Consider the following 115,343-nt stretch of genomic DNA (forward strand, 5'->3'; position numbering starts at 1 on the left):
TGCTGCCGATCTCGTGCACACCGTTCGCGAGCAGTGCCGACGCGAGCGTGTCGCCGGGGTGGCCGGTGTACTCCACGCCGTTGAAGGTGAACCGCAGCAACGTGTGCCGGTCGATCTCGCCACCGGTGGGCTTGCGGAAGGTCACGAGGTCACCTCGGGCATCGGCTCTCCTGCGCGGTAGACGGCGAGCAGGTCGTGGGTGCGGGTGTCGCGCACGGCGTTGAACCACCGCCGGCAGCCGGCGCTGTGGCTCCAGCGCTCGGCGAACGGGCCGCTCGGGTTCTCCCGGAAGAACACGTACTGCGCCCACTCCTCGTCCGTCAGCGCTGACGGGTCCTCGGGGTAGGCGACGTGGGCCTGGCCGCCGTAGTGGAACTCCGCTTCCTCACGCGGTCCGCACCACGGGCACGGGATGAGTTGCATGTCAGCTCCCCAAATTCAGCACGGTCAGTGCGCCACGGCGGCGGCGCCGTGCTCGTCGACGAGGGCGCCCGTGGTGAAGCGCTCGAGGGTGAACGGCTCGTTGAACGGATGCGGCTTGTCGTGGGCGATGGTGTGCGCGAAGCAGTCACCGACACCGGGCGTGGCCTTGAACCCGCCGGTCCCCCAGCCGCAGTTCAGGTACAGCCCGCCGACCGGGGTGAGGCCGACGATGGGCGAGGCGTCCGGCGACACGTCGACGATGCCCGCCCACGTCCGCAGCAGGTGGGCGCGCGCGAAGACCGGGAACAGCTCCAGGGCCGCCGACATCTGCTGCTCGATGATGTGGAACGAACCCCGTTGGCCGTAACCGTTGTAGCTGTCGATGCCGGCGCCCATCACCAGCTCTCCCTTGTGCGCTTGGGAGACGTAGACGTGCACGGCGTTCGACATCACCACGGTCGGGTGCACGGGCTCCAGCAGTTCGGAGACCAAGGCCTGCAACGGGTGCGAGGCCAGCGGCAGCCTGATCCCGGCCATCTTGGCGAGCACCGAGCTGTGGCCGGCCGCGCACAACGCGACCTTGCCCGCGGCGATGCGACCGCGCGACGTCTGCACCGCGGTGATCCGGCCGCCGGAGGTCTCCAGCCCGGTGACCTCGCAGTTCTGGATCAGGTCGACGCCCATCGCGTGCGCGGCCCGCGCGTAGCCCCACGCCACGTAGTCGTGCTTCGCGATGCCCGCCCGCGGCTGGTAGGTCGCGCCGAGCACGGGGTAGCGCACGTCCGGCGAGATGTTGACGATCGGGCAGATCTCCTTGACCCCGGCGGGATCCACCCACTCCGCGTCGATGCCGTTGAGGCGGTTCGCGTTCACCCGCCGCACGCTGTCGCGGACGTCCTGGAGGCTGTGCGCGAGGTTCAGCACACCGCGCTGGTCGAACAGGATCGGGTAGCCGAGGTCCTCCTCCAGGCCTTCCCACAGCTTGAGGGAGTGCTCGTAGATGCCGGAGCTCTCGTCCCACAGGTAGTTGGACCGGATGATCGTGGTGTTGCGGGCCATGTTGCCGCCTGCGAGCCAGCCCTTCTCCAGCACCGCGACGTTCGTGATGCCGTGGACCTTGGCGAGGTAGTAGGCGGTGGCCAGACCGTGCCCTCCACCGCCGACGACCACGACGTCGTAGGAGGCCTTCGGTTCCGGGTTGTCCCAAAGGAAGTCCGGGTGCTCGGGCAGATGTGCTCCGGGCGGCTGAGCCGGGCTGGTCATGCGCGACGCCTCCAGCGAAATCATCTGGTCGACTACTGGTATATCAGTCTGTGCGGTACAGTAGACCACATGAACACCCGGGTCAACGACGAGCAGGTCGGTGGTTCCCTGACCGACCTGGCCTACCTCCTGCTGCGCGATCGCCTGGTGATGCTGGAGATCAAGCCGGGCGAGCCCATCAACGAGGACCGGCTGCGCACCGAGTTCAACCTCGGCCGCACCCCGATCCGCGAGGCGTTGAAACGGTTGGAGCAGGAGCGGCTCGTCGTCGCCTACCCGCGCCGCGGCACGTTCGCCACCGACGTCAACATCTCCGACCTCTCGCACATCTCCGAGGTGAGGCGAACTCTGGAACCCCTCGCCGCGGCAGCCGCAGCCGAGCGCGCCACGAGCCAGGACCGGGCCGATCTCACCGAACTGCGATCGCAGCTCGACACGGCGACGCCATCGGGCAACAACACGGAACTGCTCCGCACCGACGTCAGCGTGCACCGCGCCATCTACCGGTGCGTGCACAACCCGTTCCTCGAGGACACGCTCGTCTCCTACGACAACCTGGCCACCCGCATCTGGTGCGTCTTCCTGCCGCGACTGTCCGGAATGGCCGGTCACGTCGACGAGCACGGCCCCCTGCTGACCGCCGTCGTCGAGGGGGACGCCGAGAAGGCCTCCGAGCTCGCCACCCAGCACGTCGTCGGGTTCGAACGGGCGATCCGCGCGCTGATCTGAGCTCATGGCCGCACCGGCCTGATCACAACGGCCTTCGAGACAGGCGTGTTCGAACCGTCAGCCGCGGACTGCACGGGCACCAACGCGTCGGCCTCCGGGTGGTAGGCCGGGGCACACCCATGCGGTGTCGGAGATGCGACACCGCGGAACGCGCGCGCACGACGTTCCTCACCGGCGAACCCGGACACCACGTCGAGCGCGCTATCCGTGCGCTGATCCGAGTTCATGGCCGTTCCAGCCTGATCACGACAGCCTTCGAGACCGGTGTGTTCGAACCGTCAGCCACCGAACGCAACGGCACCAACGCATTGGCCTCCGGGAAGTAGGCCGCCGCACACCCACGAGGCGTCGGGAACGCGACGACACGGAACGCACGCGCACGACGTTCCTCACCGCCGAACTCGGACACCACGTCGACCAGGTCACCGTCGGCGAACCCCGCCTCCGCGATGTCCTCGCGATGCACGAGCACCACGCGGCGTGCGTTCGAGATGCCGCGATACCGGTCGGACAGCCCGTAGATCGTGGTGTTGTACTGGTCGTGGCTGCGCAGGGTCTGCAACAGCAACCTGCCCGGTGGCACCTCGATCAACTCGACGGTGTTGACCGTGAAGTTCGCCTTCCCCGTCGCCGTGCGGAACTCGCGGCGGTCACGCGGCGGGTTCGGCATCACGAACCCGTCCGGCTCCCGGACGCGCCGGTTGTAGTCCTCGCAGCCGGGCACGACCCGCGCGATCCGATCACGCACCAGGTCGTAGTCGTGGCAGAAGCTCCCCCACGGCACCGGGTGATCGCCGCCGAAAAGCGCCAAGCCGAGCCGGCACACGATCTCAACCTCGGACAGCAGGTGCGGCGAGGCTGGCCGCAACCGTCCACGTGAGGTGTGCACGACCGACATCGAGTCCTCGACGGTGACGAACTGCTCCCCCGCCGCCTGCACGTCGCGTTCGGTGCGGCCCAGGGTCGGCAGGATCAGCGCGGTCCGGCCGGCCACCACGTGCGAGCGGTTGAGCTTCGTCGACACGTGCACGGTCAGCGCGAGGCCGCGCAGCGCACGTTCGGTCGCCTCGGTGTCCGGTGTGGCGGAAGCGAAGTTGCCCCCGACCGCGACCAGAACACGGACCGCTCCCTCGTGCATCCCGTGCAGCGTCTCGACGACGTCGAAGCCAGGCCCCCGCGGCACCGGCACGCCGAACTCGTTCTCCAGCGCCGCCAGGAACTCCTCGGGCATCTTCTCCCAGATGCCCATGGACCGGTCGCCCTGGACGTTCGAGTGGCCGCGGACCGGGCACACGCCGGCGCCCGGCTTGCCGATCATCCCGCGCAGCAGCAGGACGTTGACCACCTCGCGGATGGTCTGCACCCCCTGCTTGTGCTGCGTGAGCCCCATCGCCCAGCACGCCACCACGCGGTCGGCCGAGGCGATCATGTCCGCGATCCGCTCGATCTGCGAGCGTTCCAGGCCGGTGGCGCGTTCGGTGAGGTCCCAGTCGACGTCCTGCGCGGCGAACTCGGCGAACCCGTGCGTGTACCGCCGCACGAAGTCGTGGTCGACCGCATCGGCCTTCAGCAGCAGACCGGAGATCGCCTTGAACAACGCGAGGTCGCCGCCGAGCCGGATCTGCGCGAACTCGTCGGCCAGCGCGGTGCCGCCGCCCAACAAGCCCCGCACGTTCTGAGGGTTCTTGAACTTGAGCAAACCCGCTTCCGGCAACGGGTTCACCGCGATGATCTTCCCGCCGCGCCGCTTCACCTCCTCCAGCGACGCGAGCATGCGCGGGTGGTTCGTGCCGGGGTTCTGCCCGATCACGAGGACCAGGTCGGCGTGCTCCAGGTCGGCGAGCGACACCGAGCCCTTGCCGATGCCGATGGTCTCGGTCAGCGCGGTGCCCGACGACTCGTGGCACATGTTCGAGCAGTCCGGCAGGTTGTTGGTGCCGAACGACCGCACGAGCAGCTGGTACAGGAACGCGGCCTCGTTGCTGGTGCGTCCCGAGGTGTAGAAGGCGGCCGCGTCCGGGCTCGGCAACGCCCGCAGTTCGGACGCGACGAGGGCGAACGCGTCGTCCCAGCTGATCGGCCGGTAGTGGTCGTCACCGGGCCGCCGGACCACCGGTTCGGTCAGCCTGCCCTGCTGACCGAGCCAGTAGTCGGTCTTGTCCTCCAACGCGGACAACGAGTGGCGGGCGAAGAAGTCCGCACCGATCCGGCGGGTCGTGGCTTCCTCCGCGACGGCCTTCGCGCCGTTCTCGCAGAACTCCGCCGGCTTGCGGTGGCCCTGCGGATCCGGCCACGCGCAGCCGGGGCAGTCGAACCCGCCGTGCTGGTTGACCAGCGGCAGGGTCCGCACGGAGCGGACCACCCCCATCTGCTCCCAGCTGCGGCCGAGCGAGACGAGGACCCCGGTGACCCCGGCCGCCGACCGGCCGGGCTCACGCACTTCCAGGGCGTTCTCGTCGATGTCGCGGTCAGGTCTTCTCATCGACGGCTACCCGTTCGACGACCTTGCCGTTGCTGCCGGCCTTCGTCGCCGTCGGCGCGACCTGGAGGCAGAAGTCGCCGTCGTACTCCGCGTTGCCCGTGTCCACGGCCTGCTCGACGATCACCGCGGCGTGCTTCTCCCGCAGCACCATCGGGTCGCTGCGCAGGTCCTTGGCCAGCGCGACGCACAGCACGACCATGACGAGCGCGAACGGTGCCGCGGCGATGATCGTGAGGTTCTGCAGACCGGTCAGCGCGGTCGCGCCGCCACCACCGACCAGCAGCATGACCGCGGCCACGCCACCGGTCGCCACGCCCCAGAACACCACCAGCCTGCGGTGCGGTTCGATCGCACCTCGTTGCGACAGCGTGCCCATCACCAGCGAGGCGGCGTCGGCCCCGGAGACGAAGAAGATCGCCACGAGCACCATCACGACCACACCGGCCACGCCCGCCAGCGGGAACTGGTCGAGCACGCCGAACAGCTGCGACTCCGGGTTGGCGGCGCCGGCCAGGTCGGTTCCACCGCGCTGCAACGAGATCGCGGTGCCGCCCATGATCGTGAACCAGATCAGGCTCACCACCGACGGCACCAGGATGACGCCGCTGACGAACTGCTTGATCGTGCGGCCACGGCTGATGCGCGCGATGAACATGCCCACGAACGGGGTCCAGGAGATCCACCAGGCCCAGTAGAAGATCGTCCACGACGACAGCCAGCTCTCCATGGCCTCGCCGCCGGACGCACCGGACCGGGAGATCATCTCGCCCATCTCGCGGAAGTAGTCACCGACGGCCGCGGGGATCAGGTTCAGGATCAGGATCGTCGGCCCGACCACGAACACGAACACCGCCAGCACGGTGGCGAGCACCATGTTGATGTTCGACAGCCACTGGATCCCCTTGGCCACACCGGACACCGCCGACGCCACGAACGCGACGGTCAGCACGGCGATGATGCCGATCAGCACGCCGACACCGGGGTTCTCGGCGACGAACCCACCTGCCTTCAGCCCGCTGCCGATCTGCAACGCGCCCAGGCCGAGCGAAGCGGCCGACCCGAACAGCGTCGCGAAGATCGCCAGGATGTCGATCAACCGGCCGAGCGGGCCCTCCGACACGCGGTCACCGAACAACGGCGCGAACGCGGCACTGATCAGCTGCTTGCGGCCGCGCCGGAACGTGCCGTACGCGATCGCGAGACCCACGACGGCGTAGATCGACCACGGGTGGATCGCCCAGTGGAACAACGACGTCGCCATCGCGGTCTCGACGGCGGCGTCCGTGCCGCCCTGCACCGTGCCCGGTGGCGGTTTCACGAAGTGCGCCAACGGTTCCGCGACGCCGTAGAACATCAGCCCGATGCCCATGCCGGCGCTGAACATCATCGCGACCCACGAGATCGTCCGGAACTCCGGCCGTTCCCCGTCGCGACCGAGCGGGATCCGCCCGTAACGGCTGAACGCCAGCCACAGCGCGAAGAGCACGAAGCCCGTCGCCGCGGTGAGGAACGCCCAGCCGGTGTTGCGGATCAGCCAGCCGAGCACCGCGGTCGACACGGTCCCGAGGCTCGCGGTGCCGAACACGCCCCAGGCGAGGAACGCCGCCGCGACGACCGCGGACAGCGCGAACACGACCCGGTCGGTGTGAGTTTTCGTGGTGGGAAGGAACTTCTGTTCGGGCATGACAGCTACCACCTCTTAGTGGATGTGGCTTCCTCGACCCAGCGGTGGAACTCCCCGATGTGGTGCTCGGAGGGAACCAACACACCCCCTTGCGCGTAGGCCCTCGACGACATCGCGGGCTGGCACCGTTCACATGCTTCGAAGTCCTGCTCGTTGACGCGGTGGAAGAGCTCCACGGACCGCGAGACGTCCTTGCCGGTCGCGACGACGTCCTTGGCGTAGAGCCAGTCGCACTCGACGATCGTGCGGTCGGCGGCCAGCGGGAACATCCGGTGGATGATCACGTGGTCGGGCACGAGGTTGATGAACACCTGCGGCCGCACGGTGATCGCGTAGTACCGGCGCTCCTGGTCGGAACCGACCCCGTCGAGGGTGTCGAAGCCCTCGCTGCCGTCGATCGTGAAGCCCTTGATCTCCTCACCGAACACCGCGCCGTGACCGACGTAGTACTGCGCGGCGTACCCGTCCGCGAACTCCGGCAGGACCTCGGTGAGCTCGGGGTGGATGGTCGCGCAGTGGTAGCACTCCATGAAGTTCTCGATGATGAGCTTCCAGTTGGCCTTGACGTCGTAGGTGATCCGCCGGCCCAGGTCGAGCTCGCTGACCTGGTAGTTGCCGATCGCGTCGAGGTTGCCGAGCCGTTCGCGGACGTCCTGCTGCACGGTCTCCTCGAACGACGGCGGCTCCTCAGCGAGGCACAGCCACGCGTACCCGAGCCACTCGCGGAGATGGACCGTCTTCAGGCCGTACTCGACGCGGTCGATGTCCGGCATCGAGGTGAGGTTCGGCGCGGCGACCAGCTTGCCGTCGAGACCGTAGGTCCAGGCGTGGTACTGGCACTGGAAGTTGCGCTTGACCGTGCCGGACTCCTCCGTGCACAGCTTCGCGCCGCGGTGCCGGCAGATGTTGAGGAACGCGCGCAGCAAACCGTCGCGGGATCGGCTCACCAGCACGCTCTCGCGTCCGATCTGGACGGTTCTGAAGTTGCCTGCGTCCGGCAGATCGGCGCTGCGGACCGCGCAGAACCACATCTGTTCGAAGATCTTCTCCTGCTCCAGCTCGAAGATCGCCGGGTCGGTGTAGGTGTGGCCGGGCAGGGTCGGGATGAGGCTCGACGGGAGCTCGGTCGCGGTCATGATCACTCCGTGGTGGTGAAGTCGTCAGAGAAGCAGGGTTCGCGCGTCCGAGCCGTCACAGATGACCAGCAGCGGAGCGGTGTAGGTGCTCGACGGGGTCAGCACACGGCTGCCGGACCGTTCGGTGAACCAGTCGATCACCCGTTCCTCGAAGTGCAGGTCGGCTCCCGCGGCCAGGGCCTCGTCCGCACCGGGCAGCTCGGCGCGCGCCCGGCCGTCCAGGCCGAGCACCCGCATTCCCCGCGAGGCGAGCCGGTTCGCGGCCGCTCCGCCGAGTTCGCCGAGCCCGATGACGATCACGTCGTGGGTCATGACCGGATTCGCTTCATCTCGGGGTCGAAGAGCGGTTCGGACGCGACCCGCGCCCGCACCCGGTCGCCGAAGTACTCGATCTCGACCGCCGTGCCCTCCACCGCCACCTCGGCGGGCAGCCAGGCGTAGGCGATGTTCTTGCCGATCGAGTAACCACGCGCCGCGCTCGTGACGTAGCCGACCGCGTTGCCACCGAACAACACCGGCTCGGAACCCATGACCACCTGGTGGTCGTCGTCGATGATCAGGCAGGTGAGCTTGCGGGAGACGGTTTCCTCGGAGCGGCCCTCCAACGCCTTGCGGCCGTGGAAGTAGCCCTTGTTCATCCGCACCGCGAAGCCCAGCCCCGCCTCGAACGGGTCGTGCTCGGTGGTCACGTCCGCACCCCACGAGCGGTAGCCCTTCTCCAGCCGCATGCTGGTGAAGGCGCTGCGGCCGGCGGCGATGACGCCGTGCTCCTGACCCGCTTCCCACAGCGTGTCCCACAACCTGCGGCCCATGTCCGCCGTCGTGTACAGCTCCCAGCCGAGCTCGCCGACGTACGACAGGCGCATCGCGGTCACCGGCACGTCACCGATGAACGCCTGCTTCGCCTTGAAGTAGCCCATCGCCTCGTGGGAGAAGTCTTCCTTAGTCAACGGCTGCAGCAGGTTGCGCGCCTCGGGGCCCCACAGGCCGATGCAGCACGTACCGGGCGTGATGTCGGCGATGTGCACACCGCCGTTGGGCGGCAGGTGTCTGCGGAGCCAGTCGAGGTCGAGCGGGCCGTTCGCGCCGACCTGGAAGCGGTTCTCGCCGAGCCGCGCGATGGTGAGGTCGCTGCGCACTCCCCCGTCCTCGTTGAGCAGCAACGTGTAGACCACCGCGCCCGGCTTGCGGTCGAGCTGGTTGGTCGTCATGGTCTGCAGGAACGTCAACGCCTCCGGGCCGCTGACCTCCAGCCGCTTCAACGGGGTCATGTCGAACATCGCGACGCGCTTGCGGGCGACGAGAGCCTCGGCCCCGGCGATCGGTGACCAGAACTTCGACGCCCACTCGTTGCGCTCCGGGATCTCGGCGACCTCCGGCAGGCTCGCGTTGGCCTCGTACCAGTGCGGCCGCTCCCAGCCCGACGCCTCCAGGAACACCGCGCCGAGTTCCTGCTGACGCTCGTAGAAGGGGCTGGTGCGCAACGGCCTTGGCTGCTCGGCGGGCTGCAACGGGTGGAGGATGTCGTAGACCTCGACGAAGGCGCGGCAGCTGCGCTCGTGCACGTAACCGGGCGAACGCTGCACGTCCTCGAACCGGTTGAGGTGGCACCCGTGCAGGTCGATGTTCGGCTGACCGTCCACCAGCCACTCGGCCATCGCCTTGGCCACACCGGCGGAATGCGTGATCCACACGGCCTCCGCCACCCAGAACCCGTCCAGGCCGGGGTGTTCGCCGAGGAGCGGATTTCCGTCGGGGGTGAAGGAGAACAGGCCGTTGATGCCTTCCTCGACCTTGGCGTCGCCGAGGACCGGCAGCAGGTCGACGGCGGCGTCCCAGGAGGTGTCGAAGTCCTCCCGGGTGAACGCGACCTCGGACGGCATGGTCGGCGCCACGTCGTAGTCCAGAATCTCGTCCGCGGAGATGGGCATGGGCCGGTGCCCGTACGCGCCGATGCCGATGCGGTCGACGTGCTCGCGGAAGTAGAGGTCGGCGTCCTGGTGCCGCAGCAACGGCTTGGACATCTCGGTGAGCTCGCTGTTGACGCCCTTCAGCGCCGGCAACGGGGTCGTCTTCGCGTACTGGTGCGCCATCGGCACCAGCGGGATGTCGAGGTCGACCATCCGCCCGATCCGCGGGCCCCACATGCCGACGCACGACACCACGATGTCGGCCGCGAACGTGTCGTGCTCGGTGACGACGGCCTTCACCCGGCGGCCCTTGCGTTCGATGCCGGTGACCTTGTGGTGCGCCAGGAACTTCGCTCCGCGCTCCATCGCCCGGCGGGCCTGCGCCTCGGCCGCGCGCAACGGCTTGGCGAGGCCGTCGCTCGGGATGTGGAACCCGCCGAGGATCTTGTCGGGGTCGAGCAACGGGTGCAGCTCGGCGCACTCCCCCGGATCCCGCAGGTAGCTCTCCACGCCCCACGAGGTGGCCCAGCCGTGCCGGCGCTTGATGTCCGTCCAGCGTTCCGGGGTGGTGGCGACCTCCAGCCCGCCGAGCTGCTGGAAGCACCACTTGTCGTCCATCGTGAGCGCCGTGTACTTCTCGACGGTGTACTTGGCGAACGAGGTCATGGTCTTGCAGCCGGTGGTCTGGAAGACCAGGCCCGGCGCGTGCGAGCTCGACCCGCCCGTCGCGAACAGCGGTCCCTGTTCGAGGACGGTGACGTCGGTCCACCCGCGGGCGGTCAGCTCGTCGGCCAGCGCGCACCCGACGATGCCTGCTCCGATGAGCACAACGCGTGGTTGCGTTGCCATGGAAGTTCTCCTGCCGTCTGTGGTGGGTGCTGGCGTCAGATCCGCGGTGCCTCGGCGCCGATCGTCGTGGTGGGACCGTGTCCGGTGTGGACGACCGTGTCCGGGGGCAGGGTCAGCAGGCGCTCGCGGATCGAGGTGACGATCGTCGGGTAGTCCGAGTACGAGCGTCCGGTCGCGCCAGGACCACCCTCGAACAGGGTGTCCCCGCTGAAGACCGCGCCGAGTTCCGGCGCGTACAGGCAGATCGAGCCGTAGGTGTGGCCGGGCGTGCTGATCACTTCGAGGGCCGTACCTGCGACGTTCAGCGTGTCGCCGTCGGCCAGCCAGACGTCCGGCTCGCGGTCCGGGTACACGACAGTCCACAGTGCACGGTCCGCCGAGTGGAGCTGGACGGGCGCACCGGTCTTGTCCGCCACCTCGGCGACGGAGTTGATGTGGTCGTCGTGGCCGTGGGTGCAGACCAACGCCGTGACCACGCGACCGCCGACGGCCTCCAGAACGGCGTCCGCGTCGTGGGCGGGGTCGATGACCAGGACCTCGTAGTCGTCACCGACGAGCCAGACGTTGTTGTCGACCTCCCACGTTCCGCCGTCGAGGCTGAACGTCCCGGACGTGACGACGTGCTCGATCCGCGCGCTCACAGCACCACCACCGAACGCAGCACGCGGCCGTGGTGCATGTCCTCGAACGCCTTCTCGACGTCCTCCAAGCCGATCGTCTCCGTTACGAACACGCCGAGGTCGAGCCGGCCCTGCAGGTAGAGGTCGATCAGCATCGGGAAGTCGCGGCTGGGCAGGCAGTCGCCGTACCAGGACGACTTCACCGCGCCACCGCGGGAGAACACGTCGATCAGCGGCAGTTCGAGCTGCATGTCCGGCGTCGGCACGCCCACGAGCACGGCGAGACCGGCGTGGTCGCGGGCGTAGAAGGCCTGCTTGAACGTCTCCGGGCGGCCGACCGCGTCGATGACGACGTCGGCACCGTTGCCCTCGGTGAGCTCGCGGATCGCCTCGACGACGTCCTGCTCACGGGCGTTGACCGTGTGCGTGGCGCCGAACCGTTGCGCCCACTCGAGCTTCGTCGGGTCGAGGTCGACGGCGATGATCGTGCGCGCCCCTGCCAGCCGGGCGCCCGCGATGGCCGCGTCACCGACACCGCCGCACCCGAGCACGGCCACGCTGTCGCCGCGGGTGACGCCGCCGGTGTTGATCGCGGCGCCGATGCCCGCCATGACGCCGCAGCCGAGCAGGCCCGCGACCTCGGCCGGCGCCTTCGGGTTCACCTTGGTGCACTGTCCGCTGTGGACGAGCGTCTTCTCCGCGAACGCGCCGATGCCGAGCGCCGGCGACAGCGGCGTGCCGTCGGCCAGCGTCATGGGCTGGGACGCGTTGTGGGTGTTGAAGCAGTACTGCGGCCGCCCCCGCAGGCACGAGCGGCACGAACCGCACACCGCGCGCCAGTTCAGGATCACGAAGTCGCCGGGCTCGAGGTCCGTGACACCGTCGCCGACGGCCTCGACGACACCCGCCGCCTCGTGCCCGAGCAGGAACGGGAACTCGTCGTTGATCCCGCCTTCCCGGTAGTGCAGGTCGGTGTGGCAGACCCCGCAGGCCTGCACCTTCACCAGCGCCTCACCGGGGCCGGGGTCCGGCACGAGGATGGTCTCGACCGAGACCTTGGCTCCGCGCCCCGCCGCCACGACACCGTTCACCGCATGTGCCACTTGAATCGCTCCTGTCAGAGGTGGGGGTAGAGGGGGTTGTTCTTGGCCAGCAACGCGACACGGGCGGACAGGTCCGCCTCGGCCGTCTCGTCGAACGACGGCTTCAAAGCCGCCGCGATGATCTCGGCGACCTCGGCGAAGTCCTCGGCGCCGAAGCCGCGGGCGGCCAGCGCGGGCGTGCCGACGCGCAGGCCGGAGGTCACCATCGGCGGGCGCGGGTCGAACGGAACGGCGTTGCGGTTGACCGTGATCCCGATGCGGTGCAACCGGTCCTCGGCCTGCTTGCCGTCCAAAGAGGACTCGACCAGGTCGACCAGGACGAGATGCACGTCGGTGCCGCCGGAGAGCACCTTCACCCCGGCCTCGGCGCAGTCGGGCCGGGTGAGGCGTTCGGCCAGGATCGCGGCGCCGTCGAGCACGCGCTGCTGGCGCTCGCGGAACTCCTCGCTCGCCGCGACCTTGAACGCCACCGCCTTGGCCGCGATGACGTGTTGCAACGGCCCGCCCTGCTGGCCGGGGAACACCGTGGAGTCGACCTTCTTCGCGAGCTCCTGCCTGCAGAAGATCACTCCACCCCTGGGACCGCCGAGCGTCTTGTGCGTGGTGGTGGTGACGATGTCCGCGTGCGGGATCGGGCTGGGATGCAGACCCGCCGCCACCAGGCCCGCGAAGTGCGCCATGTCCACCATCAGCTTGGCGCCTGCGGCGTCGGCGATGCGGCGGAACTCGGCGAAGTCGAGCTGCCGCGGGTAGGCGGACCAGCCCGCGATGATCAGCTTCGGGCGCGACTCCAGTGCCAGCCGCTCGACCTCGGCCATGTCGACCCGGCCGGTCTCGCGGTCGACGTGGTAGGCCACGACGTTGTAGAGCCGGCCGGAGAAGTTGATCCGCATGCCGTGCGTCAGGTGACCGCCGTGCGCGAGGTCCAGGCCCATGATCGTGTCGCCGGGCTGGAGCACCGCCGCCATCGCCGCGGCGTTGGCCTGCGCGCCCGAGTGCGGCTGCACGTTCGCGTGCTCGGCGCCGAACAGGGCCTTCACCCGCTCGATCGCGAGCGTCTCGATCACGTCGACGTGCTCGCACCCGCCGTAGTACCGGCGTCCCGGGTAGCCCTCGGCGTACTTGTTCGTGAGCACCGAGCCCTGCGCCTGCAGCACGCCGACCGGCGCGAAGTTCTCCGACGCGATCATCTCGAGCGTCGACTGCTGGCGGTGGAGCTCGGCGCGGATCTCGGCGGCGACCTCGGGGTCGAGCTCGTCGAGGTGCACGTCCAGGACTGAGGTGGAAGCGGAGAGTGACAACGGCCGACCCTTCCGAGCGAGTTCCGTAATACGCAACGTTGTTCGCATTATGCAACTGCGGCGCGCATCACCGTGAGGCTCGCCCAGGCCGTTGTCAAGCCCCTGTCGCACGGACGGAGGCATCCGGAACTACGACGTTCCGGGTGGTCACAGCCCTGAAACGCGAACGAGCCCCCGGCGTTCACCGGGGGCTCGTCGCGGGTGGAGATCCCCTAGACCGGGTGCCCCATGCGGACGGAGAGGTCGCGCGACGCCACCCGCAGCTCCTCGACGATCTCGGGCATGCGCTTCTGCGAGAACCGGTAGGCCGGCCCGGCGGCGCTGATCGCCGCCACGACGTGACCGTGCGAGCCGAACACCGGGACCGCGACGGCGTGCAGCCCCGCCTCCAGCTCCTCCATGCACGTCGCGAACCCGTCCAGCGCCGTGCGCCGCAGGACCGTCCGCAGCTGGACCGGGTCGGTGATCGTGCGCGGGGCGCAGGACTCCAGGCCACCGGACAGCAGGCGTTCCTGCTCGTCGCGCGGTGCCGCGGCCAGCAGGACCTTGCCGCTCGACGTGGCGTGCAGCGGCGTGCGCTGACCGACCCAGTTCTGCGCCGCGACCGCTGAGCTCCCGCGCGCCTGGCTCACGTTGAGCGCGACGTCGCCGTCGAGGACCGCGATGTTGACCGTCTCGCCCAGCCGGTCCGCGAGCTCCGACACGACCGGTCCGCCCACCCGGACGTAGTCGAGCTGCCCCGTCACGGCACCGGCGAACCGGAGCATGCCGAGACCGATGCGGAAGGGGCCGCGTTCGCCGTCCTGCTCCACCAGTTCCCTGGCCTGAAGTGTGTGAACGAGTCTGGACGCGGAGGACTTGTGCACGCCGAGCTCGGCGGCGATCTCGGTGATCCCCGCTTCCCCGTTGCGGGCCAGCAGCTCCAGAACGGCCACCGCCCGATCGACCGATTGCACCAGCGCCGGGTCGCGCGCCTCCTCGTTGTTGCTCATGACGCAACGGTAACCGATTGGCGCAACCACCTTGATCAGCCGAAACGGTGCTTGACGCGGTTGACCGCCTGGGTCATTCTGCTGTTGCGTATCGCACACCGTGTTCCGTAATACGCAACGGAGGGTTCGAGATGATCACCGCTGGTGCCGTGGACGACCTGCCCGTGGGCGAGTCCGTGCGCGTTTCAACCCCGGACGGAGCGATCGCCGTCTTCAACGCGGACGGCGAGTTCTACGCCATCGACGACACCTGCAGTCACCAGGACGCGTCGCTGTCCGAGGGCTGGCTGGAGGGGTGCTTCGTCGAGTGCCCGCTGCACGCGGCGAGCTTCGACCTGCGCACCGGCGTCCCGACGTGCCTGCCGGCCAAGAAGGCGGTGCGCACGTACCCGGTCGTGGTGCAGGACGGCGTGATCCACGTCGACACCCGAAGCCGCGAGGCCGTCGCGTGAGGACGATCGCCGTCGTCGGCGCGTCGCTGGCGGGCCTGCGTTCCGTGCAGGAGCTGCGCACCCAGGGCTTCGACGGACGCGTCGTGGTGATCGGCGAAGAGGTGCACGCACCGTACGACCGGCCACCGCTGTCGAAGGCGTTCCTCGCGGGCACCCTGCCCGCGGAGGAGCTGACACTGGCCGACGAGGACTTCGGCGCCGAGTGGAGACTGGGGGTCCGCGCCGACCGGGTCGACCCCCACGCGGGCGAGATCCACCTCTCCACCGGCGAGGTCGTGCGCGCGGACGGCCTCGTGATCGCCACCGGCGGCCGGCCCCGCACGTTGCCCGGCACCGAGGCCCTGGCCGGCGTCCACACCTTGCGCACCCTCGACGACGCCGTCGCGTTGCGAGCGGATCTGCAGCCGGGTTCCCGAGTTGTCGTGGTCGGTGCGGGCTGGATCGGCGCCGAGGTCGCCTCCACGTGCCGCTCGCTCGGCCTCGACGTGACGGTCGTGGAAGCCGCACCGGTGCCCATGGCCCGCGCGCTCGGACCGGTGCTGGGTTCGTTGTGCGCGGACCTGCACGCGGACCACGGAGTCGACCTGCGCCTCGGCGTCGGCGTCGAGTCCTATCTGGGCAACGGCACGCGGGTGACCGGTGTCGTGCTGCGCGACGGCTCCCGCCTCCCCGCCGACGTGGTCGTCGCGGGCATCGGCATGGAACCCGCGACAGACTGGCTGCACGGCTCGGGCCTCGCGCTCGACCACGGAGTGCTGTGCGACCACGGCTGCGTCACCGGGATCCCGTCGGTGGTCGCCGTCGGAGACGTCGCCCGCTACCGCACCCCCGACGGCACCCACGTCCGGCACGAGCACTGGACGAACGCCTCGGAACAGCCCGTCGTGGCTGTCCGCAACCTGCTCGCCGGCACCACGCTCGACACGTTCAGGCCCTCCGGGTACGTCTGGTCCGACCAGTACGGCGTCCGGTTGCAGCTCGCGGGTGAGACGACGGGTGCGGACGAGGTCGCCGTGATCGACGGTTCGCCCGACGATCGCAAGTTCGTCGCGGAGTTCCGCCGGGCGGGGCTGCCCGTCGGTGTGCTCGCGATGAACAACCCGAAGCTGTTCGGGCGGATGCGTCGTCAGCTCGCGGTCGTCTGAGTCAGAAGGCTTCCAGCAAAGCGGCCGCCCGCTTCTCCAGGTGCGGCCGCACCTCGTCACCGGTGAAGATCCACGGCGATCGGCGCTCCACCCCGGCCACCACCATCTCCCCCACCGCGTCGATGCCCGGTCCGCCGGCCAGAAACGCCGCCACAGCCGGCACGAGCTCGTCCCTCAACGCGACCCCTTCTTCCAACGACCGGGTGTGAGCGACGATGCCCGTGTCCACCGGCCCCGGACACAGCACGCTCACCCCGATGCCGTGCTTCGCCACGTTGAGCCGCAACGACTCCGACAGCCCGACCACCGCGAACTTCGCCGTCGCGTACAGCAGGTTCGGGTCGGACACGAGCCCGGCGACCGAAGCGGTGTTCACGACGTAACCCGCCCGGCGTTCGATCATGCGCGGCAGGAACGTCTGGATCCCGTTGATCACGCCGGTCAGGTTCACGGCGAGCGCCACGTCCCACTTGGCGTAGGTGAGCTCCTCGACGGCCGAGTGCGGCACGATCCCCGCGTTGTTGAACAGCAGGTCCACCGGCCCCAGCGTCCGTTCAACCGAGTCGGCGGCCGCGGCGAACGCGTCGCGGTCCCGAACGTCCAGCCGGAACGTCTCCACGGGCGCCAGTTCTCCGGCCGCGCGGGCCAGCGCGGGCTCGTCCACGTCGGCCAGCGCGAGCTTCACGCCCCGCTTGCCCAGCGCCCGTGCGATTCCCAGACCGATACCCCTCGCGCCGCCGGTGATGAACGCGACCGAACCCCTCATGAGACCACCTCTGTGTTGATCTGCCATCTCTATGTTGACGAACACAGTAGCCTGCTCAGCATGGAGATGACACTCAGCGAGGTGCTGTCCACCGGTGGCCGCGCGACGCTCGGGGTGTTCGTGGGCCTCCAGGTCCTGGACAGCGTCGACAACGTGATGTTCGTGGTCTTCGCCCCGGAGATCCGCGAGTCGCTCGGCCTCAGCACCGCGGCCGTCGGTGTCGTCGGCGCCCTCGCGGGCGTGATGGTCGCGCTCGCCGCGCTGCCGCTCGGCCTGCTGGGAGACCGGCGCCGCCGCACGACGATCGCCGGCGTCGCCACGCTCGTGTGGGCTGCCGCGGCCGCCGTGCTCGGGCTGGTCCAGAACGTCTGGCAGGCGGCCGCGGTCAGGGTCGTCGCGGGCATCGGGAAGGCCAACGAGGGCCCGATCCAGGCGTCACTGCTGGTCGACGCCTATCCCCCGGCCGGACGCGGACGGGTGCTGGGCCTGCACCGCGGCGGCCAGCCGTTGGGCATCGTCACCGGACCGCTGCTGGCGGCCGCGTTCGCGGCGTTCATCCCCGAGGAGCACGAGCCGTGGCGCTGGGCGTTCGCGTTCCTGGCCGTGCCGGCGCTGCTGCTCGGGCTGGCCGCGTTCCGCCTTCCCGAACCGGTTCGCGCGCACGCCTCACCACGAGGTGCGTTCGCACGCCTGGCGAAGATCCCTGCTCTCGTGCGGGTGATGGTCGCGCTCGGCACGTTCGGCATGTGCGTGACCACGGTGCCGATCTACCTCAACGTCGTGCTGGAGGACGACCTCGGGCAGGGTGCGGCGGCCCGCGGTGTGATCACCTCCGTCTGCGCGGTCGGCGGCCTGGCCGGTGCCGCGCTCGGCGGAGCGTTGAGCGATCGACTGTTCCGGCGCAGCCCCAAGGCGTGCGTGCACCTGGCGGCGGTCGCGCTGACGTTGCTGGGCATCGGGTTCGCGGTGCAGGCGCACGCGCCGGACGTCACCACGTACGTCGTGATCGGGATCGTCACCCAGGGCATGACCTTCGCCGGCGTCATCGCGCTGAGCCTGGTGGTGGCCTCGGTGACGCCGGAGGAGATCCGCGCGACCGCCTTCGCCCTCGTCGGCGTGTCCGTGGCGCTCGTCGGCGGGCTCGGCGGCGCGCTGCTGACCGGTGCGGCGGAACAGCTCTGGGGTGTGCGAACCGCGATCACGGTGGTCGCACCGGCCGCGTCGGCGACCGCGGGACTCGTGCTGATCTTCGCCGCGCGGCACGTGCTCCGCGACATCGCACGGGTCGTACGATGATCGCCGTGAACTCACCGGGACAGCGCCGGATCGACGAGATCGGCGACGAGAGCCGCCGCCGCATCCTGGACGCCGCCGAGGAGCTCTTCGCCGAACGCGGGTTCGACCGGACGTCCTTTGTGGACATCGCGAAGCGGTCGGGCATCAGCCGCGGCTCGATCCCGTGGCACTTCAAGAACAAGGACGGCCTCGTGATGGCCGTGGTCGAGCGCGCCGTCGAACGGATCTGGCCCGCCGAGCGCTACGAGTCCGTCCCGTCGCTGCGCGAGGTGTTCGCGGAGACCGCGGAGCTCCTGCGCAGCGGCAACTCGGCGCTGGTGTTCATGATCCTGGTCGAGGCGCTCGGCGAACGCGGAGTCGTGCACGACCAGTACCGGGACTTCTTCGCCCGGCGGCGCGAGGGCATCGAGGTGCTGCTGCGCCTGAAACGCCCCGAGGGCGTCGATCCGGAGACCGCCGCCAGGCAGGAGCGCGCCGCCGCCGTGGCGCTCAACGGCGCGCTGCTCGGCATCCACCTCCAGGCCCTCGTGGACCCGGAGAACGTCGACCTCGACGCCGCGCTGGTGTCGGTCGCGACGATGTTCGACCGCAACCTCGCCGACGTCTGGCGGAGTTAGCGGTGCAGTCGTTCGAGGATCAGGTCGATGTCGGCCGTGCTCGTCCGGTGGTTGGTGATGCACGCCCGGATGCCGCGCTTCCCCGCCACCACCACGGGTCCGAGCAACGCGACGTTCTCGGCAGCCAGCGTTTCGAGCACCGCAGCCGGTGAGGCACCGTCGACCGCGAAGCACACCGCGGTCAACGTGACCGGAGCGAGCAGCGTGAGTCCCGGCGTGGCCTCGATGCCGCGACCGAGACGTTGCGCCAGTTCCAACGTGCGCTCGTTGGCGGCGCGGAAAGCCTCCACACCGAACGCCTGCAACGCGCTCCACACCTTGAAAGCCTTGAAGTTGCGGGAAAGCTGCGGCCCGTAGTCCATGTAGTCGGTCATCAGCTCGTCGTCGGCGACCGTCAGGTACGAGGAGTCGAACGCGTGCGCGTCGCGCAGCTTGGCGCCGTCACGCACGAGCACGCACCCGGCTTCCAGCGACGCGAACAGCAGTTTGTGCGGATCGAGAGTGATCGAGTCGGCGCGCGCACATCCGCCCATGAGCGGACGCATGTCCTCCGACAGCAGGAAAAGCGCTCCGTAGGCACCATCGACGTGCAGCCACAGGTCCTCCGCCGCGCACAAGTCGGCGATCGCGTCGAGCGGGTCCACCGATCCGGTCGACACCGTGCCGCAGGTGGCCACCACGCACCACGGCCGCAGCCCGTCTCGCCGGTCCTGCTCGATCGCGGCGCGCAGTGCGTGCACGTCCATGCGGTGCCGCTCGTCGGTGCGGACGTGCCGCACGTTGTCCAGTCCGATGCCCAGGATCGCGGCGGCCTTGTCGACGCTGCGGTGCGCTTCCACGGACGTGTAGACGACGAGCGGTGCCGCGTCGCGTTGCAGTCCGGTGGCGTGGAAGTCGGGCACGCGGTCGTGCAGCGCGGTGGTGAGCGCCTGGAGCGTGGCGAGCGAGCCGCCACCGGTCAGAATGCCTTTGGACGTCGGGGGAAACCCGACCACCGACGCCAGCCACTCGAGCACCGCCCGCTCCACGACGCTCGCGGCCGGCGAGAGTTGCCAGAAGTTGCAGTTCTGGTTGATCGCGGCGGCGACCGCCTCGGCGTAGGGCGCGATGCCGTTGGGCGGGCCGAGGACGTAGGCCAGGAACCGCGGGTGCGCCACCGTCGTCGAGTTGGGCAGGATCGTGTCCTCCCAGCGGTCGAACAGAGCGTCCACCCCGATCCCACGCTCCGGCATCGGGGTGGTCAGCAGCTCCGTCAGTCGCGCGCGGTCGAGGGCGGGCAGCACGTCGGCCTTGGGCAGGCCGCGCTCGTAGCCGTCCAGCAGCGCGACGAGCCGGGCTCCGGCCCTGTCGCGTTCGTCGTCGGTCAGCAGCAGTTCGTTCACGTCAAGCAGATTATGCCGCACGACCTGGCATGCGATTGCTACTTCCACCCTGCTCAGCGCGGTTCGTGGCATGATCTGCCGGTGGACCGCATCGATCGCGCAATCATCCGCCACCTCCAGCGGGACGGGCGGCTCAGCAACACCGAGCTGGCCGACAAGGTGGGCCTGACGCCGTCGCCGTGCCTGCGCCGGGTGCGGGCGCTGGAGGACGCCGGGGTGATCACCGGCTACCACGCCGCCGTCGACCCGGTCGCCCTCGGCCGCGGCTTCCGCGTCCTCGTGCACATCGAGCTCGCCGCGCAGGACACCGCGACCATCGAGGCGTTCGAGGCGCAGATCGCGGAGATCGACGCCGTGGAGTCGTGCGTGCGGATGTTCGGGCAGCCCGACTACCACCTGTGGGTCGCCGTCTCGGACATCGCCGCCTACGAGCAGCTCTACATGTCGGCGCTCACCGGGCTGCCGGGCGTGGCCCGCACCAACTCGCAGTTCCCGATGAAGACCGTGAAGTGATTGGCGAACGGGGTCCCGGCGGAGTCATGCTGGTCGGATGACGAAGGAAGAGGCACTCAGCAAGCAGGAGAACACCGAACGCGTGGTCACCGCCCGGTCCGGGCTCGGTCTCCTGGCCGGACTCGTCGTGCTCTGGGTCGTGCTGCGCTGGATCAGGCACGGCTAGGTTCCCCGGACGGTCAACGACTTCTCGCGGTCGTGCTGCCACTCCACCAGCAGCGCGCTCGCGTCGTCCTGCAGGCGGCCGCTCTGGTGGTCGAGCACGGTGCGCATCAACCGCCGCAACGTCTCGGGCGCCGAGCAGCCGTCGGCCTCGCGGCGGATCACGAAGTCCGCGAACCGCTTCAGGCCGAACTGGCGGCCGCGGCTGTCCCGCGCCTCGACGATGCCGTCGGTGTAGAAGAGCAGGCGGTCGCCGGGTTCGAGGTGCTCGCGGCACAGCACCGGCGTCGTGGGCAGGCGGAAGCCCATCGGCGGTGACGGCTTGCACGAAAGCTGGCGGACCCACCTGCCCTGGCGGATCAGCAGCGGTGGTGGATGGCCCCGGTTGACCCAGCTGAGCACGCCGGTGCGGTAGTCGAGGTCCGCCAGCACACCGGTCGCGAACCTGAGGCCGCCGAACTGCTCGCCGATCACCTCGTCCACCGCGATGCTCGTCTCGACCAGGCCGAGGCCGCGGCGGCGGTGGTTGCGGCACGCGCCGGTCGCGAGCGCGACGGTCAGGCCGGCCGACTGGTCGTGGCCCATGGCGTCGAACATCGACAGGTGCACGATGTCACCGGTGATCGCGTAGTCCACGGCGTCGCCGCCGATCTCGTACGCGGGTTCCAGGACGGCGGTGAGCACCAGGTTGTTGGTCGCGAACGTGAGCGGTGGCATCAGCGGCCACACGACCTCGGAGGCGACGGTCATCGGCCGGGTGCGCACGAGCCGCTGGTAGGTGTCGCTGTGCGGTCGTTTGCTCACCAGCATCAGGCCCACGAGCGAGGCCAACGCCTTCAGGCGGTCCACAGTGGACCTGGAGTCGTCGGGGGCGACGGCACCGAGCACGCCGAGGCGTTCGGTCCCGTCCAGCAGCGGGATCCAGAAGTGGCGGCCGCCGTCGCACGCGGTCGTGATCAGGGCGACGTCCCGGAAGGCCCTCCCCGCGAGGCTCGCGTCCACCGGAAACCTGCGCACACCACCGGGATCGAGCGTGACGAGCGACTCCTCGCGCAGGTCGGTCAGCATGATCAGGATCTCGGAGAACCCCGCGGCGGCTGCGCGCTGCCCCACCAGCCCGGGCAGCTGCTCCAAGGTGATGAGGTGGCTGTCCTCGAGCAGGTCGGCGAGCATGACGAACGACGGGTCGTCCGTGGGCGCTCCTCCTCCCGGATCCATTGCAGACTGACTAGGCAGGCACCTCCGCAAGCGCGTCCAGCACGCACGACTGCACACCCAGCACGTCCACGACCTCCAGCACCTGCAACGGCCGCAGCACCGCGGCACTGGTCGCGACGACCACGAGCACGCTGCCCCGCCGCAGGCACAGGTCCTGGTGGTTCAGCAGCAGACCGATGCCTTCCGCGCCGAGGAACCTCAGGCCCGTCAGGTCCACCACGACCGGGGAGGGAGGGACGACCGAACACACCGCGGCGCCCAGGCGGTCGGACAACTCGTCCGCCGTCGCGCAGTCGAGCTCACCGGCGACCTGCACCACGACGGCGGCCCCCACGGTCTCACTGGTGGCGCGGAAGGGAACTTCACCGTCGGTGAGCACGCGGCAACCTCCTGATGGACGGCACGACCGTCACACGGGGGCTGGCTGCTCAACCCGGTCCGACCGTAGCGCAGTCCACGTGACCGCGCCGACCGCCGGGCACGGGGAGAACCGGCCTGTCACCAGGTTCGCTCGGATGGCCCACCGAAAGCGCGCGTAGCATCGGTCGTCGTGACCGGTTTCTTCCACGAGACCGCCTTCTACGGCGCCGACGACGAGTTCCTCGCGCTCGTGGTGCCGTTCCTCGAGGACGGCCTGCGCGCGGGCCAACCCACCGTGGTCGCGTGCGCCGAGGAGAACACCGCTCTGCTGCGAGGTGCGCTCGGAGACACCTCGGTCATGTACCTGCCGGGCGCGGACCAGTACGCACGGCCGTCGGAGGCCATCTCCACCTACCGCGACCTGTTCCACGACCACACCCGCGGCGGCGCCACGCAGATGCGCGCCGTCGGCGACGTGCCGCATCCCGGTGTCGGTGTGCGGTGGGACTGGTGGGCCCGCTACGAGGCCGCGGCCAACCAGGTGTACGCCGAGTTCCCGGTGTGGGGCCTGTGCCCGTACGACACCAGGACGACGCCGGCGGACGTGCTCGCGGACGTGGTGCGCACGCACCCCAACATCGCCTCCCCGTCCGGCGCACGAGTGGTGAACCCCGGCTTCCTGGAGGGCCTCCCCCACTCCGCGCAGGTCCCCGACGTGCTGGAACAGGGGTGTCCGCTGGTCGAGCTCGTCGACCCGACCGCCGGCGGTGTGCGCGCGGCCGTCAGCGCGGCGATCGGCACGACGAGGCTGAGCGAGGACGACAAGCACGACGTGGTCTACGCGGCGAGCGAGATCGTCACGAACGGCCTGACGTACGGCGTCGCCCCGATCCGGTTCCGGCTGTGGGCGGACGAGGGGCGCGTGGTCGTGGCGGTGACGGACAGGGGTCCCGGCCCCTCGGACCCGCTGGCGGGCCTGGTGCCGACCACCGCGACCGAGTCGGCGGGGCTCGGGTTGTGGATCCTGCACCGCACGTGCGACTACGTGTCGATGGGCCGTGACGCCGAGGGGTTCACCGTGCGGGCGAGCGTCGGCGGCCACACGTAGGGCAGGTCGTCCGGCACGTCCGGGAAGAACCGGCGGTAGTGCTCGGGATCCTTGCGCACCAGCGCCGACTGGTGACTGCGGTGTAGCGCCTCATCCCCCAGCCAGTTCGGCAGGTCGCCCGCGACGGCCAGTTCCTCCTGGGTGCGCACCGCCACGACCTGCTTCGCGCGCGCCAGGTCGGACCGCATCGTCGCCTCGCACGTGTCCTGGAACCCCAGCTCCCGCCACACCGCGCAGATCTCCACGCCGTACCGCACGAGCGCTTCCTCGTGACCGGTCCACATCCGCACCGCCGGGTGGTGGCGCCAGCCGTGACCCGGCACCACCAGCGCCCGCTGGATCTGCAGCGCCTCGACCCGTTGCTTGCCGAGCCGCCGCCTGTCCAGCACTCGGGCGGTGGCGGCGAAGTCCGGGTACGGCAGGAACGTCTGCACGGGTCAGAGCACGTACTTCGCGGCCCCGGCGGCCTGCGCCCTGTCGACGTGCACCTCGTAGCGCTGCGCCTGCAGGGTCATGACGCTCGAGAAGTCACGCTGCCCGCGCGTGCTCCAGTGCGCGACGAACCCGAAGACCGCACCCCAGAACGCACCGATCACGAGACTGATCAGCAGCATCCACACCCAGGCGGCACCGGCGGTGAAGAGCCCGAACAGCAGTCCGATGAAGACACCGAACCAGGCTCCGCTCGCCGCACCGGCGGCGGCGGCCCTGCCCCGGGTCATGCGGCCGGTCACCTGCTCGACGGTGCGCACGCCCTCGCCGACGATCCGCACGCTCTCCACCGGGAAGCCGTCGTCGGACATCCGGTCGACGAGCCGCTGGGCGGCGGCGTAGTCGGGGAAGCTCGCCAGCACGCTGGACTCGGTGGCGGCCGGCGCGGTCACGTTCTGTTCGATTTCCACACCGGACGGCTACCCGCGCGCGCGACGCGCAAACAGCGTCCCGATCACCAGGAGTACCGCGCCCGAAGCGAGAAACGCCAGGTCATAGGCCAGTTGATCAGGACCTGGACGGACGTGGTGGATGCCCAGGACCTGGTGGTCGATCAGCCCCTCGACGAGGTTGAACACGCCCCACCCCGCGAGGATCCCGCCGAGCAGCACCCGTTCCGGCAACGGCGCCCGCCGGTTCAGCAACGCCACCCCCACCAGCACGATGACCAGGCACAGCAGGTGGAACAACCCGTCGCCGACCATCATCAGCGTCACGTCCTCACGCGGGTACCAGCCGGACAACACGTGGTGCCAACCGAGCAGCTGATGCGCCACGATTCCGTCCAGGAACCCGCCGATCCCCACTCCGAGCACCAATGCCGCGAGCATCACCCGGTCACCGCCCTCACCAGCAGGAACAGGTTCAACGCGGAGATCACCAGCGCCGCCACCGCACCGGCCGCCGTCGCCGTGCGCCGGTTCGCCGACGCGCCCATCACGTCCCGGCGCCTCGCCAGCAGCACCATCGGCACGAGCGCGAACGGGATCCCGAACGACAGCACGACCTGGCTCAGCACCAGCGCTTTCGTCGGGTCGACGCCGAGCCCGAGCGGTGCCCGGCGCGCGCAGGCTTCTCGCCCTGCTGGCGTTGCGACGCCCCGGTGCCGCGCCAGGTGGCGGCCACGCTGCTGTGGCCGGACGCGACGGCACGACGGGCGTCCGCGTGCCTGCGGTCGTCGTTGTGGCGGCTGGCGAAACCGTCCACACCGCTGGTCGTGGCGACCGAGGACGCCCTGGTGCTGGGCGAGGACGTCGAGATCGACTTCCGGCGCGCGTGCGCGTTCGCCGCGGCACCGGGAGCACGACCGGAGGCCCTCGGGATGCTCAAGGCCGACCTGCTGCCAGGGTGGTGGCAGCTGTGGGTGCAGGCCGAGCGCGACTGGTGGTGGCAGGCCAGGTTGCGCGCGCTGGAGACCCTCAGCGACCGGTTCCGGTCGTGCGGAGATCACCACCACGCGCACCAGGCAGCGCTCGCCGCCGTGCAGACGGACCCGTTGCGGGAGAGCGCGCACCGCACGCTCGTCGAGCTGCACCTGGCCGACGGCAATCCCGCGCAGGCCGTGCGGCAGTACCAGAGCTACCGCAGGCAGCTGCGCGCGGAGCTCGGCCTCGAACCGTCGGCCCACATTCACGAGCTCGTGCGACCTTTGCTGCGTTGATGTTCGAAGTGCGGCCGTTCGGGCTACTCACCCGGCATGGACCACAGCAAGGCACCGGTGCTGGAAGCGTTGCAGCAGTTCCGCGAGCGCGGCTACGTGCCGTTCACCCCGCCGGGACACCGCCAGGGCAAGGGCGTCGACCCGAGGGTGCTGGACGTGCTCGGCAAGCAGGTGTTCGAGGCCGACGTGCTCGCGCTCAACGGCCTGGACGACCGGTTGATGCACGGCGGTGTGATCGAGCACGCCCAGGAGCTCATGGCGCACGCCGTCCGCGCCGAGCACGCGTTCTTCTCCACGTGCGGCAGCTCGTTGTCGGTCAAGAGCGCGATGCTGTCCGTGGCGGGACCGCACGAGAAGCTGATCGTGCCGCGGCACGCGCACAAGTCCGTGGTGTCCGGGCTGATCCTGAGCGGCGTCTGTCCTGTGTGGATCAGCCCGAACTGGGACGCGGAACGGCACCTCGCGCACCCGCCGGGCGCGGACAGGGTGCGCGAGCTGTTCGAGGCCGAGCCGGAGGCCAAGGGCATGCTGCTGGTCACGCCGACCGACTACGGCACGTGCGGTGACATCGCCGAGATCGCCGAGGTGTGCCACTCGTTCGGCAAACCGTTGATCGTGGACGAGGCGTGGGGCGCGCACCTGCCGTTCCACGACGACCTGCCGCCGTGGGGCATGGACGCGGGTGCCGACGTGGTCGTGACGAGCGTGCACAAGTCCGGTGCCGCGGTCGAGCAGAGCTCCGTGTTCCACCTGCAGGGCGACCTGGTCGACGCGAAGGTGCTCAAGGCCAGGGAAGATCTGCTCGGCACGACCAGCCCGACCTCGCTCGTCTACGCCACCCTCGACGGCTGGCGCCGGCAGATGGTGCAGCACGGCGAACTGCTGCTGACCGCCGCGCTCGCACTCGCCGAGTCGACCCGTGCCGCCATCGGCGAGCTGCCCGGCCTGCACGTCATGGAGTTCGACGACCTGGTGCACTCGTACGACCCGTTGAAGATGGTCATCGACGTGTCGGGGCTCGACATCAGCGGCTACCAGGCCACGGACTGGCTGCGCGAACACCAGCGCGTCACGCTCGGGCTGTCGGACCACCGGCGGGTCGTCGCCCAGTTCACCCACGCCGACGACCACCGCACGGCGCAGACGCTCGTCGAGGCGTTGCGCGCGCTCACGAAGGCCGATCTGCCCACCCCGAAGCCCGTCGACCTGCCCACGCCCGACGAGCTCCAGCTGGAGACGGCGATGCTGCCGCGCGACGCGTTCTTCGCGGAGGTCGAGCAGGTACCGGTCGAGCGGGCGGCCGGGCGGATCGCGGCGGAGATGATCACGCCGTACCCGCCGGGCGCGCCCGCGGTACTGCCCGGCGAGGTGATCACCGACGAGGTGCTGGACTACGTGCGCAGCGGGCTCGCCGCGGGCATGCAGTTGCCGGACCCCGCGGATCCGGAGCTGAAGAGCGTGCGGGTGGTTGCGCCTGCGAGCACGCCCAACTCCTGATCGCGGGCGCGTGGCCAGGTCCCGCGTGCCCGGTCCTCTGGTGCAGCCGACCACCAGACCCGGCCGACCCCAACCTGACGGCCGTGCAGGTGGTCAGCTCCCGCGTCCGGTCTTCTCCTGCAGCCGGTCGATGAGCTGCGAGGCCTCCACCTTGGTGAGCTCGTCCGGCACGTCCTCCCCCGCTTCCTGGGCGAGGGTGTGCAGGTACGACTCCTGCGGACCGGTCATCGGCTCGTCACCAGTCGTCCAGTCCTGCGGGTCCTTCTCCGGCGTGCGGTTCACGACCGTCCCCTTTCACTCGAACACGCGTTCGAGATACCCCGGACGGCGGTGGCTCAATCAGCCTTTCAGCACGACGTCACCCGGCGTGGACGGACCCGGCACGACGAGCGGCCGCCGCACGCGGGACATCAGGCGGTGCGCCACCGTCAGCAGCGTCCGCGCCTCCATCCGCTCGTGGTAGGCCAGGTGCTCGTCCGCGGCCTCGACACAGGCGACGACCTGCGGCGACACCTCGGCGTCCGCGTTCGCGCAGGCGGCCAGCGCCTCGGTCAGCCCCTTGCGGGCCTCGTCGGAGTCGACGTTGGCCAGTGCGGTGCAGACGGCGTTGTCCAGCTTCTCCAGCGCGGTCACGCGCAGCTGCTGCAACGACACTTCGTCTAATTCGGTGGTCACGGTCATCGCCTGCCTTCACAGCCGGAATCTCCGCGCCGACTGCTTGACGCACCGCGCCCGAGTACCCGGTTCGAGAGCCCTCAAACCAGGACTTCACCGCGCGCGGCTACCGTGGCGGGATGCGTGCGACCTGGCGCGAGAAGAACGCGCGGCAGTGGATCTCCGACCTGTCCGACCGGATCGGCGTGACGGGGTGGGCGGCACTCGCCGTCACGCCCGCGCTCGCCGCCGAGGTGGACCAGCACGGCGCGGCGGTGCGCGACATCCTGCTGCTCGGCGTCGAAGGCGCCGGCACGGTCGGCGCTGTCGTGCTGCTGGCCGCGTACGGTCGCGGGCTGCTCGATCACGCGCTCGAGTCGGAGTGGACCCACACGTCGTGGCTCGGCGTCCGGCTGATGGCGATCTGTCAGCTGGCGCACCTGCACGACGTGAAGCCGTTGACCGACGACGTGGGCGCGCTTCCCGAGCTCACGTAGAAACGAGGCGCACCCAGGTGGATGCGCCTCGTCGTCAACCAACCGTCAGAGGTCTTCCGGCCTCCGCGCACCGAGCACCGGGTCCTCGACCGGCACCTGCCGCTGAGTCGCGACCGGGTCGGCCTGCGGAATGGGCGTGGTCTCCGCACCGGTCCGCACGGCGTCCTCCCGACCGCGCTGGTACGCCTCGGCCTGAGCCTGGGCCTGCGGGAGCTCCGCCTCGGCGCGTCCCAGCCAGCCCTCCCACCGCTGCTGCATCGGCCGGATCAGGCCACCGCCCACGCCGACGACGAGGATGCCGCCCGCCGTCGCGAGCACCGCGATCAGCACCGGCATCGTCACCGTGGTGGCGACACCGATCTGGTTCAGCGCCGCGATGATGCCGAGCGCCCAGATGAAGATCGACGCGATGTTCGCGAGCACCCGCCCGTAGGACAGCCCGCCGAGCGCGCCGCCGATGAAGTCCTTGGCAGCGTTGGCGATCGCGCCGGCGACCACGACGATGATGATCGCGACCGCGGCCTTGGGCAGCCACGCCACGATGCCGGTCAGCAGCTCCGACACGGGGTTGGGGCCCCACACGCCGAACGCGATCTGCAACGTGATCAGCAGCAGCGCGTAGTAGACCAGCTTCGCGAGCAGGTCAGAGGCGTCGTACTTGCTGCGCGACAACATCTGCCGCACACCGCCGCGCTCCACGAGCCGGTCGAACCCGACCCGTTCGAGCACCTTGTCGACGAGCTTGGAAACGGCCTTGGCGACGAACCAGCCGATCAGCAGGATCAGCAGGAAGGCGGCCAGCTTGGGCACGAACGTCGCCACCGCCCGCCAGGCGTCGGTGAGCCCTTGTTCGAAGTCCATGTCGAACTCCCTTCGCGCGGGCGCCCGACCGGGTCACCCGCACCAGGCAATACCCGGTGCGGGGACCGTTCACACGGGGTCAGGACACCGGCCGCAGCTCGCGGTCGCTCGCCACGAGGTGCTCCCAGGTCCTGCCGCGCTGACTCGGTGGCGCGGACCCGTCCGCGGTGCACACCGGGTACACCAGGCCGAAGGGAACCGGCTGATCGAACTCGTCACCGGTACGAACGTCGACCAGACGACGCAGGTGGGCCATCACAACCACTCCTCACGACCGAAGCGGTGCCGCACACGTCCGGACGGTCACCCGGACGCGGGACCTGGGGTAGGGGATCACCGAATACCCCGTGATCAGCACGAACATGCGCTCGCCCGTTGCGACATCAGGGTGAACTGATCGTCCACAGTGGACTAACGCACCGGGATCGAGCGGGTGCTGTGCGGTGAGGATGATCATGCGCCGTCGTGGATGGCGCGTGGTGGCCGGAATCCGGGACCACCAAAGAGGATCCGCCCGAGCCACACCCACGGCACGGCTCGGGCGGACGCGTCACCGGTAACGCGGATGCGTGGTGTGCCACTCGAAGCCGCCGCCCATCCAGGCCTTGGCGCCCTTCAGGAACCGGTGCAGCTCCACCGACGGCACGGCCAGCAGCTCCCGGTGCCCCGCCTCGAAGTCGCGCACCATCTGGTTGTGCAGCTCCACTGTCCGTTCGGTGGCCTCGGCGATCGAGCACCCCCGGTCGGCCGCGATCTGCAACACCATGTTGCACACCGGCTTCTCGTCGGCGGCGTCCTTCTCCACCGACACCAGGTCGTTCACGATCACCGACGCCGTGCCCGCCGACGTCAGCAGCTGACGCACGCGCGGGTCGTAGTACAACGGCGCCGGCAGCTCGTAGCCGCCGACCGCGTCGATCAGCGTCATCGACGTGTAGAAGGTGTCGTGCTGCCGCGTCGCCAGGTACTGCCACGCCGGCGGGTAGTTGCCGGTGTGCCGCCAGGCCGCGTAGGCGCTCCACGACACGAACATCGCGAACGTCGAGTAGCAGACCCGTTGCACCACGGTCGGTGTGCTGCGTGCGGTCAGGTGCGCGATGCCCGACCGCAGGCCGACGAGCACCGGGTCGGCCGCGATCGTCTCCTCCAGCTCGTCGGTGAACTCGGCGGCGGGCGCGACCGGGTCCATCGCGGCCATCGCCAGCGCGAGCCGGGGCGGCAGCTCGGCCGGGACCGCTCCCATCTCGGTGCTGTCGGCGTACAGGTCGTCGGCGGCCCACCACGCCGCGTTCAGCCTCGCCGCGATCAGCAGCTGGTCCACGTCGTCGGTATCGGTGTGGGTGAGCACCGCGAGCCGGCCGAACATCCCGCCCAGGAACCGTTCCGGCTCCTCGAAACCGCACTCCCCCGCCCACGCGATCAGCCGCTCGTCGACGGCGGCGGCCAGCAGGGCGTCCTCGCGTTCGACCACCGGCACGTACAACGGCGGCGCCGTGCCGTCACCCCAGGGGCGTTCCGCGTAGCCCGGTTCGGGAGGCAGATCGACGGGCTCGGGCCGCCCGAGCCGGGCAGCAGACGTGCCCAGCCCGGACGGCCCGTTCAGCACATCCCGCATCAGACGCGGTCCGCGGCGATCAGCAGGTAGTGGAAGCTGCCCTCCTTGTACGCGGTGAGGAACGGGTCCTCGATGCCGGTCGCGACCGACGACTTCGCGCGCAGCTCCCAGTACGGGATCGTGTCCGGCGTGAGGTCGACGACGCTGATGGGCACGAAACCGTTGTCCGCCAGCGCCTTGAAGTACTCGCTGCGCGGGTGGATGTTGCAGATGTAGTGCTGGTCGATCTGGCTGACCGCACGCGAGCGGCCACCCGTCAGGTCGTTGTAGCAACCGGTGATGCAGACGTACCGGCCGCCGGGGGCGATGAGCCTCGCGAACTCGCCGTACAGCTGCTGGAGGTCCACGTACATCGTGGTCTCGTTGGTCCAGATGCCGTTGAACGCCCCGGTTTCGAAGCCGGTGTCGAGCATGTTCTTGAAGTGGAACCGGACCTGGTCCGAGACTCCGCGCTCGGACGCCTGCGCGTTGGCGAACGCGACCTGCTGCTCGGAGATGCTGACGCCGTCGACCTGAGAGCCGAAGCGGGCGTTGGCCATGAAGCTCGTGCCGCCGCGGCCGGAACCGCCGTCCATCAGCCTGCCGCCGAACGGGATGTCACCGAACGCGTCGAGCAGCACTTCGGCCTGCGCGGTCTCCAGCCGGTGCATCTCCGCGATGATCGCGTCGTCGCCCATCTCCAGCACGGCCGGGTCGTACGCACCGAGCCCGTAGTGGTGGTGGTAGAGCCCGTCCACCTCACCGAGCTTGATGTTGACCGGATCCTTCTCCTTGTTCCAGTAGTCCGCGACGGAACGCTGGTAGTCGGTGCGCAGAACCGGCTTCACAGTGGGGCTCGCCATGATCCTGTGGTGCTCCTGTTCGTTGGAACGCTCACTGCCGAACAGCAATCGACCTTTGCAGCCTTTGGCGCAACCGGCGATCCGCCGTTCAGGGTTGGTTCGGTCACGAACGGGTGCGGCGGATCTTGCATCTCCGTGGCCCTCTTCACCCGCGCAACCCGTGCAGCACCCCACTTTCGCGGGTTCTCTGCGTCCAACCGGATGACGCGAAGGGGCAGGATTCCACGCCACCGGGGAAGAAATCCCGTACGAGCGCCGAGGTCACCCGAGCGCCCACTCGGCTCGCAACCGGCCCAATCGGCTCACACGATTCAGAGCCGTGAGCTGCCGGGAGAACTGTTCGAACAGGCAGGGAGCCGTCATTGAAAACCATTTCAGGATTCCCTATTTCAAGAATGTGAATGTTTGACACATATGCAACTCTCGACTACAAAGAAATAGCCCCCGCCCTGCCGAAGAGGGTTGTCGAATGACACGACCATCCATCCCCCTGCTCACACTGCTCTTAATCGGGTCGCTGGCCGTACGGGTCACGACGGCGACGGCCGCACCTGCCCTGACGGGCCTGGATGTCTCGTCAGGCAATCGACGTTCCCCTGTTTCCGGCCTCTACGACTGGTCGAAAGCGGGGTACCGCGGCAATGGCGTGCTGCCCGGAAACAATGAGCTGAACCCGGACGCGAACTGTCAGATCACGTCAACGGAACTCGCGTCGCAGTTCAACGTCCGCCCGAATGACACCGCGGACGACTCGGCCGGGCTCCAGGCCGCGATCGACTCCGTCAGGACGACGTGTTCGCCCACCGCGAGCTATTCGAAGCTCAGCCTCATCACGCTGCCCGCCGGTGAGCTGAAGGTCTCGAAAGAGCTCCACGTCGACGCGGACTACCTGATCATCAGGGGTGCCGGCGCGACCGCCACGAAGATCGTCTACACGCCCGACGCGAACACCCGCTACGACGCGCTCACCCCGGACGGCTCGGACTGGGACGAGGACGGGATGACGTTCGGGCAGGGCAAGGGAGGCTGGCTGTGGCCGGGCCGCGGCCTGTTCCGGGTCCAGTCACGCGGCGTGCACACGGCCTACGCGAGTGACTACGCCGCGGCGCCGGAGAACCGCAAGGACATCTTCGAGGGCACGGTGAACGTGCACTGGAAGGCGGGCGCGAAGGTCAAGACGGCCGCCAAGGCCGGCGACAAGGTCGTCCAGGTCCAGTCCACGACGAACATCAAGGCGGGCACGCTCGTCAACGTCCGTGCCGCGAACTCGGTCAAGTTCTACGAGCAGCAGTTCGCCACCGGCACGGCGTACCCGTTGCTGAACATGCACATGCGCCAGCAGATCTTCACCGTCGCCTCGGTCTCGGGCAGCGCGGTGACGCTCGACAAACCGCTGGAGTTCGACGTTCCTGTCAACTCCACCTCGGACGGTTCACCGGCGATTGACGGGGCGACGTACGACTCCAAGGTGTCGCCGCTGGTGGACCCGGTCCTCGGCGTCGGGTTCGAGAACTTCGGCTTCACGCAGGCGATGCCGAACCTGAACCCCGCCGAGGCCGTCAACAACTACGGCAACATGGCGCCGGCGGACGAGATGCACGGCATCGTCTTCAAGTGGGCCGCGAACTCGTGGGTGCGCGGCATCCGCGCGGAGATGACGGGGTCGCACCCGATCGTCACCGAGGAGGCGAAGAACCTCCAGATCGTGGACAACTACCTCGACGGTTCGTGGAACAAGGGCAAGGGCGGCAACGGTTACTTCCGCGGCTCACGGGTGTGGGACTCGCTCTACGCCGGCAACACCTCACGCAACCTGCGGCACTTCACCTTTCAGTGGTCCGCGTCGGGCAACGTCGTGATCGGCAACGACTTCGACTCCGACCTGAACCTGCACGGCGGCTGGGAGCGCAACAACCTGTTCGAGAACAACACGGTCCGCGTCTCCTACGCGCACCGCTCGGGCAACTGCCGAGCGAACTGCGGCGAGGAGGGCGGCGGCGGTCCCGACGACTCGAACTGGTTCCCGATCTGGTGGGGCGCCGGCAAGAAGGCCGTGAAGTGGTCGGGTGCCTCCGGGCCGCGCAACGTCTTCTTCCACAACGAGATGAGCAAGCAGCTGGCCACCGACGGCGCCTACCAGCCGTACTACGACGACCGGCAGCGGATCTACCAGTTCGGCTGGAACGGCAGCGCCTACAAACACCTCGACGTCGGCGGCACCCCGATCGCGGACTGGGCGAAGAACGAGCAGCGCGACTACACCGGCGGTCACGGCGTCGACGCCACGAGGACTGACGCGGCGAAGTCGTTGTTCCTCAAGAACCTGCCGGGCTCCGAGCCTCCGCCGGCCGAGGGCACCGTGACGACCGCCGAGCAGCTGAAAGCCGCGCTGGCCAACGCGAAACCCGGTGAGACGATCACGCTCGCGCCCGGCACCTACCGCGGTTCGTTCGTGACCACGAAGGCGGGCACCGCGAGCGCGCCGATCACGCTCACCGGCCCGTCGACCGCGGTGCTGATCAACGACGGACCGTCCGGCGAGGCACCGTCCTGCCCGGCACCGACCGCGGGCTGGGACTCGGGTTACGGCCTGTGGCTGTTCAACGCGCCGTACTGGAATCTCAAGGGTTTCAGCGTCACGGAGTCCAAGAAGGGCATCGTGCTGGACAACTCCCACCACGTCACGATCGACGGCGTGAAGGTCTCCAGGACCGACGAGGAGGGTGTCCACTTCCGGCGCTCGTCCGCGGACGGCGTGATCAGGAACTCGACGGTCACCGACACCGGCCTGGTGCAGAAGGGGTACGGCGAGGGCGTCTACATCGGATCGGCGAACTCGAACTGGGCCTGCCACGGCAACTCCGGTGGCGTCGACAGGTCCGACCGCGTGCAGGTGCTCGGCAACAAGATCGGCCCCGGCACCGCCGCGGAACCGATCGACGTCAAGGAGGGCACGCACAACGGCCTGATCTCCGGCAACACGTTCGACGGCCGCGGCATCTCCGGGGAGAACTCCGCCGACTCGTGGATCGACGTCAAGGGCATCGGTTACCGCATCGAGAACAACACCGGCACCTTCGCCACACCAGGTGTGTTCGCGAACGGCTACGAAACGCACAACCCGAGCACCACGCCGTCGTTCGCCAACGGTTGCGGCAACGTGTGGCGCGGCAACACCTCCGACCTCGGCGGCGTCGGCGAGTACGCCGTCAAGATCACGTCCACGTCGAAGTGCTCGGCCAACCCGAACGTCGTGCACGCCTCGAACACGGTCACCCGTGCCACGAAGGGCCTGACGAACGTCCCGGTCACCCCGTAACAGCGGGGGTCGCAGGGTCCCGATCGGTGTACGGCGGCGTCGCCGATCGGGCTCCCTGGCGCAGTGCGCGCACCTCGTCCCGCAGCGCCCGGACCTCCTGCAGCAACAGGTCGTCGTGCGTCGCGGCACGGGGTGCGGGCACCTGCTGCACGTCCGACTCCATCGCGCTGCACACCACCGCGATGAACAGGTTCAGCATGGTGAACGTGCCGACCAGCAGGTAGCAGAGGAAGAAGATCCACGCGAACGGCTGGTGCACCATCAGGTCGCGCATGACGTCCGACCAGCCGTCGCCCGTGGTGATCTGGAACAGCGTCAGCAAGGTCGAGCCCAGGTCGGCGAACCGCGGGTCGCCGGAGTCGCCGAAGAGGTTGCTCGCGATCACGCCGCCGACGTAGAGCAGCAGCACCAGCAGGCCGGTCAGCGAGATCAGGCCGGGCACCGACTTCACCAGCGCGGTGACCACCCGGCGCATGCTCGGCACCATCGCCACGAGCCGCAGCGCCCGCAGGATCCTCATGGACCGCAACACCGACAGCGGACCGGCGGCCGGCAGCAACGCCACCGCGACGATCACGAAGTCGAAGATGTTCCACGGGTCGCGGAAGAACTTCCAGCCGAACGCGTACAACCGTGCGGCCAGCTCCCCGACGAAGATCGCGAGTGCCAGGTGGTCGATCAGGCTGAGCAGATCGCCGTTCTTCGCCACGATCGACGGCGACGTCTCGGCTCCGAGCGTGATCGCGTTGACGACGATCACGCAGATGATCATCCACTGGAACCGCGTGCTCTCGACTACCTCACCGATGCGGGCGCGCAACGTCATGCCGGACAACTCCTTGCCGTGGGGACAAGGGCTCTATCGGCCGGAGGTGGGCCCGAGCTGATCACCCGGTCGTGTTGATCAGTTCCAGCCGGCTCGCGGTGCGGGCGAGGTCGAGCGCCTCGCCCCCGACGATCTCGGCCAGCGGGTGGTCGCTCACCAGGGTCAGCCGGACGTCGGCGTCGACGAGCACGTCCACGACGTTCGCGAACCGTTGCTGCGCCTCGCGATCGCACGTCTCGAGCCGCGGCACGGCGGTGATCACCCAGTCGTCGAAGCGGTCCGCGAGCACGAGGTAGTCCTGGGTCGACGTCGGTTTCTCGCACAGGTCGCCGAAGTCGAACCAGATCCGCTTCCCGGACGTGCCGAGCGCGGTGACGTCGCGGCCGTTGACGTTCAGGACGACCGGTGTCGCCGGAAGTTCCGCGTCCGTGCGGATCTCGCCGGTCTCGAACCGCGACCGCGGTCGTCCGTGCAGGTGCCGGTAGTCCGTGGCGCCCTTCAGTTCCACGGTGTCCATGAGCTTCTTCACCAGCGCGATGCCGGGCAGGAAGTGGTCGTGGTAGAGCGGGTTCGGCAACAGGCCGTCCGGCGGGTAGTTGGACGTGGCGATGATCATCACCTTGCGGTCTTGGAGCGTCTCCAAGAGCCGGGTCATCAGCATCGCGTCACCGACGTCGTGCAGGTGGAACTCGTCGAACGCGAGCACCTGGCTGCGTCCGATCAGCTCGTCCACGGCCTTGCGGACCGCACCACGCTCGTGCAGCCGTTCGGAGATCCGTGCGTGCAGCTCCCGGAAGAAGGAGTGGAAGTGCACGCGCCGTTTCTTGCGCACGGGCAACACGTCGAAGAACGCGTCCGCGAGGAAGCTCTTGCCGCGGCCGACCGGCCCGTGCAGGTAGACGCCCCTGCGCCGCTCCCCCAGCGCGGCCAGCAGGTCAACGGCCGCGAGCTGGGCGTCGTCCAGGTCGTATCCGCTGCTCGACACGCGTGCGAGCAGGCTGTCGCGAAGATCCACGGTTACCCCCGCGGCCAGCTTACAAAGATCACCTGCCCACCTGGTCCAGGGCTGCCTGCAACGACTCGACGTACCCCTCGCTCGTCACGGTTGCGCCGCTCACGGTGTCGATGTCGGCGCTCTGCGCGTTGAGGGTCTCCTGCACGAGGATCGGCAACGCGCGTGCGTTGATCTGCTCGTCCTTGCGGTTGCCGTCCGGGTATTGCGGCACGGTCACGGCGGTGATCCTGTCGCCGTCCAGGGTGATCGCGACCTGGACCGGGCCCCACCGCGTGTCCACCGCGGGTCCGGTCACGGTGCCCTGGCCGGGCGACTGCGCGACCGGCGTGGTCATCGGACCGGACAACGAGGTGCGGTAGCCGAACAGGAGCACCAGCGCGGCCGCGGTGCTGATCACCCAGGCGAGAATGCGCTTCACGACGTCACCACCTGAACTCCTCGACGTGGACGCGTTCGTCCGGCACGCCGCACGCGAGCGCGACCCGGCGCACCACCTCCGCCCAGGACGAAGGGCCGCACACGTAGACCTCGCGCGCGGCGACGTCCGGTATCCAGTGCCGCAACGCGGTCACGTCGTCGACCGGCACGCCGTCGCCGAGCCACGACCCGGCCGACCGGCGCGGGCCGGGCAGGTCGACGACGCGCAGACCGCGTTCCCGCGCCAGCACGCCGAGCTCGCCGGCGAACAGCGGACGGTCCCGGAAACGGTGCAGCAGCACCACTTCTCCCGGCGCGTAGTCGAGTCCCTCGGCCAGCGCCCGCAACGGCGCCACCCCGACACCTGCCCCGATCAACGCCACCCCGCGCCGCGTGCGGACGCGGTCGGTGAGCCGGCCGAACGGACCTTCGAACAGCACCGGCGTGCCAGGGCGCACCCCGCGCACCTCGGCACTGCCGTCGCCGAGCGTCTTCACCGTGATCCGCAGAGTCCGGCCGTCGGGCGCGGCGGACAGCGAGTACGGATGGCCGCGCGTCCAGCCGGGACCGTGCAGAAACCGCCAGCCGAAGAACTGTCCGGCCCGCACGGGCAACCGGTCCAGCCGCCGTCCCGACAGGTGGATCGACACGACGTCGTCGTCCTCGGGCACCACCGAAGTGACCCGCAGGCGGTGCCGGCCGTTGCGCCACAACGGCAGGACGAGCCGCCACACCACGACAGCCACCGCCGCCGCTGCCCACAGGCTCCACCAGTAGGCCGTTTCCGCCGCCGAACCGAGGAAGTCCTGGCCCGTCCACAGCTGGTGCGGCAACGCGAGACCGACGCCGAGGTAGCCGTAGAGGTGCAACAGGTGCCACGACTCGTACCGCAGCTTCCTGCGTGCGGCCTTGATGCTCGTGACGACCGTCATCACCAGACAGGCCGTTCCCGCGAGTGCCAGCAACATCGCCGGATAGCCGGTGACGAGGTCCCAGAACTCCGCGGGCGTGCGCGTCAGGTCACCCGCCGCGTAACCCCAGGTGATCAGCACCAGGTGGGCGAGCACGAGGTTGAACGACGTGAAGCCGACGATCCGGTGCACGGCGACCAGGCGGTCCTGCCCGAACGCCCGTTCCAGCAGCGGCAGCCGCGCCATCAGCAGCACCTGCACCAGCAACAGGTCCGAACCCAGCAGGCCGGTGAGCCGGCCGAGCGAGGTCAGCCCGGTCTCCCAGTCGCCGAGGTCGGTGATCCCGCCGCCGGCCGCCCACCAGTACGTCACGAGCAGCAGCCCGGCCCACAGCACCGCGATCGCACCGAGCCGCAGGCCGGTGTCGAGCGGGCGTCTTCGCACGATCGGTGAAGCGGGGGTGAGTGTCGCTGTCATGGGCGGGCTCCTCTTCGTTCAACCCGTTCCATGCTCGGCAGCGACCCTGAACGCACCAGTAGAGCCAGCTGTGAGTCAGCTGAACGGCCTACGATCACCGGTGTGAGCAACGTCGAAGCCGAGCCCGCCGAACTGACGTGCACCTCCACCCCCGGCGGCGTCGAGGTCCTGGGCCCGCGGGACGTGCCGCTGGGCGGTCCGCGTGCGATGTCGGTGCGCCGTACGTTGCCCCAAAAACAACGGTCTCTCATCGGCGCGTGGTGCTTCTGCGACCACTACGGCCCGGACGAGGTCCGCATGGACGTGGCGCCACATCCCCACACGGGCCTGCAAACGGTCAGTTGGCTGTTCACCGGCGAGATCGAGCACCGCGACAGCCTCGGCGTGCACGCGTTCGTGCGCCCTGGCGAGCTGAACCTGATGACCGGCGGCCGCGGCATCGCGCACTCCGAGGTCTCGACCGCGTCGTCCACCGTGCTCCACGGCGTGCAGCTCTGGCTCGCCCTGCCCGACGCCCACCGCGACGCCCCGCGCAACTTCCAGCACTACGCCCCGCCGACGGTGACAGTCGACGGCGCGTCGGTGCGCGTCTTCCTCGGCTCGCTGGCCGGTTCGACGTCACCGGTGCCCACGTTCACCCCGCTGCTCGGCGCCGAGATCACCCTGCCCGCAGGGGCGACGATCGAACTCGAGGTGGCTCGCGAGTTCGAGCACGGCGTCCTCCTCGACACCGGCGACGTGACCGTCGAAGGCACCACCCTCACCGCCGGCGACCTCGGCTACACCGGCACGGGCCGCGCGACGCTGACCCTGTCGACCCGCGACGGCGCGAGGGTGGTGCTGCTCGGCGGCGAGCCGTTCGGCGAGGAGATCGTGATGTGGTGGAACTTCGTGGGCCGCACCCACGACGAGATCGTCGCGTACCGGGACGAGTGGCAGGCGGAGACGGACAGGTTCGGCCGGGTGGAGGGCTACGGCGGCACCCGATTGCCCGCACCACCGCTCCCCGGTGGCCGCCTGCGTCCGCGCGGCAATCCCGCCTGACCGCCCAGCCGTCACGCGTCGTCCTGGCCCGCGCTCAAGCTCCGGTAGCGGCGGATCAGGATCGAGTGAAACGGGTTGGACGATTCGTTGTACTGGTACTGGATCTCTTCCGGCACCGGCACACATCCCCCTGGCCGGAACTGCGACGCGAGTTCCCGGGAGTTGTTCCGGAATTCTTTGACGATCTGCCCGCAGCAAGGAAACCTGAACATCTCCGCGTAGCCGTCCACGGCACCGGTCGACGCCAGGTGTCTCGGCGGTTCAGGGTGCCACTTGTTGTCGAGGTGCAGAAGTCCGCGCAGCATCGCGATCTCGACCCGGTCCTCCTCCGCGATGCCGTGGTGCGACGAGACAGGCATCGCTTCACGTATCTTGAGCTCCTCCTCCAGAAACGGGCGCATGACTCCGACCAGCTCGAGGTAGCGAGCCTTCTCGAGTTCGCCGATGGTCTTGCGTTTCGCTTCGGCCGCCCTGCTCGCGGAGAGGAACTCCAGCACCAGCTCGGGCAGTTCCGGCGCCGAGCCCGGCCGTCTCACCGCCCACTCCTCGGCATCGCGGTGCTCGACACCGCGCAACAGCGCATCCTCTGCCCGGCCACCCGCGTCCCACCGTTGAGCGGCTGCCAGCAGCCTTGTTCCACCGCGGAGCCACACGACGTCCTGATCGACAGCCGCCGCGAGCAGCGCCAGCTGATCGGCGCTGACGACCGCGTCCCCGCCGGCGAACTTCACCTTGATGTTCAGCGCGGACAGTCTGGGCGGAGCCTTCGCGAAGTCGATCTCCCTGCACAGCACCGGAATGACTCGCTTCTTGAGGTTCTGCGCGAAGGCGATCTCCTCGTCGCAGATCGCCGACCGGATCGAATCCGGAGACACGACGAAAAGAACGACGTCCGCCAATGCGATCATTTCCTGCAGGCGGATCCACCAGAGGTCCTCGGCGGAAATACCCGTGATCACGTTGTTCGGATCGCGGGAGGACTGGTCGAAGTCCACCAGGTAACCTCGCGCGTCGAGTTCCGCGGCGAGCCGAATGACGAAGTCCGAGTCTTTGCGCGAGTACGACAGAAAGACCCTGGTTCGCGCTTCGTCCGAGCTGGCGGCCATGGCTGGCTCCCGTCCGATCTTCCGCAAGTATCGCGCACGCGGGAAGCACGTGCGCCAGATCTCGACCGGCGACACGAGCCGGAGCCAGATCTCACTTTCCGTACCGAATCGACTACGGACAGACCTGTCGGCCACTGCTCCGAACGGACGCCGGGTGCCATCGTGACGCACATCTCAACCGGCCCGACCGCCTAGTTGTCAAAAGTCATACTCAGGGAGCATTGAAAATCACGTTCCGATCGCTTTTCCTGAGCGAGGCATCCACGGAGGTTGCCGCGCGTCTAAGGGGGCATGACGAACGTGACACGAGTGGGCGCCGAGTCCGTCTTCGCCTTCATCGCTCCATCTGGGCGCCCCATGCCCGTCGAGGTCGAGCTGGGCTACCGCGCCGACGACCCGCACGCCGTGACCATGACGTTCCGCATGGGACGCCAGGAGACCGTGTGGCTCGTGAGCCGCGACCTGCTCGCCGACGGCCTGATCACCACCAGCGGCGCCGGCGACGTGCGGCTGCGCCCCCACAACTCCACGACCGCCGTCCTCGAGCTGCGGTCGGACGTCTCCCAGGCGGTCTTCCACGTGCGCTCCTCGGAGCTGCAGGAGTTCCTCAACTCCACCTACGACGTGGTGGCCCCGGGACACGAGAACGACCACTTCGACTTCGAGGCCGAGATGCGCAAGCTCCTCGACTAGGCACCGCAGCTTCACCCGAACGAGCCCGTGGCATGGACCAATTCCAAGCCATAGCTTGAATTGCGTGACCACGACGAACTCCACCGCCTACAGCCGCGACCTCGGTGACGAGCTCCGCCGCCTGAGGCAGCGCTTCACGGGCCTGCGCGGCCGAGCCATGGCCATCCAGCTCGGCTGGGACCCCAGCAAGGTCAGCAACATCGAGCACGGCAAGATCAGGGCCAGCGCCGTCGACCTGGCCCAGTACCTCACGGTGTGCGGCAAGGACGTCGACTTCTTCGAGGACTTCCTCAACCGCTACCGCAACGCCTTCGACCCGTACCTGGTCCAGGACCCGGACAACCAGCGCACCCTCGCCATGACCGAGGCCGCGGCCACCAAGATCACGGCCTACGACGTGATCTCGATCCACCCCCTCCTGCACACGCCGGCCTACGCCCGCGCGGTGCAAGCGGCCACGGCCCATCCCCTCCAGGACCCGGTGGAAACCCTCGACCGCCAAACGGTCATGCGCCGCCCCACCCACCCCGAGTGCACGTTCTACGTCCACGAGCTGGCCCTGCGAATCCGCCTGGGCGACACCCGAGTGATGCAGGACCAGTACGAACGCCTCCTGGCCGAGTCGAACATCGTCCGCATCATCCCGGCGGAAGCCACCTCGTCGGCCCTGCACCCGAAGTGCACGCTCTACGAGTTCGAGAACGCCGCCCCACTCGTCTACGCGGAATCCGACGTGGCCAAGGTGTTCGCCCAGGACGACGCGGCCGTGACGAGGTGCCGAACCCTCTTCGACCACCTCGAGGCCGTGGCCCTGAACGAACACCAGACGCGCCGCACCCTCACCCAGCACGTCCAGGCCTTGGGTGCCCCGGTCCGCGCCCTGACCAGGACTCAGTAGCCGTAGATCAAGTCGAAGGCCAACTGCGGGTCGAACTTCCCGGCGTCCACTCCAGGCGCCTTCCCGCACCGCCCGTCGGAGTCCCCGGGAACCTTGACCCACAACAACATCTCCGCACCCCCACCGGTACGAGCGGGCGTGCCGAGCTTGCGCCCGCCGGGATTGCACCACTCCCCGTTGTGCCCGTTGCCGTTGCGACTGGTGTCGATCACGTACGGCTTGGTGAAGCCGGAGAAGCTCGCGTTCACCGCGTTGCCGTACGTCGTCGAGGCGGCCGTGGTGTGGTAGTTCGACACGTTGATCGAGAAGCCGCGGACGTTGCGCACGCCCGCCGCGTCGAGCCTGCCGGCCATGGTGTTCGCCGGTACCCACTGAGCATTTCCGGCGTCGAGGTAGGCCCACGTGTTGGGCGCCTTGGCCTTGAACTGCTCGGTGGCGTACTTGATCATCGCCGTCCGCTCGGCGATCTTGGTGCTGTCCAGGCAGTTGAAGTCCGCGAGCGAGTCCGGCTCGATGACGACGACCGCCGGACGGCTGCCGATGCCGGCCGCGAACGCGGAGATCCAGGCGCGGTAGGCCGCCGGGGTGCCCGCGCCGCCGCCGGAGTGGCCGCCGCACGCGTCGCGGCCGGGGATGTTGTAGGCCACCAGGACGGGCAGCTTCGTGCCGGTCTTGTTCACGTAGCTCGACACCGAGGTCTTGATGTCGCCGCTCCAGTTGCCGAACCAGCGGGCGATCGGCTTGGTGGAGATGTTCGCCTTGATAGCGGCCTGACGCCCATCCCCAGCGTGCTCACGCACCCACACAGCAGGGTTGGAGTCAGGATCAACGTAGAACCCGTCGGTCATGCCAACGGGACTGGCAGCCTGAGCAGCCGGTGCGGCAACCACCACGGCGAGCAGGGCCAACGCAAGTGCTCGAATCATGCGGACACACAAGCAAACCCCGCCTAAGGCCCGGTAAGTCCGCCTCAAACCCGAGCCGTCCCTCTAGCGAACCCCGGACTGAAGCGGCAACAACGGAGCCACCACCCGGGAGAACGGCCCGCTGCGAACAGTCCCGTCCGCCGGCCCGAGGAACGGTGCCGCCGGGTCGAGCGCGTTGGGCAGCCTCGCATAGGCCGCCCAACGCTCGTCCCAGGCCTGAATCACGTCGAGGTGTCCGCCAGGCAGGAACCGGGTCAGGTGCACCCCTGCGACCTGCCCGGTGTTCCCCAGCAGCGGGAGCAGCCGGAAGCCGCCCTCTCGTCGCAACCTCTCGATCAGCTCCGCGCTGTCCATCTCATTTCGCCGCCATCTCCGTCGCGTAGTCCTGATAGACACGCACCGCCGCGTCGCGTTCCGCCGCGGACCACCCGAGCGGACCGGCGATCAGGTCGGCCACCTGACCTGCCACGGACGCACCCTGGTCGAGGTGCTCGATGGCGATCCGGGTCCGCCGCGCCAGCACGTCCTCGAGATCCAACGCGCCCTCGTGCGTGACCGCGTAGACGATCTCCGCCGCCAGGTACCCGGCAACGTCCACCCCGAGCGAAGAATCCTGAGCCACCAACGCCAGCACGTCGGACACCGCCGACCCGTACCGCCGCAGCAGACGCTCCACAGTGGACGTGGACAGACCGGACTCGGAGGCAACTCGAGCCCGGTCCGCCCACAGCTCGTGATACCCGACCGCCCCGCACAACGGCAGCCGGGCGGTCAACGAGGGCGCCACCGCACGCCCCAACCCGGAAACAGCGGCGTCAACCACGTCCGCGGCCATCACGCGGTATGTCGTGTACTTGCCACCAGCGATCACGAAGAACCCGGGCTCGCGCTCAGCCACCGCGTGCTCGCGCGACAACTTCGCGGTGTCCCCGGAAGCCCCGTCGAGCAACGGCCGCAGCCCCGCGTAGGTGCCGAGCACGTCGTCGACCGACAAGGGAGCGCGCAACACGGCGTTGACGTGGTCGAGGATGTAGGAGACGTCCTCGGAAGTGGCGGCAACGGAAGCAGGGTCCCCGGAGTACGGCGTGTCCGTGGTGCCGATGATCCAGTACCGCCCCCACGGGATGACGAACAGCACCGACTTCTCGGTCCGCGTGATCAGCCCGCCGTCGAGCTGGATCTTCGAGCGGTCCACGAGAACGTGCACGCCCTTGGACATCCGCACGTGGAACGGCGGCGCACCGGGGGACATCGAGTTCAGCGAGTCGGTCCACACGCCGGTCGCGCTGATCACGCGCCGGGCGCGGACGTCGACCACCGTCCCGTCCACCGACACCCTGGCACCGGAAACGCGACCGCCAGAGCGCAGCAGCGAGGTGACCCGAGCCCGGGACAACACCGTGGCGCCGTGCTGGGCCGCCGTGCGAACAAGCGTCAGCACCAGCCGCGCGTCGTCCATCTGCGCGTCGTAGTAACGAATCGCGCCGGCGAAAGCATCAGAATCAACAGAGGGCCCGACCGCGGCCATCTTCGACCGGGACAGGTGCCGGTGCATCGGCACGGCCCCCGCGCCACCGATCAGGTCGTACAGCATCACGCCCGCGCCGACGTAAGCGCGTTCCCACTGCTTCGACAGCGGGAAGAGGAACGGCACCGGCCGCACCAGGTGCGGTGCGAGCCGGCGCAGCAACAGGCCGCGTTCCTTCAGAGCTTCCCGGACCAGCTTGAACTCCAGCTGCTCCAGGTAACGCAGCCCGCCGTGGACGAGCTTGCTGGACCGGCTCGACGTGCCCGCCGCCCAGTCGTGTGCTTCGACCAGCGCGACGGAGAGACCGCGGGACGCCGCGTCCAGTGCAGCGCCCGCACCGACCACGCCACCGCCCACCACGAGCACGTCGAACTCCGTGCTGCCCAATGCGGCAAGCGAGTCAGCACGCCGAGCCGGATCCAGCCTTGCGAACAACTTCAGCTCCTAAGAAAGAAGAACTCAGCGAACGCCTGTCTTATCGGACGTCGGCGTCGACCCAGTCGAACGACTTGGTGACGGCCTTCTTCCAGTTGCGGTACTCGCGCTCGCGCTCGTCGGCCGCCAGCTCGGGCGTCCAGCGCTTGTCCTCGGCCCAGTTGGCGCGCAGCTCGTCCAGACCCGACCAGTAGCCGACGGCCAGACCGGCGGCGTACGCGGCACCGAGAGCGGTGGTCTCGGCGACAACGGGACGCACCACCGGCACGTCGAGGACGTCGGCCTGGAACTGCATGAGCAGCTCGTTCTGGACCATGCCGCCGTCGACCTTGAGCTCGGTCAGCGGCACGCCGGAGTCGGCGTTCATCGCGTCCAGGACCTCGCGGGTCTGGAACGCCGTCGCCTCCAGCACGGCACGCGCCAGGTGGCCCTTGTTGACGAACCTCGTCAAACCCACCACCGCACCACGGGCGTCAGCACGCCAGTACGGCGCGAACAGGCCGGAGAACGCCGGCACGAAGTACGCGCCACCGTTGTCCTCGACCGAGCGGGCGAGCGTCTCGATCTCCGGGGCCGAGCCGATGATGCCGAGGTTGTCGCGCAGCCACTGCACCAGCGAGCCGGTGACCGCGATCGAGCCTTCCAGCGCGTAGACCGGGGCCTCGTCGCCGATCTTGTAGCAGACCGTGGTCAGCAGGCCGTTCTTCGACGCGACCTTCTCCGTGCCCGTGTTGAGGAGCATGAAGTTGCCGGTGCCGTAGGTGTTCTTCGCGGTGCCGGGCTCGTAGCAGGCCTGGCCGAACGTGGCGGCCTGCTGGTCGCCGAGGATGCCCGCGATCGGCACACCCTTCAGCACCCCGCCGGGGCCGCCGTTGCCGTAGACCTCCGAGGAGGAACGGATCTCCGGCAGCATGGACAGCGGAATGCCCATCTCGCCCGCGATCTCGGCGTCCCACTGCAGCGTGTCGAGGTCCATCAGCATGGTCCGCGACGCGTTGGTCACGTCCGTGGCGTGCACACCGCCGTTGGGGCCGCCGGTGAGGTTCCACAGCGTCCACGTGTCGGTGTTGCCGAACAGCAGGTCGCCGGCCTCGGCGCGCTCACGGGCTCCTTCGACGTTGTCGAGGATCCAGCGGATCTTCGGGCCGGAGAAGTACGTCGCGAGCGGCAGGCCGACCTTCGCCTTGTAGCGCTCGGCACCACCACCCAGCGCACCGAGCTCCTCGACGATCGCCTGCGTGCGGGTGTCCTGCCAGACGATCGCGTTGTAGACGGGCTCGCCGGTGTTCTTGTCCCACACCACCGCGGTCTCGCGCTGGTTGGTGATGCCGACGGCGGCGAGGTCACCGGTGTTGAGGTCGGCGGCGGCGAGCGCCTGGCCGATCACGAACCGGGTGTTCTCGGAGATCTCGACCGGGTTGTGCTCGACCCAGCCGGCCCGCGGGAAGATCTGCTCGTGCTCCTTCTGGCCCACGGCGACGATGGAGCCGCTGTGGTCGAAGATGATCGCCCTGGTGCTGGTCGTGCCCTGGTCGACGGCGAGAACGTACTGCGTCATCGAAACTGTCCTTTCGGGATGGTCAGATCAGAACACGAGCGAGGCGACGACACCGGCGATGGCACCGCCGACGATCGGGCCGACGACGGGGATCCAGGAGTAACCCCAGTCGGAGTCCTTCTTGCCGACGGCCTCACCGTCGGTCCCCTTGTAGGACAGCGGCAGCAACGCGTGCGCGATGCGCGGGCCGAGGTCACGGGCCGGGTTGATGGCGTAGCCGGTGGGGCCACCGAGAGAGGCGCCGATGCCGACGACCAGCAGCGCCGCGGCCAGCGGGCCGATCTGGGTCGGGGTCTTGCCGAACGCGAGGATCACGAAGACCAGCACGAACGTGCCGATGATCTCGCAGACCAGGTTCCACGCGTAGCTGCGGATCGCCGGGCCGGTGGAGAAGACGGCGAGCTTGAGACCCTCGTCGGGCGTCTCGTCGAAGTGCGGCTTGTACGCGAGCCACGCGAGCACGGCACCGAGGAACGCGCCGAGGAACTCACCGGCGAAGTACACGATCGTCGAGCCCGCGCTCACCGGAACGCCGGGCGCGTACTCCGCCGCTCCGCTGGTGAGAATGCCGACGGTCACGGCCGGGTTGAGGTGCGCGCCCGACTTGTAGGCGACGTACACACCGGCGAAGACGCCGAGGCCCCAGCCGAAGTTGATCAACAGCCATCCGCCGTCTAGGCCCTTCGACTTGGCGAGCAGCACGTTGGCCACCACACCCGCACCCAGCAACAGCAGGACGCCCGTACCGAGCACCTCGCTGAGGAACACTGACCCGAGACCCACGCTGGCCTCCCATTCGTTCTAAGCGGCTGATCACCCCGTGGTGACTGCCGCGGAACGTAATGACCTGCGTCACTCCTGCTCAACGGGCACGTTTCGACAATGTCGACACCCGGTGAACCCCATCGCGTGACCAATCGGTCACTCTGTGCTCAAACGCCGCGTCTCCAGCGGTTTTCCGGTGGTTTTCCAGGTCAGCGGGCGTGGGGGCGAGTTCGACATTGCCGACACGGGTCGTCTGAATTACGTTTGCCGCCGTGCCGGGACCCATCCAGTCGATCGAACGCGCCGCAGCCGTGCTGCGGCTCCTCGCGCGTGGCTCCGGCCATCACGGTCTCACGGAGATCGCCGACTCGCTCGGTCTCGCGCGAGGGACCGCCCACGGGATTCTCCGCACCCTGCAACGGGTCGAGTTCGTCGAACAGGACCAGGCGACGGGCCGCTACCGCCTCGGCGCGGCGCTGCTGCACCTGGGCACGTCCTACCTGGACGCCAACGAGCTGCGTTCTCGATCGATCAACTGGGCCGACACCCTCGCCGCGAGGTCTGGCCAGGAGGTCAGGATCGGCATGCACCACGACGGCGCCGTGCTCGTCGTGCACCACGTGTTCCGGCCGGACGACTCGGTGCAGACCCTCGGCATCGGTGCGATGCTGCCGTTGCACGCGACGGCGCTCGGCAAGGTGCTGCTCGCGTACGACCCGGATCTGTCGGCGGCCGCACGCCGGAGGGAGCTGACGTCGTTGACCCGCAGGACGATCGTCCGTGCGCAGGCGTTGGAACGGGTGCTGACGGAGGTGCGCGCGCAGGGCTGGGCGGGTGAGGCCGAGGAGTACATGCCGGGTGAGGCCAGCATCGCCGCGCCGATCAGGATCCCCGGCGGGCTCGTGGTCGGCGCGATCGGCATCTCGGGCTCCGCGGACCGGCTGTGCGACTCCACGGGCCGACCGCGGGCGACGCTGGTGCGCCAGGTCCTCCAGGCCGCCGAAGCGGTCACCACTTCTCTCGTCGACGAGAACTGAGGGGCTCGGCGTGCAACGGTTTGTGATGGCGATCGACCAGGGGACGACGTCGACGCGCTGCATCGTGTTCGACCAGAACGCCCGTCTGGTCGCGGTCGCCCAGCGCGAGCACCGGCAGTACCACCCGCGGCCCGGCTGGGTGGAGCAGGACGCCGTGGAGATCTGGCGCAACGTCGACCGGATCATGCCGCAGGCGTTGCGGCAGGCGGGAATCACCTCGGACCAGGTCGTGGCGCTGGGCATCACGAACCAGCGCGAGACGTTCGTGCTGTGGGACCGCCACACCGGTGTCCCCGTCGGCCGCGCGATCGTCTGGGAGGACATCCGCACGGAGGAGCTCGTCGCGGAGCTGGAGAAGCAGCCGGGCATCGAGGAGGTCCGCGACCGCTGCGGCCTGCCGCTCGCGACCTACTTCTCCGCGCCGTCGCTGCGGTGGATGCTCGACAACGTGGCGGGCCTGCGGGCCAAGGCCGAACGCGGCGACGTCCTGTTCGGCACCATGGACACCTGGCTGATCTGGAACCTGACGGGTGGCGTGAACGGCGGCCTGCACGTCACGGACGTGACCAACGCGTCGCGCACCATGCTGATGAACCTCGGCACCCGTCAGTGGGACCCGATGCTGCTGGAGTTCTTCGGCGTGCCCGCGTCGATGCTGCCCGAGATCCGGCCGTCGACGGAGATCTCCGGCACGACCACGCGGGTCGTGCCGGGCATCTCGATCACCGCGGCGCTCGGCGACCAGCACGCGGCGTTGTTCGGGCAGACGTGCTTCGAGAAGGGCTCGATCAAGGGCACGTACGGCACCGGCGGGTTCCTGTTGATGAACACGGGAAACGAGCTGGTGCGGTCGAAGCACGGGTTGCTGACGACGATCGGCTACCAGATCGGCGGCGAACCGGCGTACGCGCTGGAGGGCTCGATCGCCGTGGCCGGGTCGCTCGTGCAGTGGTTCCGCGACAACCTCGGGCTGATCCACAGCGCGCCGGAGATCGAGACGTTGGCGCGCACCGTGAAGGACAACGGCGGCTGCTACATCGTGCCGGCGTTCTCGGGGCTGTTCGCGCCGCACTGGCTCGCGCAGGCGCGCGGGCTGGTCGTGGGGCTGACGTCGTACATCAACAAGGGCCACCTGGCGCGGGCCGTGCTGGAGGCGACCGGGTGGCAGACGCGTGAGGTGGTCGACGCGATGAACGCCGACCTCGGCGCGCCGACGCCCGTGTTGAAGGTGGACGGCGGGATGACCGCCGACCACCTGTTGATGCAGTTCATCGCGGACGTGCTGGACATCCCGGTGCAGCGGCCGCTCGTGGCGGAGACCGTGTCACTGGGTGCCGCGTATGCCGCAGGACTCGCCGCCGGATATTGGCCGGACCTCGAGGGACTGCGGCGGAACTGGCATCTGGCCGCGCGGTGGAACCCGGTGATGGATGCCCGGCACCGCGAGGACGAGTACGCGAACTGGAAGCGGGCCGTGGAACTCACGTTCGCGTGGGCCCGCTCCAGTCCGTCCACTTAGGAGCGCTGCTTGCGGACCCAGGCGGCGACGTCGTCCGCCTCGATCGGCAAGGCGTCGGACAGGACGTCCGCGCCGGTCGAGGTGACGACGAGGTCGTCCTCGATGCGCACGCCGATGCCGCGCAGCTCCGGCGGCAGCGTCTCGTCGTTGGGGTGGAAGTACAGGCCGGGCTCGACGGTCAGCGCCATGCCGCGCTCCAGGATGCCCTGCTGGTAGGTCTCCTGGCGGGCGTCGGCGCAGTCGTGGACGTCCAGGCCGAGGAAGTGACCCGTGCCGCAGACGATGTAGCGGCGGTGGTGCTGGCCGCTCGGGTCGAGCGCCTTGTCGACGCTGACCGGCAGCAGGCCCCAGTCGTGCAGGCCTTCGGCGAGCACGCGCATGGCGGTGTGGTGGAAGGCGCTGTAGTCGTTGCCGGGCCGAACTTCCGCGAGCGCGGCGACGTGTGACTTCAGCACCAGGTCGTACACCTGGCGCTGGGGACCGCTGAACTCGCCGCTGACCGGGAACGTGCGGGTGACGTCCGCCGTGTACAGCGAGTTCATCTCGACGCCCGCGTCGAGCAGCAGCAGGTCGGCGTCGTTCACGCGGCCGTCGCAGCGCGTCCAGTGCAGGACCGGGGCGTGCGGGCCGGCGGCGACGATCGAGGTGTAGCCGGGGCCCTTGCCCTCGGTGCGGGCGCGGCGGTCGAACGTGCCCTGCAGCCACCGCTCTCCCCCGCCGCGCACGGCCTGGCCGAGCTCCATGGCGACGTCGGCGAAGCCCATGACGCTCGCGTCGACGGCCTGGCGCAGCTGGTCGATCTCCCAGTCGTCCTTGATCCGGCGCAGCTCGGAGAGGACCGTGCGCAGCTCGTCGCTGTGGGAGCCGGTCAGCGCGTCGAGCAACGGGTCGACGCCCTTGGCGGTGAGCGTCTCGGGGTGGCGTCCGCGCAGGGCGTGCGCGAGGTCCTCCAGCGGGCGGGCCGTGATGCCGAGCGCCTCACCCCACTCCCGCGGCCCGGCGGCGGCGCCGATCCAGAACGGGCTGCGGTCGGCGTCGCCGAAGAAGTCGACGCTGTGGGTCTCGCTCGGGACCGGCACGAACAGCGTCGCGTCCTGGTCGGACAGCACCAGCACCGCGCCCTCGACCTGGCACCCGGTCAGCCACACGAAGTCGCTGTCGGCGCGGAACTCGTGGAACGTGTCGTTGGACCGGACGTGCGCACGGCCCGCCGCCAGGGCGATCCGCTTGCCGGGCAGTGCCTCGACGAGCTTGGCGCGATGGGCCCTGGCTGCCTCGGCGGTGCCGTCCGGCAGGTCGATCGAGCTGTCCCACTCGCCCCAGCCGTCGCGGATGTACGTGCGGAAACCGTCCGCGTCCACCAATTTCGCCATGTCACGGCGTGTGCGGGCCACTCTTCGTCCTCTCGCTGGGCTGTGCCCAGCGTGCTGTCGTTCGAGCGGGGGCGCCAATCTCAATTGACCATAGGTTCGAGCTATGGAACCTGCGAAGGTGTATCCACCGCTCGGCGGCAGGCCTCTACGTACGAGAGGAGGCATCCGCCATGAACCACCGACTCCACATCTGTCTCCTGGCCGCCGCCGCGCTCGCCGCTTGTGGTCAGCCGCCCACGCCGGGCACGCCTCGGGCGATGCCGCAGACCGAGGTCACCACGACGGTCACGACCACCGCACCGACCACCACCAGCGCGGATCCGTTGCCGACGACCACGACGAGCCCGTCGCACCAGCCGCCGCCCGGACCACCCCGCACGACGACAACGACCAAGCCGCCACCGCCGCCACCGAAACCGCCGGACCGCTGGGTGCTGCCGGCCAGCCTGCGCGGATCCATCGAGCAGCAGACCGGGCTGCCGTTCCCCGGTGTCTGGGAAGCGGTCCAGACGCAGCTGGCGGACGTCTGTCCCGGCAAGGTGCCGTGCGCGGGCTACACGCTGGTGGCCGATCCGTCCGCCGACCAGGAAGGAGACTGCGTCATCGTCTCGAACGGCATCTCGGTGCCCGATCCCCTCCACGAGGGCGGGAAGATCACGTTCAGGGTCAACAACAAGAACAACTGCACCGGGGGTTGAGCCGTGCGCGCCGCCCCAGCCAGACCGAAGGACGAGGCGCCCTCCAAGGCGTTGAAGGTCTTCGGTTCCCTGCTCGCACCGACCACGGTGCTGACCGCGTTGCTGTTCTACTTCGGCACGCGGCACGCGACGTACTTCTGCGAATGGTTCGGCGTGCACTACTCCGTGCTCGGCCTGTCCGCGCCGGACTACCTGATCCGCAGCGCGGACGGCATGTTCGTCCCCCTGACGGTGCTGGCGGCCGCGGGGCTCGCGGCGTTGTGGGGCTACCGCTTCCTGCACGCGACCCTCGCGCCGCGGACGTGGCGCGCGCTGGTCAAGCGTGCCGTGCCGGTGCTGGTGGTGCTCGGGTTCGTGCTCCTGCTGCTCGGGCTCACCGGCATCGCGGTGCCTGCTCTGCTCCGCAGGATGGCCGGGCTGCCGGGCCTGTGCGTGGCGCTGGGCGTGGTCCTGTTCCCCGTGGCGGAACGGCTGCACGCGGCCAACTCCGGCAAGCTCGCCTCGGGCGCCGTACCGGTGATCCAGTGGACGTTCACGTTCGTGCTGGCGACCATCGGCCTGTTCTGGGCGGTCACCGACTACTCGGCGGCGGTCGGGGCGGCCAGGGGCTACGAGTACGAGACGAAGCTCGGCGGCATGCAGGGGACGACCGTGTTCAGCACCAAGGACATCGGGGTCCGCGGGCCGGGCGTCACCGTCACGACGTGCACCGCGCCGGACGCTGCCTACCGGTTCCGCTACGACGGCCTGGTGCTCGTGTTGCAGTCCGGTGGTCAGAGCTTCCTGCTGCCGAAGGGGTGGAACCAGCGGGACGGTGTCGCCGTCGTGCTGCCCCGGTCCAACGACGTGCGCCTGGAGTTCGCCCGGCCCGAGGCCGAGCTCGAGCGCACCTGCTGAGCGTCCGTATAGCCTCGCGCTATGGAACTGGAGATCCGGCACCTGAGGGCGATCTGCGCCATCGGCGACGCGGGCAGCCTCTCGCGGGCGGCGACGCAGCTCGGCATCTCCCAGCCGTCGCTCACGACCCTGCTGCAACGGGTCGAGCGGATGGTCGGCGGCAAGCTCTTCGACCGCGGCCGCTCCGGCGCCGTGCCCACGCCGCTCGGCGCCCAGATGCTCCAGCGGGCCCGGTTGCTCCTGGTCGAACTGGAGGCGTTCGGCGCCACGGTGCCGGTCGGTGGGCCGGTGCGGTTCGGGTCCGTGCACATGGAGTGCGTGGCCGTGCTGTTCTCGCGCCTGGAGGAGGTGCTGTCCGACGTCACGCTGCACGTCGACCCGTCGTCGACGGCCCTGGCGCTGGCACTGGGCAAGGGACACCTCGACGCGGCGGTGATCGCGGTCGACGAGGAAGGCGACCTGGGGCTGCCGCGCGGTGTGGCGCAGCGGATCGTCGTGCCGTGGGTGCCGATCTACATCGCACTGCCCGCCGATCACCCGTTGACGGCACGCCCCGAGGTGGAGCTGTCCGACCTGGCCGGTGAGGCCTGGGTGGGACCGCCGGGTGCCGAGGACGGGTCGCTGACGGCGTTGCGCGCGGCCTGCCGGGCGGCGGGGTTCGTGCCGCGGATCCGGTTCGAGGTGCCGAGCGGCGCCGGCCGGCAGCTGATCGCGGCGGGCAAGGCCGTGCAGCTGGTCGAGCCGACCTCGCAGGGCGGGCCGGGCGTGGTGGTGCGGCCGCTGGCGGGCTCGCCGCTGCGGATGCGCCTGGTGTTCTGCTGGCGGCGGGAGCGGCTGACCTGGAGCCAGGCCAGCCGCGTGTTCACCGAGGTGCTGGGCGCCTACGCCGACCAGGCGCTGGCGAGTCCGGTGTTCCGCCCGTGGTGGGAGGAACGCGGCGCGGTGCTCGCCTCGACGAGGTGAGCCGTCACGCCACCGTGCCCAGCCACGCCGACCAGTCCGCGTCGTACCGCGTGCCGATCACCCGCGTCAGGTGGTCCCGCGCACCGGCCCAGTCCCCGGCCCGATACCGCGCCAACACCGCCGAGACGTCCTCCGGGTGCTTCTCCAGCAGGTACCGCACCGCGAGATACCCCCAGTTGTAGACGCGTTTCGTGTCGTGGTCGTAGGTCGTGTCGAACAGCGCGCTCAGCGTGTACGTGCGCAGCTTCGCCTCGGCGAGCGCCCGGTCGTAGGTCACGCCGCGGTAGTGGTACGAGACGTACTCCGCGAAGCCCTCGACCCACCACACGGTCGGCGTCCTCATGTTCTCCGTGAAGTCGCCGTACATGTCGAACCGGCCGTCGAGGTAGTGGGTGTACTCGTGGTTGAGGTTCCAGATCTGGAACTCGGGCTTGAGCCACTCGGCCTCGTGGGCGATGAACCTGGGCTGGTTGCCTGCCTTCGCCGGATCGCCCTCGAGGTACATGCCGCCGTTGTTGGTGTCGATGTCGAACAGCACCCCGGCGTACGTGCGGTAGTCGGCGCTGGAGTCGAACACCACGACCTCCAGCGTCGTGTTGAGGTCGCCGGCGACCGGGCCGGGGTCCTGCGCGATCCGGTGGAACACCGCGTCCTGACCGGCGAGGCTCGTGCAGGTGCGGCGGAGCTCGTCCGCGGTCAGCTGCTGCGCGCGGATCTTCAGCGTGGCGCTGCAGGTGTACCGGATGCCGAGCACCCTGCGGTTGATGCGGTCGCGGAAGTCGCAGGTGCGGTACGTGCGGCAGTTGGCCTTGTCGTACCAGTCGACCATCTCGGCGACGCCCACCCACATCGGCGCGAGCCTGCCGACGACGTCGCCGCGTGACGCGAGGTCGGCCAGCAGTGGGCGGACGTGCGGGGCGAGGTCGCGGTGTTGCAGGAACCGGCCGAGCTCGCGGGTGGCGTTGTGCACGAGGTAGGCGCGGGCGGTGCCGAAGAAGTCGAGGTGCCGCACGACGAACCGGCGCAGCGCCCGGAAGATCGCGGGATCGGCCTTCACCGCGGCCAGGAACTCGGGGTTCGCGTGGCCGTAGTACAGCATGATCATGCCGGCGTGCACGGTGGCGTCGTCGGCTTCGGTGTAGTTGTCGAGCACGTGGGTCAACGCGCGCAGCTCGGCCGGGTAGTCGGTGACGGCCGTGTAGATCGTCGACTCGGGTGCGCTGTGCGGATGCAGGTTCCGCGCCACCTCGGGCGGCAGCAGCGGACTGGTCGGCGAGCCCTGAGCGGCGTGCGCTGCCGTCGGGACCAGGAGCCCGGCCAGGAGAGCCAGGACGAGTGCCAGTAATCGCATCGGTGTCCTCCGCAGGGGATGTGAGGTGCTCAGGAGCGTCACATCCGCGAAGGGCCCGCGATCATCCCTTCCTCTCATAGCCCGCCGCTATGGCGGTCAGGCGGGCTTCCCAGGTTCGGCGAACAGCAGGTGCCGCACGAGCGGGGCTTCCTTGGCCAGCGCCCGCGCGGTCTCCTGGTTCTGCTGGTCCACGACCGTGCCGCGCTCGACGTGCTGGCGCAGGTGCTCCTGCCAGGTCGCCACGGTGAAGGTCTCGAGGAACGTCTCCGGGGTCTCGGTGTCGCGGAACAGTCCCCACATGGTGGCGCCCGTCCGGCGCCGCGCGCGCCCGACCCGTTGCATGGCCTCGATGAACGCGTCCTCGTTCTCCTTCGCCACCGGCCACTCCACCGTGACGAGCACCGGTCCGGCGTCGGTGTCGTCGATCTCCGGCGGTTCCTCCCAGTAGGTGGCGGGGCTGACGTCGAGCGGGCGGTCGTTGAGCGGCAACCACTTCGTCGCGACGAGCACGCCCACGGCCATCGCCGCCGCGGGCACGATCATGGCCGTCCGCAGGCCGTACCCGTCGGCGATCGCGCCCCACACGACCGCGCCGAGCGCCTGGCCGCCCATGAGGATCAGCTGGTAGTACGCGAGCGCCCTGGCCCTGGTCCAGGCGGGCAGCAGCACCTGCGCGGTGGCGTTGAACGTCGACAGCGTGGCGATCCAGCAGGCGCCGGTGAGCAACATCGCCACGATCACCAGCGCCACGCTCTCCGTCAGCACGGCCGTGCTGGTCGCCCCCGCGTAGACGAACGTCGCGAACAGCACCATGCGGTTCTTCGTCATGCGCTGCAACAGCTTCGGCACGACGAACGCGCCGCCGATCGCACCCGCGCCGACACTGCCGAGCAGCACGCCGTAACCACTGGCGTCGAGCTGGAGGGGCCCGCGCGCGATGGCCGGCAGCAACGCCCACAACCCGCTGCCGAAGACGATGAACAGCGACAACCGCGCCAGCACCCTGCGGAACAACGGCGAACTGGCCACGTACCGCGCGCCGGTCCGCATGGCGGTCGTGATGTGTTCCGTCCCGAGTGGACGGTTGTCGGACGGCCGCCGCCACCTCCCGAGCACGATCAGCACGCCGAGGAACGACACCGTGTTGAACGCGAACGTCGCCTCCGGCCCGGCCAGCGCGATCAGCAGACCACCGAGCGCGGGCCCGATCGCGCGGCCGACGTTCATGTTGACGCCGTTGAGCAACGCGGCCTGCGGAATCTCCTCACGCGACACGAGCTCGGGCTGGATCGCCTGGAACGACGGCATCGACAGCGCCTGCCCGATCGCCATCAGCGCCAGCAGCCCGAGCAGACTGACCGGCGTCGCCTTGCCCGCTCCCGCGAGCAGCATCAACCCGCCCGCGCCCGCGAGCATCAGGGCCTGCCCGGACATCAGGACGTGGCGGCGGTCGAGGATGTCGCCGAGCGCCCCGGACGGCACGACCAGCAGGAACACCGGCAGCGTCGTGGCCGTCTGGACCAGCGCGACCTGCAGGGCGGTGCCGCCGAGGTCACCCATGAGCCACTGGGCACCGACGGTCTGCGCCCACGTGCCGATGTTGGAGGCGAACTGGGCGAGCCAAAGCGCGCGGAAGGCGCTGCGGCGCAGGGGTGCCCAAGCGGAGACGGTCACCCGCCGATCTTCACACCTCGGTCCGTTGCGCGCCGAACTGTCGGTGCCGCTCTCTAGAATTGATTTTGGGGGAACCCGGCGGGCTCGTGTGTGTGGTGACCGCGAACGGCCGGATTGACTTTGGTCAGCACTGAAGCTATTGAGACAATCACACCACCGTGACCGGGTGCTTCACCACCGCGCCGAACAGGTAGCCCTGGGTGTTGTACGGCGACTCCTCCGGCTGACCGTCCGCCCGCACCCGCAGCACGTGCGCCCCCGGCGTCGCCTTCCACGGCACCTGCCACCGCGTCCACGCGCCGCGCGACGCCGGCGTGGCCCGCCGCCAGGTCCGCCCGTCCGTCGACACCTCGACCCGCCGCACCCCGTCCGGCGACCACGACCGCCCCGTCAGCACTCGACGTCCAGCCGGCACCGAAGCGTTCCACCCCAGTTCGAAGGCGCTCTTCGTCACCTGCGTGGTCACGAGCGTCCCGTCAGCCGGATACGACGGCCCGAGCAGCCGGTAGAAGTCCGTGTCCCACGGCGAATGCAGCACCGAGGACGACACCTCCAGCGAGCCCAGCCACTTGATGCTCGCGATCCCGACCCACCCCGGCACCACCAGCCGCGCCGGAAAACCGTGGTCCACCGGCAGCTCGGCACCGTTCATCTCGTACGCCACCAGCACGTCGTCCAGCGCCTTCTCCACCGGCAGCGGCCGGCGCACGTGCCCGAGGTTCACCCCGCCCGTCACGTACTCCGCGTCCAGCCCGGAAGGCAGCACGTCGACCGCGGACGACCGCAGTCCCGCCCTCCGCAGCAGCAGGCCGAGCGACACCCCGCGCCACCGCGCGTTGCCGACCGCGCCGAGCTTCCACGGCGTGCCCGAGACCGGCTGGCCCTGCTGCGAGGTGAAGAAGCTCCGGCCGTTGCCCGCGCACTCGATCACCGCCTCCACCGAGGTCGACGGCAACGCCCGCAGCTCGCGCAACGACAGCGACAACGGCCTGGAAACGCCGGAACCGGAAACCCGCAGGCGCCACGACGAGGCGTCCAGCAGCCGGGTCGAGGTGTGGTTGCGGACGAAGAACTTCTCCACCGGTGTCAGCGAGCCGGTGTCGCGCAGGGCTTCCCAGCGCGTCTCGGCGTTGGTGCCGTGCAGGATGAAGTCCGTGGCGGGCAACGGCTTCACGATCGAAGGGGCCGCCACAACACGAGAAGGTAGCAGTGTCAGTCCTGCGGCGAGCAGCACGCCGCGCCGGGAGATCATGCTTTCGACGCTAGCCAGCCGCTCAAGGGGCCATCCCACCTGACGAGACGAACGAAGGCCGTGCGCGGAATCGGACCGCGCACGACCTTCCCCCTCCGGGCGAACAGGCTGGGGGACCCGTCCACCCCACCCGGTTCCGCTGACTCCCCTTCAGCGCGAACCGGTCGTTCTCACGGGCACGGCGTCGGTGGCTTCACCCCGATCGACAGGTCGACCGCCGTGCCCACCGCGACCTCGGTGCCCGCGGCCGGGTTGCTGCTCAGCACGTTGTCGATGTCGTTGCAGGTGCGGTCGACGACGCCGCGGATCGAGCCGACGCGCAGGCCCTCTGCGGACAACCGGGCACGTGCCTGGTCGTAGGAAAGCCCCCTCAGCGACGGGACGGTCGCGACCTCCGGGCCGCCGGTGAAGCCGCCGGAACCGTTCGCCAGGCCGACGAACACGCCCGGGTTGCCGAACCCGACGACGTCCGCCCAGCCCTCGCCGGTGACGTCGGCGAGCAGGCGCGGGTGCTGGGCCACGGTCCAGCCACGCCCAGAACCGAAGTCGGCGTTGACGCGACGGGCGGCGTTGAACGTGCCGTCGCCGCGTGAAGTCGCCGAGACGACACCGGTCGAGCTGAAGCCCACGATGTCGGCGCGGTTGTCGTTGCTGATGTTGCCGAGCGACGGCGACGGCTGGGTCGCGGTGCCGTAACCGGTGCCGTTGTTGTAGCCGAAGTGCCCGACGCCCACGGCGAACGTGGTGAACGTGCCGGCACCGATCGCGCGGCCCGTGTAGGTGTTGGCGTCGTTCCCGAACCGGACCGCGTCGGCGTAGCCGTCACCGGTGACGTCGGCGAGGCGGAAGATCGCGTTGCCGGACTGGTCGGGGTTGTTCGTCGCCGTCTGCGACGTGCCGTACGTGCCGTCCGCGCGGGCGATCGTCGACATCGGAGCGATGCCGGGGACGTGCCGGATCGACAGGATGTCCGGGCGCGCGTCGCCACCGACGTTGGCGAGCTTGAAGTGGTTGAAGTCGAAGCGGTCCACGGTGAACTCGGTCGACGCGAGGTACGGCGCCGAGAAGTTCCCGTTGCCCGACGCCAGCGCGATGTCCACCCGGCCGTTGGTGAAGGCGAAGATGTCGGTGCGGCCGTCCAGGTTGACGTCGGCCACCTGCAGGCTCATCGGGCTCGGCCGTCCGGTCGAACCGAAGGACGCCAGCACGAAGCGGAACGCGCCGAAGGTGCCGTCGCCGTTGCCGACCGCGGTCCACACGCCGTCCAGCCCGACGCCGACGAGGTCCGCGAGGCCGTCGTTCGTGATGTCGGTGACCCAGCGCGGGTGCGTGCCGATGCGCCATCCGGAGTTGTAGCCGTAGTCCGAGAGGACGCGTCGCGGCTGGCTGAAGTTGCCGTCCCCCAACGCGATCGACGTCCACACGCCGTCCTCGCCGAACCCGACGATGTCCGCCTTGCCGTCGCGCGTGACGTCGACGAGCGTGCGGATGTGCCTCTCGGTGCGCCAGCCCTGGTCGTGACCGAACGCGGCGAGCGCGTACTTCGCGGTCGGGATCGGCGCCGCCGCGGCGGGCACCGCGGGCAGCAGAGCCGTCAGTGCGACGACGCCCGCCACGAGTCTCTTTCCATTGATTCCCAAAGCATTGCCCCCTGAAGCAATTCCTGTTCGACGGTCGTGACCTGAGGCGTTCCACCCCGTTCCACCCCCGTTCCAGTGGTCTGCTTGGGTGTGCGGCGTGACGCCCGAGTCGTTGTTGGAAGCAGGCACACGAGCGTTGGCGCGCAACGGGGACCTGCGCACCAGCAGGCAACGGTTCGCCGAGGCCTACGAGGCCGCTGAACGTGACGGTGACGTGGACACGCTGGTCGCGGCGGCGCTCGGAGCGGGCGGGGTGTGGGTGCACGAGCACCGCACCGCCGCGGAGGCGGAACTGGTGCGGTCACGGATCGAGCACGCGCTGACGCTCGTGGAACCCAAGTCCGACATCGCGTTGCGGCTGCGGCTGCGGCTCACCGCGGAGAGCGACTACCAGGCCAACACGAACGCCGACGTCCTCAAGCTCCTCGACGAGGCCCGGCAGGCCGACGACCCGGTCGTGCGGGTGGAGGCGCTGAGCCTCGCGCACCACTGCGTGCTCGGGCCCGACCACGTGGAGCTGCGCAAGGAGCTCGCGACGGAGATGATCAGCGAGTCGCTCCGCAGTGGACGGCCGGGCGACCTGCTGATGGCGTTGCTGTGGCAGGTGGTCGACCACTTCCTCGACGGTGACCCGCACGCCGTGCGCCGCCTGACGGATCTGCGGGAACGGCTGGAGCACACCGACCACCTCGCCGTGCGGTTCGTGGTGAGCGCGGTCGAGGTGATGCTCGCGATCCGGGATGGACGGTTCGAGGAGGCCGAACGGCTGGCGGGTGCGAGTGCCCAGCTCGGCGCCGAAGCGGGGGACGTCGACGCCACCGCCTGGTACGGCGCGCAGCTCTGCGCGATCCGCTGGTACCAGGGGCGCACGGCCGAGCTGTTCCCGTTGCTCGACCACCTGGTGCACTCGCCGACGCTGAGCACCGTCGACAACTCGTTCTTCAGCGCGCTCGCCGTGGCGGCCGCGCTGTCCGGTGACCGGCTCAAGGCCCAGGGCGCGCTCGCGATGCTGACCAGACGCGGCCTCGACGCACTCCCCCGCTCCAGCACGTGGCTCGTCACGATGAGCGGGGTCGCGGACGCAGCCCACCTGCTCGGCGACGCGGACGCCGCCCGCGAGGTCCACGCGATCCTGCTGCCGTTCGCCCGCCTGCCGCTGATGGCGAGCCTCGCCGTCACGTGCTTCGGCTCAGCGCGGCACCCGCTCGGGCTGGCCGCGCTGACGTTCGGCGACGCCGAGCTCGCGGTGACCCACCTGCGTGCCGCGGTGCGCGACAACCTCGCGCTCGGGCACTGGCCGGCGGCGCTGTCGTCGCGGCGGAAGTACGCCGAGGCGCTGGAACGGGCCGGCGACGTCGAGGAGGCACGCCGCCAGCTCGCGACGTGCGCGCAGGAGGCCGCCGCGCTGGGGCTCGGCACCGCCGGTGCGGAGCTGTCCGTGCGGCGCGAGGGCACCAGGTGGCGCGTGAGCCTCGGCTCCCGCAGCGCGCTCGTCGACGGCGGGATCGGCATGGCGCACCTCGCGGTGCTCGTGGCCAACCCCGGCCGGGAGATCGACGCCGCCGAGCTCGTGGCGGGCACGAACGCGGTGACCGAGGAGGTCGCCGCGCACGACCAGCTGGACCCGGAGGCGTTGCGGCAGTACCGGAACAGGCTCGCGGCGCTGCGCGGTCGCGAGCTCTCCGACGCCGAACGGCGCGAGCACGACTGGCTCGCGGGCCAGATCGCGGCGGCCACCGGGCTCGGCGGGCGGGCCCGGACGTTCTCCGACTCCGGCGAACGCGCCCGGATCGCGGTCGGGAAGGCCGTGCGGCGCGCCGTGAGCACGCTGTCGTCAGCTGATCCGGTGATCGGGAACCACGTCCGTGATCACGTGCGGACGGGCCGCCGGTGCAGCTACTCGCCCCCGTGAGTTGGCTCACAAACGTCCTCTGCGCAGGCATGGTTCAGACCTGTGAACGGACCTCGGCTGCCCGTTCGGGCAGATGGTTGAGAGCGATCCCACAACCTGCGTAAACCTTCTTTCCCATCAGGTCGCGTTCATCCGGAAGGGGCCCGGTTCGACCGGTCGCGACCGATTGTGAACATCTGTCTCAACCGGCAGCGCCTCCGCGTGTTCGTGAACTTCCGCCCGGTTTCTGCTCGATACTGCGCGCACATCAGGCAGCGCAGAAAGGTTCCGTCGTGATCACGCCCGAGTTCCTCCTGTCGACGCGCGAGTTCGAGGTCCTGTGGCAGACGCTGCGGCTGGGACGGATCCCGTACCCGCTCGACGTGCCCAGCGAGGGCGACACCGAACGGGAGCGCAAGGCGTTGCAGGACAGCACTCTCGCCGGGCTGCGCGACCGCGGCCTCGGCGGCGACCCGCGGCTCGAGGACCTGCTGCGAGTGCTCGACGACCACCAGGTGTCCGTGGACGCCGTCGCCGGCCTGGACCGGACGGTGCGGGCGCTCGCGGCGTCCAACGGCAACGAAGCCGTGCTGGCGGTCATCGACGGCGACCAGGTCGGGCTCGCGGAGATCAGGCCGACCGGGCTGGCCCGCGAGATCGTCCGGGTGCTCCCCCACGGCGAGGCGGGTCCCGGCAGCGCGCTGTCCGTGCGGCTGGAGACGTTGCAGCAGGCCGTCGCGCTCCAGGAGGCCGAACAGGACGAGGAGTCAGAGGACCCGTGGGGCGCGGCCGACGACGAGCTCGACGACCGGCAGGCGTTGCTGCGGGCCGGGTTGTCCGCGCAGGACGCGCGCCAGATGGACGAGCTCGCGTCGAACCGCGTGGCGGGCGGCCAGTTCGGCGTCACGCACGGCAGGCATCGGGCCGACATCGTCATCAACTGGTTCGACACGCACCAGGGCCGCTACCTGATGGTCCGTTCGGACGGCTGGCTCAGCCTGTCGCCCACCGACAACGACCGAATCGCAACACGTATCGACGCCGTTCTGGCGTGAGGGGGAATCCGTGGATCCGTTGGCACCAATAGACGGAAGCCAAATGGCAGGGGTCGATCCTGACCGCTGGTTGCAGGACATGCAGGCGAAGGCCGACGACCTCGCGGCGAAGTCGGCCCAGCTGCGCGAGGACCTGGCGCACTCGTCGGCCACCGTGCTCTCGAAGGACCACGCGGTGCAGGTGACGATCGCACCGACCGGTGCGCTGCAGAACATCCAGCTCACCGACCACGCGGCCGGCATGAGCCCGCAGCGGCTCCAAGCGTCGATCATGGAGGCCGTCGCGAAGGGGCAGCGCGCGGCGTCGGAGAAGATGCTCGAGGCCTTCGCGCCGATCGGGGCGGGCACCGAGTCGATGGACCTGGTGATGTCGTACCTCCCGCCCGCCGTGGAGGACGAGGAGGACGCCGAGCAGTACGGCTACGACGAGGACGGGTACGCCGTGGAGCAGCAGCCCGCCGCTCCGCCTGCCGCACCTGCCGCCGGCCGGCCGCGTCCGGCGCATGACGACGATGACGAGGACGGGCAGCCCTGGTGACCGCCTTCGAGGTAGACCCCGCGACCCTCAAGACGTTCGCCAACAACCTCGACACCCTCGTGGCCGAGCTGGAGACGTCGAAGAACGTGCTCGGCAACGTGCACTTCGACCCGCTCGTGTTCGGCATCGTCGGGCAGATCTTCGCCGCCGCCGCGCGCGTCGAGGTGAAGAAGGCCGAGGACTGCATCGCCAAGTACGAGAAGGGCCTGCGCGAGGCGGCGACGGACACCCGCCGGACCGCGGACACCTACAGCAACACCGACCAGGGCAACGCCGCGGCGTTCAGCGGAGGTGCCTGATGGCCGACGTGCCAGGTTTGACGTTGACCCCGGGCTTCGGCGAGGGCACCGAGCTCAACGACAAGTTCTCCGGCGCCGGCATGGTCGACACCGTCGCCGGACTCGTGAAAGCGGTGCAGGAGAAGGACAACGCCTCGATCGCCGCGTACAGCGTCGGTCTCGCGTTCGACGTCGTCGGCTTCGCGCTGAACCCGCTCGGCGCGGTGATCGGCGCCGGTGTCGGCTGGCTGATCGACCACATCTACTTCCTGCGCGAGCCGCTGGACCTGCTGGTGGGCGACAACATCGCCATCCGGCAGGAGACCGAGAAGGTCAAGAACGACGCCGAGAAGTACGAGGGCCTCGCCTCGGCGCACCTGGAGGCGCTGAAGAAGCTCGACGGCTGGATGGGCCAGACGGCCGACCGGTTCCGCGAGACCATGGCGCGGGTCGCCAAGGAGATCGAGGCCATCGGCTCTGCCGTCAACGCGTCCGCGAAGCTGATGGCGACGATGGGCGCCTGCGTCACCGCGGTGAGGTCGCTGGTGCGCGACATCATCGCCATGGTGATCGGCAACCTGATCGGCGGCGCCCTGATCGCCGCGGGCCTGGCCCCGATCACGTTCGGCGCGTCGATCGTGGCCTTCGTCGGCACCGCCGTGGCGACCGCGCTCGAGGCCCTGTCCCGGATCATGCGGCACGTCACGAAGCTCAAGTCGGTGCTCACGTCGTCGGCGAAGTCCGCGGACGACCTCGGCACGGCGCTCGCGAAGATGGGCGACGACGCGGCGCGCTTCGGCAGGGGCGGCGGCTCGTCGGGCACCTCGGCGCCGCCGCCGGTGAAGCCTCCGGGCGGGGACGCGCCGACGATCAACGGCGGTGCCGGTGCGGGCGGTGCGAAGCCGCCCACCGGGGACGCACCGCCCGTGCAGAAGCCGCCGGAGGTCACCGGAGGTGGCGGTGCCTCGGGTGGTGCCAAGCCGCCCACCGGGGACGCACCGCCTGTCCAGAAGCCGCCGGAGGTCACCGGAGGTGCTGGGGCGTCCGGCGGCAAGACCGACACCCCCGATACCCCGCCGGTGCAGAAGCCGCCAGAGGTCACCGGAGGTGCCGGTGCGTCCGGCGGCAAGACCGACACCCCGGACGCGCCGCCCGTGCAGAAGCCGCCGGACACCGGTGGTGGCAGCACGTCCACCGCGGGCGTGAAGCCGCCGGACACGCCGCCGGTCAACCTGCCGCAGCCGCCCCCGCCCGCGGTGGTCAAGCCGCCGTCGGACATGCCGCTGCCGCCGCCCGTCGGTGGTGGCGCGATGGGTGGTGGCAAGCCTCCCGGCGGAATCGGGTCGGGAGACCTGCCGAAGCCGCCGCCGCCCGCGGTCACCAAGCCGCCCAAGGACAATCCGCTGCCGCCCACGGGCGGGTCGGGTGGGCCCAAGGCGGACACGCCAGCGCCCACCACGCCGAAACCGGACGACGCCGCACCCAAGCCGCCGACGCCGAAGCCGGACGACGCGGCACCCAAGCCACCCACACCCAAGCCGGACGACGCAGCACCCAAGCCACCCACGCCGAAACCGGACGACGCAGCACCCAAGCCACCCACACCCAAGCCGGACGACGCAGCACCCAAGCCACCCACGCCGAAACCGGACGACGCAGCACCCAAGCCACCCACACCCAAGCCGGACGACGCAGCACCCAAGCCACCCACGCCGAAACCGGACGACGCAGCACCCAAGCCACCCACACCCAAGCCGGACGACGCGACACCACAACCGCCGAAGCCGGACGACGCGACACCCACTCCACCCAAACCCGACGACGCCGCGCCCAAGCCGCCCTCCGCCGACCCGGCGCAGAAGCCGCCGTTCTCCTGGGCCGAGGTCAAGAACCACGTCAGCGACCTCAGCAAGTACGGCAAGGAACACCTGGAAAGCGTTCTCACGACGAAGTTCGGCAAGACTCCCGAGGAAGCCGCCAAGATCACTCAGTGGGTCAAGAACTTCGAGGAGCTCGCCGCACCCGGTGGTCAGTTCACGGCCGGCGGCAAGGCATTCCCGATTGGTAGCGGGCTGCACCTGGTGCACGAGCTGTGGAAGGAGCTCGCAGCGGATCAGCACTCGCGGAAAGAGGGCGCTGATTATCTCGGCGACCTGAAGGATTACAACGCACAGCACTGATCATTAGGCCGAATGCGGGCGTGCCCTGACGAGGTGCGCCCGCATTCGCCTGCCTGTCAACCGATTCAGCCGTTCCGGTGATCGGCGAACCTGGCTGTGACGAACCTCAAGGGAGCCCTAAATTCCAGATATTCCACCATGTGATTTAGGTCACAGCAACCTCCGGCGAATGTCCGATTCGGCGTTGAAACAAAGATCGGAAGCCCGAACGGGCAGTTACTGGAGAGCGCTCCCACAACCAGCGGAAACGATCACTACCGTTACACGACGTTCACTCACCTGTGGCCCGTTTCGGTCTGCGGCAAGACATTGTGAACGCCGGTCTCAATTGGCAACTCGGTCCGGGGAATGCGGGCGGTGCCTCTGGCGACACACGATACTGCCCGCATGTACATCGTCGGTGACAACGACGCTGTCCCGCTCAAGGACACCGTCAGCTCGGGTCAGGTGCAACTCGACCCGACCGCGGGCGAGGAGCTCCGCAAACAGTTCCAGGCCCAGATCGATCAGGTCGACACGTGGCTCGAACGTGCGAACACCAGCATCGCCCGCCCCGCGCCGCTCGGCGCCAACCCGGTCGGCGACGCCATGCGCGACAAGTTCACCCATCGCGCCGAGGGCGAGCAGTACTCGTTCGTCAGCGTCATGACCGCGTACCGCACGGTGCTGGAGCAGACGAAGAACTCGATCGTCGAGGCGATCGAGAACTTCACCAGCCTCGACGAGGAACACCAGGCCGAACTGAAGAAGCACATGGGTAACAGCTGAGCTTCGGCCAGCAGTGTCCATCGACGTGAGAGGCGAGCCGGTCATGCCCCCCGAGACCGACCCGAGAGAGATCGAGAACGTCCCGGTCCTCACGGACCCGCAGAACTGGGCGTCGCGGTCGCACCAAGAGCTCTACGCCGCGGTGCACAACAACAACGACCCCGGCCAGGCCGGCCAGATCAGCTCCGACTGGGGCAGGTACGGCTCCGAGCTGACCGAGGCGGCACGCACGATCAACGCGGTCATCACCGCGTCGGAGACCAAGTGGACAGGTGACGCCGCCGAGGCCGCCCGGGCTGCGATGAAGAAGCTCGGGGACTGGGTCGACGAGACCGCGCGCACCGCCGTCGAGGTCGGCAACAAGGTCGCCGACCAGGGCCGTGTCATGGAAGCCGCGCGAGCGCAGATGCCGGCGCCGGTCCAGTTCGACTGGAACAAGGCAGCCGCCGCGCTCTCCCAGCCGGGCACGACCGCCTTCGTGCTGGCGTCCGTTGACATCGCTGTCGCGAACGCCGCCTCGCGCGCGGCGCACGACCAGGCGGTCACCGTGATGACCTCCATGGAAGCCAACTCCCGGCAGATCGACTCGTCGACGCCGACGTTCAAGCCGCCGTTCAACCCGAACACCGGCGAGGTCGAGCAGCCGGTGCTCGCGACGCTGCGCTCGGTGTCCGCACCGACGCTCGGTGGCGCCGAAGCCCTCATGTCCACGCACGCCCAGAGCGCCGCCGGCGTGGCGACCGCGCCCACGCCCACCGGAGCCGGTGCGGGAGCAGGCGCCGGTGCCGGAGCCGGCGCGGGAGCGGGCGGTGGCGCGGGAGCGGGCAGTGGCGTGAACCAGCCCGCCGCGGCCGCCTACACGCCCTCGGCTCCTGGCTACACCCCGCCCGCCAACCCCGGCGGTGGCGGAGGCGGCGGAGGTGGGGGCAGCTACACGCCCCAGATGACGAGCTACAACCCCGGCAACACGAACGCGGCCGCCGCCACGTACACGCCGACGGCACCGGGCTACACGCCGCCGCCCAACCCCACCAGCTACACGAGCGGCGGCGGCAACAACAACTACACGCCGCAGTTCCCGTCGGGTGGCGCGCCGTACCCCGGCACGGGCCCGTCCGGCTCGACGCCGCGACCGAACTCGACCTACACCCCGCAGAACCCGAAGGCCTTCACGCCGACGGCACCGGGCTACACCGGTCCTGGCGGACCCGGTGGCGGTCCTGGCGGCGGTGGCGGTGGCGGCGGTGGCGGTTCGTCCGTGAAGCCCGGCGCGATGCCGAACTTCGGTGGCGCGGGCGGTGCCGGTGCGTTCGGCGGCGGTGCGGGTGGCGCCGGTGGTGCGGGTGGCGCGATGCAGCCCGGCGGCACGGCCGGTGTGCAGGGCGCTCGTGGCGGCATGCCGATGGGCATGACCGGGCCCGGGGGCGCGGCCGCGGCCGGTGCCGGCATGGGTGCGGGCGCGCCGATGGGTGGTGCTCCCGGTGCCGGTGGCAAGGGCGACGACGACAAGGAACACCGTTCCGCCAGCTACATCATGGGCGGTGACCTGTTCGAGGTCCCCGGCGAGAACCTGCCCCCGTCGGTGATCGGCGGCGCGAAGCCCAAGAAGAAGGGGCCTGACGCGTCGTGATCACTCCCGAGTTCCTGCTCTCGCCACGCGAGTTCGACGTCCTGTGGCACGAGCTGCGGCTCGGCCGGATGCCCTATCCGCTGGACGTGCCGAGCGAGGGTGACACCGAGCAGGACCGCCGGGTGCTGCGGGAGAAGACGCTCGACGAGCTGCGCGCCCGCGGTCTGGCCGACGACCAGCGGCTCGCGGACCACCTGCGGCTGCTCGACGAGCACGACGTGTCCGTCGACGCGGTCGCGGGCCTCGACCGCACCGTGCGCGCGCTCGCCGTCTCCAACGGCGAGCGGGCCGTCCTCGCGATCATCGACGACGACCGCGTGGGGCTGCTGGCGATCCGGGAGACCGGCATCGCCCGCGAGATCGTCAGGGTGCTGCCCGACGGCGAACCCGGCCCCGGCACGGCGGTGAACGTGCGGGTCGAGACGTTGCAGGACGCCATCGCCCTGCAGGAGGCCGAGCAGCAGGACGACTCCGACGACCCGTGGGGCGACGGCGAGATCGACGACCGGCAGGCGCTGCAGCAGGCCGGTCTGTCCGCTCAGGACGCGCGGCAGTTCGACGAGCTCGCGGCCAACCGCGTCGCCGGCGGCCAGTTCGGCGTGACCCTGGGCAAGCAGCGCTCGGGTGTCGTGATCAACTGGTTCGACACCCACCAGGGCCGCTACCTGATGGTCAACTCGGACGGCTGGCTGAGCCTCTCGCCGACCGACAACGACCGCATCGCCACCCGAATCAACGCTGTGCTCGCGTGATCCGACGCGTTCGCAGTTGAACCACCGCCGCCGGAGGACCGTGTGAATCCCGCGAACCCCACTCAGTGGGTCGAGGAGTACGAGGCCAAGCTGGCCGACCTGAAGAAGAAGTCGGAGGACCTGCAGGAGAACTTCGCGGCGTCCACCGCGACCGTGAAGTCGAAGGACGGCTCGGTGACGGTGACCGTGGGCCCCAACGGCGGCCTGCAGAACCTCGTCCTCGGTCACCGGGCGGTCGAGCTGGGCGCGGCCAAGCTGACCGCGGTGATCCTGGAAACCGCGCGGCAGGCCCAGAAGCAGGCGGCGGAGAAGGTCCTCGAGATCTTCAAGCCGCTGGGCGAGGGCACCGAGGCCTACCAGATGGTGTCGGACGCGATCCCGGACGACGAGGACGCCGAGGAGACCACCGACACCTACGACGAGATCGACGACGAGCCGGCCCCCGCGCCTGCTCCCCCGCCGGTGAGCCGCCCCGCGGCGGCCCCGCAGGCGGCGCCCGTGCGTGGACGACGACGCTCGGACGACGAAGACGACGACGACAACCAGCCCTGGTGAGGAACATCGATGACCGCGCCTGAAACTCCACTCCCGTCTCCTCCGGGGATGAAGATCACCGAGGAGAACAAGCTCAAGGGCTCGCTGTTCATCGAGGCCTACGGCAGCCTCATCGACGGCATCGGCAAGGACGCCGAGTCGGAGACCGAGAAGGCGCTGGACATCACGTTCAACGCGATCGGTGCGGCGTCGGCCACGGTGATGCTGGCGATCGACCCGCTGGGCAGCATCATCGGCGCCGGTGTCGGCTGGCTGATCGAGCACGTGTCGTTCCTCCGCGACGCCCTGAACCAGCTGATGGGCAACCCGGAGGAGATCCAGGCCAACGTCGAGGCGACCAAGGCCCGCGCGGCCGAGCTGCGCGTGCTGGCCGAGGACCACAAGAGCGGGCTCGCGACGTTCGACGGCTGGACCGGCGCGTCCTCCGAGGCGTTCAAGCGCAGCATGGACGGCATGAGCCAGGAGCTCGACGAGCTCGCGCAGGCCGTCGAGACCAAGGCCAAGATCGTCGCGATCATGGGCATGCTGGTCACCGTGCTGCGCGACATCGTCCGCGACCTGATCGCACAGCTGATCGGTTCGCTGATCGGTGGCGCGATCCTCGCGGCCGCCGCCATGATCCCGACGTTCGGCGCCTCGATCCCGGCCTTCATCGGCTTCGCGGTCGGCAAGGCGGTCGCGCTGGGCACGAACATCGCCTCGCGCGTCGCCCGCGTGGTGGCGGCGCTGGGCCGTCAGATGAAGCGGATCGGCGACCTCGACGGCATCATGGCCAAGATCAGCAAGGGCTGGGAGCGCTTCGAGAACACCGCCGACGTCGCCGAGATCTCCTACGAGGGCTACAAGGCCTCGAAGGACGTCGACAAGAAGATCGACGAGGCGGTCCAGAAGAACCAGTCGGGCGGCCAGGGCGGCGGTGCCACCCCGGAGACGCTCGCCAACGCGCGTGTCGGCACGGTGCAGGCGAGTGCGTTCGAGGCGCCGCACGCCCGTGTGGGCACCGTGCAGATGGACGCGGCCGAGCCGATGCAGGCGCTGAGGCGGCCGGACGCCCCCGTGGAGCCGATGCAGGCGCTCAGGCGGATGGACGCCCCCGTGGAGCCGATGCACGCGACCATGCGCGCCGAGGCGCACGTCGAGCCGATGCAAGCGCTTAGGCGGATGGAGGCCGTCGAGCCGCTGCAGCCGATGCACCGGGTGGAGGCCGTGACGGCCACCGCCCCCACTCATTTCAACGCGCCCGCTGCCCAGGACGCGACGATGGTCTCGGGCGTGAGCATGACCGCGGCCTCGCCGGTTCACCAGGTCGTGCAGCCGTTCGAGATGAGTGAGGGGTACGGCGAGCCTTCGGAGCCGTCCGGCTACGAGCCGATGGCGCGGACGCAGATGTCCCAGGCGTACGAGGTCCTCGAGCCGATGCAGCCGGCCTACGCGCGGGTCGAGGCCGAGCAGCCCGTCCACGAGGCCGTGAACCCGCTCATGGCGAGCGAGCCGCTCCGCCCGGCGTACGAGGCGGGAGGCGGTGCCGCCGCCACACCGCTGCGCCCGACCGTCGTGCACGAACGCTCCACCAGGCCGACGGAGTAAGTCCAGCCAACAGCCGGGATCCCGATCCCGCCTTGTTCTGACGCAGCACTGGAGAATCGCCGCTCATGGCCAAGGGGAACGTCAATCCCAACCCGTCGCCGAACCCGAACCCGGCGCCGAACCCGACCCCCTCGGCGCCGCCACCCACCGGAACCGGTGGGGGCGGCCCCACCGGCAACACCGGCTTCTCCATGAACGACTCCTCGATGCAGGGGTTGCAGAACAAGGCGGGCGACCTGGGGTCCCGGCTGGCGAGCATCTCGAGCGGCTTGCGGGGCCTGAACTTCAGCGGCAACGCCCTGGGCCCCATCGGCCTGTTCGCGGTGCCGGCGCTGAACGCGTCCAACGACAACGCCGTCGCTCAGGCCGACAAGGGAGCCAAGGCGTTCACCGACGTCCAGTCGGGCATCAAGGCCACGCACCAGACCGCCGTCAACACCGACACCGGCCAGGGCACCAACTTCAAGTCGTTCGACACCAGCACGACGGCCAAGCCGCCACCCGGTTCGGCGGGAACCACGCTCGGCGGTGCCAAGCAGGACGGCCCCAAGGTGTCCGGGCCGGGCACGATCGCCGGTGGCACGGGCGGCACCAAGGGCGCCAACGTCCAGAGCGGGCCGAAGGTCGCTCAGGGGCCGAACATCAAGGGCGGCACCGGACCCGCCAGCAGCGGCGGTGTCAAGACACCCGGCGGCCCCTCGGTGTCCACGGCGCCCAACATCAAGGGCGGCACCGGACCTGCCGGTGGCAGCGGGGTGAAGACGCCGGGCGGCCCCTCCGTGGGGACCGCGCCCAACATCAAGGGCGGCACCGGACCTCTCGGTGGCGGTGCGGTGAACACGCCCGGCGGTGCGTCGGTCGGCATCCCGCCCAACGTCAAGGGCGGCACGGGTCCTGTCGGTGGCGGCGGGGTCAAGACACCCGGCGGCCCTTCGGTCGGGGCCACACCGAACATCAAGGGTGGTGCCGGCCCTGTCGGCACCGGAATTCCGAAGGGCCCTGGCGGCGTCGGACCCGTGGCGCCTCCGGTCATCGGCGGCACGCCAGGTTCCTCGACCCCGAAGTCGCCGGGAACGCCCGGCGGTGGCGGCAAGGGCATCGGCATCCCCACCCTGCCCGGCACCACGCCGGGTTCGACCCCGGGTTCGACCGCGGGCACCAAACCCGGCGTGACCCCACCGGGCCCGCAGAACGCCGTGACGTCACCTTCACGCGGCTCCACCCCACCCGGAATGTCACCGGGCATGGCCCCACCGATGGCTCCAGGCGCAACCCCAGGAGCCACCGGCGGCGAAAGGGGCGGCAGCAAGTTCGGCACGGGCAGCGGCAAGGGCCTGTTCGACGCCCCCAAGCCCGGCACCCCGGACAGCACCATCACCAAGGCGCCACCGAGCTCGACCGCAACGCCCCCGCCCGCCCCGAAGCCGGGCGTTCCCGGCACTGGTGTTCCGGGCAGCGGCGTCCCGGGTAGCGGCGTGCCCGGCAGCTCGACACCAGGTGCGGCCACCCCGAAGCCGGGCGTCCCGGGCAACGCGACCCCGTCCACACCGGGCCCGCAAAGCGCCGTGACCCCACCGTCGACCACGGCCCCACGCGGCGGCGTCACCCCACCGGCCTCTCCAGCGACCTCCCCCGCGGCCACCCCCGGCATGGCCCCACCCATGGCTCCAGGCGCAACCCCAGGAGCCACCGGCGGCGAGAGGGGCGGCAGCAAGTTCGGCACGAGCGCCGGCAAGGGCGTGTTCGACGCGCCCAAGCCCCCCACCCCGGACAACACCATCACGAGGGCTCCGGGCACCTCACCCTCAACGCCCCCGCCTGCCCCGAAGCCAACCCCGCTGACCCCACAACCGTCCTCCACCACCCCGAGCACCACACCGCAGCCCCAGCCGCGCCCGGCACCCACCCCACCGCCCGCGCCGAACACCGCCGCGCCGTCCCCCGCACCCAAGGCGGACACCGCGCCCGCCCAGACGCGCCCGACCCCGCCGCCCGCGCCGCCGATCAACACGCCGGCCCCAGCCCAGGCGACGAACACGCCGTCGCCGACCACTCCGGCACCGAAGCCGGACACCACCCCAGCTCCGGCATCGCCGAAGGCCGACACACCACCCGCACAGACGCGCCCGGCCCCGCCGACGAACGTGCCACCGGCCAACACGCCGTCCCCCGCGCCGAACGTCAACGCGCCGTCCACCAACCCCTCGACGAACGCGCCATCACCGAAGCCGGACACCACCCCGTCCCAGGCAACGCCCAAGGCCGACACGCCACCCGCACAAACACGCCCGGCCCCACCGACGAACGTGCCACCGGCCAACACGCCGAGCCCCAGCGCGCCCACGGTCAACACGCCGAGCCCGAACACCCCGCCGGTAAACGCGCCCTCGCCGAGCCCGAGCGTCAACGCGCCTTCGCCCAACCCCGCGACGAACGTCCCGCCGGCCAACGTCCCCTCGGCGAACCCGTCGTCGCCCAATCCAGCGACCAACGTCCCGCCGCCAAGGCCCGAGACGAACGTCCCGCCGTCGAACACGCCGCCGGTTCAGGCCAAGCCGACGCCAGACGTCCAGCCGAACCCGAACACCCCCAAGCCGGACACGACCCCCGGCCAGGCAAAGCCCACCCCGGACACGAACACGCCGCCGCCCGCGCAGACGCGTCCCGCTCCGGCGCCGCCCGTCAACACGCCGCCGGTCAACACGCCGCCCCCGAACGCGCCGACCACCGTGCCGGGCACCGACGTCCCGTCCGCGAACACCCCGAGCCCGAGCACCAACACCCCGAACCCCAACACCCCGGGCTCCAACGCGCCAAACCCGAACACTCCCAGCCCGAACACGCCGAACCCCAACACCGCGAGCCCCAACGCGCCCAGCCCCAACGCCCCCAGCCCGAACTCGCCGAACCCGAACACGCCGAGCTCCAACGCGCCGAACCCCAACTCCCCCAACCCGAGCCCCAACACGCCGACCGTCCAAACGCGACCGGCCCCCGGCGGCGCCAACCCCCAGCCCGCCCCCAACACCACCACGAGCCCGAACACCACCACGACCGCCGCACCCGACATCGTCGTGGCGCCCCCGCTGGTCACCCCGGCCCCGGCCCCGAACCCAACCCCAACCCCCAGCGCGAACCCCAACCCGAACGTCGTCCCGCGCGCCCACCCGGCGGCCTCGAACTACCAGGCCCAGCCACGCCCCGGCGGCGGCAAGGGCAAGACGCGCGCCGCCATCAAGAAGTACCTCGGCATCAACTTCATCAAGGGTCTCTTCAACAAGCCCCCCGCAGCGCCGAACCCGACCCCCGCACCAAATCCGAACCCGAACCCCGCACCGGCCCCGGTGTCCACCGCCCCGCCGAACCCGTGGACCGACCTCCTCAAGAACCCCAACCCCACGAACATCGACGTGGAGGCCGTCAAGGCCGAGATCGACACCGCGGTCAACGAAGGCAAGCCCGCCACCGCGCGCATCCTCATCAACCGCCTCAAGAACACCGAGGGCGGTGCGAAAGCCGCCGCCGACCTCCAGGCGCACTACGACCAAGCCGTCCAGAACAAGGGTGACGCCGGCAAGGTCGACGTCCCCAAGCAGCTGCACTTCGCCTGGTTCGGCGACACGCCGTCACCCGAGTCCGTCAACGGCATGCTCGAGTGGGCCGCGCAGACCAACGAGAACAACGGGTGGACGGCCACCCTGTGGACCGACGGGTCCAGCGTCGACTGGGACCCCGCGGTGGTGAAGCAGCTCAAAGACGGCGGCATCGACATCAAGTCCGATGTGGACACGCTCGTCGACGAACTCTCGAACAAGACGCCGCCCACCAAGAACAACACGACGCTCAAGGACGTCTACGCGGCCGCGCAGAGTTCTGACGCGAAGGCCTACAACCTCGCGTCGGACATCGCCCGGTACGCGGTGCTGGCCAAGAACGGTGGCGTGTACGTCGACGTCGACATCAAGCCAGGGTCGTTGTCGCTGGACAACATCGGCGACATGAAGATGCACCCGACCGACGTGCCGGTGATCGGGCCTCGGCTGCGGGACACCAGCAGCGTCCAGAAGGCCACCGGTGACGCCCAGCTCACGCCCGAGAACGTCCAGAACGCCGCCGACGCCCAGTGGAAGAAGGGCGAGCTCGGCAACGCGTTCATCGTCACGCCGCCGGACGGGGCGCTGATCAACAAGTTCGCCGAGGTCATCCCGCAGAAGTTCGACACCCTCGTCGACCGCGTGGGGCCGAGGGACGTTCCGCTCGCGGACAAGAAGAGCTCGCCGGAGTTCCTCGGCACGCTCAAGGAGCAGGCGCCGGACGTCTCCGGGCCGAACGCGCTCGCCGACAACGGGCTGGCACCGCAGATCGGGCTCATCGGCCAGGTCGCGATGGACCACGGCGGCCTCAACCTCGGGTACAACCCGGGATACATGCCGACGGACGTGCCCGCGATCGGCAAGACCGACTTCGAGGCGATGTTCGACCCCGACGTCAAGAACCAGTGGAACGGGATCGAGTGGGTCACGCCGGAGAGCGAGAGCCAGCTCGACAGGTCGACCGACACCCGTCCCGCACCGAGCGACGGCACGCCCAAGGACGTCAGGAGCGGCGGCGCACCACCGAAGCTGGAGCCGCCGACGCCCGAGTCGCACCACGGCAAGGACGTCATCACCGACGAGTCGTGGCGGCACGACCCCGCGAAGAGCGCCGACTGGTTCGCGCCCAAGGATCCTGCTGACCGCAGCACGTGGGCCGATCGCAGGAACGACACCAACGTCCGGACCGTCGACGTCGTCGTCCACGACGTCCGCACCGACTCGACGCCGTCGAACATCAAGTCCTACCAGGGCCTGATCAACTACGACCTGCGCCGCATCGAGACGAGCCCCGGCAACTTCGTGCAGGAGTACACCGTCAAGGTGCACGTCGATCCCGCGGCGAACGTCGACCCGGACGTCATCGCGCAGGTCAAGGAGAACGCCACCAACGGCGTCGACAACCTGCTCAACCAGGGCTACCGGCTGCCCAGCGGCGACCAGTTCCACCTCAACCTCGAGTTCACCGACAACAAGGCGGACGCGCACACCAGCATCAAGGTCGACCCGGACAACCCCAACGTCGACCAGACGCACTGGAACCCCAGCACCAGCCCCGAGGTGCTCGCCCACGAGACGCTGCACTACCTCGGAATTCCCGACGAGTACAGCGACTCCAGCCGCGTCTTCCAGCAGCACGACACGAACTCCGGCGTCCACAAGGACGACGGCGGCATGATGGGCAGCGACGTCCACGGCCCCGACCCCGGTCTGCGGCCCCGTCACCTCTGGCTGGTCGAACGCACCGCCAACAGCCAGGTGATGGTGCCCGACACGAGGATCGAGCCGGCCGGCCCGGCCACCGTGCCGCCACCCGCGAACCCGAACCCGAACACCGACACGCGGCCCGACGCCGACACGCGGCCGATGCCGGACAAGCGCCCGTTCGACGAGGACAGCGACAGCGACGCCGAACCCGAACCGGCCACCAAGAAGCGGAAGAACGACGGGGAAGCGTCCACTGTGGACGACACCCCGATGGACGTCGACGCGAACACCCAGTCCGACGGCGACGCGAACACCCAGTCCGACGGCGACGTCGACATGAACGATGCCCAGAACGACAGTCAGCTGGACAACCTCGCCGACCAGTTCGACACGCTGTCCCTCGGCGACGTCAACTTCTCCTACAACCCGGCGTTCGCCCAGCTCGCCAACGGCGACATCGACCTGCCCACCAAGGACAACTACCTCGCCAAGCTCAAGGAGAGCGTCGAGGGCGACAAGCGTCCGTCGTTCGTGGTCAACATGATCGTCGGCCACAACCAGCTCGGCGAGATCAACGACGTCATCAACGCCATCACCAAGGACGCCGGTCCGATCGGCAAGGACATGGTGTTCGTGGTCGGTGTGAACGGCCGCGCCGGCTCGAACGCCGACATGGGCGCCAACATCGAGACGGCGAACAACGCCGTCGCGAACCGGAAAGAGCCCGTGGCGATCGTGCCGTTGTCCGAGGTGAAGGCCAACGAGGACTTCCCCTTCGGCAGGATGCGCAACGAGACGATGCACAGCGCTGCCACGAAGTTCGCGGTCGGCGCGCTGAACGGCAAGGGCACCCACCCGTACCTGTCGATCCAGGACTTCGACACCGGCTCCCGCCTCGTCACGGGCGGGCAGAAGGACGTCTTCACCCACTTCAACGAGACGCTGAACCCGCCGGACGTCGGCCCGATCCGCCCGCTGATGCACGCGGGTGGCTACCGCGTCGGCGACCCCCAGGCACTCGTCAGGGACGTTCAGACGCGGATCGACAAGGAACAGGCGGCGCTCGACAACAACACGTCGCTGGACGACAAGAAGCGGGCCGAACAGCAGCGGCAGCTCGACCTCGCGAAGGAGCACCTGCAGGACCCGGACTTCCCCGCCAAGTTCCAGCAGGCGATGAACGACGACATGGACGCTCGGGTCCGGCAGGCGGACTCGGCGCCGCTGCTGCCGTACTCGCCAGAGCCCAACCTGTTCATCGACGCGAACGTCACGGTGGTCGACCCGAACGTGAAGTTCAGCGACGGGGAGGCCGAGTTCAACGGCCTCGGCAAGTCGATGAACTCCTTCGCCGGCAAGGAACTGGCCGAGATCCACACGAACCAGCTGCCGAAGCCCGAGCTCAACGCGGATCTCAACGCGGCCAAGGCCCAGCTCGAAGCCGACATCGCGGCACAGGGCGGCGTCCCCAGCCCGAGCCAGGCCAAGACCCTGGAGTCGATCAACGCCAACATCGAGTCCAACACCAGGAATGCCAACGACAACCCGGCTTTCAAGGCGGCGTCCACCAACGTCGTGGTGGACTCCGGCATCGACGTCGACGCGCAGACGAACCGCAACCCGTACCGCGGCGAGAACTTCTCCACCGACTTCGTGAACGGCGCGGTGGGCACCGACCTGTCCCGCATCGCGCTCGGTTACGCCAAGTCCGACGGCAAGTCGTGGCCGCAGTCGCACGTCGCCCTCAACACGGTGCCGAACCGGACCTACGGTGGCGACAACCCGACGGCGGCGAAGGCGGCCAAGGCCGAGACGTCGGCCGCGGACATCCGCAACGAGTTCCAGGACAAGAAGCCCGGCAGGGGCGGCCAGCCGAACCCGGGCAACAAGCCCCACGTGAAGCGCGAACCCCAGCAGATCGTCAAGCACGAGTACGACTACGACCCCGCGACCGGCACGCACGTCGAGACCAGCACGACGGGTGGCTGGAACCCTTCGAAGGTCGACTCGCTGAAGCTCGGCTGGGAGGACAAGAACACCTTCAACAAGGCGGTGTCCGCGCCGATCGAGGGGCACGGGCACATGGGCGTCGACCCGCAGGCCGACCCCACCACGAACTACCCGCCGCCCAGGGAGAAGCCCGCGGACGGCAAGAAGCTCCCGCCGCGGACCGAAGCCGAGCTCGGCCACATCGACCAGACGGCCAAGCAGCAGAAGATGGCCACAGTGCTGAACATGGCGCTGTCGGACAACAACAGCAACGTCACCCGCACGTTCGGCATGTTCGAGCACGGCATCGCGCCGCTCGCGGGCGACCCGCGGCCCGACGGTGTGTTCAACGCGGTGCACGACGCGCTGGCCAACGAGAACGGGGGCAAGAAGAAGGGCGGCAAGGGCAAGGCCGTCCCGTCTGCGACGGACCTGCGCACCGGTGCGATCCGGCAGGGCTCGATCGCCTCGCCCGGCATCACCTCGCAGATCGCGAACTTCCGCCAGGAGCACGGTCTGGAGAACGGCCACCTGGTCAACGCGGTCATCGAACCGGGCCCGACGCCCAAGACCGAGATCCCGCCGCACTTCAAACCCGACCCGAACTACAACCATCCGGTCGACAACACGGGCACGCCCGGCACCGAGCTGGACACCGACCAGCGCGCCGAGCAGGACGCCGCCGACGCGGCCGAGAAGGCCGCTGAGAACGCCAAGGCGGCCAAGGCGGAGGAGCTCGCCGTCAAGCTCCTCGCGACCCAGCTCAACCGGCCGATCAACCTCCACGGCCCGAACGGGGTCACGACGATCGACCCGTTCCACGAGCTCAAGCCGGACGTCAAGGAGAACTCCACCAAGGCGGACCAGGACAAGGCGAAGAGGTGGAAGGAGCCGAAGTTCGGGAAGCCGCTCGACATCAGGGTGCAACCGAACCCGAACGGCAAGTCCACTTTCACGCCCCACACCCCGGTGAACCCGCCGGGGTCGCACGACCCCGATGCGGGCCCGTCCGGCACGTCGCACCGCGGCGCGCCACCCGCACCGGACGCCGACACCCGTCCGGCGCCCGAGGTGCAGACGCGCCCCGCACCGCCGACGCCGAACCCGGTCATCCCGATGACGACCGTGGCACCGCCCGCGGTCGGTCAGGTCATGCCGGGCACGCAGAACCTGCCGTCGTTCTTCCAGGACAACAAAGCCCTGGGCACGATCGCGCCGACGGACGTGCGCGGCGCCGAGAACGTCACCAGCGCGATTCCGAACCTCAAGCCCGCTGACGCCGCCCGCATCCAGCAGGCGCTCAAGGGCGACTTCGAGTCGTTCCTCGACAGCGGACGCAACTTCCAGGTCAAGGTCGGCAACACCTCGTACGAGGTGAACGTCCGCGCCACGATGCAGGCGCAGACGGACACCGCCCCGGTGGACGCGCCGCACGTCAAGGTCGACGCGGTCGCGCAGTCTGGCAACTCGTCGTCGACGACGCACACCGTTGCGACGGCCAACGACATCGGCACCTCGGCCACGGCCGGTGTGGCGATGGGCCCGTACGGCTCGCTCGGCGGCAAGGCGCAGCTCGCCACGCCGGCGCAGTCGCAGAGCACGTCGTCGTCCCTCACCGACCAGCGGGCGATCCGCGCGGGTGAGGGCTCGACCCAGGCGACCGTGCAGGTCTCGTACGACATCACCCTCACCGCCGCCAACGGCACCGTCCGCACCCTCGACCCCGTCACCACCGGCACCGACGTCACGCTCCAGATCCCGAACGACCTGGCGACGATCACCAGCTCCGGCAACACGTCCGCCGCGGTCACGCCACCGGACGCCCAGTGGGGCGTGAAGCTGGAGCACCCCGCGCCCGAGGCCGTGTCGGTCGACAACCAGAAGAAGGCCTTCAACGACGTCGCGGCGAAGCTGCACCCGTCGATCACGAAGGTCGGCGCGCCCGGCCGCGAGGCGTTGCAGAACTTCCTGAGCCCCACCGAGATCCGCAACAACCTCGGCGCGATGCTCGGCGGCGCCTACGTCACGTCGCCGGACCTGCTCAGCCCGCACGCGAGCAAGGGCGCCGCGGTCCAGATGACCGCCAAGCTGCAGACTGCGGAACTGGTGGGCACGCACAACAGTTCGGTGCTGCGCCTGCACGACACCGCGTCGCACAGCAGTGGTGTGTCCTCGACGACGAAGTCCGGTGGCGGTGTCACGGCCGGGTTCGGCGGCAACATCGGCGTGCCCAACGCGGTCGGCGGCCAGGTCGGCGCCACCGTCGGGTACAGCGCGACGGTCGCGGAGAGCGTCAACGCGGGCATCAACACGAGCCACAAGAGCGGCATCCAGATCAAGGGCGACACCGGTCTGTACAAGGTGACCGCCGAGGTCGAGGTCCGCACCCCGAGCGGGGACAGCGTCAAGGTCCCCGTCACCACGTACATGCGTGTGGGGCTGCCGGAGGCCGGCGCGCTCGGCCTGCCCACCCCGGACGGCACCAGGAACTCCACCGTCGACCCGGCCACCGCGGGCACCAAGTTCGCGCCGCCGTACCTGGCCGACGCGATCGCCGCGGGCAACGCCAAGGTCGGCGAGTTCGAGGCGGCGGCGCAGGTGCAGGGCCAGGTCGAGGAAGCGCTGCGCAAGGTCCCCGGTTTCGAGAAGTTCCTGCCGAGCTGGAACGACCCGAACGCGAACCCGCGCAGCAGCAAGGGCAAGAGCTTCTCCGACGTCGCCGAGCAGCTCGCGAACCAGCGCAAGCTGACCTCGCAGCTCTCCCCGGCGGCGTTGAAGACCAACATGGACAGCCTGATGGGACCGGGCGTCCAGGTGCAGCTGAAGAACAGCGGCACGACCAGCAACACCTACGTCAACGTCACCGTCAAGGCGAAGCTGACGAACCCGCAGCACCTCGGCCAGGCCGACGCGCGCAACATCCGTGACGCGTCGTCGACCGGTCCGAAGCTCGACGCGTCCACGACGACCAGCAAGGGCTGGAGCGGTGGGGTCGAGGGCAAGGTGACGATCCCGGCCAAGACCAGCGTCGCCTCCCTCACGCCGACGCCGCAGTTCGGCGTGAAGTACAACCACGGGTGGTCGGACAAGACCTCCGCCGGTCCGACGGTCAACAGCACCTCGCTCAACGTCGGCAGCCCGAACGCCCAGGTGTTCCGGCACGACGTGGAGTTCGACGTCGAGATCACCACGTTCACCCGGCCGCGGGCGTGGGTGCGGCGCATCGTTCCCGGCGCGCCCGGTTTCCACTCCCCCGAGCAGAACACGGTGGCCAGGACGGGCACCGACGGCCTCGAGCCCATCAAGGGCGGGGTCAACCTGTGGGTGTCCGACAGCTCCACTTTGGACAACGACCCCGGCAGCGGGTTCAAGCCCGGTGACCCGGAGCTGCGCAAGCTCAAGGACGCACCGACCGTCAAGGAGCTCCTGAGCACCGGGCCGAAGGAGAAGTCGCCGGACTTCCTGCACGTCGAGGCCGTCGCCAACACGACGACGTTGCGCGACCAGGCCATCGACGCGCTCAACCGCGCGGCGGGCGGTGACTCCGCGCTGACCGTGCCGGGCACCGCGTCACGGGCCCAGATCGACAAGATGTTCTCCCCGGAGAACATCAAGGCGAACCTGCGCACCCTGACCGAGACCGGCATTCAGGAACAGGGCCTCAAGTACGACCGGCGGATGACCGACCGGACCGGCGCGATCGGCGTGAAGTTCGGGCTGAGCAACCCCAAGATCGTGTCCATTTCGGACAACACCGGTACCGAGAACGCCAACACCGGTGGCTACAAGGCGGGTCAGACGTCCTCGACCAGCCGGTCGGTCGACGTCACCGGCGGCATCAACGTTCCCGTCAAGCCGAACGTGACCGGTTCGCCCGCCCCCACCAGCGGTTCCGGTGGTGTCGCGGTCGCGGGCAAGGTAACGCCGTGGTCTGACTCGAAGTCGTCGGCGACCGAGGTCGGCGGCAGCGTCGACCGCAACTTCGTGACGCCGTCCGGTGGCCGCACCGTGCTGGTGCAGCTCGACGCGGACGTCACGGTGGTCGGCGAGAGCCGTGCGACGAACTTCCTGCACGGCGGCACGCCCAAGGCCGAGGGCGCGACCGTCACGTTGCCGAAGTCGGTGTTCGTGCGCGTGACGGAGGACGTCGCGCGGGACATGGGTCTGCTGCCCGACGTCAAGCCGAACGTGCCCAAGCCCGACTTCCCGAAGATGGCGCCTCCGTCGACCATCGTCAAGGACCAGCCCGGCGCGCTCGGACTGTCCGTCGTGGAGTCCGTGCCGGACCTGTCGAACGTGGTCTCGAAGCTGACCGAGGACGTCAACGCCAAGACCGCCAAGAGGTTCGGGGACCCGCTGCTGCCGGACTCGGTGCTCAAGGACTCGATGAGCAACCTCCAGCGCCTGGTGGACTTCAGCTCTCCCGCCAGCGTCAAGGCGATGATCGACAGTGCGATGGACGGCGGTGTGCCGTTGCTGGTGCACCAGCCCGGCACGTTCGGCAAGGACTCGTTCCAGATCACGTTGCGGGCCAAGGCGGACACGCCGAAGTTCCAGGAGGTCGTGAACGACGGCGTCGAGATGGAGTCGACGCTGTCCGGTTCGCAGAAGGTCGCCGACAGCCAGGGCCGCGGCACCGGCTGGGGTCTCGGCCTCAAGGCACCGGGCCTCGCCGCGCCCGGCAGCGCGAACCCGAACGTCTCCGGCACCGTCGGCGCGGCCGTGGCGGCCAACGTCGGGCAGTCGAAGAGCAGCTCGGTCACCACGTCGACGACCGACCAGTTCAGCCAGTACCGCGGCGCGAGCGGACCGGCGGCGCGCTACACCGTGCCGATCGAGTTCGAGCTCGTCGTCGAGAAGGGCGACAAGGTCGTCGCGACGGCGCCGAGCGGCCCGCAGGAGATGACCGTCCGGCTGCACGCGGACAACCAGAAGGTCGCCGGGCACGCCAATCCGAAGCCGTACTGGACGCAGATCCACACCCGCACCGCGGACCAGGGTTCCGCGCAGGCCACTTCGCAGTGGCAGCAGAACGGCAGCCCGGCCACGCTGCCGCCGAGCGCGTCGGTCGAGAACCTGCGCGGTGCCAAGGACCTGCGCGCGGCGACGCTCCAGGCGCTGAAGGACGCGGGTGCGGGCAAGGGTCTGACCGGCAAGGGCACCGGCGCGTTGAACAGCCTGCTGGCCACGCTCAGCCCCGAGAACCTCCAGCCGCACCTGCCGGGCATGCTGTCCGGCCCGCTGACCGTGCCTGGCCTGCACGAGGCCGCGCTGACGTTCGGGCAGGACGCTGACGTCAAGGTCTACGCGAAGCTGGTGGACCCGTCGCTGGGCTCGCTCAGCGACAACGTGGCGCTGGAGAACCCCAAGTCGCAGGTCACCTCGACCAGCGGCGAGGCGAAGGTCACCGAGAGCGGTGACGTGTCCGTCGGTCTCGCGACCGGTGGCGCCGGCATCAAGCAGAACACGGACCCGAAGGACAACGTCAGCGTCGGCGTGAGCGGTGTCGAGCTGCGCCACGCCGCGGAGGACGCCACCGCGAACTCCGGCGGCCCGACCGACAACAAGACCAACAACCTCAAGCCGAAGGCCACCACCGGACTCGTCCAGTTCGGCGTCGAGTACCGCGTGGTCGCGACGATCGGCGGCAAGACGGCCGTCGTCGACCTGTCCGTGCCGAACTCGGCCGCTGTCCGGATGCAGGCGACGGACGCGCAAACCGTGCTGGGCCACGAGTTCGGCGCGGACCTGACGGACGCGCAGGCCGACGTCAAGAAGGCCGCGGACGACTGGCGGACGGCGGAGGTCGCGGTCGACACCGCCCGCCACGACGCCCAGCAGGTGATCAACGAGGCGGCGGCCGCACTGGCCCGCAACGACTCGGACTTCACCAGGGTCCAGATCGACTACAACGCCGCGATCGAGAAGCACCTGGACGAACAGGCCAAGCTCCCGCCGTTGGAGGCGCGCGCCGAGACGGCACGTGCGGAAGCCGCACGGACGCTGGAGACCGTCGCCGACCTGACTCCTCGGGTCAGCGGCCTCAGTGTCGTGGCCTTGAGCGCGCAGTTCGAGGTCGACAACGCGCGCGCCGAGGTGGACACCAGGGCGCAGGCGGTGCGGTCGCTGGAGAACCAGCTGGCGAGGACGCCTGACGCTCCCGGCCTGTCCGGGCAGGTCGACGCGGCCCGTCAGGCCCACGCCGACGCTCAGGCCGCGTTGCAGACGGCAGAGGCCGAGGCAGCTTCCACCGGCGCGTCCTTGAGTCAGGCGCAGCAACAGCTCGCCGAGGCCGAGGCCGACCTGGTCGTGCAGCGTGAAGAGGTCACGGCGCGCCGTGAGGCACTCGCCGCGCAGCAGGAGGTTGTGGCTGAAGCCGATGCGGCCCGCACCGAGGCGGAGACCCGGTACCAGGAGGCCGTGGCGAAGCTCGACGCGGACCGCGCGGCCCAGGAAGCCCGCATCAAGGACGCCGAGACCAAGCTCGACGACGCGCGGCGGGCGGCGGACGACAAGCAGAAGCAGTGGTGGGACAGGAAGGCCGTCGTCGACGACAAGATCGCCGACTACAACCGGCCGCCGTCGACGACCACGGCGTCGTCGAACGGGGCGTCGTCGAACGGGGCGTCGTCGTCGAACAACGGCTTGTCCGGCAACGGCTCGTCGAGCAGGGACGTGCAGACGCGTCCCGCACCGCAGCCGCCCAACGCACCCAGCACCAGCAGCCCAAGCACCAACAGCCGAAGCACCAGCGCGCCCACCGCCGACACCCCGAGCACCAGCACTTCCACGACCAACACTCCGAGTACCAGCGCCCCCGCCACCAATACCCCGAGCACCAGCACGCCCACCACCAACACCGACACGTCCACCACCGACGCGCCGAACACCTCCGCCGAGTCCCAGGCACCCACCAGCGTGCCCGGCCTCGTCGTGGCGAGCCACCTCAAGGCTCTGACCGCCGACGCGATGCTGAACGCCTCTCCTCTCGCCCAGCAGGTGGAGACGGAACTGCGGTCCAACCCGGCCACCTACCTCGACCACGAGGCAGGCCTGGACCTGCTCCGCGCCTCCGTCGTCCTCGACACGAAGACCGACGACATCGCCACCCTGATCCAGCGGCACGGCGTCGAGGCGGTCGCGCGGGCGTTCAACGCCGAGTTCGGGCGTCCCATCATCGAAACCGCGCAGCGGCAGCAGTTCGGCGACCTCAGCACCCCGGAGAGCCGGACCGCGTTCGACGGCTGGGCGCACCAGCTGTGGGACACGATCGGCAACACGCCCTCGTACCAGGACAACCCCGGCAAGCTCGCCGCCGACGTCTTCAACCACGAGAAGGGCTACAACCGCGGCACGAACTTCGCCCAGGAGACCGCGCTGACGGACCTCACCGGCGCGCCTTCGCTCGCCGACACCATCGCCGGCAACCCGCACCCCGGGCCGGACGCGACCAACCAGGCGTTCTGGGTGCAGAAGGTGCTCGGCGAAGCGCAGATCCTGCCCGACAGCAGCGTGAGCGCCGACCAGTTCACCAGTGCCGTCACCGATAACAGGACCGCCCTCGGCAACGCCCTGGGCATCGAGCTCGACGACGCCAAGATCGCCGAGCTGAAGACCACGTTGCAGGACAACGGCATGGTCGACGACGACCCGGCGCCCGCGAACGAACCGGCACCGCCGAACGCTCCGGAGCCGATGACCGAGGCCGAGGTCCAGCTCGCGGCGTTGACCGACCACGCGATGGAGAACGCCACCCCGCAGATGAAGGCCGTCGAGGCTGCGCTCCGGTCGGATCCGCGGAAGTACGTCCACCACGAGGCGGGCCTGCACCTGCTGCGGGCGTCGGTCGTGCTGCACACGAGGACCGAGGACGTCTCCGGACTGATGTTCTTCTACGGCCTGGACGAGGTGACCAAGGCGTTCAACAAGCAGTTCGAGCGGCCGATCATCGAGGCCGAGCAGCTCGACGCGTTCGCCCAGGAGGGCGGCGCCGCTCAGTACGAGAGCTGGGCGCACCAGCTGTGGGACACGATCGGGAACACGCCCTCGTACCAGGCGGACCCCGACAAGCTCGCCATGGACGTCTTCAACCACGACAAGGGTTACAACCGCGCGTTCAACATGGCGCAGCAGACGGCGCTCACCGACCTCACCGGTCCACCGGCACTCGGTGATGCCATCGACACCAACCCGCACCCCGGGCCGGACGCGACCAACCAGGCGTTCTGGGTGCAGAAGGTGCTGGGAGACGCGCAGATCCTGCCCGACGGCAGCGTGAGCGCCGACCAGTTCACCAGGGCGGTCACCGACAACAGGACCGCTCTCGGCAACGCGCTGGGTGTCGAGCTCGACGACGCCAAGATCGCCGAGCTGAAGACCACGTTGCAGGACAACGGCATGGTCGACGACGACCCGGCGCCGTCCGCTCCCCCGGCGGACACCGGCCGGGCTACCACCACGAACCCGTTGCACAGCACGGAGACCAGCGCACCGTGGTTCGACCCGCACAACCCGGTGTCCTCCCAAGCCGTCGCGGACGCCCGCGCCACCACCCCGGCGACCAGCTGGGTGCGTGGTGAGGACGGCGGTGTCCTGAACACCACGCAGGTCGGCCCGCACGGCATCAAGATGCAGGCCTGGCGCGGCCCGATCGCGTACGACAACCGCGTGCTGGACGTCGACGGCGTGCCGGTGCGCGACTTCACCGTCCGGCTGCACCTGAACAACGGCACCGCCGACGTGCAGGACCGCACCCGCGCGGGCGTCGAGGAGATGTTCAACCAGGGCTACCGGCTGCCCGGCGGCGAGCAGTTCCACGTCACGGTCGAGTTCACGGACAACCCGGCCGACGCGCACGCCACCATCGACGTCACCGACGACCCGCAGGGCCGCGCCAACCAGCTCACGTGGCCCGCGAACACGGACTCGCGGCGTCTCGCGCACGAGGTCGGGCACTTCCTCGGCCTGCGCGACGAGTACCTGGAGACCGGCGACGTGAAGCCGATCTTCCAGCACCAGGACGGCAAGGGACGCGTCGTCGACGACAACTCCCCCATGACCCAGGGCATCGACAAACCGGACGCGCGGCTCAAGCCGCGTCACCTCCAGCTGATCAACGACCGGATGACGGCGCTGCAGTCGCACAACCGGCCGCAGTCCGGTACCGACGCCCAGCCGAAGGACGTGCCGGCACCGAACATGCCCAAGCGCGACGCGACGCACATGGACGTCGACCCCGAGGCGGACGCCACCAAGCGCGCCCGCGAGGCCGAAGTCCAGCTGGTCAACGAGAACGGCGTGCACAACGCGGCGTTCCAGAACCTTGCGAACGGCAGGACGCTCGCGCCGATCACAGCGGACAACTACCTGCAGCGCACCCAGCAGAGCATCACGAACAACGAACCGCCGTCGTTCGTGGTCAGCATGATCGTGCGGGCCGGTGAGCTCGACCAGCTCGGCAATGTCGTCAACGGCGTCATGGCCAACACCAACAACATGAACGGCCGCGTGGCGTTCGTGCTCGGCGTGAACGCCTCTACGCAGCAGGAGATCGACACCGCGATCGCCGCCGCCGCGCCGGTGGTGAACGGTCAGGCGGTGCCGATCGCGCTGGTGAGCGTGCCGCACGGGCCGAAGGGCTTCAAGTTCGGCGACACCCGCAACGCGACGCTCGACAGCGACGCGCACGAGTTCGCCGTGACCGCGTTGGCGGCCAACGGAACGCACCCGTACGTGTCGGTCATGGACTTCGACGCGGGCGATCGCAGGACCAGGCAGGGCGGGCACGTCTTCGACCACGTCGCGCAGCTCGTGGACGGCAGGGTCGGCGACGACGTCGTGGAGCCGTCACGGCCGTTGATGATCGGCGGTGGTTACCGCGTCACCGCCACACCGCAGCAGCTGCACGCCGACGTCCTCGCACGCATCAACGGCGACACGAAGACCACAGACGCCCAGAAGCAGGCCTACCGCGAGAAGCTGAGCGAACCCGACTTCCACGAACGGTTCGAGCACGTGATCAACGCGGACATGCACGCGCGCCGCAACCAGCAGGCCATTCACCCGTTGCTGCCGTACACGCCGGAACCGAACCTGTTCGTCGACGGGTTCGTGCCGCTCGCGGACCCGTCGGTGCGCTTCGGCGAGGGGCAGGCGGAGTTCGGGCAGCTCGGCCAGTCGCTCAACAGGTTCTACGCCAGGGAACTCGCCAAGCTGCACACGCCGGAAGACCCGGCGGACATGGCCGAGGCCACCGAACGGGCCAAAGTGGACGTTCAGAACAACCGGCACCCGGTGCGCGGTCAGGCGTTCACGACCGACTTCGTGGCGGGCGACACCGGCACCGACCTGTCCAGGATCGCCTACGGGCTGATCAAGGACGGCAAGCTGCCGCAGTCGCACACCGCGTTGCCGAACGTGAGCGAGCGGTTCTTCGACGGCAAGTCGTCCAAGGCGGGCACCAAGTTCGCCGACGAACGAGAGCGGCTCAGCACCGGCGCGCACACGGTCGTCGAGCCGTTCCTGCCGCCAGCCAACGGCCAGACCACGACCACGTGGGCCCCGCCGAAGAAGATGGAGACCCAGCTCGGCGCACCGGCCAAGAACCGGCTGAACCCGGCCGTCTCGGCACCGATGCCCGCGCCGTTCACCGGGCAGCAGGCGGGCATCCAGAAGGACCAGAAGGTCGTCGCGGCCCACGGGCTCGTGGCGTCCGACCACGTCAACCACACGCTGCGGCACCTGCGGTACCTCAACGAGGACGTGCTGGTCCGCCAGCCCGCACCGCCGACCTCCCCCACCGGCCTCTACGCCGCGGTCGGGCAGGCCAGGAACATCGACCCGGCCACGCTGCGGCAGCAGGTGGTGAGCCTCGCCGCGACCCACCAGGCGGTGACCAGGGCCGTCGCCGACTTCACCGTCAGCAGGCCGATGCACCAGGGCCACCTGTACGGCGCGCTGGTCGAGAACATCGACTGGCACATGCAGGCGGACGGCACCGAGAACGCCGGTGCCGGCAACGCGCGTGATCTGGTCGGGCACCTCATCGCGACCCAACTCAGCGTCAACGTGCGGATCCACCAGCCGAACGGCAACCCCGTCCTGCTCCGGCCGATGGGCCCGCCGTTCGAGGAGACGATCGACGTCGAGATGGTGCTGGACGGACGGCAGGTCACCTACCGGCCACTTCCGGGGCTACAGCAGGACGTGGAGATGCATTAGCGTGACCTGCGTGGACGAGTTCGCAGAGGCGCTCCGGACGGCGATCACCAATCGCGGTCTCGCCCTCGAGCGCCTGCGCGAGCACCTCGCGCAGCACGGCGTGTCGGTGTCGATGGCGACGCTGAGCACCTGGCAGACGGGTCGCAGCCGTCCGGAGCGGCAGAAGTCGCTGCAGGCGGTCGTCCACTTGGAACACATCCTCCAGGTGCCGCCGGGCCACCTCTCCGAGCTCCTGGGCTCGCCGCGCTCACGGGGCCGCTGGCTGCGCAGGGCACCGGAGCCGATGTCCGCGTTCTGGCCGGACACCTCACCGGTCGAGGACGCGCTGCAGGACCTGGACACCCAGTGGGACGACCAGCTGATCCGGATCAGCCAGCAGGACTTCGTGACCATCGGGGCGGACAGGACCGAGAGGTCGTTCCGCTCGCGGCAGGTGCTGTCGGCGTCGATGAACGGACCTGACCGCTGGGTCGTGATCATGCACAGCGACGACTACGACCGGCCGTTGCCCGCGGTGCGCGCTCTGAAGAACTGCGAGATCGGGCGGCTGGTCGAGGACGAGGCGCGGGGCTTCCTGGTGGTGGAGCTGCTGTTCGGCCGCGTGCTGCGCAAGGGCGAGAGCATCGTGATCGAGCACGAGCTCGTCAACCAGGACCAGGACCTGAGTCCGCTCGCCTTCAGCTACGAGCGCAGGTTCCGGCTGCCGACGCGGGAGTACGTGCTGGAGCTGACCTTCGAAGGGGCGCCGCCCGCTTCCGTCGTGCAGCTCGCCGGCAACTCGCCCGTCGAACCGAGCCGGACGCTCCTGGACGTCGCTCTGGACGTGCCGCCGGGGGTGCGCGGTTTCCGCTGGGACTGGTGACGTCAGGACCTGGCGCTGAACCCTCGCGATGACGGGACCAGCGCGGCGGCCGCGGGAGCGGCGAAGCAGATCACCGCGCAGGCGATGAGCACGGCGCTCGTGCCGAACCCTTCGACCGCCGGCGCGATGAACGCCAGGCCGACCGGCGCCAGGCCGTACGACAGCAGGAAGTCCAAAGAGGACACACGGGCGAGCTTGCCCGGTTCGACCTCGCGCTGGGTCGCGGTGAACCAGGGCACGTTGAACAGCTCGATGCCGACTCCCGTCACGGCGTACGCACCGATCAGGACGAACGGGTGCACCGGCACCAGCAGGAACAGCGGTATCAGGCCGTAGCAACCGAGCCCTGCCAGCGCGGCCCACCCCGCTGACCGCGGCCGCCAGCGGGCGATCAGCACCGCGCCCAGCAGAGCGCCGACGGTGTACGCGGTCGTGGCGGCCGCCAGCACCGCCTCCGTGTCGTAGCGATCCCTGCTCACGACAGGGAGCAGGACGGCCGACGCGGAATAGCCGGTCGCGATCACCACGGTCAGCGCGCTGAGCCCGGCGAGGAACCACGGGTGACGGCGCGCCTCCCTGACGCCCTCGACGAAGTCGGCGACGAACCCCGCTCGGGTGGCATCGGCCCGCACCGGCCTGCCGTTGCCCGCAGGCGGCACGAGCGCGGCCAGCAACCACACCGCGGCCGTGACCGCCAGCAACGCACGGGCGTCCACCAGCAGTGAGGCCAGGGCGGTGAGGCTCGGCGCGACCAGCGTGGTCACCCGCACGGCCAGTGTCATCGCCGCGTTGGCCTGCTGCCGTCCGGACTCCGGCACCACCTCGGCCACTAGTGCCTGGAACGCCGGGCGGCACGCGCCCTGACCGGCCCCGACGATCGTCGCCGCAACGGCCATCAGCAGCAGCGACCTGCCCATGCCGAGGGCGATGACCGGTGTCGCGACCGCGGCCGTGAGGCAGGACCAGAAGACCACGACACGGCGGGCGTACCGGTCGGCCAGCACCCCGGCGACAGGCACCGCCGCGAGGAATCCCGCTGTTCTGGTGGCCAGCACGACACCCAGTTCAACGGCCGTGATCGAACGTTCGAGCACCGCGAGACCCAGCACGAACGGCAGGGCCCACATCGCGAGACCCGAGGCTGTCGTGCCGGTCCACAGACGGAGGAACGAGGTGTTCCGCAAGACTGACGGTGGCGCCGGTACTTCTTTCTCGGTCACCGGACCAAGATCTCACCTGAGCGCACACAGCACAACGGACGGGCACACCCCCTTGCGCCATCCGGGGGACGTACCCGTCCGTTGTGGACAGTCAGCCGATCTTCTCGATCTTCGCGTTGCGGATCAGGAACTTGCCGGGCTCACGCACCTGTTCGAAGGCCGCGTTGTTCAGCAGCGCGCAGCTGCCGGACACGGACGCCACCTTGACGGTGGTGGACTTGTTGTTGTCCAGGTTGGTGACCTTCAGCGTGGTGCCGACGGGGAAGGTGCCGCTCGACGCGGCGGGCGCGCCGCCCTCGCCGGACAGCGTGACGGTCGAGCCCTGGCAGACCTGCTGGCCGGCCGCGCCTCCACCGTTGTTGTTGCCCTGGTTCGCATCGGGCTTCGGTGCGGGCTTGGTCGTCGCCTGGCCCTGACCGGCGTTGTTGCCCTGGTTCGCGTTGCCCTGGTTCGCATTGCCCTGGCCGGCGTTGGCCGCGCCGCCGTCACCCTTGCAGCCCGCCGCCTTGCGTCGCTGCTGGATGAGGTCGACCACGGCCTGCCGGTTCGCGATGCGGGCCTCGGACTGCGCGTCCGGCTTGGCCTTCTGCCCCGCGATGAAGCTCAGGTTGTTCTGCAACGCCTTGTCCAGTCCGCCGCAGTCCTCGCCGGACGTGGCCGCCTGGCCCTTCTCGGGCTGCGCCTGGACGTTCTTGCCACAACCAGCCGCCGCACGCCGCTGGTTGATGAGGTTGACGACCGCCTGCCGGTTGGCGATGCGGGCGTCCGACTGCGCGTCGGGGTTCGCCTGCTGACCGGCGATGAAGTTCAGGTTGTTCTGCAGGGCGGTGTCCAGTCCGCCGCAGTCCTCAGCCGCGTTCGAGTCCGTGCTGCTGAAGGCGAAGATGCCACCGGCGACAGCAGCGACCGCGAGCATGGCGCCCGCGCCGATCATGGCGGGCTTGCGGTGTCGAGCGCCCATTCGATTCTCCTCGGGGGTCGATCGGTGTTGTACCGATGACTACGGGGAGGTCACGGAGGGGGTTCAAATCGGACTAGACCACAGGGCATTTTAAATCCGTTTAAGCTTAAGGGTTCTCAGCATTTCCGCTGATCAACTGCGATTCGGTCGGCGCGGCGGCAGGACCGGTTCGTTGCCGCACGAATGGACCGGAGCGGACCCGCACACCCCGTTCGCGAGCCGGCGGGCCCGCAGTCCCGTTCGACTGCGTTCGACACATTCCACATCGGCCGTTCGACGGTCTCAGGAGCGGACGTGCCGATGGCCGCGCGAGGGGAAGGCCGGCGGTGCGGGCGGCAGCACGTCGTGCAGGACGTAGCCGCACTTCTCCGCGACCTGGCAGGAGGCAGGGTTGTCCTCGGCGTGCAGCAGGTCCAGGCGGGTCAGCCGGACGATCTGCTGGGTGTCCAGCGCCCACCGGGACGCGGTCTCCAAGGCAGAGGTGGCGATGCCGCGGCCACGGGCCCGGGCTGCCGTCCAGTAGCCGACCTCGGCCACCCCGGCGCCCACGGCCTTCACCACCACGTGGCCGAGGGGATCGTTGTCGTCCGCCACCACGGCGAAGCTGAACCGGGTGGCGGAGGCCCAGCCGGAAGCCTGGGCGTCCAGCCAGCGCCCGGCCTCGGTGTCGTCAGCCAGGGAGGTGACCAACCGCTTGCGCAGCTCCGGATCGCGGTGCGCGGCGACCAACGCTCCCCGATCGCCCGACCGCCACGGGCGCAGCCACAAGGCGGCCCCAGGTGTGGACAGCACGACTGTCACATCCGGTCCAGCAGACGGGCCCGCGCCACTTCCAGGTGCGCGGTCATGGCGTCACGAGCCCCGTCCGAGTCCCCGGCCACCAGCGCGTCCACGATCGCGCGGTGCTCGGTGATGGTCTGCACCCCGAACGGCTGCTGGAAGTTCAGCCGGAACAGGTGCAGGTGGCAGTGCGTCTTGGCGAAGGACTGGAGCACGGCGTCGTTGCCCGCGATCCGCAGGATGAGCTCGTGCAGCCGCTGGTCGTGCGCCGTGAGGTTCTTGTAGTCGTCGTAGGCGTCATCGGCAGGAGCCGCCGGACAGGTGGCCAGCTCCTCCTCGATCAGGACCACGTTCTCCGGCGTCATGCGGGCTGCCGCCAGAGCCGCGGACGGCGGCTCCAGCAGCAGGCGCAGGGCGTACAGGTCGTCCACCTGCTTGCGGTTCAGCAGGTCCGTCACGCGGTAGCCGCGCAACGGCAGCCTGCTGACCAGTTCCTCCGACTCGAGGCGCGCGAGGGCCTCGCGGACCGGTGTCGGGGACACGTCGAGCTGGCGCGCGATCTCGTCGATGTTGACGCGGGCGCCCGGCTCGATGCCGTCGCTCATGATCAGCGCACGGATCTGCTCGTAGACGTCGTCCGCGAGCACGCGCCTGCTCGGTATCCGCAACACCACTCCTCCGTCAGTTCTTCGCCAGTATCTCCTGGCTGACGCGTTCCATCTCGGCGAACACGTCATCCGAGCGCCGGCCGCCGAAATAGGCCTCGAACAACGGCTGCTCGGCGGACTGCACGGCCGAACCGTTGGCATAAGCGGTCGACGGGTGCAGAACGCCGTCCTTCACGTACTGGTTGAACACGGTGAGGTCGACGCCCTGGGACTTCATCGAGGTCACGGTGTTGTCCATGGCGGCGGGAATCGACGGGAAGAACGTGCCGGAGGCGCCCGCCCTGGTCTGGCACTCCTCGCTGCCCATGTAGCTGACCCACTTCCAGGTCAGGTCCGGGTTCTTGGTGCCGGCCCAGATGTTGTTGCCGTTCGAGTTGGAAAGCACCGAACGCGTGCCCGAGGGGCCGAGCGGCGTCGGCGCGATGCCCACGGGCACGCCGGGGATCTTGCCGAACGACGGCGCGGACCACGACCCGCCGATCGTCATCGCGGTCTTGCCCGAGCCCACCAGGTCGATGTCGGAGATCGTCGACTGGTTGCCGGTGGTGAACGTGCCGAGCTTCGGCGAGAAGCCGCGCTCGGTCAGCGACGTCACCCACTTCATCGTCTTCACGAAACGCGGATCGGTGAAGTTGAACTTCGTGGGCCACTGGTCCTTGTCACCCATCTTCCAGCCGAGCGTCGAGACGAGCGGCGCCCACGTCGTCTCGCCGATGAAGCTGCGGCCCGCGATGGCACCGACGCCGTAGGTGGCGATGGCGTTCTTGTCGAACCCGGGCTCGTCGCCGCGCTTGCCGTTCTTGTCGATCGTCAACCGCGCCACGATCTTCTCGAATGTGCCGCCGTCGTCGGGGTTCCAGGTCATCTTCGCCACGTCCGCCTCGGCGATCCCGGCCTTCGCCAGGGCGTCCTTGCTGTAGTAGATGCCGGCCGCGGCCCAGTCCAGCGGCAGCGCGTACTGCTTGCCGTCGGTGAACTTCCACGTGTCGACGCCGACGGAGTACTTCTTCAGGTCCACAGAGGACTTCGCGATGAGGTCGTCGAGCGGCATCAGCTGGTGTTGACCGGCGTAGGCCTGGAGGAACTGCACGGAGTTCTGGAACGCGTCCGGCGCGGTGCCCGCCACGAACCCTGCGGTGAGCTTGGTGAAGTAGTCGTCGACGTTGTAGCGGGTGATCTTCACGTCGGTGCCGGGGTTGGCGGCCTCGAACGCCTTCTCGCACTCGCCGTAGGCCACTGCCTGCTTGTCGTCCCAGGTCCACCAGTTCACGGTGTTGCCGGAGCCCGTGTCGGAACTCCCGCAACCCGCGACCACCAGTGCTGTCACGGCTGCCAAGGCGGCGATCTTCATCGAAGCTCCAATCGGGAACGGAAGGCGTCGAGTGCGATGTCGAGGTCGTCGGAGCCGCCCGCCTCGTGGGCGCTGTGCTCCCAGATCTGGATCTGCCGCGGTCCGGCGTAGGCGTGGTAGGCGCCGAACACGGTGGACGGCGGCACGATGTCGTCCATCAGGCCGACCGAGAACCAGGCGGGGGCGACTGCTCGAGCGGCGAACCCGACACCGTCGAAACAGGACAGCGTCGGGAAGATGTCGGATCGCCGGTTCTCGGCGATGTAGGTCGTCAGTTCGGTGTAGGGCGGGCGGCCGCAGACGTTCAGCGCCCTGCGGAAGTCGCACAGGAACGGCGCCTGCACGTGCACGGCGGCCAGGTCGGGCACCAGACCGGCCGCGGCCAGCGCGATCCCGCCACCCTGGCTGTTGCCGATCACGAAAACCTTTGAAAATCCCAACGCGCGCACGGCATCCACCGCGCGCACGGCGTCCGTGAACACGCGGCGGTAGAAGTACGTTGAACGGTCGGCGATCCCTCGGGTCATGAACCCCGCGCCACCGCGTTGATCCCGCACCTCGACCTGGAGGTGCGCGAACCCGGCGCTGGCCCAGGTCAGGTTCTCGACCGCGCTCCCCCGGTTGCTGCCGTACCCGTGGTACTGCACGACAGCGGGCAGGCCGATCTCGCCTTTGGGGGTCCGCAGCCACGCGCGGATCCGGTCGCCGCCGAAGCCGGAGAACGTCACGTCGTAGACGTCCAGCGTCCGCAACGGAGTGGCAACCGGCACCGCCTCGACCTGCAACGGAAGCGAACGAGCCTCGGCCAGCGTCGAGTCCCAGAACGAGTCGAAATCGTCCGGCCGCACATAAGAGCTGCGGTACTCCCACAGCTCGTCCAGGCCGAGGTCGGTCAGCACGAGATCCTCCCGCGCACATCAACGACGTCGGTCACCACGACCTCGGTCAACTCTCCGCCGATGCGTACCGGCACGACCTCCGCGGCGTCACCGGACAACCGCCGCACCCGGACGGACACGAAACCGTCGTGCCAGGTCACGTCGACCGCCAGCCCGCCGCGGCAGCGCAGGCCGCGAGCCGAGCCGCGCGACCACCCGGACGCCAGCGCGGGCAGGACGTCGATCACGCCGGTGTGGCTCTGCACCACGACTTCCGACAACGCCGCCGTGAAGCCGAAGTTGCCGTCGATCTGGAACGGCGGGTGCGTGCTGAACAGGTTGGGAAGCAGGCCGCCCCACTCCGAGCCGTCGAACGGCGCGTCGCGGTGGCGGTCGCCGGTGAACGGTTGCGAGGCCTCCGACAGCAACGACTTCACGGTCTCGGCGTCACCCAACCGGGCCCGCAGCGCCATCTTCCAGGCCCACGACCAACCCATCGCGCCGTTGCCGCGCCGGTCCAGCGACGCCACCGCCGCGTCGCCCAGCGGAGTGCCCGCGACAATTTGACCGAGCGGGTACACGGACACCAGGTGCGACAAGTGCCGGTGCGTCGGGTCCTCCTCCGGCCGATCTTCGACCCACTCCCCCAGCCGCTCGCCGAACACCGGCACCGGTCGCAGCCGGGGCAACGCGGCCGAGATCTCGGCGACGATCGGGTCGGCTCGGCCCGAAGCCAGTGCCAGCGCGAGAGTCCGTTCGAACACGGCACGGATCAGCACCACGTCCGTGGTCACCGACCACGTCAGCGCCTGAGGTTCGCCGTCGACGAGGAACCAGTTCTCCGGCGAAGTCGACGGGCACGTGTCCAGGTAGCCGTCCGGGCCTTCGACCAGCCAGTCGAGGCAGAACTCCGCACAGCCGTGCAGCAACGGCCACGCACGCTCCAAAGTGGACCGGCTGCGGGCGAAGTCGTAGTGGTCCCAGGCGTGCTGGACGAGCCACGAGCCGCCCATCTGCCAGATCGCCCACGACGGTGCGCCGTGCCCCATGCCGACCGGCAGCGACCAGCCCCACGCGTCGGTGTTGTGGTGGGCGACCCAGCCACGCGCACCGTACAACTCCCGCGCCACGTCCGCGCCGGTCACCGCGAGCTTCTCCAGCAGCTCCAGCAACGGTTCGTGGCACTCGGCCAGTCCGGTGACCTCGGCCGCCCAGTAGTTCATCTGCGTGTTGATGTTGATCGTGTAGTTGGACGACCAGGCAGGCCGCAGCTCGCCGTTCCAGATGCCCTGGAGGTTCGCGGGCGGCGCGCCGGGCCGTGACGACGAGACCAGCAGGTAGCGGCCGAACGCGAAGAGCACCGAGGCGATGAGCTGCTCGTCCTTGCCGGACAACAGTTCCGGCACGTCGACGACCTCGGGGACGTCGCCGAAGCTGACCGCGCACGCGTCCATCAACGTCATGTGGTTGCCGTGGCGTTTGCCGGTCCACCGCGACTCGGTCGTCGTGGAACTGGTCAGGGTCAGCAACCAGCGGTCGCTCTGCCGGATCTCGACCGACACCGTGCCGCGCTCGCCCGAGCCGTAGACGGGTGCCTCGACCTGGGGTTCGTGCTTCGGCGCGGAGTCCACGGGAATCTCGATCACGAGGTTGAGCCCGTCCCGCGAGACCTCGCGCAGCGGCGTTGTCAGCTCGACCCCGGCCGGCACCGCCCCGACGATCTCCACGCACAGGGCCGTTTCCGACGCCCACGTGCGCCGGACGACCTCTGCGCCATCAATGGTCAACCGCTCGGTGACCACGCCCGTGCTCAGGTCCAGCGTGCGGCCGTGCGACTCGCCCTCGGGCAGCGTGATCCACAGGTCCACGTACGGCAGAAACGTCTGGCTGTACGGGCCTTCGAACGACATCAGCAGCTCGGTCGCCCGCTCCAGATCACCGCCGAAGATCGCCGCACGCACTTGGGCGAGCCGTTCCGGACCAGCACCGGAAGCCAGCACGTCGGCCAACGCGAGAGAAGGCCCGTCCGCCGTGCCCGACCACACGGTCGCGTCGTTCACCTGCACGCGGGACCGGCCGGCCCCGCCGAACACCATCGCGCCAAGGCGTCCGTTGCCCACGGGCAGCGCCTCGGTCCACTCCGCCGCTTCACGCGGCCAGTGCAGTTTCACTTGATCCCCGTGAAGCCGATGGAGTTGACCAGCCGCCGCCCGAAGACCACGAACAGCAGCAACATCGGCATTGCCGCGACCAGCGTCGCCGCCATCAGGCCCGCCCAGTCCAGCGACGCCTGCGGTGAGGACTGCTTGAACACCGCGAGCGCCAGGGTGAGCGGCCGGACCGACTCGTCGTTGGTGACGAGCAACGGCCAGAAGTAGTCGTTCCAGGTCGTGATGAACGTCAGCAGCGTCAGGGTCGCCATCGGCGCGACACTCATCGGCAGCACGATCCGGAAGCACACCCGCAACGGCCCGGCGCCGTCGATGATCGCGGCCTCCTCGACCTCATTCGACAGCCCGAGCATGAACTGCCGCAGGAAGAAGATGTTGAAGGCCGAGAAGAACGCGCCCGGCAGGATCATGCCGCCGAACGTGTTGAGCAGCCCCAGGTCCTTCATCAGCACGAAGTTCGGCAGCAGCGTGAACACCGACGGCACCATCAGCGCGGTGAGCAGCACGCCGAAGACAACGTCACGGCCCTTCCACCGCAACCGCGCGAACGCGTAGGCCGCCAACGCCGAGAACCCGACCGTGCACAGAGTCAGCAGCCCTGCGTACACAACGGAGTTCCACAGCGCCAAAGCCAGGTCGATCTTGGCGCCCGAACCGCCTTCCGCCGCGGCCTCGGCGGGCGTCGCGAGGCCGAGAGCGCGTTTGAACGGGCCCCACGTGAAGTCCACGGGCAGCAACGACGACGGGTCCGTCGACATCGCGAAGTTGTTGGACAGCGCGGTGCGCAGGATCCAGTAGAACGGGAAGATCGTGATCAGCAGGACGACGATCAGGTAGCCCCACGCGACGGTTCGGCCGACTCTCACCGGAGCCTCCCTTCAGTTCGTGTCCGACTCGCCCGCACGGGCCATCCGCAGCTGCGTGAAGGTCACCGCGACGAGCAGCAGGAACAGGGCGAGCGACATCGTTGCGGCATAACCGAAGTCGAACTGGCCGAACGCCTTGTCGTAGATGTACATCTGGAGCACGAGCGACGCGTCCGCCGGACCGCCCTTGGTGCTGACCTGGACGATGTCGAAGACCTGGGTCGCGCTGATCACGTTGAGGATCACGACCATCACCAGGATCGGCCGCAGCAGCGGCAACGTCAGCGAGCGGAACATCTGCCACTCCGACGCGCCGTCGATCCGGCCGGCCTCGTAGATCGACGCGGGGATCGTCTGCAGGCCCGCGAAGAGGAGAACCGCGTTGTAGCCCATGGACTTCCACACGTTCAACGCCGCCAGCGTCGGCACCGCCCAGCCGCCGGAACCGAAGAACAGGAGAGGCTCGCCGGTGACCCACGTGATCAACTGGTTCACGATGCCGAGCTGCGGGTCGAGCATCCACGTCCACACCAGTGCCGTGACAACGCCGGAGATGAGGAACGGCAGGATCATCAGCCCGCGGACCGTCGTGTTGACCCCCAGGCGGTGCAACACGACCGCCGTGACGAGCGAGACGCCGACACCCAGCACCACGGACAGCACCACGAAGTACGCGGTGACGCCGAGCGAGTGCCAGAACCTGCCGTCGCCGACCAGTTCCTGGATGTTCGCGAGCCCCGTGAACACCGGCGGGGTGAGGATGTGGAACTCGGTGAAGCTCAGGTAGACGCCGCGCAGCATGGGGTAGGCGAAGAACACGCCGAACCCGAGGATCGCGGGCGTGACGAGCAGCCACGCGACCCACGTGTCGTTGCGGCGCGAGGCGGGGCCGGGACGCCGCCGTGTGGGTGGAGGCGCCGCGGTGACAGGTCTGCGCACGACCTGGGCGCTGGAGTCCTGCACGGTTGTCACCACGACGCCTCCTGTCCGAGAAGGGTTAGATGCGGATGCTGTCGACGTCGAACACGGAGTCGTCGGGGTTGCCGAAGCGGATCGTGTTGTTGCCCGCCAGCAGGTAGATCGGCACGGTGACCTTCTGCGGCGCGTTCCAGTTGTCGTCGTTCGACCCGGCGACGGGGAGCTTGAAGCTGGTGCCGTTCACCGTGACGACACCGGTCCGGCTGGAGCTCGCGTCGATGTAGGACAGCTCAACCAGGTAGGTGCCCTCGCGCGGCACGGTCACCGTCGGCATCGTGAGCACACCGCTACCGCCGATGAACCCGACCTTGTTGCCGTTCGAGCACGCGCAGCCGTAGACGGTCGCGCCACCGCCCACGCTGCCCTTCTCCGCCTCGTACGTCACGGATTCCTTTGGCGTCACGAAGGAAACCGGCTTCGAGCGGCTGCCGTTCTGCACGACCGTGAACTCGTAGGAGGTCGACGGGGTCAGGCCGGTGACGGTCACCTTCGTGTCGGTGGTCGACGCGACCTTCTTGTTGCCCGCGTAGACGTCGTAACGGATGCCGGACTTCCCGTACCACTTCAGGGAGATGCTCGTCGGCGTGGCGGCGGTGCCCTGGACGACGCCGGGAGCGACGGCCGAGCGCGGGGTGATCTTCAGCAGCTTCGTGCCGTGCACCGGCAGGTCCGCGGTGAACGAGCCCTTGGCCTGACCGATGTCCATGCGCTCCCAGACGTCGCGGACCCTGGCGTTGCCGGAGATCCCGAGCTGGGCGAGGTCCGCGGTGACGCTCGCGGGCTTCGAGCCGAGGTTGAACAGCGCCACGGTGTAGCTGCCGTCGGCGTTGCGGGCGTACCAGACCTGCTGGTCGGAGAACTGGTCGACCGGACGGGCTGGTATCCCGGCCTGGTTGATCGCGATGACCTCGTCGTTGGTGAGGAGCTCGTGGCCGAAGTCGTCGATCTTGGTGAGGTCGTCGCCCAGGTACAACGGTGAGCTGGAGATCGCCCACAACGTCATGTAGCTGCGGCGTTCGGCCTCGGTGATGCCGTCCATCTCACCGTTGCCGACGGCGAGGCTGTCGAGGTTGTTCCACTGGCCGGGGCCCGCGTCGTCGATCCACTGCACGACGTCGTTCCACCGCTGCTTCACCGACTGGTTCCACGTGACGAGCGTCGGGCAGTAGCACTCGACGTCGGTGTCGATGCGCCAGCCGTTGGTGTTGGCCTTCCACACGTCGGCCTGGCGGTGGCTGAGCGCCCACGAGATCAGGAACTGGATCGGGCGGCCGGTGGCCTTGAGCGCGGAGTTCCACGCCTTCACGTCGTCGGTGTTGTCGTAGTTCTCGCCGCCCCTGAAGCTGCCGGGGCCGACGCCGTCGAGCTTGAGGAAGTCGACGCCCCACCCCGCGAGCACCTGTGCGATCGAGTCGATGTACTTCTGCGAGCACGGGTTGGCGAAGTTCATCTTGTAGGCGGTGTCCCACCCGTTGGTCTTGCGCAGGTCCGGGTAGACGAGGTCCTTGGTGGTGCAGCCGGGCGCGTTGTGGATCGGCGTCCTGCCGTCGTTGTAGGCCTTGAGGTCCAGGCCGACCGCGAAGTACGAGCCGAACTTGAGGCCTTTGCCGTGCACGTACTCGCCGAGCCACTTGAAGCCGTGCGGGAACTTCTTGGCGTCCACGACCGGCCGGCCGTACTCGTCGAACGAGCCGAGCCAGCCCGCGTCGACGTTCACGTGGTTGTAGCCGTGCTTCTTGAACCTCGCCGCGAGCACGTCCGCTTGGGCGAGGACGTTCTTCTCGTTCAACCAGCTGGCGGGACCGTCCGGGTTCACCCCGGGGTGGTTGGTCGCCTGCAACGTCCAGCTGCTCCAGCCCATGTACGGCTTCTCGCCCAGTACGGGGGCCTGCTGTTGTGCTTGGGCCGCCGGAACCGCGATCAGCGACGCGAGCAGGCCGGCAACGACACCTAACGCTCTCAAGACCACTCCTTCGTTTCAGGCGACCCGGAGGTCTTCCATCGCGTCGCGGTCCCAGTCGATGCCGAGACCCGGCGTGTCAGGCGCGAGTGCGTGTCCGTTGTGGACTGTCAGCTCGCTCTTGGTGATGCCGCGCAGCTGCGGGATGTGCTCCACGAACCTCCCGTTGGGCAGCGCGGCCGCGAGGCTGACGTGCAGCTCCATCAGGAAGTGCGGGCAGACGTCGGCGTTGAACGCCTCCGCGAGGTGCGCGACCTTGAGGAACGGCGTGATGCCGCCGATCCGTGCCGCGTCGACCTGGACGATCGAGGCGGCACCGCGTTCGAGGTACTCGCGGAACTGCGCCACCGAGTACAGCGACTCCCCCACCGCGATCGGGATGCTCGTGCTGCGAGCGAGCCGTTCGTGCCCAGTCACGTCGTCGGCGGGCAGCGGTTCTTCGAGCCACGCGAGGCCGGCGTTCTTGAAGGCCTCAGCGCGCCGGATCGCCTCGGCACCCGTCATGGACTGGTTGGCGTCGACCATGATCGCGAACCGCTCGCCGACCGCTTCCCTGACGGCTTCGAGCCGTTCGACGTCCTCGGTCAGGTCAGGCTTGCCGACCTTCATCTTGATGCCCTGCCAGCCCTGCGCCGCCGTCTCCTTCGCGCCTTTGACGAGGTCTTCTGTGGACAGGTGCAGCCAGCCGCCCTCGGTGTCGTACAGCGGCACCTCCTGCCGGAAGCCGCCTGCCCTGCGCCACAACGGTTCCCCGGCGCGCAGGCAGTGCAGGTCCCACAGCGCGGTGTCGACGGCGGCCAGGGCGAGCGAGGTGATCGCGCCGACCGTGGTGCTGCGCGTGCTCGCGAACAGGTCCTGCCAGATCCGCTCGATCCGGCGCGCGTCGACGTCGACGAGCCGCGGCAGCAGGTGGTCCTTCAGTAGGGCGAGGACCGAGCTGCCGCCCGTGCCGATCGTGTAGGCGTAACCGAGTCCCGTGAGGCCGTCGTCGGTCGCGATCTCGACGAAGACCGTCTCCTGCTTGACGAACTGCTGGACCGCGTCGGTGCGCAGCGTCTCGACGGGAACATCGACCTGGAACGCCTCGGCACGCAGGACCTTTGCCACGCCAACTCCTCGGATCTCTGATCCTATAGGATATTTGACGGGGATTGAACGCTGGCGTTTCGAGGGTGTCAACCGTCGTTCGGCCACGCTCCCACGCTGGTGAGAGCGTTTACAACGGGGTGAGGCGACCGGTTCTTGTTCCGGTCCTCCGATGTTTGCAGCTCACAGCCGTGACAAGCCTTGTGCAGGCGTGTTGGACTGCGAGTGAAGATGTGAGCGTTTCTGTCCGATTGTCAGCGGACGGGTCAGGCGGACTCCGCCGCCCGCTTCAGCCGCTCCAGCGTCGCCACGATGTTGGCCTGGTTCGTCACCGCGCGGTCCTTGACCCCGGTGGCGAGCACGGTGATCGGCTTGTACCAGCTCGGCCGGCGGTCCCAGGTGGACTCCGTGACGCGGCAGCCGTCCGCCGTCCGTTCGATGTCGTACTGCCAGCGCGACACCGGCATCCCGAGCGACTTCACCTCGAACGCGAACCGCTCGGCCGAGCAGTCGGTGACCGTGGACGTCGTCGGCCAGACCCGCCAGCCGCGCTTGTTGACGCCGCGGAACCGCGCCCCGACGGCCGGCCCGGACGTGCCCAGCCACTTGCCGCCCGCGTACTCCTCGGCGACGCCGCTCAGCCCTCGCAGATCGCTGACCAGGTCGAACACCCGTTGCGGGGTCGCGGCGATGTCGATGTGCGCGGAGGCGTCCGGCGTCATGCCGCCGAACTTACTACGAGTAGGTTCGCTGCACCAGCCACTGTTCGACGGTCTTCACGGACGGCACGATCGCCCTGGTGGCGGAGGGGTCGGCGACGACTGGGTTCGCGTGCAGCCAGCGCCACATCTTCGTCAGGTCGTCGCCGACGAACCGGTGGAAGAGCCAGATCGGCATCGGGAAGCCCCGCAGCGCGCGGCCCGTCACCTTCCGCCAGAGCGCACGGCACTCGTCGATGGTCCGCACGTCCGCGCACAGCGGGACTTCCGCGCCCACGAACCGGCCCGGCTCGGCGAAGACCTTCGCCGCAACCGCACCCACGTCGTCGGCGCACAGCCACGGCAACGGCCGGTCGACGCCGACCAGCTTCGGCATCAGGTGCCACATGGACACGGGCGGGTAGAAGTCCTTGTCCGTCATCAGTTCCATGAACGCCATCGGGCGCAGGACCGTGAGCGGCAGACCGAGCGACTCCAGGTGTTCGCGTACGACGAGCTTGTTGTCCCACTGCCCGACACCGGTGCCCGGCACCCCCGGCCCGGCCGACGCGTACACGACGTGCCGCACCCCGGCCTCGGCCGCGGCGTCGCCGACCGCGCGTCCCTGCCGAACCTCGCCGTCGAGCCCGCTGATCATCGGGTTCTGGACGCTGAACACGCCCTGTGCTCCCACCATCGCCGGGCGCAGCGTCGCGATGTCGTCCATGTCCGCGCGCACCACCTCGGCGCCGGACGAGGAGAGCTTGGCGGCGGCGGCCGACGCGGGATCACGCGTCAACGCGCGCACCCGCCACCCGTCCGCGAGCAGGTGCCGTGCGACCGCACCGCCCTGACGGCCGGTCGCACCCGTGACCACGATCAACCCGGTGTCGTCCATCGCGGACCTCCTGGCTGTCTATCGCCAGGACGCGCCAACGGTTACTTCAGTTCGCGGATCGGCTCTCCCGCGACGAACGCGTGGACGTCCTCAACGGCCTCGCGGAAGTACGTGCGGTAGTTGGCCTCGGTGACGTAGCCGAGGTGCGGGGTGGCGAGAACGCTCGGCAGGGTCCGCAGCTCGTCGGTCAACGGCAGCGGCTCGACCTCGAACACGTCGAGCCCGGCACCGGCGATCCGCCTCTCCCGCAACACTTCCAGCAGGGCGGGTCCGTCCACGATGGCCGCACGCGAGGTGTTGACCAGGAACGCCGAGGGCTTCAGGCACGCCAGCGCCGCCGCGTCGACCAGTCCCCGGCTCCGCTCGCTCAACACGAGGTGGATCGACGCGAAGTCGCTCTGCCCCAACAGGTCGTGCAGCCCGGACGCCAGCCGCACACCCTCGGCCTCGGTCCGATCCTCGGTGAGGTTCGGACTCCACGCGACGACGTCCATCCCGAACGCCTTGCCGATCCGCCCCACCGCCTTGCCGAGGTTGCCGAACCCCACCAGCCCGAGCGTGCGGCCGGCGAGGTCGACGCCGACGGTGCTCTGCCACGGCCCGCCGCCGTGGAACGCCGCGTTCTCGACGACCAGGTGCCGGGCGAGACCGAGGATCAACGCCCAGGTCAACTCGGTCGGCGGCGTCTTGGCGCTACCGGTGCCGCAGACCGTGACGCCGTGCTCACGCGCCGCGGCGAGGTCGATGGAGGCGTTGCGCATCCCACTCGTGACCAGCAACCGGAGCTTCGGCAGCCGAGCGAACAACTCGGCCGTGAACGGGGTCCGCTCGCGCATGATCACGACGCACTCGGCGTCGGCCAACGCCGGTGCCGGGTCGTCCAGGTGTTCGCGCAGCACGGTCACGTCGAGACCGGACCAGTCGGCGTTGGCGAGCGCCACGCCCTGGTAGTCGTCCAGCACCACACACCTCATGGACCGATCATGTCAGAGTGGTGGCATGGGGGATTTTCACCTGGCGCAGGCCAACATCTCGACCGGGCGGTGGGCGTTCGACCACTGGCGGATGCGCGGGTTCACGAGCAGGGTCGACGCGATCAACGACCTGGCGGAGCGGGCGCCCGGTTTCGTGTGGCGGCCGACGTCCGACCGGATGACGGACGACCTGACCAGGCTGGGCCGCGACCCGTGGCGCGAGGCGTTCAACCTCAGCGTGTGGGACTCGGTCGAGGCCTTGTGGGAGTTCACGTTCGGCGGCCTGCACGTCGAAGCGGTCAAGCGCAGCGCTCAGTGGTTCGACCCCGGCAGCGCGGTCGACGTCATGTGGTGGGTGCCCGCGGGGCATCGGCCGACGACGGAGGAGGGGCTCGCGAAGCTCGACCTGGTCGCGCGCGAAGGCCCGACACCGGACGGGTTCACGTTCCGGCGGCGCTTCCCGGCGCCAGAGCACCCCGCACGATGATCTCCAGCAGCGGCCGCGGGTCGATCTCCTCACCTCGCGCGAACCGCTGCAGGAAGACCCCCTGGAAGCACGCGCCGATCGTGTCGGACGCCGCCACCGGGTCACGTGCGCCGAGGCGGGCGAGCGCGGGCACGAGCATCCCCGTCATCACGGCACGGCCGCTCAGCAACGCCTGCCGTATTCGTTCGTTCGCCGCGGACTCCATCCACAGCACCATGCGTGCGGTGGTCGTGACCTCATTAGGTCCGATCATGAAGTCGTACAGCCGGCACAGCTCGTCGATCAGGTCGGCCGCCGACTCGGGTTTCAGCGCTGCCTCGACCACGGGGACCTCCTGGCGCAGCATCCACTCCCCCACGCCGTCGAGCAGCGCGGCGCGGGTGCGGAAGTAGTTCGACGTCGAGCCCTTCGGCAGGCCGGCCCGTTCGTCGACGCGCGCGTGCGTCAGCCCGCGCAGCCCTTCCGTGCCGAGCAACTCGATCGCCGCGACGAGAGCACGGTCCCTGTTGGAGGTCACGCAATCACTATAGACGTAGTGACTTGACACTACGATCGTAGTACTGTCGGTCCATGACAGCGACAATCGCCCTGGCCGGGTGGGTGGTCAACATCTTGCTGGGCCTGGTACTCCTGTTCCGAGCACGAAGACACATGCCACCCCTCGCCTACTACCACCTCGTCACCGCGTTCGTCGGGCTCGGCCTCTGGATCGCCTTCATGGCCACGGACTCGGCCGCGCTGGCGTGGGCCGGATTCGCCGTGCTCACCCTGCACAACACCTTCGGCGACAGGCTCCGGATGAAGGGCTGGCGCCAGCGCAACCCCACCGCACAGGGAAACGCCTACTTCAAAGCCGTGCTGTACACGGCGAAGAGACCACTCCCGGCGGTGCACGCCATGATCTCGGGAGTGGTCTTCTTCCCGGCTCTCGCCGCCGCGCTGATCAGCAGTTGGGGTGCGTGACCCGGCCGGCGAACCGGTCGCCGAGCCAGTTCAGGGCGTTCGTGCCCCACGCGCTGATCGCCGCGATGTGCCCGAGCAGCGGCAGCGCCGTCCACTGCACGTCGGCGCCCAGCGAGCACCACTGCGTCCGCAGCTTCTGTCCGACGCTGAACGGAATGAGCTCGTCCACCGTGCCGTGGTAGAGGTACACGGGCGCGGCGGGTTTCACTGAACCGAGCGTGTTCTCCGTCAACCTCTTCTGCCACAACGGGTCCTGGATGACGTCCGGCCGCGTGGTCAGCGCGTTCAACCGTGTGAACGGTGCCACCAGGGCGATCTCGGCGACGCACGACTCGCGGATGGTGTCGAGGACGTGCTTCCCGCGGGTGTTCAGCACCGACGCCAGCGGCAGTTCCGGGTAGGCCGCGGCATAGCCGGCCGCCGCCGCGAACACGAGGCCCGATCCGGCGTTGCCGTCGTTGAACTTCGCGACCGCGTTGAGGTCGGCCGGCACGCCACCCGCCGCGACGCCGACGACGTTGAGCGAAGGCGCGTACGACTTCCACTGCTCGGCGGCGGCCGACGCGGCCTGACCTCCTTGTGAGTAGCCGAAAACGCCGACCGGAGCGTCAGCGGACAGGCCGGGAATGCTGCTCGCCGCCCGTGCGACGTCCAGCAGCGCACGTCCCTCCGAACGGGACACCGCGTAGGTGTGATCCCCTGGCGTGCCAAGGCCTTCGTAGTCGGTGACGGCGACGGCCCAGCCGTTGAACATGGCCTGCGCGAGGAACGCGATCTCGACCTCGGTGCCGTTCTGGAGCTGCCGCGACGGGGCGCACTGGTCGCCCATGCCCTGCGTGCCCATCGCGTACGCCACGATCGGGCGCGGGCCGTTGTTCCACGGCAGCGGCGACACGAGCACCATGCCGGACACGACGTTGCCCGCACCGGTGGCGGACGTGGAGCGGTAGCGGATGTCGTAGGCCTTCACCGGGGCGGGCAGCAGCCGCAACGGTTCCGGATGCCACGCCACCTCCCTGCTGCTGACGAGATCGCCCGGCGCGGCCGCCGCAGCGGGTGTGACCAGGGCTGATACCACGAGAACGGCGGCGAGCACGGCACGGCGCTTCATCAGGGACCCCTTTGTGGTAACCGGCGTTACCGCAATGTAGGGCCGAACGTCGTAATGTGGCAACAGCGGTTTTCGCTTTATGGATTCACCGCGAGGAACAGGAACGCCGCCAGCAGCACCAGGTGCACGCCGCCCTGCAACCTCGTCGCCCGCCCCGGCACGACGGTCAGCACGCTCACGAGAACCGTGAGCAGCAGCAGGACCATCTGCGTCGAGCCGAGGCCCAGCAGCAGCGGGCCGTCGAGCCACACCGTCGCCAGCGCGATGGTCGGGATCGTCAGGCCGATGCTCGCGATCGCCGAGCCGTAGCCGAGGTTGAGGCTCGTCTGGATGCGGTCGCGCAACGCGGCGCGGGCGGCGGCGATCGTTTCGGGCAGGAGCACCAGCAGCGCGATCACGACGCCGACGAACGACTGAGGGAAGCCCGCGGCGCGCACGCCGGCCTCGATCGCGGGCGACTCGATCTTCGCGAGGCCGACCACGGCGATCAGTGCGACGAGCAGCAGGCCGAGGGACGCGAGGGCGGCCTTGCCGGAAGGCGCTTCGGCGTGTTCATCCGCCTCGATCACGCCGTCCTCGTCGACCGGGAGGAAGAAGTCGCGGTGGCGGACGGTCTGGGTGAAGACGAACAACGCGTACAGCGCGAGGGAGGCCAGTGCGGCGAACGCGAGCTGCGGGCCGGAGAACTCGGGGCCGGGCGCGGTCGTGGTGAAGGTCGGCAGTACGAGCGTGAGCGCGGCCAGGGTGATCACCGTGGCGAGCGCGCCGCCGCTGCCCTCGGCGTTGAAGAGCGTCGTGCCGTGCTTGAGTGCGCCGAGCAGCAACGCGATGCCGACGATGCCGTTGGTGGTGATCATGACCGCGGCGAAGACGGTGTCGCGGGCGAGTGAGGACGCTTCCGGTCCGCCGGACACCATCAGCGTGACGATCAGAGCCACTTCGATGATCGTGACGGCGACCGCGAGGACCAGCGATCCGAACGGCTCCCCCACCCGCAGCGCCACGACCTCGGCGTGGTGCACGGCGGCGAGCACGGTCGCGGCGAGCACCACCGCGACGACGGCGACGAGCACGGGTGCGAGGTCACGCCCCCAGGCGAGCACGAGCAGCAGCACGCCGAGCACGGGGGTGATGGTCGTCCAGGACAGCAGCGGAAATCGCGAGGTGGCGGCCATGATCCAACCCTCGCACACCGCCGGGGCCGTGCGCCATTCGGCGGAACACCCATTCAAGGGCGAAGAAATGTGGAGCGGAGCGCCCCTGCCGCGCCCCGCTCCACATTAATGGCCGGTGTTAGAAATCGAACACCGCACCGGTGTGCGCCAGCATGACGCACGAGTTCGGGTAGGTGTGCACCTCGTTCACGGGCTCACCTCGCCAAAAGCCGAACATCGAGACCTCCACGGGCGCGTAGATGAAGGTGCACGCGCGGCCGTCGGCACGCATGGCCCGCAGGTCGGCGCCGGTGGACGCCAGCGTCGCGCAGGCGAGGGCCCTGCGCGGGTGGCTGTCACCTCGTTCGCAGGTCAGGACGGTAGCCTTGAAGGCGTTGTCCTCGATGTCCGAGTACTGCACGGTCAGCACGAGCGCGGTGTCCCCGTGGGCAGAGGGTGCGGCCTGCGCGGTGCCTCCGACGATGAGAAGTGACGCGAACAGCGCAACGAACGCGAGAATGCGCTTGAGCATGGAAAGCGGTCCTCCTGAGACCTCATGAAAATCGGGCCGGTTCTCGGCCGCCGGAGATGTTGCCATCATGTTTCGTGGCGGCGAAAGGGGCCAGCAAACGTTCACCGATCACATTTGCGCGCTCCGCCGAAAGCGTGATTGGGCCGAATGGATGTGTTCCCCGCCACGTCCGCCGGGACACAGCTGCCGACGGACTGTTACGGGTTGCTGACAGACACGCCCACTGCCGGACGTATTATCGAAATCATGTCCAAGACCTCCAGACGCGTCGTGTTCGGCGTGCTGCTGATCGTCACACTCGTGGTTTCCACCGGCGGCGCGCTGGGATACCTGGGCAGATTGACGCTCGTGTTCGACCGGCACCCCGGAAAGCCGCTCGCGATTCTCGAGGAAGTGCCGGGACCGCCGGACGGACCGAAGTGCTCGATCGACGCCCGCTATCTCGACGAGGCTCCCGACGGCCTGCGCCCGGACGTTCTCCAGGCGTGGAAGTCGTTGCGCACCAAGGCCTCTGAGCAGGGCGTTCAGCTCTGCCTGAACGACGGCAAGCGCAGCCGTCAGCAACAGCAGAAGGAGTTCGACGAGGCGGTCAAGAAGTTCGGCACCGAAGAACTCGCGTCGAAGTACGTGCTGAACCCGCCGGACCGGTCGATGCACGTGATCGGACTCGCGGTCGACATTCAGCCGATCGAATCGGCGAAATGGGTCGAGAAAAACGGCAGCACCCTCGGCTGGTGCCGCCGTTACGAAAATGAGCAGTGGCATTTCGAGTACAACGCCGGCTACTCCACCGGGGGCTGCCCCGCACTCGTTCCGAGCGCGACCGGCAGCTGAGTGCCCGTCAAAGGTCTAGACGCCTGGGGTGCGCACGAGGTTGCGCCGACGTAATCTGACAACCCGAGTTACCAGATTGGAGCACCCGGTGGCACGTGCCTACGGCGGCATCTCACCCGAGCAGCGCAGGGCCGAGCGCAGGGCCCGCTTGCTGCAGGCCGGGCTGGCGCTGTTCACCGGCACGGGTTTCGCCGCCACCAAGATCTCCGGGCTGTGCACGGAGGCCGGCGTCTCCACCCGCAACTTCTACGAGGAGTTCGCCTCCAAGGAGGACCTGCTCCGCGAGCTGCACGACCTGATCAACGCCACGGCGTTCAATGAGGTCCGCACGGCGATGGCACAGCTGGAGACCGCCGACCTGGCCACCAGGATCACGACGTTGCTGGACGTGTTCGTGCGCAGCGTGACGGCGGACCCCCGCGCACCGCGCCTGAACTACGTCGAGGCCGTCGGCATCAACGCGGAGATCGAGCAGCAGCACGTGCGGTGGGTGAACACGTGGGCCGAGTTCATCGAGGCCGAGGCGCTGCGGGCGGCGGCAGCGGGGGTGGCGCCGCAACGGTCGTACCGGCTCACGGCGATCGCACTGGTGGGGGCGACCACCGGGCTGCTGCGCGTGTGGCAGGCGCACGAGCCGCCGCTCGCGGTGGACGAGATCGCCGCGGAGATCCGTGAGCTCGTGCTGGCCGCGATCACTCGGCCGTAGCGCGCTGGTCGGTTCGGGCCATCTCCTTCCGAAAGCACCCCGGCCGTTGTGGCGACCGTGATCCGATGGCGGCGTGCGAACGGCGACGAGACTCCTCACCGCGGCGGCGGTCGTGGTCGGCTACGTGGCGTTGATCCTGGCCATCGCGGCAGGCATCGATCTGCGTGAGCGCAACGCCTTCCACGACGCACCGGCTCAGCACGCCGCGTTCCTGACGGCCGTGGAGCAGGGCTCGGCGGAAGGCGCCAGGGCGGTCTCCGCGTGGTTCAGCGAACACGCGCCTGACCGCAGCGCGGCCAGGACGTCGATCTCGTTGGCGGCGAGCGCGGCCGAGCACGACGACTTCGACTTCGCCCGCCGGTACGTCGGCGACGTGCCGGAGGAGATCGAGCAGGACCAGGCCACGCTCGACGAGGACTTCGAGCGGGCCTGGGGACGAGCCGTGCCGTGGCTCGTGATCGGAGCGGTCCTGGTGGCGGGAGCGCTCGTCCTGCGCCACCGCAGGCGCGCGGCCAACGCCGACGTCGTCGAGCTGGTCAACCGGTTCGTGCCGCCGCGGCCGAGGTGGCGGCGACCGATCTTCATGGTGGTCAACGGCGTCGGGTACGTCCTGATGGTCGCCGGCTTCCTCGGGGTCGTCGCGGTGACGCGGGCACAGGAGATCCCTTGGGGCGTCAGGGGAATCATGCTCGTCGGCGGCCTGATCTCGCTCGTGATCGCCTACTACCTGCTGCGGTACTCCCGCCCGAGGTCGACACCGAGCGCGGCCGCGGTCCTCCAGTCCGACTGGCGCAGACCCGTGCTGTACCTGCGTGGTTTCGACGACGACCCCCATGCGGCCGTGGTCGACGACCTGCCCGGTGCGCTGCCGCAGGGACTGCTCTCGATCCACTCCCGCGAGGAGCAGCTCGTCGGCGCGCTCGGGGCGTTCGGACCCGTGGTCGCGGTGGGCAGGCCGGGCGAACCGCTGCCGCACCTGGGCGCCGCGCGGTTCTACCTGCCCGGTGACGACTGGCAGACCGGCGTCCGGACGCTGATGGACATGTCGCAGCTGATCGTGCTGCGGCTCGGTGAGGGCGAGGGCCTGTGGTGGGAGGTCGAGCAGGCCCGCACCACCCAGCCGCCGTCCAAGCTCGTGCTGCTCGTTCCCGGTGAGCACAACGGTCTCGTGGAACGGCTCGACGCCCAGCTGCCGTCGCCGACGGGCCTGGAGCAGTTCCGGACCGGCCAGTGGACGTCCGCGGTCGTCGTGTTCGACCAGGACTGGAACCCGCGGGTGCACGGGGTCGGCCCGTTCCCCGGCGACAAGAACAAGTACGGCGCGCCGGTGTTCTACGTCGCCCGCGCGATCCAGGCCGCGCTGCAGTCGCTCGGGACGCGCCGCAGGGCGTTGGGGATCCGGACCAACCGCGGCATGCTCGCGGTGTTCGGCAAGGCCCTGCTGCTGGTTCCGGTGTTCGTCCTGGTCGTGTACTTCCTGCGGCTGATCTTCCTCTGGTGAACCGGACCCGGCCGCCTGTCCGTAGTTCAGTGCGTGAGCCGATTCGTCGCTTTCGTGCTGCTCGTCGTACTCGGTGCCTGCTCCTCTCCGCCCGAGGAGACCGCGACCCTTCAGGAGCTGGAAGCCGCGGCGGGCCCCGCCGCCGGCCCGCCGCAGGTGCTGCCAGGTGACATCGCGAACTTGCAGGTGGAGCAGTCGCCCGCCGTCGGCCCGGTCGTCGCCGACCGCGAGCACTACACGCTCTACCTCAACACCGAGGACGGCTCGTCGAAGTCGACCTGCCTCGAACCCGAGTGCACGCTCGTCTGGCCGCCGCTGCTGGCCGCCGGAGGCAAGATCGAGGCGCCCGAGCTCGACCAGAAGCTGCTCGGCACCATGAAACGCCCTGACGGCACGGAGCAGGTCACCATCGGCGGCCACCCGGTGTACCGCTACGTCGACGACGAGCAGGCCGGCGACGCCACCGGTCACGGCAGGGACGACCGCTGGTACGCCATCGCTCCGAACGGCTCGAAGGCCTCGCGCTGACGCCCGAGGCACCGAATATTCGGCGCTGACAAGCAGTCACGCCTGGACCACGCACGGGAACCGGCTGCTCGAAAGGGCAGCCGGTTTGTCGCGTTCGGGTTACTCGAACGATTCGTTTGTACCGGAATCCGGGAAACCGGTATCGCGCGGAACCGGTTTCGGGTAATCATCGTGAGAGCGCTCCCATAGACGCTGCCGCCGCACGAGCCCTCTCGGAGACCACATGGATCGCGACGACGTGCCCTACCTCGACGCCACGCTGCCGACCGCACACCGGGTCGCGGACCTCCTGGGCCGCATGACGCTGCCCGAGAAGGTCGGCCAGATGATGCAGCTGGACTCGAGGGAGGACCTGGACGACCACGTGCTGCGCAAGCACGTCGGCTCGATCCTGCACACCTCGCCCGAACGAGTGCTGCGCGCGCAAGACCTCACCACGCAGACACGGTTGCGGATCCCGTTGTTGATCGCCGAGGACTGCATCCACGGGCACTCGTTCTACGAGGGCGCGACGATCTTCCCGACCCAGCTCGGCATGGCCGCGACCTGGGACCCGCAGCTGGTCGAGCAGGTCGCGCGGGTCACCGCCGTCGAGGCCGCCGCGACCGGGGTGCACTGGACGTTCTCCCCGGTCCTGTGCATCGCGCGCGACCTGCGCTGGGGCCGCGTCGACGAGACGTTCGGCGAGGACCCGGTGCTGATCGGTGAGCTCGCGGCCGCGATGGTCCGCGGCTACCAGGGCGACGGGCTGAAAGACGACACCGCGATCCTCGCCACCGCCAAGCACTTCGCCGGCTATTCGGAGACGCAGGGCGGCCGGGACGCGAGCGAGGCCGACCTCTCCCGCCGCAAACTGCGGTCCTGGTTCCTGCCGCCGTTCGAACGGGTCGCGAAGGAGGGCTGCGCGACGTTCATGCTCGGCTACCAGACCACCGACGGCGTGCCGATCACGGTCAACTCGTGGCTGCTCGACGAGGTGCTGCGCGGCGAGTGGGGCTACCGGGGCACGTTGATCACCGACTGGGACAACGTCGGCCGCATGGTCTGGGAGCAGAAGCTCCAGCCCGACTACGCCCACGCCGCCGCGGCCGCCGTCAAGGCGGGCAACGACATGATCATGACGACCCCCCAGTTCTTCGAGGGCGCGCTCCAGGCCGTCGAGGACGGGTTGCTGGCGGAGTCCGACCTCGACCGCGCGGTCACCCGGATCTTGACGCTCAAGTTCGACCTCGGCCTGTTCGAGAACCCGCGCAGGCCCGACGCCGAACGCCAGCGCGTCATGATCAACCACGACGACCACGTGGCGCTGAACCTCGAGGTCGCGCGCCGGTCGCTGGTGCTGCTGCGCAACGACGGCGTGCTGCCGTTCGCCAAGGGCAAGATCGCCGTCGTCGGTCCCCTCGCCGACGAGGCGCAGACCCAGCTCGGCGACTGGGCCGGGTCGTCCGGCCAGGCCGACTGGCTGCCCACCGGCCACCCGCG

At 69.4% G+C, this 115,343-nt stretch carries 99 protein-coding genes (2 of these 99 running past the window's edge); 39 read left to right on the plus strand and 60 right to left on the minus strand.

Features of this window, described 5'->3' with window-relative positions:
• The 3 genes in view from AOM45_RS23550 to AOM45_RS23560 are tightly spaced (at most 24 nt apart) and all read right to left on the minus strand, a layout consistent with a single transcriptional unit that may run on beyond the window.
• On the minus strand, window positions 1–145 hold the start of the coding sequence (locus AOM45_RS23550; RefSeq protein WP_030467257.1) for a 2Fe-2S iron-sulfur cluster-binding protein. 2,672 nt of this gene lie to the left of the window's left edge; the window shows 145 of its 2,817 coding nt (coding positions 1–145); the start codon lies at window positions 143–145; its stop codon lies beyond the left edge, outside the window.
• Window positions 142–423 carry a sarcosine oxidase subunit delta gene (locus AOM45_RS23555; RefSeq protein ID WP_030467258.1) on the minus strand — a complete coding sequence of 94 codons (282 nt, stop codon included), beginning with the start codon at window positions 421–423 and terminating at the stop codon, window positions 142–144. Before AOM45_RS23555 ends, AOM45_RS23550 begins: the two co-directional genes overlap by 4 nt.
• A 24-nt stretch (window positions 424–447) precedes the next feature.
• Window positions 448–1,686 carry a sarcosine oxidase subunit beta family protein gene (locus tag AOM45_RS23560; RefSeq protein WP_030467259.1) on the minus strand — a complete coding sequence of 413 codons (1,239 nt, stop codon included), beginning with the start codon at window positions 1,684–1,686 and terminating at the stop codon, window positions 448–450.
• A gap of 69 nt (window positions 1,687–1,755) precedes the next feature.
• Here AOM45_RS23560 and AOM45_RS23565 point away from each other — a divergent pair, with 69 nt between their 5' ends.
• The gene (locus AOM45_RS23565; RefSeq protein ID WP_030467260.1) at window positions 1,756–2,415 is read left to right on the plus strand and encodes a GntR family transcriptional regulator; all 660 of its coding nucleotides are present in this window, start codon (window positions 1,756–1,758) and stop codon (window positions 2,413–2,415) included.
• Between the two features lie 2 nt (window positions 2,416–2,417).
• Here AOM45_RS23565 and AOM45_RS23570 read toward each other — a convergent pair whose 3' ends face one another.
• The 10 genes from AOM45_RS23570 to AOM45_RS23615 form a co-directional block, all read right to left on the minus strand.
• Entirely contained in the window at window positions 2,418–2,642 is a 225-nt protein-coding gene (locus tag AOM45_RS23570) for a hypothetical protein (RefSeq protein WP_030467261.1), read from the minus strand.
• Window positions 2,639–4,897, minus strand: a complete 2,259-nt coding sequence (locus AOM45_RS23575; RefSeq protein WP_030467262.1) for an FdhF/YdeP family oxidoreductase — start codon at window positions 4,895–4,897, stop codon at window positions 2,639–2,641. The genes AOM45_RS23570 and AOM45_RS23575 overlap by 4 nt, the downstream gene beginning before the upstream one ends.
• Window positions 4,884–6,581 (minus strand): BCCT family transporter, encoded by a 1,698-nt coding sequence (locus AOM45_RS23580; protein ID WP_051783204.1) that lies wholly within the window; start codon window positions 6,579–6,581, stop codon window positions 4,884–4,886. Before AOM45_RS23580 ends, AOM45_RS23575 begins: the two co-directional genes overlap by 14 nt.
• 5 nt (window positions 6,582–6,586) lie before the next feature.
• Window positions 6,587–7,717: an aromatic ring-hydroxylating oxygenase subunit alpha gene (locus tag AOM45_RS23585; RefSeq protein WP_030467264.1), complete on the minus strand. Its 1,131-nt coding sequence runs from the start codon at window positions 7,715–7,717 to the stop codon at window positions 6,587–6,589.
• Window positions 7,718–7,741: 24 nt separating this feature from the next.
• A complete protein-coding gene (locus AOM45_RS52985; RefSeq protein WP_030467265.1) occupies window positions 7,742–8,029 on the minus strand; it encodes a hypothetical protein in 288 nt (95 codons plus the stop codon).
• Window positions 8,026–10,476 carry a GcvT family protein gene (locus AOM45_RS23595; RefSeq protein ID WP_030467266.1) on the minus strand — a complete coding sequence of 817 codons (2,451 nt, stop codon included), beginning with the start codon at window positions 10,474–10,476 and terminating at the stop codon, window positions 8,026–8,028. Before AOM45_RS23595 ends, AOM45_RS52985 begins: the two co-directional genes overlap by 4 nt.
• 35 nt (window positions 10,477–10,511) lie before the next feature.
• Window positions 10,512–11,117: an MBL fold metallo-hydrolase gene (locus AOM45_RS23600; RefSeq protein ID WP_030467267.1), complete on the minus strand. Its 606-nt coding sequence runs from the start codon at window positions 11,115–11,117 to the stop codon at window positions 10,512–10,514.
• Window positions 11,114–12,199, minus strand: a complete 1,086-nt coding sequence (locus AOM45_RS23605) for an S-(hydroxymethyl)mycothiol dehydrogenase (protein ID WP_030467268.1) — start codon at window positions 12,197–12,199, stop codon at window positions 11,114–11,116. The genes AOM45_RS23600 and AOM45_RS23605 overlap by 4 nt, the downstream gene beginning before the upstream one ends.
• A gap of 14 nt (window positions 12,200–12,213) precedes the next feature.
• Window positions 12,214–13,500, minus strand: a complete 1,287-nt coding sequence (gene glyA / locus AOM45_RS23610) for a serine hydroxymethyltransferase (RefSeq protein ID WP_282916340.1) — start codon at window positions 13,498–13,500, stop codon at window positions 12,214–12,216.
• Between the two features lie 212 nt (window positions 13,501–13,712).
• Complete coding sequence (locus tag AOM45_RS23615; RefSeq protein WP_030467270.1) at window positions 13,713–14,492, minus strand: IclR family transcriptional regulator; 780 nt, start codon at window positions 14,490–14,492, stop codon at window positions 13,713–13,715.
• Between the two features lie 131 nt (window positions 14,493–14,623).
• Here AOM45_RS23615 and AOM45_RS23620 point away from each other — a divergent pair, with 131 nt between their 5' ends.
• The gene (locus AOM45_RS23620) at window positions 14,624–14,944 is read left to right on the plus strand and encodes a bifunctional 3-phenylpropionate/cinnamic acid dioxygenase ferredoxin subunit (RefSeq protein ID WP_030467271.1); all 321 of its coding nucleotides are present in this window, start codon (window positions 14,624–14,626) and stop codon (window positions 14,942–14,944) included.
• Window positions 14,941–16,089, plus strand: coding sequence for an NAD(P)/FAD-dependent oxidoreductase (locus AOM45_RS23625; protein WP_030467272.1), 1,149 nt, complete (start codon window positions 14,941–14,943; stop codon window positions 16,087–16,089). The genes AOM45_RS23620 and AOM45_RS23625 overlap by 4 nt, the downstream gene beginning before the upstream one ends.
• Window position 16,090: 1 nt before the next feature.
• Here AOM45_RS23625 and AOM45_RS23630 read toward each other — a convergent pair whose 3' ends face one another.
• Window positions 16,091–16,855, minus strand: coding sequence for an SDR family oxidoreductase (locus AOM45_RS23630; protein WP_035909972.1), 765 nt, complete (start codon window positions 16,853–16,855; stop codon window positions 16,091–16,093).
• A 60-nt stretch (window positions 16,856–16,915) separates the two neighbouring features.
• Between AOM45_RS23630 and AOM45_RS23635 the strand changes: the two genes are divergently transcribed.
• Together AOM45_RS23635 and AOM45_RS23640 are read left to right on the plus strand one after the other, a co-directional pair.
• Window positions 16,916–18,151, plus strand: a complete 1,236-nt coding sequence (locus AOM45_RS23635) for an MFS transporter (RefSeq protein ID WP_030467274.1) — start codon at window positions 16,916–16,918, stop codon at window positions 18,149–18,151.
• Window positions 18,152–18,156: 5 nt separating this feature from the next.
• Complete coding sequence (locus tag AOM45_RS23640; protein ID WP_162185648.1) at window positions 18,157–18,768, plus strand: TetR/AcrR family transcriptional regulator; 612 nt, start codon at window positions 18,157–18,159, stop codon at window positions 18,766–18,768.
• Here the strand turns inward: AOM45_RS23640 and AOM45_RS23645 are convergent.
• Window positions 18,765–20,150, minus strand: a complete 1,386-nt coding sequence (locus AOM45_RS23645; protein ID WP_051783208.1) for a pyridoxal phosphate-dependent decarboxylase family protein — start codon at window positions 20,148–20,150, stop codon at window positions 18,765–18,767. The genes AOM45_RS23640 and AOM45_RS23645 overlap by 4 nt on opposite strands.
• An 81-nt stretch (window positions 20,151–20,231) precedes the next feature.
• On the opposite strand from AOM45_RS23645, the gene AOM45_RS23650 reads away from it, so the two are divergent.
• Both AOM45_RS23650 and AOM45_RS53530 read left to right on the plus strand, forming a co-directional pair.
• The gene (locus AOM45_RS23650) at window positions 20,232–20,663 is read left to right on the plus strand and encodes an Lrp/AsnC family transcriptional regulator (RefSeq protein WP_030467277.1); all 432 of its coding nucleotides are present in this window, start codon (window positions 20,232–20,234) and stop codon (window positions 20,661–20,663) included.
• A gap of 37 nt (window positions 20,664–20,700) precedes the next feature.
• Entirely contained in the window at window positions 20,701–20,829 is a 129-nt protein-coding gene (locus AOM45_RS53530; RefSeq protein WP_269083657.1) for a hypothetical protein, read from the plus strand.
• Here AOM45_RS53530 and AOM45_RS23655 read toward each other — a convergent pair.
• A complete protein-coding gene (locus AOM45_RS23655; RefSeq protein ID WP_201780054.1) occupies window positions 20,826–22,043 on the minus strand; it encodes a PP2C family protein-serine/threonine phosphatase in 1,218 nt (405 codons plus the stop codon). The genes AOM45_RS53530 and AOM45_RS23655 overlap by 4 nt on opposite strands.
• Before the next feature lie 10 nt (window positions 22,044–22,053).
• The gene (locus AOM45_RS23660; protein ID WP_030467279.1) at window positions 22,054–22,422 is read right to left on the minus strand and encodes an STAS domain-containing protein; all 369 of its coding nucleotides are present in this window, start codon (window positions 22,420–22,422) and stop codon (window positions 22,054–22,056) included.
• 171 nt (window positions 22,423–22,593) lie between these two features.
• On the opposite strand from AOM45_RS23660, the gene AOM45_RS23665 reads away from it, so the two are divergent.
• A complete protein-coding gene (locus AOM45_RS23665; RefSeq protein ID WP_030467280.1) occupies window positions 22,594–23,511 on the plus strand; it encodes a sensor histidine kinase in 918 nt (305 codons plus the stop codon).
• On the opposite strand, the gene AOM45_RS23670 is transcribed toward AOM45_RS23665, so the two are convergent.
• Genes AOM45_RS23670 through AOM45_RS52990 form a run of 4 tightly spaced genes read right to left on the minus strand, consistent with a single transcriptional unit; the run spans window position 23,445 to window position 25,117 of the window.
• Window positions 23,445–23,945: an MSMEG_6728 family protein gene (locus AOM45_RS23670; protein ID WP_030467281.1), complete on the minus strand. Its 501-nt coding sequence runs from the start codon at window positions 23,943–23,945 to the stop codon at window positions 23,445–23,447. The two genes, AOM45_RS23665 and AOM45_RS23670, sit on opposite strands and share 67 nt — an antisense overlap.
• Before the next feature lie 3 nt (window positions 23,946–23,948).
• The gene (locus tag AOM45_RS23675) at window positions 23,949–24,413 is read right to left on the minus strand and encodes a YflT domain-containing protein (protein ID WP_030467282.1); all 465 of its coding nucleotides are present in this window, start codon (window positions 24,411–24,413) and stop codon (window positions 23,949–23,951) included.
• Window positions 24,414–24,422: 9 nt separating this feature from the next.
• Complete coding sequence (locus AOM45_RS23680) at window positions 24,423–24,833, minus strand: DUF2243 domain-containing protein (RefSeq protein WP_030467283.1); 411 nt, start codon at window positions 24,831–24,833, stop codon at window positions 24,423–24,425.
• On the minus strand, window positions 24,833–25,117 hold the full coding sequence (locus tag AOM45_RS52990) for a divalent metal cation transporter (protein WP_269083659.1): 285 nt from the start codon (window positions 25,115–25,117) through the stop codon (window positions 24,833–24,835). The genes AOM45_RS23680 and AOM45_RS52990 overlap by 1 nt, the downstream gene beginning before the upstream one ends.
• Between AOM45_RS52990 and AOM45_RS52995 the strand changes: the two genes are divergently transcribed.
• Both AOM45_RS52995 and AOM45_RS23695 read left to right on the plus strand, forming a co-directional pair.
• Window positions 25,106–25,663, plus strand: coding sequence for an AfsR/SARP family transcriptional regulator (locus AOM45_RS52995; RefSeq protein WP_051783212.1), 558 nt, complete (start codon window positions 25,106–25,108; stop codon window positions 25,661–25,663). The two genes, AOM45_RS52990 and AOM45_RS52995, sit on opposite strands and share 12 nt — an antisense overlap.
• A 36-nt stretch (window positions 25,664–25,699) precedes the next feature.
• Complete coding sequence (locus AOM45_RS23695) at window positions 25,700–27,160, plus strand: aminotransferase class I/II-fold pyridoxal phosphate-dependent enzyme (RefSeq protein ID WP_035909973.1); 1,461 nt, start codon at window positions 25,700–25,702, stop codon at window positions 27,158–27,160.
• Between the two features lie 93 nt (window positions 27,161–27,253).
• Here the strand turns inward: AOM45_RS23695 and AOM45_RS23700 are convergent, their stop codons facing one another.
• Both AOM45_RS23700 and AOM45_RS23705 read right to left on the minus strand, forming a co-directional pair.
• A complete protein-coding gene (locus tag AOM45_RS23700) occupies window positions 27,254–27,442 on the minus strand; it encodes a DUF3072 domain-containing protein (protein WP_030467286.1) in 189 nt (62 codons plus the stop codon).
• Between the two features lie 57 nt (window positions 27,443–27,499).
• Entirely contained in the window at window positions 27,500–27,835 is a 336-nt protein-coding gene (locus tag AOM45_RS23705; protein ID WP_156093783.1) for a hypothetical protein, read from the minus strand.
• 119 nt (window positions 27,836–27,954) lie between these two features.
• Between AOM45_RS23705 and AOM45_RS23710 the strand changes: the two genes are divergently transcribed.
• A complete protein-coding gene (locus AOM45_RS23710) occupies window positions 27,955–28,311 on the plus strand; it encodes a DUF6401 family natural product biosynthesis protein (protein WP_051783214.1) in 357 nt (118 codons plus the stop codon).
• 45 nt (window positions 28,312–28,356) lie between these two features.
• Here the strand turns inward: AOM45_RS23710 and AOM45_RS23715 are convergent, their stop codons facing one another.
• The 4 genes from AOM45_RS23715 to AOM45_RS23725 form a co-directional block, all read right to left on the minus strand.
• Window positions 28,357–29,172 (minus strand): mechanosensitive ion channel family protein, encoded by an 816-nt coding sequence (locus AOM45_RS23715; protein WP_030467289.1) that lies wholly within the window; start codon window positions 29,170–29,172, stop codon window positions 28,357–28,359.
• A gap of 79 nt (window positions 29,173–29,251) precedes the next feature.
• Window positions 29,252–29,428, minus strand: coding sequence for a hypothetical protein (locus tag AOM45_RS51840; RefSeq protein ID WP_167979012.1), 177 nt, complete (start codon window positions 29,426–29,428; stop codon window positions 29,252–29,254).
• A gap of 294 nt (window positions 29,429–29,722) precedes the next feature.
• Window positions 29,723–30,787 (minus strand): family 2 encapsulin nanocompartment cargo protein terpene cyclase, encoded by a 1,065-nt coding sequence (locus tag AOM45_RS23720; RefSeq protein WP_030467290.1) that lies wholly within the window; start codon window positions 30,785–30,787, stop codon window positions 29,723–29,725.
• Window positions 30,787–31,629, minus strand: coding sequence for a geranyl diphosphate 2-C-methyltransferase (locus AOM45_RS23725; RefSeq protein ID WP_030467291.1), 843 nt, complete (start codon window positions 31,627–31,629; stop codon window positions 30,787–30,789). The genes AOM45_RS23720 and AOM45_RS23725 overlap by 1 nt, the downstream gene beginning before the upstream one ends.
• 469 nt (window positions 31,630–32,098) lie before the next feature.
• Between AOM45_RS23725 and AOM45_RS53000 the strand changes: the two genes are divergently transcribed.
• Window positions 32,099–34,948: a right-handed parallel beta-helix repeat-containing protein gene (locus tag AOM45_RS53000; protein ID WP_063757018.1), complete on the plus strand. Its 2,850-nt coding sequence runs from the start codon at window positions 32,099–32,101 to the stop codon at window positions 34,946–34,948.
• Here AOM45_RS53000 and AOM45_RS23735 read toward each other — a convergent pair.
• The 4 genes from AOM45_RS23735 to AOM45_RS23750 form a co-directional block, all read right to left on the minus strand.
• Window positions 34,938–35,774, minus strand: coding sequence for an ion transporter (locus AOM45_RS23735; RefSeq protein ID WP_051783216.1), 837 nt, complete (start codon window positions 35,772–35,774; stop codon window positions 34,938–34,940). The genes AOM45_RS53000 and AOM45_RS23735 overlap by 11 nt on opposite strands.
• Before the next feature lie 61 nt (window positions 35,775–35,835).
• The gene (zapE, locus tag AOM45_RS23740; protein ID WP_162185649.1) at window positions 35,836–36,789 is read right to left on the minus strand and encodes a cell division protein ZapE; all 954 of its coding nucleotides are present in this window, start codon (window positions 36,787–36,789) and stop codon (window positions 35,836–35,838) included.
• 28 nt (window positions 36,790–36,817) lie between these two features.
• On the minus strand, window positions 36,818–37,207 hold the full coding sequence (locus AOM45_RS23745; protein ID WP_030467295.1) for an FMN-binding protein: 390 nt from the start codon (window positions 37,205–37,207) through the stop codon (window positions 36,818–36,820).
• 4 nt (window positions 37,208–37,211) lie between these two features.
• Window positions 37,212–38,594 (minus strand): ferredoxin reductase family protein, encoded by a 1,383-nt coding sequence (locus AOM45_RS23750; RefSeq protein ID WP_030467296.1) that lies wholly within the window; start codon window positions 38,592–38,594, stop codon window positions 37,212–37,214.
• A 102-nt stretch (window positions 38,595–38,696) separates the two neighbouring features.
• Here AOM45_RS23750 and AOM45_RS23755 point away from each other — a divergent pair, with 102 nt between their 5' ends.
• Window positions 38,697–39,638, plus strand: coding sequence for a pirin family protein (locus AOM45_RS23755; protein WP_030467297.1), 942 nt, complete (start codon window positions 38,697–38,699; stop codon window positions 39,636–39,638).
• An 11-nt stretch (window positions 39,639–39,649) separates the two neighbouring features.
• Here AOM45_RS23755 and AOM45_RS23760 read toward each other — a convergent pair whose 3' ends face one another.
• Window positions 39,650–40,744: a toll/interleukin-1 receptor domain-containing protein gene (locus tag AOM45_RS23760; RefSeq protein WP_156093785.1), complete on the minus strand. Its 1,095-nt coding sequence runs from the start codon at window positions 40,742–40,744 to the stop codon at window positions 39,650–39,652.
• Window positions 40,745–41,035: 291 nt separating this feature from the next.
• Between AOM45_RS23760 and AOM45_RS23765 the strand changes: the two genes are divergently transcribed.
• Together AOM45_RS23765 and AOM45_RS23770 are read left to right on the plus strand one after the other, a co-directional pair.
• Window positions 41,036–41,437 (plus strand): SsgA family sporulation/cell division regulator, encoded by a 402-nt coding sequence (locus tag AOM45_RS23765; RefSeq protein ID WP_030467299.1) that lies wholly within the window; start codon window positions 41,036–41,038, stop codon window positions 41,435–41,437.
• Between the two features lie 64 nt (window positions 41,438–41,501).
• Complete coding sequence (locus AOM45_RS23770) at window positions 41,502–42,335, plus strand: helix-turn-helix domain-containing protein (RefSeq protein WP_030467300.1); 834 nt, start codon at window positions 41,502–41,504, stop codon at window positions 42,333–42,335.
• Here AOM45_RS23770 and AOM45_RS23775 read toward each other — a convergent pair.
• The 5 genes from AOM45_RS23775 to AOM45_RS23795 form a co-directional block, all read right to left on the minus strand.
• Window positions 42,329–43,261 carry a glycoside hydrolase family 6 protein gene (locus AOM45_RS23775; RefSeq protein WP_051783218.1) on the minus strand — a complete coding sequence of 311 codons (933 nt, stop codon included), beginning with the start codon at window positions 43,259–43,261 and terminating at the stop codon, window positions 42,329–42,331. The two genes, AOM45_RS23770 and AOM45_RS23775, sit on opposite strands and share 7 nt — an antisense overlap.
• Window positions 43,262–43,324: 63 nt before the next feature.
• Complete coding sequence (locus AOM45_RS23780) at window positions 43,325–43,615, minus strand: hypothetical protein (protein ID WP_030467302.1); 291 nt, start codon at window positions 43,613–43,615, stop codon at window positions 43,325–43,327.
• Window position 43,616: 1 nt separating this feature from the next.
• Complete coding sequence (locus tag AOM45_RS23785; RefSeq protein ID WP_030467303.1) at window positions 43,617–45,224, minus strand: glycerol-3-phosphate dehydrogenase/oxidase; 1,608 nt, start codon at window positions 45,222–45,224, stop codon at window positions 43,617–43,619.
• Window positions 45,225–45,264: 40 nt separating this feature from the next.
• Window positions 45,265–46,782 (minus strand): glycerol kinase GlpK, encoded by a 1,518-nt coding sequence (glpK, locus tag AOM45_RS23790; RefSeq protein WP_030467304.1) that lies wholly within the window; start codon window positions 46,780–46,782, stop codon window positions 45,265–45,267.
• 27 nt (window positions 46,783–46,809) lie between these two features.
• On the minus strand, window positions 46,810–47,565 hold the full coding sequence (locus AOM45_RS23795) for an MIP/aquaporin family protein (protein ID WP_030467305.1): 756 nt from the start codon (window positions 47,563–47,565) through the stop codon (window positions 46,810–46,812).
• Between the two features lie 254 nt (window positions 47,566–47,819).
• Here AOM45_RS23795 and AOM45_RS23800 point away from each other — a divergent pair, with 254 nt between their 5' ends.
• Entirely contained in the window at window positions 47,820–48,584 is a 765-nt protein-coding gene (locus tag AOM45_RS23800; protein WP_030467306.1) for an IclR family transcriptional regulator, read from the plus strand.
• 25 nt (window positions 48,585–48,609) lie between these two features.
• Entirely contained in the window at window positions 48,610–50,103 is a 1,494-nt protein-coding gene (gene glpK / locus AOM45_RS23805; RefSeq protein WP_035909978.1) for a glycerol kinase GlpK, read from the plus strand.
• On the opposite strand, the gene AOM45_RS23810 is transcribed toward glpK (AOM45_RS23805), so the two are convergent.
• Window positions 50,100–51,476, minus strand: coding sequence for an aminopeptidase P family protein (locus AOM45_RS23810; protein WP_030467308.1), 1,377 nt, complete (start codon window positions 51,474–51,476; stop codon window positions 50,100–50,102). The two genes, glpK (AOM45_RS23805) and AOM45_RS23810, sit on opposite strands and share 4 nt — an antisense overlap.
• 170 nt (window positions 51,477–51,646) lie before the next feature.
• On the opposite strand from AOM45_RS23810, the gene AOM45_RS49760 reads away from it, so the two are divergent.
• Genes AOM45_RS49760 through AOM45_RS23830 form a run of 3 tightly spaced genes read left to right on the plus strand, consistent with a single transcriptional unit; the run spans window position 51,647 to window position 54,034 of the window.
• Window positions 51,647–52,174 carry a hypothetical protein gene (locus AOM45_RS49760; RefSeq protein WP_156093788.1) on the plus strand — a complete coding sequence of 176 codons (528 nt, stop codon included), beginning with the start codon at window positions 51,647–51,649 and terminating at the stop codon, window positions 52,172–52,174.
• Between the two features lie 3 nt (window positions 52,175–52,177).
• On the plus strand, window positions 52,178–53,071 hold the full coding sequence (locus AOM45_RS23825; RefSeq protein WP_030467311.1) for a hypothetical protein: 894 nt from the start codon (window positions 52,178–52,180) through the stop codon (window positions 53,069–53,071).
• A gap of 21 nt (window positions 53,072–53,092) precedes the next feature.
• Entirely contained in the window at window positions 53,093–54,034 is a 942-nt protein-coding gene (locus AOM45_RS23830) for a LysR family transcriptional regulator (protein WP_030467312.1), read from the plus strand.
• 4 nt (window positions 54,035–54,038) lie between these two features.
• On the opposite strand, the gene AOM45_RS23835 is transcribed toward AOM45_RS23830, so the two are convergent.
• From AOM45_RS23835 to AOM45_RS51055, 4 genes are all read right to left on the minus strand, one after another.
• Window positions 54,039–55,385, minus strand: a complete 1,347-nt coding sequence (locus tag AOM45_RS23835) for a collagenase (RefSeq protein WP_051783220.1) — start codon at window positions 55,383–55,385, stop codon at window positions 54,039–54,041.
• A gap of 96 nt (window positions 55,386–55,481) precedes the next feature.
• A complete protein-coding gene (locus AOM45_RS23840; RefSeq protein ID WP_030467314.1) occupies window positions 55,482–57,059 on the minus strand; it encodes an MFS transporter in 1,578 nt (525 codons plus the stop codon).
• A gap of 148 nt (window positions 57,060–57,207) precedes the next feature.
• Window positions 57,208–58,311, minus strand: coding sequence for a molybdopterin-dependent oxidoreductase (locus AOM45_RS23845; protein ID WP_081902066.1), 1,104 nt, complete (start codon window positions 58,309–58,311; stop codon window positions 57,208–57,210).
• A gap of 170 nt (window positions 58,312–58,481) precedes the next feature.
• A complete protein-coding gene (locus AOM45_RS51055) occupies window positions 58,482–59,927 on the minus strand; it encodes an FG-GAP-like repeat-containing protein (protein WP_030467316.1) in 1,446 nt (481 codons plus the stop codon).
• A 121-nt stretch (window positions 59,928–60,048) separates the two neighbouring features.
• Between AOM45_RS51055 and AOM45_RS23855 the strand changes: the two genes are divergently transcribed.
• The 12 genes from AOM45_RS23855 to AOM45_RS23925 all read left to right on the plus strand — a co-directional run bounded on the left by AOM45_RS23855 (window position 60,049) and on the right by AOM45_RS23925 (window position 90,556).
• The gene (locus AOM45_RS23855; RefSeq protein ID WP_030467317.1) at window positions 60,049–61,863 is read left to right on the plus strand and encodes a hypothetical protein; all 1,815 of its coding nucleotides are present in this window, start codon (window positions 60,049–60,051) and stop codon (window positions 61,861–61,863) included.
• 272 nt (window positions 61,864–62,135) lie between these two features.
• Window positions 62,136–62,897 (plus strand): ESX secretion-associated protein EspG, encoded by a 762-nt coding sequence (locus AOM45_RS23860; protein ID WP_030467318.1) that lies wholly within the window; start codon window positions 62,136–62,138, stop codon window positions 62,895–62,897.
• A gap of 43 nt (window positions 62,898–62,940) precedes the next feature.
• Window positions 62,941–63,435 carry a YbaB/EbfC family nucleoid-associated protein gene (locus tag AOM45_RS23865; RefSeq protein ID WP_051783222.1) on the plus strand — a complete coding sequence of 165 codons (495 nt, stop codon included), beginning with the start codon at window positions 62,941–62,943 and terminating at the stop codon, window positions 63,433–63,435.
• Window positions 63,432–63,734, plus strand: a complete 303-nt coding sequence (locus tag AOM45_RS23870) for a WXG100 family type VII secretion target (protein WP_030467320.1) — start codon at window positions 63,432–63,434, stop codon at window positions 63,732–63,734. Before AOM45_RS23865 ends, AOM45_RS23870 begins: the two co-directional genes overlap by 4 nt.
• Window positions 63,734–65,893 carry a WXG100 family type VII secretion target gene (locus AOM45_RS53535; protein ID WP_059362666.1) on the plus strand — a complete coding sequence of 720 codons (2,160 nt, stop codon included), beginning with the start codon at window positions 63,734–63,736 and terminating at the stop codon, window positions 65,891–65,893. The genes AOM45_RS23870 and AOM45_RS53535 overlap by 1 nt, the downstream gene beginning before the upstream one ends.
• Window positions 65,894–66,280: 387 nt before the next feature.
• Window positions 66,281–66,661: a hypothetical protein gene (locus AOM45_RS23880; RefSeq protein WP_035909984.1), complete on the plus strand. Its 381-nt coding sequence runs from the start codon at window positions 66,281–66,283 to the stop codon at window positions 66,659–66,661.
• A 43-nt stretch (window positions 66,662–66,704) separates the two neighbouring features.
• The gene (locus AOM45_RS23885; RefSeq protein ID WP_156093789.1) at window positions 66,705–68,291 is read left to right on the plus strand and encodes a PPE domain-containing protein; all 1,587 of its coding nucleotides are present in this window, start codon (window positions 66,705–66,707) and stop codon (window positions 68,289–68,291) included.
• Entirely contained in the window at window positions 68,288–69,043 is a 756-nt protein-coding gene (locus tag AOM45_RS23890; protein WP_030467324.1) for an ESX secretion-associated protein EspG, read from the plus strand. The genes AOM45_RS23885 and AOM45_RS23890 overlap by 4 nt, the downstream gene beginning before the upstream one ends.
• 42 nt (window positions 69,044–69,085) lie before the next feature.
• Window positions 69,086–69,598, plus strand: a complete 513-nt coding sequence (locus AOM45_RS23895; RefSeq protein WP_030467325.1) for a YbaB/EbfC family nucleoid-associated protein — start codon at window positions 69,086–69,088, stop codon at window positions 69,596–69,598.
• A 48-nt stretch (window positions 69,599–69,646) separates the two neighbouring features.
• Window positions 69,647–71,185 carry a hypothetical protein gene (locus AOM45_RS52165; protein ID WP_174517925.1) on the plus strand — a complete coding sequence of 513 codons (1,539 nt, stop codon included), beginning with the start codon at window positions 69,647–69,649 and terminating at the stop codon, window positions 71,183–71,185.
• Between the two features lie 65 nt (window positions 71,186–71,250).
• The gene (locus AOM45_RS23920; RefSeq protein WP_035909987.1) at window positions 71,251–89,694 is read left to right on the plus strand and encodes a glycosyltransferase; all 18,444 of its coding nucleotides are present in this window, start codon (window positions 71,251–71,253) and stop codon (window positions 89,692–89,694) included.
• A 10-nt stretch (window positions 89,695–89,704) separates the two neighbouring features.
• Window positions 89,705–90,556: an XRE family transcriptional regulator gene (locus AOM45_RS23925; RefSeq protein ID WP_236703808.1), complete on the plus strand. Its 852-nt coding sequence runs from the start codon at window positions 89,705–89,707 to the stop codon at window positions 90,554–90,556.
• Between the two features lie 2 nt (window positions 90,557–90,558).
• Here AOM45_RS23925 and AOM45_RS23930 read toward each other — a convergent pair whose 3' ends face one another.
• The 14 genes from AOM45_RS23930 to AOM45_RS23995 form a co-directional block, all read right to left on the minus strand.
• Complete coding sequence (locus AOM45_RS23930; RefSeq protein ID WP_051783224.1) at window positions 90,559–91,776, minus strand: MFS transporter; 1,218 nt, start codon at window positions 91,774–91,776, stop codon at window positions 90,559–90,561.
• 91 nt (window positions 91,777–91,867) lie between these two features.
• The gene (locus tag AOM45_RS23935) at window positions 91,868–92,737 is read right to left on the minus strand and encodes an SCO2207 family protein (protein ID WP_063757019.1); all 870 of its coding nucleotides are present in this window, start codon (window positions 92,735–92,737) and stop codon (window positions 91,868–91,870) included.
• Between the two features lie 282 nt (window positions 92,738–93,019).
• Window positions 93,020–93,538 carry a GNAT family N-acetyltransferase gene (locus AOM45_RS23940; RefSeq protein ID WP_030467334.1) on the minus strand — a complete coding sequence of 173 codons (519 nt, stop codon included), beginning with the start codon at window positions 93,536–93,538 and terminating at the stop codon, window positions 93,020–93,022.
• On the minus strand, window positions 93,535–94,188 hold the full coding sequence (locus tag AOM45_RS23945) for a GntR family transcriptional regulator (RefSeq protein WP_162185650.1): 654 nt from the start codon (window positions 94,186–94,188) through the stop codon (window positions 93,535–93,537). The genes AOM45_RS23940 and AOM45_RS23945 overlap by 4 nt, the downstream gene beginning before the upstream one ends.
• 10 nt (window positions 94,189–94,198) lie before the next feature.
• Entirely contained in the window at window positions 94,199–95,536 is a 1,338-nt protein-coding gene (locus AOM45_RS23950) for an ABC transporter substrate-binding protein (protein WP_030467336.1), read from the minus strand.
• The gene (locus tag AOM45_RS23955) at window positions 95,533–96,435 is read right to left on the minus strand and encodes an acetylxylan esterase (RefSeq protein ID WP_030467337.1); all 903 of its coding nucleotides are present in this window, start codon (window positions 96,433–96,435) and stop codon (window positions 95,533–95,535) included. The genes AOM45_RS23950 and AOM45_RS23955 overlap by 4 nt, the downstream gene beginning before the upstream one ends.
• Window positions 96,429–98,585, minus strand: a complete 2,157-nt coding sequence (locus AOM45_RS23960; RefSeq protein WP_051783225.1) for a glycosyl hydrolase family 95 catalytic domain-containing protein — start codon at window positions 98,583–98,585, stop codon at window positions 96,429–96,431. Before AOM45_RS23960 ends, AOM45_RS23955 begins: the two co-directional genes overlap by 7 nt.
• The gene (locus AOM45_RS23965) at window positions 98,582–99,451 is read right to left on the minus strand and encodes a carbohydrate ABC transporter permease (RefSeq protein WP_030467339.1); all 870 of its coding nucleotides are present in this window, start codon (window positions 99,449–99,451) and stop codon (window positions 98,582–98,584) included. Before AOM45_RS23965 ends, AOM45_RS23960 begins: the two co-directional genes overlap by 4 nt.
• Window positions 99,452–99,463: 12 nt before the next feature.
• Window positions 99,464–100,426: a carbohydrate ABC transporter permease gene (locus AOM45_RS23970; RefSeq protein WP_169774248.1), complete on the minus strand. Its 963-nt coding sequence runs from the start codon at window positions 100,424–100,426 to the stop codon at window positions 99,464–99,466.
• A gap of 22 nt (window positions 100,427–100,448) precedes the next feature.
• On the minus strand, window positions 100,449–102,392 hold the full coding sequence (locus tag AOM45_RS23975) for a fibronectin type III domain-containing protein (protein ID WP_201780055.1): 1,944 nt from the start codon (window positions 102,390–102,392) through the stop codon (window positions 100,449–100,451).
• Window positions 102,393–102,407: 15 nt separating this feature from the next.
• A complete protein-coding gene (locus tag AOM45_RS23980) occupies window positions 102,408–103,496 on the minus strand; it encodes a mandelate racemase/muconate lactonizing enzyme family protein (protein ID WP_030467342.1) in 1,089 nt (362 codons plus the stop codon).
• Window positions 103,497–103,741: 245 nt separating this feature from the next.
• A complete protein-coding gene (locus tag AOM45_RS23985) occupies window positions 103,742–104,197 on the minus strand; it encodes an SRPBCC family protein (protein ID WP_030467343.1) in 456 nt (151 codons plus the stop codon).
• Between the two features lie 13 nt (window positions 104,198–104,210).
• Window positions 104,211–105,071 carry an NmrA/HSCARG family protein gene (locus AOM45_RS23990; protein ID WP_030467344.1) on the minus strand — a complete coding sequence of 287 codons (861 nt, stop codon included), beginning with the start codon at window positions 105,069–105,071 and terminating at the stop codon, window positions 104,211–104,213.
• A gap of 41 nt (window positions 105,072–105,112) precedes the next feature.
• A complete protein-coding gene (locus tag AOM45_RS23995) occupies window positions 105,113–106,045 on the minus strand; it encodes a D-2-hydroxyacid dehydrogenase family protein (protein WP_030467345.1) in 933 nt (310 codons plus the stop codon).
• 25 nt (window positions 106,046–106,070) lie between these two features.
• Here AOM45_RS23995 and AOM45_RS24000 point away from each other — a divergent pair, with 25 nt between their 5' ends.
• Window positions 106,071–106,532 (plus strand): DUF3291 domain-containing protein, encoded by a 462-nt coding sequence (locus tag AOM45_RS24000; protein ID WP_030467346.1) that lies wholly within the window; start codon window positions 106,071–106,073, stop codon window positions 106,530–106,532.
• Here the strand turns inward: AOM45_RS24000 and AOM45_RS24005 are convergent.
• Entirely contained in the window at window positions 106,486–107,049 is a 564-nt protein-coding gene (locus AOM45_RS24005) for a TetR/AcrR family transcriptional regulator (RefSeq protein WP_030467347.1), read from the minus strand. The two genes, AOM45_RS24000 and AOM45_RS24005, sit on opposite strands and share 47 nt — an antisense overlap.
• A gap of 53 nt (window positions 107,050–107,102) precedes the next feature.
• Here AOM45_RS24005 and AOM45_RS24010 point away from each other — a divergent pair, with 53 nt between their 5' ends.
• The gene (locus tag AOM45_RS24010; protein ID WP_156093790.1) at window positions 107,103–107,495 is read left to right on the plus strand and encodes a hypothetical protein; all 393 of its coding nucleotides are present in this window, start codon (window positions 107,103–107,105) and stop codon (window positions 107,493–107,495) included.
• Here AOM45_RS24010 and AOM45_RS24015 read toward each other — a convergent pair.
• The 3 genes from AOM45_RS24015 to AOM45_RS24025 form a co-directional block, all read right to left on the minus strand.
• Window positions 107,476–108,606 (minus strand): lipase family protein, encoded by a 1,131-nt coding sequence (locus AOM45_RS24015; RefSeq protein WP_030467349.1) that lies wholly within the window; start codon window positions 108,604–108,606, stop codon window positions 107,476–107,478. The two genes, AOM45_RS24010 and AOM45_RS24015, sit on opposite strands and share 20 nt — an antisense overlap.
• A 77-nt stretch (window positions 108,607–108,683) precedes the next feature.
• Window positions 108,684–109,781 carry a calcium:cation antiporter gene (locus AOM45_RS24020; RefSeq protein ID WP_030467350.1) on the minus strand — a complete coding sequence of 366 codons (1,098 nt, stop codon included), beginning with the start codon at window positions 109,779–109,781 and terminating at the stop codon, window positions 108,684–108,686.
• 118 nt (window positions 109,782–109,899) lie between these two features.
• Window positions 109,900–110,292: an SSI family serine proteinase inhibitor gene (locus AOM45_RS24025; protein WP_030467351.1), complete on the minus strand. Its 393-nt coding sequence runs from the start codon at window positions 110,290–110,292 to the stop codon at window positions 109,900–109,902.
• Window positions 110,293–110,496: 204 nt separating this feature from the next.
• Here AOM45_RS24025 and AOM45_RS24030 point away from each other — a divergent pair, with 204 nt between their 5' ends.
• The 5 genes from AOM45_RS24030 to AOM45_RS24050 all read left to right on the plus strand — a co-directional run.
• Window positions 110,497–111,126: a D-alanyl-D-alanine carboxypeptidase family protein gene (locus AOM45_RS24030; RefSeq protein ID WP_236703809.1), complete on the plus strand. Its 630-nt coding sequence runs from the start codon at window positions 110,497–110,499 to the stop codon at window positions 111,124–111,126.
• 88 nt (window positions 111,127–111,214) lie between these two features.
• The gene (locus AOM45_RS24035; protein ID WP_030467353.1) at window positions 111,215–111,832 is read left to right on the plus strand and encodes a TetR/AcrR family transcriptional regulator; all 618 of its coding nucleotides are present in this window, start codon (window positions 111,215–111,217) and stop codon (window positions 111,830–111,832) included.
• Window positions 111,833–111,905: 73 nt separating this feature from the next.
• Complete coding sequence (locus tag AOM45_RS24040; protein ID WP_030467354.1) at window positions 111,906–113,333, plus strand: hypothetical protein; 1,428 nt, start codon at window positions 111,906–111,908, stop codon at window positions 113,331–113,333.
• Window positions 113,334–113,366: 33 nt separating this feature from the next.
• Window positions 113,367–113,861, plus strand: coding sequence for a COG4315 family predicted lipoprotein (locus tag AOM45_RS24045; protein ID WP_051783227.1), 495 nt, complete (start codon window positions 113,367–113,369; stop codon window positions 113,859–113,861).
• Between the two features lie 223 nt (window positions 113,862–114,084).
• A protein-coding gene (locus tag AOM45_RS24050) for an exo-beta-d-1,3/1,6-glucosidase (RefSeq protein ID WP_030467356.1) crosses the window boundary here: on the plus strand, window positions 114,085–115,343 show its 5' portion. The gene runs 976 nt beyond the window's last position; 1,259 of the gene's 2,235 nt are visible here — the first part of the coding sequence; it begins with the start codon at window positions 114,085–114,087; the stop codon falls past the right edge of the window.

The sequence above is a fragment of the Lentzea aerocolonigenes genome (assembly GCF_000974445.1).
Classification (GTDB): domain Bacteria; phylum Actinomycetota; class Actinomycetes; order Mycobacteriales; family Pseudonocardiaceae; genus Lentzea; species Lentzea aerocolonigenes.

Bases quoted from the DNA above. Each gene is read 5' to 3' on its own strand.
- AOM45_RS23555 (WP_030467258.1), bottom strand. From the start codon at position 423: ATGCAACTCATCCCGTGCCCGTGGTGCGGACCGCGTGAGGAAGCGGAG.
- AOM45_RS23560 (WP_030467259.1), bottom strand. From the start codon at position 1,686: ATGACCAGCCCGGCTCAGCCGCCCGGAGCACATCTGCCCGAGCACCCG.
- AOM45_RS23565 (WP_030467260.1), top strand. From the start codon at position 1,756: ATGAACACCCGGGTCAACGACGAGCAGGTCGGTGGTTCCCTGACCGAC.
- AOM45_RS23570 (WP_030467261.1), bottom strand. From the start codon at position 2,642: ATGAACTCGGATCAGCGCACGGATAGCGCGCTCGACGTGGTGTCCGGG.
- AOM45_RS23575 (WP_030467262.1), bottom strand. From the start codon at position 4,897: ATGAGAAGACCTGACCGCGACATCGACGAGAACGCCCTGGAAGTGCGT.
- AOM45_RS23580 (WP_051783204.1), bottom strand. From the start codon at position 6,581: ATGCCCGAACAGAAGTTCCTTCCCACCACGAAAACTCACACCGACCGG.
- AOM45_RS23585 (WP_030467264.1), bottom strand. From the start codon at position 7,717: ATGACCGCGACCGAGCTCCCGTCGAGCCTCATCCCGACCCTGCCCGGC.
- AOM45_RS52985 (WP_030467265.1), bottom strand. From the start codon at position 8,029: ATGACCCACGACGTGATCGTCATCGGGCTCGGCGAACTCGGCGGAGCG.
- AOM45_RS23595 (WP_030467266.1), bottom strand. From the start codon at position 10,476: ATGGCAACGCAACCACGCGTTGTGCTCATCGGAGCAGGCATCGTCGGG.
- AOM45_RS23615 (WP_030467270.1), bottom strand. From the start codon at position 14,492: ATGAGCAACAACGAGGAGGCGCGCGACCCGGCGCTGGTGCAATCGGTC.
- AOM45_RS23620 (WP_030467271.1), top strand. From the start codon at position 14,624: ATGATCACCGCTGGTGCCGTGGACGACCTGCCCGTGGGCGAGTCCGTG.
- AOM45_RS23630 (WP_035909972.1), bottom strand. From the start codon at position 16,855: ATGAGGGGTTCGGTCGCGTTCATCACCGGCGGCGCGAGGGGTATCGGT.
- AOM45_RS23635 (WP_030467274.1), top strand. From the start codon at position 16,916: ATGGAGATGACACTCAGCGAGGTGCTGTCCACCGGTGGCCGCGCGACG.
- AOM45_RS53530 (WP_269083657.1), top strand. From the start codon at position 20,701: ATGACGAAGGAAGAGGCACTCAGCAAGCAGGAGAACACCGAACGCGTG.
- AOM45_RS23655 (WP_201780054.1), bottom strand. From the start codon at position 22,043: ATGGATCCGGGAGGAGGAGCGCCCACGGACGACCCGTCGTTCGTCATG.
- AOM45_RS23680 (WP_030467283.1), bottom strand. From the start codon at position 24,833: ATGCTCGCGGCATTGGTGCTCGGAGTGGGGATCGGCGGGTTCCTGGAC.
- AOM45_RS23695 (WP_035909973.1), top strand. From the start codon at position 25,700: ATGGACCACAGCAAGGCACCGGTGCTGGAAGCGTTGCAGCAGTTCCGC.
- AOM45_RS23710 (WP_051783214.1), top strand. From the start codon at position 27,955: ATGCGTGCGACCTGGCGCGAGAAGAACGCGCGGCAGTGGATCTCCGAC.
- AOM45_RS23715 (WP_030467289.1), bottom strand. From the start codon at position 29,172: ATGGACTTCGAACAAGGGCTCACCGACGCCTGGCGGGCGGTGGCGACG.
- AOM45_RS51840 (WP_167979012.1), bottom strand. From the start codon at position 29,428: ATGGCCCACCTGCGTCGTCTGGTCGACGTTCGTACCGGTGACGAGTTC.
- AOM45_RS23720 (WP_030467290.1), bottom strand. From the start codon at position 30,787: ATGCGGGATGTGCTGAACGGGCCGTCCGGGCTGGGCACGTCTGCTGCC.
- AOM45_RS23725 (WP_030467291.1), bottom strand. From the start codon at position 31,629: ATGGCGAGCCCCACTGTGAAGCCGGTTCTGCGCACCGACTACCAGCGT.
- AOM45_RS53000 (WP_063757018.1), top strand. From the start codon at position 32,099: ATGACACGACCATCCATCCCCCTGCTCACACTGCTCTTAATCGGGTCG.
- AOM45_RS23735 (WP_051783216.1), bottom strand. From the start codon at position 35,774: ATGACGTTGCGCGCCCGCATCGGTGAGGTAGTCGAGAGCACGCGGTTC.
- AOM45_RS23750 (WP_030467296.1), bottom strand. From the start codon at position 38,594: ATGACAGCGACACTCACCCCCGCTTCACCGATCGTGCGAAGACGCCCG.
- AOM45_RS23760 (WP_156093785.1), bottom strand. From the start codon at position 40,744: ATGGCCGCCAGCTCGGACGAAGCGCGAACCAGGGTCTTTCTGTCGTAC.
- AOM45_RS23765 (WP_030467299.1), top strand. From the start codon at position 41,036: ATGACGAACGTGACACGAGTGGGCGCCGAGTCCGTCTTCGCCTTCATC.
- AOM45_RS23775 (WP_051783218.1), bottom strand. From the start codon at position 43,261: ATGATTCGAGCACTTGCGTTGGCCCTGCTCGCCGTGGTGGTTGCCGCA.
- AOM45_RS23780 (WP_030467302.1), bottom strand. From the start codon at position 43,615: ATGGACAGCGCGGAGCTGATCGAGAGGTTGCGACGAGAGGGCGGCTTC.
- glpK (WP_030467304.1), bottom strand. From the start codon at position 46,782: ATGACGCAGTACGTTCTCGCCGTCGACCAGGGCACGACCAGCACCAGG.
- glpK (WP_035909978.1), top strand. From the start codon at position 48,610: ATGGCGATCGACCAGGGGACGACGTCGACGCGCTGCATCGTGTTCGAC.
- AOM45_RS23810 (WP_030467308.1), bottom strand. From the start codon at position 51,476: ATGGCGAAATTGGTGGACGCGGACGGTTTCCGCACGTACATCCGCGAC.
- AOM45_RS49760 (WP_156093788.1), top strand. From the start codon at position 51,647: ATGAACCACCGACTCCACATCTGTCTCCTGGCCGCCGCCGCGCTCGCC.
- AOM45_RS23830 (WP_030467312.1), top strand. From the start codon at position 53,093: ATGGAACTGGAGATCCGGCACCTGAGGGCGATCTGCGCCATCGGCGAC.
- AOM45_RS23835 (WP_051783220.1), bottom strand. From the start codon at position 55,385: ATGCGATTACTGGCACTCGTCCTGGCTCTCCTGGCCGGGCTCCTGGTC.
- AOM45_RS23845 (WP_081902066.1), bottom strand. From the start codon at position 58,311: ATGATCTCCCGGCGCGGCGTGCTGCTCGCCGCAGGACTGACACTGCTA.
- AOM45_RS23865 (WP_051783222.1), top strand. From the start codon at position 62,941: ATGGCAGGGGTCGATCCTGACCGCTGGTTGCAGGACATGCAGGCGAAG.
- AOM45_RS53535 (WP_059362666.1), top strand. From the start codon at position 63,734: ATGGCCGACGTGCCAGGTTTGACGTTGACCCCGGGCTTCGGCGAGGGC.
- AOM45_RS23880 (WP_035909984.1), top strand. From the start codon at position 66,281: ATGTACATCGTCGGTGACAACGACGCTGTCCCGCTCAAGGACACCGTC.
- AOM45_RS23885 (WP_156093789.1), top strand. From the start codon at position 66,705: ATGCCCCCCGAGACCGACCCGAGAGAGATCGAGAACGTCCCGGTCCTC.
- AOM45_RS52165 (WP_174517925.1), top strand. From the start codon at position 69,647: ATGAAGATCACCGAGGAGAACAAGCTCAAGGGCTCGCTGTTCATCGAG.
- AOM45_RS23920 (WP_035909987.1), top strand. From the start codon at position 71,251: ATGGCCAAGGGGAACGTCAATCCCAACCCGTCGCCGAACCCGAACCCG.
- AOM45_RS23935 (WP_063757019.1), bottom strand. From the start codon at position 92,737: ATGGGCGCTCGACACCGCAAGCCCGCCATGATCGGCGCGGGCGCCATG.
- AOM45_RS23950 (WP_030467336.1), bottom strand. From the start codon at position 95,536: ATGAAGATCGCCGCCTTGGCAGCCGTGACAGCACTGGTGGTCGCGGGT.
- AOM45_RS23985 (WP_030467343.1), bottom strand. From the start codon at position 104,197: ATGACGCCGGACGCCTCCGCGCACATCGACATCGCCGCGACCCCGCAA.
- AOM45_RS23990 (WP_030467344.1), bottom strand. From the start codon at position 105,071: ATGGACGACACCGGGTTGATCGTGGTCACGGGTGCGACCGGCCGTCAG.
- AOM45_RS23995 (WP_030467345.1), bottom strand. From the start codon at position 106,045: ATGAGGTGTGTGGTGCTGGACGACTACCAGGGCGTGGCGCTCGCCAAC.
- AOM45_RS24000 (WP_030467346.1), top strand. From the start codon at position 106,071: ATGGGGGATTTTCACCTGGCGCAGGCCAACATCTCGACCGGGCGGTGG.
- AOM45_RS24010 (WP_156093790.1), top strand. From the start codon at position 107,103: ATGACAGCGACAATCGCCCTGGCCGGGTGGGTGGTCAACATCTTGCTG.
- AOM45_RS24015 (WP_030467349.1), bottom strand. From the start codon at position 108,606: ATGAAGCGCCGTGCCGTGCTCGCCGCCGTTCTCGTGGTATCAGCCCTG.
- AOM45_RS24020 (WP_030467350.1), bottom strand. From the start codon at position 109,781: ATGGCCGCCACCTCGCGATTTCCGCTGCTGTCCTGGACGACCATCACC.
- AOM45_RS24025 (WP_030467351.1), bottom strand. From the start codon at position 110,292: ATGCTCAAGCGCATTCTCGCGTTCGTTGCGCTGTTCGCGTCACTTCTC.